Source organism: Butyricicoccus pullicaecorum DSM 23266 (assembly GCF_900167005.1).
Classification (GTDB): Bacteria; Bacillota; Clostridia; order Oscillospirales; family Butyricicoccaceae; genus Butyricicoccus; species Butyricicoccus pullicaecorum.
The window spans coordinates 115343-200039 of record NZ_FUXW01000004.1; the positions used below are offsets into that span (position 1 = coordinate 115343).

Sequence of the window (84697 nt, forward strand, 5' to 3'; positions counted from 1 at the left end):
CTTTCTTTCAACCTGCAGCCCCGGAGCTAGCATGCACGCTGGCACCAAAACAGCGTATCTTTTTCTCCGGCTTTTATCATTAGAGTTCATCTTCTGTGATCATTGTTTCTTCATGCTTCATCGCCGCAATTCGTGCATCAATCAATTTTTCAAGTTTTGGCTCCATCTCAGCATCATAATAAGCCGCTAAGCTGCGCCGCTCCTCTTCATTCAAATTTTCACCCAGAGGGCACCCCAACCAACACTGCGGCTCAAAGGTTTTGGGAACGAATCCGCGATCTGCCAATTCTAATTTGCGCTCCCAATCATCTTTCAATTTGTATACCGGTAGCTCAATAGTAATATCATAATCTTTTGCCAGCTTTTCATAACGCTCTACCATTTCAGGCAATTCAACAAAGAAGCCTTGTATCTCTCTTGCACCTTCAGCAATAGCCGGAATATTGTGTGCCTTACAATAGGCAATGGATTCGATATACATACCTGTATGGCAAGCCAAACAGGGCATCTGTGCCGGTCTAAGATTCGGATATTTTTGACTACTTTCTTGAAGCGTCTGATATAAGTAATTCTTTTGTAAACGATATAAATGTGCCGCTACACTCTGAATTCCCACAAATACAGCTTTTTCAGGACCATATCTCTGAATAATGCGTTCTGCTACCTCTTGCGCGCCTTTGGCATTAGACATACATTTATTATCATATGTGATCATATATACTCGTTTGCCTTGCTCAATCAACCGACATGCAGACAGAAAAGAATCTCGACCTCCCGACAACATCAACAATATACTATTTTCCACATGCGAATTCCTTTCTAATTCTGCCATGTGATCCGCCTCCCTTTCATTTCACCTTATGGACTTATATGAGAAAAATACCTTTGTTAAAAAAAACTTTACAGATTACATTATTATACCACATTTTATCATAGTGGTAGAACTTTTTTCCAATTTTTTATAGAACTTTTGTTCGTTTTATTGTAACATGCATTTCCTCATTTGTCAAATTGTAACCTTTTCGTTTTATAATCAAGTCTTTATTGACAAATGAAAAGGATGATCTGCTAAGATCATCCTTTTCACTATACTTATTATTCCATTGCCTGCGCCAGCTTGGTGACCAGCGCCTCGCCGTACTGGTAGTCGAGCAGATATCGGATCGTCTGCTCCTCCAGTCCTGCCTTGGTCTGGATGGTGTAGGTCGCGGCCTGTACATCGGGATCGGTCACCTGTTCCGGCTGCACCGCAACGCCCAGCGTCTTGAGGATACCGCGTGCATAAGCCTTTCCGAACACAGCCTGCTTGTCTGCGGTATCCACCTTCGCACGGTCGGCAGCGGTATCGATAAACGCGCACTCACAGATGACCGCCGGGCATTTCGTCTGTCGGATGAAGCCGTAATAGTCTGCACCCGAGCTATTGGCTCGCGTCTTGCAGCCGCGCGAAGTCTGACCAATCGCCTTGACCTCAGCCTCGATATTCTGCGCGAGGATCTTGCCCGTGCCACCACCCAGCGTGTGATACACCTCGAAGCCGGTGCCGCCGCCCGCGTTGGTGTGGATGTCCACAGCCAGATCCGGATCGTAGGCATTGCACTCCTGAATCTCCTCGGTCAGCGGATCGTCCTCATCTTTGGTACGGCTCATGCGCACCTGTACGCCGTGGCGCACCAGTTCCGCCTGACAAGCAACCGCGATGCCCAGATTGATGTCGGCCTCATCCAGGCCGCCGCCCTGTGCGCCCGGATCGCTGCCGCCGTGACCAACTCCCAGAAAAACCTTTGCCATATGTATATGCTCCTTTCACCGTGCGTGTCCAATTTGGACACGTTTTATTTTTGCTCATTCTTGCCTTGCAGCTGCTCAATGGCCTGCATGATGACGTCCGGCACCGGCAGGCCCATCAGTCCGGCATTCTCGATGATCGAGATCGTCTCATTGACGATGTACGCAATCACGACCGCATCACGGACAAACGCCGTGCCCAGCACGATATCCAGCCGCGATGCTACGAGCACGATCACCAAGGTCATGCCCTTTTTCAATAAGCCCTGCCAGCACGCGACGCTGCTCAGGCTGCCGGATGCACTCTTGTCCGACGCCTGAAACACACCCGCGACGATCAGGCCGGACACATAGTCGATAGCCATAAAAAGCAGCAACGTAATGAGCGCGGCATCCATGCCACCAAACACCTGACCAATCGTGCCGCCGATCAGCGCCGCGCCGGTCATCACGGCGGCTTTGGTCTCTGTCAAATGAATCATATGTACCTCCCTAAAGCGTATAGTGTGGGCGCTCTTCATGAAAGAACTTCCACCGGATGACATCATCCAGTACGATGGCGAGGGCGCTGAGCGCCACCCACAGCAATGCAAACTGCGGGCAGATCTGGCCCAGCAAATTACCCGGCATGTCTGAGTAGTCCCAGACACGCCACCCGAGCCAGATGTTGACGATGCATCCGGTGACCAGTTCGGCGGCCGTGGCGATCAGTGCACCGGCAACCGCCTGCGGAAACAGTCGCCAGCTTGTCCAGATCTCATTGAGCAAACCAATGAGGACAAACAGGATCGCTGCCAAGACAAACATTGTCCAGTGGCTACGGCCTCGCCAGAACACCTCAAACGTCACATAGCAGCTGCCGCCAAACCACGCGAGGTATGTATACTTAGCTGCCAACGCTCGCATAGTCGATCTTGACATTGGCGACCTCCTCTGCTGTCTGTGCCTGATAGATAGCCTCTTTGACGCTCTCCTGATAGCGCAGATACGGGTATACATAGTCCGCGATGGCGAGCGATAGGGAAACGTATTCCTGCTGCTCAAACGTCCGGCAGGACTCCTTCTGGGCGTGCCACTCAAGTACCGCAGGCTGTCCGGCTTGTACCGCTACCTGATACTGCATCAGGTTGAGTGCCATTTCCTGCTGGTCCTCCTCGGTCACGCCGTACAGTTTACCGTCCGTCCATAGCAGCGGGTGCGCGGCAAGCCATTCGGCAAGAGCAGCTTTGTTTTCGGTCTGCCGGGCCTGCTGGACGACCGCGAGGTCTACTGGTTCCGGTTCAGGCGCAGGTGCGTGGCTCCAGTTCTCGCCGTCGTACAGGTCACCGATGCCGTAGCCGTCAGGGAGCAGGACAGGATAGCCAAAATCAATGGCGGTTGCCTCGTCATCAAATACGGCGGCATTTATGCACACGCTGTCAACAATCTTTGCATAAATCATGTTATCACCTCACACATAAATGATAATAATACCTTGAGAACCTTTTCCGCCAGTCAGCAACCAAGTGCTTGAGATTGATGCGCCGCCGCCATTACCGTATCCAGTAGCGTCACCGCCGTACATATCAACAAACGCAGCTCCCCCAGTACCAAGGTCAGTCTCTTTTGCAGTCGTTTGAGCTGTGCCCGGGCGTGCACAAGCTCCACATGCACACACAGTCATACTAGGATCAAATACGTTGCTTCTCTCCGCGATAGACGATACAATTGGGATACACAACCCCATTAGATCGGTTTCTAATATTGGCAATATTCCATCCGCTCCCGACCTAGCTCTAGTATATGTGTATGCATAGTTGAGGTCTGCGTCGGAATTATCATCCAATGCCACTGATGGCTGTGCCCCGCACAGCTGATAAAATGGGCGTGAATCATATGAAAGGCTTGCGATCACAGTAGGATCTGAGCCGCCTCCCTTGGCTGTAACGCCAGCAAATACAGTATCACCTCCGGGAGATATACCCGCCGATGTTGGAATTCCACCTGCCCCAATTATAGCCTCAATCTGTTGATGCGGTTGTACATCAATGATTACATTTTTGATATATCCAGATGGCCCTCCGGGAACAGTTCCACCGTGGCTGCCAACTTGTAATGCAGCGCCCGACGCACCTCCACCTAGCAAAAATGCACCTATACGATATACGCCATCAGGCACTTCGAATGTCTGACTTGATGTGATACGGGCAATTTCGCGCCACTTATTTTTTACGAGCGCACTAAATGCGTCCTTAGGCTCTGCTGATGTTGTAATGCCGAGCAAATTACACACATCATCTGGAAGCACGTTGGATTTGTTATATGCGCTGCCCTGCACACTCGCTTCGTCCGCGTACTCAAATACGCCCTCGATTTTCTGCCCGTCATCCAAACGGATACGGACGCGATTTTCCTTGCCCGGCGTGGGCACTCTATCCTGCATTGTAAATCCCTCCTGCAATCATAAACGGTGTGCCAGCTTGTTTTAGCTCAAACGCCGCGACCATTGCTTTCAAATAGTCGTGCATCTGTTGCAAGTCCCATTCCTGCGCGTTGACCTGTTCGGCGTTGATGGTTTCGTACCCGTCCGGGCGATATACCGCCATCAGTTCGCGCCATTCTGGGACAGCAAACCATGCGTCTTGTAGCGCGTTGATATTTGACCGGATTCGTTCAAGCTGTATTGTGGTTGGGTATTCTCCGGAAGACCATTTTCTGAAATCAATCGGGGCAATATAACCATACTCACGCAATTTATCATTCAAAATTTTACAGTTTCTTTCGATTCTGGTTAAATCATCGTGGTTTAGATAATCGCTCACTGACCAATTCAGTTTTGAAGAAAATTCCGATGGTTCAACCGGTTCATCTCCGGGGGATGGTTCTGGTATTAGTCCGGTTTCTGGCTCTTCTGATTCTATATATGGTTTATACGATTCTGTTGGTGGGGTGAAATCCTCTGTCCAACGTGCAACATCAGAAATTCGGAATTCATCAATGTAACCGATAAAGCATGTATCAGGTTCTCCCTCTCTGTATTTTCCAATAGCACTTCTATGCGAGCTATCGTTATATATAGTGCCAGACATTGACGTTTTTAAGAAAAGAGAACCGTTTTTATACGAGTACAAGGTATTTCCGTTTCTAATAATCGCTCTGTGAACCCAAGTACCGACATCAACGTCAAGCACTTTTATTCCGGAAAAAATATCCCATTGTTGCGTTAAAACAGAAGAACAGTAACCAAGTTCGCCGCTATATCCCAGCATCATACCGCCGTACTCTTGTCCTATTCCGTATAGGCTTGAATATCTGGGTCCGTTTGTTTGCTGCGTCGCATACTCCCACCAGTCTATCGTAAAATCTGCACTTGCGATTTTAGACCAAACAGAATCGTGGAAAATGCAAGATGCACCATCAAAATAGAAACTTGTTCCACCGAACCTACTTTGCACGGTTGATACCTGTGACCCGTTGTTGGTGATTTGCACGTTATAGTAACTGCTGTCTGAAAAGGAGTCGCCATGCAGGAGCAACAGGGTATTTTTATCCCATTCTATTGCCATAAGTCACCTCCGGATCATTATACTGGATGATAATGACGCCATCCGCGCCATCGCTTCCATCAGAACCGTCCGATGGTTTAACGATCCAGATGCGATTGATAAAACTGCCGTCAGAAATTAGGCTTCTAAATTGACCATTATTTCCGGAATCTCCACCATTGCCACCGTTTCCAGTGTTTGGTTCCGGAGACTTTACGGTCTTTGCATCGGAAACTGCCGTGCGTCCATCGGTTCCGGTTGCTCCATAATAAGCACCGGTCTCTACGTCGCTGATACCAACCGAGTATCTTTTACCGTTTGCGCTTGAATATGCACCAAATATTGTTTCTGTGCCAGACGTTCCGGGGGTTGCCGCCGTCATGTCGTCATCTCCAAAAATATCAACAGCAACACCACCTTTTCCACCTTTGCCTCCCTTGCCGCAGGAATATGCAAATAACTGACCCGAATTGATTGAAATTGTGATAACAAACACTTTTCCACCAAGACCGGCAGAACCAGCGACGGGATTGTCAGGAGTGACGTTTGAATACCGTCCTCCGCCCTCGCCGCCATCTGCACCATCACCACCGCCGACCAGCTTTGCATAGATCTCGGTCACACCGTCCGGGGCTGTCCATGTACCCGCGCCGGTCAGGATGACCGTATGGTCGTAGCTCTTATCTGTATCGGTCTGAATGAGGTAGCTGGGCAGGTTGCGCATCACGCCATCTACCAGCTTGAGCTGGTGCTTGTACCTACGCGCCGAAATGGTGGTGCCGAACGCGGTCGCCACGGTATCGATGTCGCCGGTCTCGCTGGCCGGATTGCCACGGCTGCGCACGGTAAACTTGCGTCCGCCGTATTGACTCATGACGTTGGCCACTACACGCCGCGCGTCGTCCGTCGTATGCACAAAGGGGTTGTCAACGGTCAAGGACTTATCCGAGGCCGTATTGGTGCCCGGGAAGGTGACCTCTTGATTGTCATCCAGCTTAAAGGTGATGTCCGCGATCTCCTCATTGGCTTGCATCTTGGGCCATGACGGCATATTGCTGCCGGTGATGTTTGCGCCGGTGTCGTAGCGGCGCTTGGAGACGCGCAGGAAGCCGGTCGCAAAGTCCTGATGCGGCCATGCTGCTGTCGCCATGCACGCAAAGCGCAGCACCTCGCCGCAGGTCAGATCGGTCACATCCTCGACAGCCGCGGTCAGTGCCAAGTCTTTGACCTCGTCATCTACGATGTAACGCCCGGCCAGATTGACGCCCAGACACGCGACGATGGACGCGATCCAGCCGCCGAGCGTGGTCGGCAGGGTGTCCGGCGGGCTGTAATTACGATCAACCAGCATACCAATGATGTCAACCAACGACCAGCGCACGGTCAGGTCTTTGATCTCCCAGCCGCCCGACTGCTGATAGTACCAACCGCCCGGCACCCACTCGATCGAGCCGTCGGGCAGGTAGATGCCCCAATCGATCGGGATGGCTTGCCTCTCCTCAATGGACAAAAACAGCGAGTTGGGCGCGTAGGGGTCGAACCGGTGCCCCTTGTTGTATGCCTCCAAGTCGCATGTCGAGTACGGCAAGCTGAGACCGGTAAAGGTGGACTCGGTCAGCACATCCACAGAATAGATGTCCCGTCCGCTCCACTGCTCGAACAGACCGAAAAACAGGTCGGTCAGGCGCGGGTAGGTGTATGACCGCGACCATTTGAGCATGGTAATGCGGATGCGTGTCGGGTCGTACACGGTAAACTGCTCAATCAGCACATGATAGTCGGCGTTGCCCTCAACAATACGCGAAAACGCCAGCGTCGCGGCAGAATACACATCCACTCGGAAGGACTCGGGCACACCGTCATAGCTGTTTTGGCTGAACCAGAGCGTGAACGCCTGCAAAATGGACATGCCGGTGAAGGTCAGCTCGATATAAGGCTGCGGGCTGGCAAAAGTACCATCCGCACCGGACAACACACCGCCCCACCAGCCCAGCTGCTCAGCTGCAACCTCGTCCGGATCGTCGGGCGGCAGTGCCCAAGAGCCGTCAAGCTGGATGCGGTCCTGCTCCAAGGTACCCAGCTTAAAGTCGGTCTGATCGGTGATCTCGTCGTAGACCTGACCTATCTGGCTGTATGGACTCTGCGCCGAGCTGGCCGCGCCAGATACCACCGCATCCGGGTCGCGCAAATCAAAGGTCGCACGGACGGTGATGCGGCGGCGCCGCGCAGTAATCGCCTGATCGTATGCGCTCGATCTGTCAATCATGGGCGTACACCTCGCGCAGCGTGAACGCCAGATTGTGCCAGACCGGCGCGCCAGCCTTGGCAAAGGCCACGCTCGGGCGCGTGGGCAGGCTGTCGCAGAACATGACCGCCGACCACATGGTGGTCTCACCCTCGGGTACAAACGCGACAGACAGCTCCTGTTTTCGCCGCAGAAGCGGCAACAGGGCGCGCAGCGTATCGTCAGGCAGCTTATCGCAGCTGTAGTTCACGCGCCAGACCATGCCCTGAATCTCGAACACGCTCGATCCGTCGGCCATGGTTTCCACGATACCCAGCTCGTCCTCGTAGCCTCTGTATCGGTCATTGCTCACAAACGGCAGCTGGATGCCGTTGATGATGAGCTGCGGGGATTTCTCCACAGGCTCCCTCCTCTCTTAGTTGATGCGTAAATCGCTCTTGATCTCGGGCGACTGGTCAGCCGCTGCACGGAAATGCGGCAGGATACCGCGTGCAAACTCGGTGCCATCGACCGACAGCGACAAATACAGGTCACCGCTCGCACTCTGCTCGGTGCCCAGCAGGATAGTGGACAAGGCTGAGCCGACCATGGACGCGACCTGCGCGCTGTCCAGCGTGGGCTGGGCGACCTCGATGGATGCCGGGGTATTGGCTGCGATGTAGGCGCGCGCCTCTGCAGCGGTCAGCACCCGCTCGCCCTTGTGAAGCTCGGCGACGTATCCGTCATACGGCACATAAGCCAGACCGCCCGCGTGCGAGCCATCCACATCGGCTGCGCTGACGCGCCACCCCATTGCACCGCTCATAATCTCTTGTAACCTGCGCGCCTCGGCTTCCAGCGCGTCGCGCTCAGACTGCAAGCCCTGCACCATCTGCCGAACGATCTCAGCGCTGTTGTCAAATGCCATGCTTTGCATCTGGGCGTAGGCCTCCTGCATCTTGGCTTGGTATTCCTCCTCGAACTGGCGCACCTGCTCGCCGTAAAACTGCTGGGCAAGCTCACTGGCAAGACCCTGCTTTTCTTCCCATGCGGTGACGTAGGCCTCGAAATCCTCGTCACTCAAGGCCAGCAGCTGTTCGCCGTAACCGACCGCGTCCTCTAGGTTCATGCCCGCGATCTCACTGAACAGACTCTGCGGGACGCGCTGCTGGAGTTCGGACAGCACCTCACCATAGTGCTGCATCTGCTCCATCTGCCGGTTGAGGTCTTCCAGCTGGTATCGATCTTCGTCCTTGATGTAGAGGTCGCCAAAGTCGGACAGCTTCTTCTCAAACTCGTCCCGGGCCTTGATGGCTTCCTCCCACTGTTCCTGCAAGGCGTCCAGTTGCTCCTGCATGTCGGCTTGCGCCTCTTTGACCTTTTCGACTGCCTGCTGGCACATCTCGTCGTACCGGCTAACAAACTCCTTGGCCATGTCCTCCGAGTAACCGTGATCGACCAGGGCTTTCTGGATGTCCTCGCCTGCCCACTCCATGACCTTCTTGGCGTGCTCAGTCTGCTCCTCGATCTCATCGACATAGGCCTGCATCTGGGCTTCGGCCTGCGCGGCGGTCTCGTCCGGGTCAAGCTCAAACCGTGTATTCTCCTCAAATACAGCAGTCATCAGGTGGGCAATTGCATTCATTGTGGAGACAACCAGATTTTGTCCATCCGCAAGACCCAGTGCCAAGCCTTCCATGGTGTAGCGTCCATATCGACGCATTTTCTTGGACGGGGATGCAATTTCATTTGCTTTTTTGTAGGCATCCGAAACGGTATTGCTGATTTGTGCAGAAACGGTGTCCAATTCGTTCAGCTTCGATTTCAGGCCTTGCAGCAAGCCGCTCATCGTGTGCTGGCCGTTTGAATACATCGTATCAAACCGATCTGCCTCAGCTACAACCGCATCCATTGCGGTCTTTACTTCCGGCTGCAACTGTGCAACCGTATCCGTAAAGGTCTTTTTGCCGTTCTCGATGCTTTCGAGATTTGCAATCACGGCCTTAATATCATCTTCGGATGCATCTACCAAGCCACGCAGTATCTCGGCACTTTCCGCAGACCCATCCGAAAGAGCCTGCACCAAGGTGTCTACACCTTCGATATTACGTCCGGACAGAGTCTGCAAATTGTCCGAATACTCTTTCAGGTAAGTAATTTGACTTCGCAGGTTGGCTTTGAGGGTTTCAACCGAAACTTCGGTTTCAGTGTCCATCTTGTCCCACATACCAATCTGCTCATCAATGCTTTCTCTGGCCTTGCCACTGGCTTCCTCGTAGGCATCACCCAGATTATCAAGCGCGTCTAAAATATTTCCAACACTGGCGGCGGCATTTTCGCTGGAATTTGCCAGCTCATCCTGCACTTCCTGGACATGCTCCACCTCTTCGGCATAATTGTCCAGAACACCCTGCGCCTCTTCTACGGCTTCACGCTGCCGTGCGACCTCGTCACTTGCCTGATCATAGGTGTCGTTCAGCATGACCATGCGGTCTTGCAGGCCTTGAATGGTATCCATCTTTTGCTCGAGTGTCAGTTCGGAATCTTCCTCAGCCTCTTGCATCTGACGGGAAACTTCCTGCATCTCAGCATACAGGTCATTCAGTTCGGTTTCGGCATCTCGCAACGCCAGCTTTTTCTCAGTCAGGTTGACCGTGGCCTCGGCCTGACCGTCCAGCACCTCTTGATACCGATCCTTGATTTCCTGCGCAATGGCATTTTCCTGCCATGCCTCGGTATTCATCCGCAGAGCTTCTGCGCCGCCGATCAGCAGACCGGTCTGCTCATCAATCTGTGCATTCAAGTCAGGAATCAAGGTGTTTAATTCGTCAACTGTCTGCTTGTAAGCGAGCTGGTCTTCGGCTGTTAAGCTGCTCTGTGCCTCGAGTGCGGCCAGCTTGTCAATGTAGCCCTGAGCAGCCTCGGCCGTCGCATTGATCGTGCTGACGTTCTGCGTGTGGGTGCTCTTGATCTCCTCGAGATTCTTGTTGAGCTCCCGAGTCTTGTCCGAGGCCGAGCCAGCGGTCAGGACGTAGGTGCCGATCGCAGCCACCAGAGACAGAACAACCGTGGCGACCAACGCATAGGGGTTCTTCTCCATCATTTTGGACAAGGCAGCCGTTGCAACTTCGGCTGCCCCCACTGCGGCGGTGTAAGCGGTCACGCCAGCGGTCAGGATCGCAAAACCCGCGACTAAAGCAGTAATCATCTGCATGATCTGCGGATTCTGCGCCAGCCAGTCGGTCGCAACGGCCAGCGCATCGGCACCGGCATTTTTGACGTCGGCCAGCGCCGGGACAACCGCGTCGCCTGCCGTTGCGGCGAGCAGCTGCATGTTGCGGTCTAGGTGTTCAGACGCTTCGCTCAGATCGTCCAGACGATTCTCACGCAGGTTTTCCATGGCGTTTGCAGCACCATAAGTGCCCTCGGTAATGCTGGCCATCTGGGTGACAACCGTCGCGCCCAGATCCTCCCACATGGTGCCGAACAGGTTGACACCCGCGATATTCTGCTGCACCGGGTCTTCCATCGCTGCGAGTGCCTGCGTGGTCTGCTGCAAGGCAGCCTTTGCGCTCTCGCCGCTGCGCGCAAACTTCTGCGCCATCTGCTCGGCGTTCAGACCAATGGCTGCAAAGCCCTGGGCAGTCGTGTCTGAACCATCCACGACGCGGATAGACAGCTCTTTGTATGCGTCGCCGATCTTGTCCAGGTTCCAAGCGCCGTTATCCGCGCCCGACTGCATGACCTTGAACATATCATTGGCGGACAAGCCCAATTTCTTAAACTGCACGCTGTACTCGCTGACGGTGTCCAGCAGCTCGCCCGAATAGTCCAAGCCGTTGCGTGCGCCCTCAGCGATCAGCCGGAACGCCTCGTCGCCATCGACTCCAAAATTATCAACCAGGGCTTTCGCGGCGCGGATGCTGTCCGTGACCTCATAGCCGAACGTATCACGCAGCGTGATCGCGTCCTCGGTCACGGTTTTCAGCTGGTCGGTCGGCCAGTCGGCGTCCAGCTGCTGGCGCACGGCTGCGAGCGTCTGGGCGACATCATCCATGGACTCGCCATAGTTATCGCCGTACAGCTGGCGCAGCAGCAGCCGGTAGCGCTCCAGCTCATTGCCCGAGAGGTTTGTATTGTTGGTCAATACGCTCTCGGCCTGGGACAGCTCACTCGAAGCCTCGGCGCAGGCAAGCAGCGTGTCCTTGATCTGATCGAGCGCCGCCACAACGCCCGCGCCGGTCAGCGCCTGCGCCATGGTGTCAATGGCGTCGCCGCCGTCCTCACCCATATCCTCGACAGCGTCGGCGGCCTCTGCCGCGCTCTCTGCGACCTCGTCCATGGATGCACTGGCTGCGTCTGCGGCTTGCTGCGCACTTTCCAGAGCGGCGTTATTGTTGTTGATCTCTGTTCCCAGACGGTTCAGCTCGATCTGCGCATAGTTCATGGACTGCTGCCACTTCTGAATGCTCTGCTCAGATGCACGCTGACGCTTTTCGGCGTCCTCGAGTGCCTTCTGGCAGTCCTCTACATTCTGCTGCAGCTTCTTTTGCTCCTCGGCGCTTACCGAGGTGCTTTCACTCAACGCAGCAAGCTCCTGTTGCGCATTTGCCAGATTTTGCTGACTTTTGGCAACCTCTTCGCTGTACTTCTGCTGCATCGTAGACGCATTTTGAAGTGCCGCCCGAGCTGCTTCGACCTTCTCCTGCTGGGTGGCGTACATAGCAGCCAAAGTCTGACCCTTGACCGTAAGCGCCTCCATGCTGTTTTCCTGTCCGGCGTACTGACTCTGTACCAGTGCCAGCTCACTTTTCAGTGTTTTCAGGCGACCATTGATGTCAGCAATACTCTTTTTATATTGGTCTTCGCCCTCGACGGCAAATCGCGTCGAGATTTTACGCTCAGCCATTTACTCCTCCCTTTTCGTGACGCCTGCATTGTGCAGGGATACGAGGTCAAACACGACCCCAACCGGGAGGCTGAGCACCTCCCGGCTGGACAAGCCGCACACAATGCCCGTGCGCAGATACTGCGCCACGGTCATTCCGTTTTTTTTTGAAGTTCAGCAAGGCCGAGGTCGATTTCCTCCTCGGGCTGGTCGCGGTGGTAGCCGCGCATGACCGCATTCACCACCGCCTGCTGTAATTCGATCAGCTCATCGGGCATGATGCGTGCCGCGACGTCATCCGCATCCGGGATGGAGCCGCGCGCGTGGCCATCCATGCGGCGCACCAGCTCGCCCTGTTCGGCAAGGATGCAGAACGCCTGTACCGTTGCCTGCATACCAGATGCACCCGGCTGGGTGAGCGCTGCGATGATGCCCTGATCGCCAAGCGCATCGCGCGCGGCAAACATCGCCCGACCGTTATACAGCAAATGATAAATCTTGCCCTGCCACTCTGTCGTTACACTGCGCATAGGCTCACGCGTCACTCGCGACACCCATCTGGGTATCCAGCCATGCCTTTGCGGCTTCCTCGGTGTTGTGCTCCTCGGTCAGACGCCAGTTGCCCGTCTTGTCGGCCATAATCGTCCAGTTGGTCGCAACGGTCGAGAACGTGATCGAGTCGGCTTTGGTCGCCGCCGTATCGTTGCCGATTGCCGCCTTGGCACGAGGATAGAATACCGTCTTAAAAATCTTCTTGCCGCCTCGTACCAGGGTCTTATAATAGCCCAGTCCACCCTCAGGCGGTGTATCGCCAGTATTATAGGTACACAGCTTTTCCAGCACCGTGGCACCGTAAATCTTGCCTGCACCCTCGTCCTCCATATCGGATGTCTCCATTGCAAGCGTACCGGATACAAACTCATCAATGGATTCCTGCAGCTCATTATCACCGTACACCTTGCCCGACGCCATGGTCACGGTCAAGTCTGCCTTGTTCAGTGCGCCGATGGTGACCGGCGCGTCATAGGTCACGACTCCCTCGGGCGTGACCGTCTTGTTGGGTGCAAATCTCGGGTATTTTGCGCCAAATGCTGCCATTTGTTTTCCTCCTTTGTCTATCAGAGCAGGTTTTTGCTCCGTAAATAGTTGTCATATACGTCCTCGGCTGCCGTGCACGCTGCATCCTCAGCCCGTTCGTTTGCCTTGCGCATCCACTGTTTGGCCGGAATGCCGCGCCCGGGTGCGCCGTATTCATGGATGAAGCCGACCTCGGCATTGCGGGTGCCGTCGGTGCGCTTGCCTTGGGGATAAATCTCGACCGACCGTGCGCTGCTCGTGCGCCGCACCTTGGCCGAGACCTTGATCGAGTCGCGCAGCTGGCCGCTATCGACCAGACCATCCGACTGAATCGCGCTCTTGTGTGCCTGGGCGATGACCTCACCGCCCGCATGGAGCATGCCGGACATGGTATCGTCCGGCAGATCTGCAAGCGCCTCCAGATCGAGCAGCAGACCGTCCAGTCCGTCAACCGTCATCGGCATATAAATCCACCTCCACGCTCTCACACTCGAACACATAGTGCTGCCCGAGCTTATCCGAGGCATCGGTCATGCTCGGCCAGCCGAACCCGGCGGCAAACAATGCTCGCTTGACCGCCTTACGGGTCTCGACTGTGTTGGCCGTCATGGGCGCGACCAGATGCACCTGGATGAGCGCTCGCTCGACGGCGGGCTGGTTGTCGCCGTATTCCATGCCGGTCGTATCATAGTTAAATGCCAGATAGGTGTCATGGCTCCCGGTGTAAGTGCCCGGCATGGTGGGCAGGACGGGCGTGAGCGCGTCCATCAGCCGCTCGTTAAGACTTTGCATCTGTCACACCTCCCTTTGCCGTGGGGAGTTCGGAGCAGTTCAGCTCCATCCACTCCCCATCCTTGCTGTACGCCCGCTCGACCTTGTACCGCTTGTTGTCCAGCTCCACGATGGTCTGACCGGCGTAGTCCGGCACGCGCACACGGAACACGCAGGAAAGCCGGGTGCCCGCGCGCAGTGCCTCATAAAATTCCAGCCGCTTGACCTCACCCATCTCGGCGTAAACCTCGGTCGAGGTCTCGTCCGGGATGGGATAGCCGTCGGCGTCTAGCTTACCCTCGGTGTTGGGTTTGGACACAAGGGTCAAATCTACAAAGCGCACGGTCAGACGTCCTCCTCTCGGTAGTCGCCCGACAGCTCCATGCTGTCCCGCAGACCGTCGTAACACGCCTGCCAGCGCTCGCCCTGGTCGTCATAGCCAAAGTACGCCTTGCAGTACAGCACGATGGCGCGGGCGATCAGCGGGTCGGTCTCGTCCACCCGGCGCACGCCGTGCATCCTGAGATCGGCCTTGCACGCCTCGATCAGGGGCGTGATCTCATTGTCGTCGAGTGCGCGGCTTTTGAGCCGCAGCGCTGCGTGTACCTGTTCGAGCACTGTTGCCATCACTCACCGTGTCCTTTCAGGCCGCCTGCTTCTTGGTCAGGGTGACCAGCGAGGACTTGTCCAGCACCTTGCCGTCGGCCAGCTGAATGACCTTGGTCACGACATCGTCGGTGTCGTTGTCCTCGTAGGTCTTGAGGGTCATCTGAGAGGCAAGATTGAGGTCGTAGTCCTTCATGCGGAAGATGGCGGCAAAGATAATGTCCGACTCCACCGTAGGCTTGTAGTCGGGCATATAGCTGTTGATCGCAACCGGACGGCCGAGCAGATAGCGCTCGGGCTTGCCGCCCAGACCGTAATTGGTGCGCGCGATCGGCTGGCCGTTGTTATCGACCATGCCCTCGAACTGCATAAAGGTCTTTTTGCTCATCAGCCAGACCGAATCAGACTCGTACGCTTCGGGCAGTGCGCCCTCGGCATCGCACAGCAGCGCATAGTCCAGCTTGCCGTCTGCGGCAACCTCGATTGCCTGGCCCTCGTCCGGGGTTTCCTTCAGGATGCCCTTGGGCTGACCCGAGCCGGAACCGTTGATGATCGCCTGTTCGAGCGCCTCGACCATCGCCTCGGATACCACCCGGATAAAGTGCGCCTCGAAGATGTCGAGCGACAGATTGGCTACCTCGAAGGTCATAGCCACCGCGCAGCGCAGCTTGTAGTAGGCAAAGACCACATCCCCAATGGACAGCTTCTGCTTGTCGCTGCCCGCACCCTCAGCAACCCAGGTCGCGGTCGGACGCGCCTGCGAGACCGGAATCTTGACGCCGCCCGGGAAATTGGTCTTGGTAACCAGCGACAGGATGGTGCCCAGACTCTTGGCCTTCTCGATGATCTTCTCGACCACGATAGTCGGGATGAGTGCGCCCGCGTCGGGGGACTTGGTGACCTGATTCTGATTGGTCAGATTCTGGGGAATCGCCGCGCCCTTGGCGACGTAGTTCATAAACGCGCGGCGGTATTCCACGCTGTTCAGCGGGTCATCCGGGGTCTGTTCGCCCGTGCCCGGCTGCATCTGACCGGTCGTGACGACCGCGCCGCCGAGGTTCATCAGGTTCTGCACCGCCTGCGGGTTCTGCTGGCGGTTTTCGAGCGCATTGAGCGCGGCCTGTGCCTGCGCCTCCTCGTCAAACTGGCGGTCGAGGGCTTCGATCTCGTCCTTCTTGGCCTTGTAGCCGGTCAGGTCGCTCTGTTCGATCAGGGCGCGTGCCTCGTTCAGCAGGGTTTCGCGCTTTGTCAGATAGGTGTCTCTGTTCATCTCGTCTTTCCTCCTAAAGTCAAAAGTTCCAGTTCTGCGCGGGCCTTGTCCTGCGCAGTCATGGGCGGATGTTTGGCGCGCTCGGCGCGCAGCTTGTCAATAACCGCCTGCGGCAGCATACCGGAAAACGATGCCGTCAGCGGCAGCGGTCGTGCGGACTCGGTCAGGCTGTCGGCAAAGCCCGCCTCGATGGCCTCCTGTGCGGTCATCCAGGTCTCTTTGTCCATGAGCGCCAGCAGCTCTTCTTCGCTCTTTCCGGTCTTGTGCCGGTAGGCAGCGGCGACCGCCTGATTGGCTTTTTTCAGCGTCTCACTGGTCGCGTCCATCTCGTGATAGTCACCCTGCGCACCGCCGGATACGTTGTGAATCATCACAAGCGCGGTCGGCGAAATGTCGCACGGCCCGGCGCACATAATCATGGACGCTGCCGACGCGGCATGACCGGTCACATGGATCTGCACACCGCCCGGGTGCGCGCGCAGCGCATCGTAGATCTCACCGCCGGCAAAGACACTGCCGCCGGGCGAATTGATGTACACGTCGGCACGCTCATTCGGCGCTCTGTCCAGCGCGGTCAGCACTTCACGCGGCGCGACCGCGTCCATGTCAAACCAGTCATAGACCCACTTGTCATCATTGGCCACGATCACGCCCTTGATGTCGATTTTCATGCCGTTTCACTTCCTCCTTCCTGTGTTGTCTGGGTTGTGGGTGCGGTATCCAAGCGACGGATGGGCACATCGCCGCCGTCGATGGGTGCAAGGTTGAGGACGGCGCGCCACTCGTTCGGCAGCATAGCGCCGCGGTCTACCATCGCCTGCAAGCCCAGCTTCGTGCTCATGCTGGCGGTTGCAAGGTTGGTCGCCTCGAACACGATCCGGTTGCCTGCCGCCCGCTCGCGGCGGGAAAACAGCTTGCGCGTGTACTCCTCGCCCAGCTCGCGCACGATGGGTTCCAGCTCGGCTTCATAGTAGGCGTTCCACTCGTCCTCGTTGTACTGCGACAGAACGATCTTGGGGTTGGTGTTGAAGATGGCATAGATGCGCTGGGTCGTGCGGTCCATCTGCGCCGCGTTGGGGACGTAGTCCTTGGGACTAATCTGGGTGGCCTCGGATTTGGAATCCACGACAACCACACCGCTGCCGTTCTCCACGTCCAGAAACCGCTGGGCAAATTCTTTCGCTTTCTCGGTCAATGCGTCATCGCGCATGGCCGTATTATATTTAATCAGCCAGCGCACGACCGACGAGTTGCGGATTGCCTTGACGATGCCCTGATCGGTCGTGCCGACGATCTCCATGAGCGGCATGAGCGTCTGCGCCAAGGGCGAACCAAACAGATCATTCTCGCAGAAGTCGGAACGCAGGTGGATGATGTCGGTGTAGGCGAACACCATGCGCCGCCCGTTGACCAGAATGAAATCCAGACACAGCGTGCCATCCTTGCGGTAGATCGCCTGCACCGAGCTTGCCGTGATGGGGTAAATCTCCACCGGCAGACCGTTTTCCTCCCGGATAATCAGCGCAAAGGCGTTGTTGTTGAGGACGAGCTGGGCGGCCAGCTTCTCCTGTAATTTCTGTCCGGTCATGTAGGGATTAGGCTCCTCGAGCAGGTAGCGCAGGCGCGCGTCCGCGTTGTACGCAATGCGGCGCTTGCCCTCGCGGTCGATGGTCTCGCGCAGGTGCTTGCCAACCAGCTTGCCCACGCCCTTGACCTTGGGACGCATACACGCCCGTACGATGTCCGACTGGTACAGCTTGCCGTTCCATGCGAAAAACCCGTTGCCCCGCTCGGTCACCATCTGATAGCGCACGGTACCCGGAGATGCGCGGGCGAACAGGTCACGAAAAAATCCCATGTGTGTATCACCTCAAATCATGCTTTGGTATTCTTCCAGATGTCGTCCGAGGACGGTGTAGGCATCGAGCAGCGCGGCGGCGCCGTCGATGCGTCGGGTCGGCTTGGTGGATTTGCACGGCTGCCAGTTGCCGTTCTTGTCCTCGTCATAGCTGGTGTTCGCCAGGCACCATTTGAGCACCGGATTGTTGTTGTAGATCACCAGCTTGGCGGCAAGGTCTGCACCCAGCGCGTGCATGGGTGCGGACAGGGTCTTTTTGCCCTGAATGACCGGTTCGGGACAAGACGGGCCAAAGGTGTCGGTCAGCTCGTCCACAAAGTAGGTCGCAGACCAGCTGTCGTAGCCAATCCACGGCAGGTAGATGTCCTCCTGCTCCTGCACCTCGACAAACCACTGGACGACGTCATGGTAGTTAATCTTGTTGCCCTGACACAGTCGGACATAGCCCTCGTCGACCCACAGGTCATACCGGATTTTGTCCTCATTGACGCGCTGCTCGAGCAGGGCTTCGGGCAGCCAGAACATCATACGCACATAATAGTGCGGGTCGTTCGGCACTTGGAAGATCACGGCAGCGGCGGTCAGGTCGGTTGTCGCCGACAGATCGACGCCGCCCACGCCGTAGCGCGGCCGCAGCTCGGCCAGATCGTAGCAGGCCGTATTGTTGAGTTCCTCAAACGTGAGCCAGGCTTCGGTCGTGGTCTCGCGGATGTTGAATTCCTTGCAGACCAGATTCTTGACTTCCTTGGGGTTTGCCTGGGCACGCGCGACCTTGTCGGCCAGCTGCTGGCGGTTTTTGATCGTGCCCAGACCGGGATTGGCCTTTGCCCAGCAGGCAGGGTCGGTCCATTCGCGCCGCGCGTCCAGCTCGTAGACAAAGGCGATAAAGTGCGGGTCGTGTGCGCCCTCGGGGTCGCCATAGCCATTGATGATACGCGCCGCATACTCGTACCGGTCGTCGTAAATGTCCTCGCGCACGGTGCCCGCGGTGGATGTGATAAACACCAGCGGCTGCTCGCGCGCGGTCGTGCCGTCGGCCATGATGTTATAGAGCGCACGCCCGTCCTTCCACTGGTGAATCTCATCCATCAGGACGCCGTGGACGTTCAGGCCGTCCAGCGTATCTGAATCGGACGCCAGCGGCTTGAACACACCGTCGTTGAACGCCTCGCTGGTCAGCTCGTGGGTCAGGGTCTTGATGCGCTTTAAGAGCGCGGGCGACTTGCGCACCATGCGCTTGGCTTCCTGCCAGATGATTTTCGCCTGATCGCGCTTGGTCGCCACCGCGTACACCTCGGGGCCGGGTTCGCCGTCGCCGATCATCAGGTACAGACCGACCGCCGACGCCAGCAGGGATTTGCCGTTCTTCTTGCCGACGATCAGCAGCGCCTCGCGGTACTGCCGGTTGCCGTCCATGTCTACAAAGCCAAAGATGGCGGCCAGCATGGCCTTTTCCCACAGCTCCAGACGCACCGGCTGACCGCCTACCTTGCCCTTGGAGTGATGGCAATAGCGCTCGATGAAGTCTATGACGTGCCAAGCGCGCGCCGGGCTGTAATGATAACCGTCAGCATCGGTGTCCAATTTGGACACAAGATGCGCATAGGTGCGGCGGATCTTGTCACCGACCACCACGTCCCCGCGCTCGATTGCTGCCCAATACGCGCGGATGGGGTCGGCAAATGGGGTTTCGTTAGGTCTCGCGGCTCGTGACAAAGCTGTCAAAGCCGTCATCGGACGGCGCTTCGACCGACTTGGGCAGCAGGTCGGTCAGCTGACGGATGATTTTCTGATAATTACCATTGGTCTGGTTGTAGACCTCGGCCTCGGGACGCTTGCGCTTGTACGGCTCTTGGTCGCCCTGGGAAAACCACTCGGTCCAGCCGTAGGTGTTGAGGTCGTCCTCAAGCTCGTCGAGCTGCACACGCATAAAGGCTGCACGCTCGATAAGACCCAAGACAAGTTTCTGTTTGGTCTTCTCAATCCCCTTAAACAGATTCAAAAGCCGCCTTTGTTCTTTCTTGATTGCGCTTTCCAGCGCCTTTTTATCCTCACATCCGGTTATTTTCCGGCACCTCCTTCCTGCGCACGCGCATGGCGCGCGCTGTGTGATTCGCGCCCCCGTGCCACGTTTTCGCCCGGCTGTCAACGGGTGGGGGTCCTGTGCGTGAGCCGTGTATTCCTCCGAGGAGGGGCGTTCGGTCGTTTTGCATCACACCCGGGTCAGCGGACTGGGAGGCGGTCGGACTTCGACCGGCTGGCCGTCCGGCCCGATGATGCACCGGTCACCGCTGCCGTCCTCGCTCTCGCGGTTATGGCACGTCTGGCAGTCATAGCGCAGCAGCGCATGGTTTAACGCAATGTCCGGGTCGTTCACGTTGTCCTCGGTCAGCCAGACCGTGTGGTGCACGATTAGGCCGGGAACCAAGCCGCAGGTCTCGCACAGACCACCGTCAATGGCCACGCGCTCGGCGATGTACGCTGCCCGGCAAGACTTCCACGCCTTGCTGTTGTAAAATTTCTTGGCAAACACTCGCGCCATTACGCCTTGTCCTCCCGCAGCATCTGCCCACAAAGTGGACACCGGAAAGTCTGTCCCTCCACTCTCACCGACTCGCCACAAATCGGACAGCGCACCGCAGGATGTGTTGAGAGTCTATACACCATCCGTGCCGGAAAGCTATCCTGTACACGGTCATGGCCATATATCGTCACCCAGTCGTCGCGCAGCTCAGGCGCAACGCGTGCAGGCAGTTCAAGTCTGATGTGTTCCGTCCGGACAGTCACAATCAGGCCATACCGCGCGGCGGCCAGTACCTCGTCCGTGGCTCGCTTGTTCTCGCTGATATCGTTCACGGTTCTCACGCTCCTTCACAATGTTCTGCATCTCGATGATGCGACGGGTCAGGCTGGCAAGTTCCAGCCGCATGATCTCGCACGCGCGGTCAAGTCGCATACGCTGGACGATGTTGCGGCTCTCGGCCGCCTGCGCACGGTTGCGCCCGATCGCCTCCTCCAAGCGGCGCTGGGCCTCGGTGTATTCACAGATCAGGACATCCAGGCTTTTCCATTCGGCCATTTGGCCCACCTCCTCGTTTTTGGGCAAACAAAAAGCCGACCACCAAGGCCACACACGTTGTGTGTCTCGATGATCGGCTCAAATCTTTTTCAGATCCCCGGCGCTGTTTGGGGTATTCAGTTCGATCTCTTTGCGGCATCCCCGGCATATCATGTACGCGCCAACGATCCGCGCGTCCGGGATGATCTGCAAGAGCTTCTTTCCACAATTCGGGCAGCACATCCATAATCTGTGTTGTGTTCTGCCTTGATTATATTTTACCACTCGGTTCCCTCCTCGTAAAGCGCCCGCGCGCGCGTTCTCCATTGTGATTCATAAGTTATACTGGGTTTCAAGCCCGAAAAATATAAGACCTTATGCTGTTTTTCTCGGTTTCGACCGTCTTGGCCTCGTCTTGCGTTCTGGTCGCCTATCCGGCAGCAGGTACTTGAGGTACTTGACCTCGCCCCACTGATTGACCATGCTGTCGCTGTCCAGCACGATCGCGCCCGGCGGTGCGCACAGCGTCACGTCATCCGGCACCCAGCCGCTTTCCCGTTCGGGCTTTTTCAGTCCCCGGCTTGGCGTCCAGCTGCGCAGGCCGTTCGGACTGCCGTGCTCCCTCGGCTCCTTGGTCAGGTACCCCGCCAGCGCCTCGTATCCGTAGGCGTCCACATACTCGATGTGCACCTCACCGTGCGGCCATAGGCTTTGCAGGGTTTCCAAGTCCCCGCCCGTGCCGTCGATCACGACATGGTGATGCAATCGCTTGTCGCCGTGCACGCCCTCGGTCACATAGACATAGCGCAGGGACTGACCGGCCAACCGGCGCGCCTTGCGCAGCTGCACCCAGAACCGCTTGATCTTATCCACCGCGCCGTCCCGATCATCCGGCAGATGATCGTCGTCATAGGTCAGGGTCACGACCAGATCGCGCGGCGTGAAGTTCGACGCCAGCAGTAGCTCGAGCTTTTGCCAGGCATATTTCATGTTCATCCGCTGACGCGCAGCCGAGCTGCACTTGGTCTTGGCTGCTCTGGCTTCTGGGCTATCCGATGGATGCACGGTCGAATACACCGCTGCGTACACCAGCCGCCCCGCCCGGATGACTTTTCTTCGTTTTGCCATCCCCTCTCCTTTCCGTGTCCAATTTGGACACTTTTCTGCAAAAGGGTATAAAAATGCGGGGCTCAGCCCCGCACAGTGCCTTATGCTATTGTTGTCCAGCCCCAAGTCTGGGCTGGGATGATTCCTTCTTTCTGTTATTTAATATAGCCGTTTTTCCGAATCTTGTCAAGCAAAGGGCGAACATTCGTTTTGGGTGCACAAAATGATACGGACAAATTTGGTAATTTTTCTACTTGCGGCGCTCGATCTTGAGCACCCACCGGTGCCACACATCCACGGACTGAACAATCTCCTTTCTAGGCTGGTTGCCTCTAGCGTCGAAGAAGTCACCGATCTAGTTTTGCGGGCAATGGCACAATGCATAAAATCTAATGGAATAATATTTATCGACAAAATTTTACAAATACCACCATTATAAAAGTATTTTCTTATGGTATAATGAAATTACCACTTTAGAAAGGAGCAATTAGAATGGCACAGCAGTTGGAAAACGAAAACATTTTGGAATCAGCTTATGTATCCCTGCATCCCGAATCACCGGAAGCCCTGAAAAATGCCCCCCAAAAAGATGCAGATGCACCGCCAGCAAATGCACTTACCGCTGAAACGCCCACTAAACCGTTATGGGATGTACCGACTGTCCCTTCTAGCTTTCTGCTATGGGTAGATGTAAACATGTCCATCAAGTTAAAAACCACGGATCATCCTGAAGGCGAATGGGTTACTCTGCTTTGTGATGACGAACCCAGCCCCCATCCATCCAGCGGTCGCTATTATTTCTGGGCATGGTGGAAAAGCTCCTGGAAGCATGACAAGAAAGTGTTAAAAGACAAAGGTATTGACATCCTCGATGAAGAATATTCTTGGCACGCGCCTTGTGCGATTGCCATTCCCTATGACAGCGTCGTACAAGACCCTTATCATCCGAGATAATAGCTATATTCCTATAAAATGACAAACAACCGCTTATAAAGCGGTTGTTTTCATATGCTCGGATGGTCATAGTGCTCCCCCCTTCTCAAAACGGCACATCGCTGTCGTCCAGCGGTGCGAAATCATCCGCGCCCAGCGCATCCTGGTCAACCGGCGGCAGCTCCGGCACCAGATCGCTGCCGTGCGCATGATCGCGGGCCTTCTTGGTCTCGCCGAATGTGACCTCATCGGTGTTGACCTCGATCGACACCCGCTTGTTGCCGTTTCTGTCCTCCCAGTTCCGAGACTGGAGACGGCCAGCCACGATGGCCATCATGCCCTTGGTGAACCACTGCTTGACGAAATCGCCCTGTTTTCCCCACGATACGCAGTCGATGAAATCGGTCTGCCGCTCGCCGTTCGGGCCTTTGCGATCACGATCAACCGCAAGAGTAAACGATGTAACAGCAATATTGGTCTGTGTGTAGCGTCGTTCGGGGTCGCGCACGAGGCGGCCTATCAAAATCGTTTTATTGAGCATGTATCATTTCCTCCTCTTTTTTGTGGGTTTGGTGATGGTCTTTCGACCGATGATGTCCAAAATCTTACCGTTCACGACCGGGAAGCACTCGCGGATGGGTTTCGACCAGCTGCCGTTCTTGAGCCTCGTGCGGTACTGTGCAACCACATAGCCGCGCCCGGGACGCTTCTTGACGTACCAGACAACGTGTCCGGTGACCGTTCCCCTGCCCGACGCCGGTTTGAAGGTCAGCTGGATGATTTTACGTTCTTTGAGCATGCTTGCCTCCTTGCTGGAATTCAGGGAACGGAATCTGACTCATATCAACATCGTGCCATTCGTTTGGATCTTGTTCCTGCGCGGCCAGCTTGCGATCCATCTTGATCGCGGTCGGCTGCCCGTCCACCTCGATAGTCTGCCAGTCGGTGTTAAGCTGCGTAAAATGCTGGTGTGCACCGTCAAACAGGAAGTCGATCTCCCCGCACACACCGCGCCGGTTCTTTGCGATGAACAGCGTGCGGAATCGGTCGGGATCGTCGTCGTCAATGTCGGTCGGACGGTACAAGAAGGCAACCACATCGGCATCCTGCTCGATCTGACCGGATGATCGCAGATCGGTGAGCTGAGGCACATCCCGATTGCCGCCCAGACGGCTGAGCTGCGACAGCACAATGCCGATCACGCCCTGCTGCCGGAACAGCACGGTCAGCTTGCGCGAGACATCGGTCACCCGATCGTACTCGCTCAGTCTCCGGTCATGGTGCTCAATCAGGCCGATGTAGTCGATGACCACTACCTCAGGCCGGTAGCGGACAATGTAGGCGCGGATGTCCTCGACGGTCATGCCCACCGCGTCCACATAGTCCAGCTTGCTTTGCCCGAATCTCTGCGCCGCGCGCACGAGCTTGGTCATCTGCTCCTGATCGATGTTCCAGTGCTGGATATCCGCATAATCGACGCAGGATTGCTCGGTCATCATGCGGTCAATGGTCTGATCCTCGTCAGTTTCAAACGAGAACAGCGTAACCCGCCGCGTGCGGGCGATGTACGAGGCAAGCTGCCATGCAAAAGCGGTCTTGCCCACCGAAGGACGGGCAGCTAACACGATGTACTCGCGTCCCTCGGCGAAAATGTGCTGGTTGAGCTTGTCAAAACCCCAGTCCAAGAACGTGCGCACGCCGGTCGGACGGCTCAAAAAGCGCTGCGCCATTTGGGATGCCGTGCGGCGGCGGTTTGCGCCGTCATTTTCGCTGAGCACGCCCACCAGCGCCTCGGCTTGGGCAAGCAAGGCTTTGCGGTCGTCACCGTGGTGCAGCGCAAGCTGCATTTTGTCCAGACTGTCTTTTGCCTTGGCCAGCGCCGCGCCCTCGCGCAGGATGGCAGCGTATTCCGGCCAGACCGCCGAGGTCGGCGTGACGAGTGCGATCTGCTTGCACAGTTTGAGCGCTTCATCCCCGCCCATGCGCCCAGCCACCGTGACCGGTGCAATGCTCAGGCCGTCGGAGAACAGCGCCAGCGCGGCCTCGAAGATGGCGCGGTGGTCACTGTGCAGAAAATCATCCGCGCGGACGGTCTGGAAGATCTCTGCCGCGCATTCCGGGTCATTGAGCAGCGAGCCAAGCAGCGTGCGCTCGGCCTCTAAGTACAAGGCGTCGTTCATAGCTTTCTCACTCTCCTGCTCTCAGCTGGTGCGTCCTGACAGTCTTTTTTGAGCCAGCTGAGCAGGGTTGCGTAGTGATCGCGGTAGCGCTTGCCCTTGGATTGCATGTAGGCCGACAGCGCCTCGATCTCGGCCGCGACCTGATTCGGCGTCCAGCGCGCGGTCAGGCGTGCAAGTTCATCGTCGGTCAGTCGGACATTGCCAAACTCGCCATATCCCTTGCGCCCGTCCTCTGCCGGTTTGACCGGTTCCTCCTGCGCGCGTGCGCCCTCTCTCTCGTCTTCTAACTGGTCTTCTAACTGCTCATTATATAGAGTGCACGATTTCGTGCACTGAGCTGCACCGTTTGGTACATTGCATTGCACCGTTTCGTGCATTGCATTGCACGATTCGGGTACGCCTATTTTCCAAGGCTCATAAGCCACGATCACAGCCTCGGTGACCGTGTACCATGTCGTGCGATCCCTGCGATCTTCGTTGTACTCCGCGGTCAAAATCAGGCCTTTTTCCTTGCACCGAGCAATGATGCCTTGCAGCTGTCGGCGCGTCCACCACGGGAAAATCTTCATCAGGGCGTTCATGGTATCATACGTCCAGTAATGACCGTCCCGGTAGTTTCTGCCGTTGGCTGCGTTATCTCGCACCCACCAGTACAGGCGATGCACGAAAATGGCCTCGGGCACGCCATACTGCTGGGCTAAATCCATATCAAATGCGTATTGCACACGTTCACCTCACATGTTCCAGCCAACCGGTGAGCGCGAGGCACAGGGCGAGCGGCACGCTCCACAGGACAATCCCCGCGAGGCACGCCAGCACGCCAATGTCCCCGGTATCACACCGGCCGACTTGTCCAAAAATGGCCACCATACACACGATGGCGGCAACTTTGCATACTGTTTTCATTTTGTACTCCTTTCGGGCAGGCGTCCCTGCGAGCCACCGCGCTTCCTGTCCCCTTTCTGTCTCCACCTTATCAGGTTTTGACCGGCACTTCCACCCGGCGCATGTCATATTGACATGTCCACCCGCATTTGGGCACGCCGCGACCAGCCGGTCATGCTTTCGCACTTTCCCGGCTGATTTTACGGCTTTTTGTTGACTTTTTCCCGCGTTTGGAGTACACTTAATTTGCTAAGATCGAGTGTATTCCAAAACTCTCACACGCCTTACCGGTTCAACTGGTGAGGCGTTTTTTCTTGCCCTGCGCCGGTCAGGGACAGGCTCAGGGACGCGGCAACAATCTCGCGCAGCTCGTCCATGATGCCGTTGTAGATCGGGCGCTCGTGCTCGTCGATGATGCCGTCCTCGGCGATCTCCAGCAGCGTCTCCACGCGGCCCTCTCGGGCAAAATTGCGCAGCAGCCGGAACAGCCGCATGGTGCATTGCTCGAGCGACCGCTCGCTCACTTCGGGCAGGATCTGACCGGCAGCGCTGGTCTTGAGATGCCGGTACGCCAGCGCCGGGTCGCGGTACAACTCGGCCATCATGGTCACCATCTCATCCGATGGACGGCGGCGGCCGGTCTCGTACATGCGCAGACTCTCGGTCGATATGTACAGCCGATCGGATGCCGCTTCCTGCGTCATTCCGGCACGCTCGCGCGCGGTTTGGTAGATGTTACGGCTCGGTTTCATCCTGTTTGTGCCTCCTTTCACGCGCTATAATCGAGGTATACGGTGTCACCGAGGCGCGGATGCAAGCCGGTGCCCGCATAATACCAATTCTCGTCAAAATCCTGTTCCAGCCGGGTCTCGATGGCATCCCCATCACGCACCAGCGTCAGCCTCTGCCCTGCATTCAGGCCGTCCGAGTAGGTGCCGTCGGCAAAGCGCACGACCGGCCGTCTGATCGACGGATCGTACAGCATGGTACCTCGTCTTTGTCTGGTCATGTTATCATCTCCTTTGCATCAGCAGCTGGCGCTCGTAACGGAACTCTTCGATCACATCCTGCGCATAGCGGATGAACTCATCCATCTTGCGCTCCAAGCCGTCCAGATCGGCCTGCGGCACCGTTCCGTGCTCATAGGCGATCAGGCGCTCGGCGTGGATGCGATATCGCCAGCGGCGCGTCTGCGGGTTGTAGATCGCTTCCCCGATCGGCAGCTTGCCCTCGCGCATAGCCACCGCAACACTCATCGCGTTCGGGTAGTTGCTGAGATATTCCGAGGCGATCAGCGGCGTCACGCGCGGCAGCGCCCGGATCTCTTCATCAGTCCAGTGTTTCTTGGGCATTGTCCTTCCCCTTTCTTGAAATTTATCTGTAAGTTGCTTCCTTTTATCTTTTTCGGTATGATAAAGACGAAAGGATGTGATTTTATGACACTTCAATCTGAATTACTGCTGCACAAACTTCGTAAAGCAGAAAGTTATGATGGACAGCTACTATTTATCGATTACGATAATCACCATATTAGCGGGCTCCACGAAGCTTCTGAATCATTTAAAACCGTTTCATTCGTTGAAAGACCCGAAGAAATGAAATCTGCACTTGAATACCTTCAAGACTGTCATAGGCTTATCATACATCCTCATTCCTATGTCGAGTTGCTACATACCGGTAGCCATATATGGCAAGCCAGACTTTCTTGGTTCGCAAACAGCATTTTACTCCCAATCTTTGTCTCTATTGCTACAACTTTAATCACCTTAGCTATTTCATCTTAAATCACACCCATAAACTTCATCGTCAACAATGACGCAATAACGCTAACTGCCGCACGGATTAACGTATCTCTCACGCGTTTCCCTCCTTTCTAGGCCCCAATATGTCTATTAGTTGCATAACTTCTCCTTTTCGTGTATGATAAACGCGAAAGGATGTGATCTGACATGGATTTGACGGTTGCACTCTCTTTAATTACGGCTATTACAGCCATTGCAGCGCCATCAATCACCGAAGTCATTCGATCAAAAAATACACTTAGAATAAAGCAGTTAGAAATTCATGAAACTGCAAAACGAGAGGCTTTCTCCCGTTTTTCAAACTCTCTTTCGCAATGGCAGCTTTTCCAGACAGACCGTGACCAAAAATGCATACAAGAAATTCTTTCTGGGATCTATGAAGCAGCTATATACTGTGACACTCCCACTCAAGAAGAATTGTATAAATTGATTGCTCTTATCAGAGAGGCTGAGGATAGTAAAAATTACGTTTCCGTAGAACAGCAATTTCAAGTCTGTATCACAAAAATTGGCTCTCTGAACCAATCCTTCGGTGACTCGGTTCATAAATAGCTACCTCTTACACTACATCAAAAATCTTTGGCATGATGCACAGAGAAATCAAAAACAACACCGCAAGCACATATGGGATATACCAAGTGAGAATGCGGGATTGAATTTTTACTAAACTGCACAGTGAGATACCTGTGGCAAAGTACGCAATCAAGATTCCTACCAGCAATTCATATCTCATGTTTCTCCCTCCATTCCTTGTCAGAAACTTTATTTGCTAACTGTGAATTTCATCGGTAAAAAAATATCCTCCACTTTCACAGACAGCAGATCTGCAATCTCGATCGCCGTTGATACAGGAATCATTCTTGCCCCTTTTTCATACTGACAATAGGTCGAACTTGCAATTCCTAACCTTTCAGCAAAGGCAGACTGTCCGATTCCTTTCTCTTTTCGCAGCTGTTCTAACTTGCTCATCATCTCACCTCATTTCACATATAGCAAATATTATGCTCCTATTATAGATTCACACTTAGCAAAAGTCAATAGTGTATTTCACGTTTTGCAAAGTTATGTTTTCATTCTGCAAAGATTGTGCTATGATTTTCACAAGGTGAGAATATAGCAGAAATGAGGTGATGCTGAAATGGGAATTGGTGATCGAATCCGAGCGCTAAGAACCAACACCGGTATGACACAGGTCGAACTGGCAAATAAACTCAATATCAGCAACAGCACCTTGTCGCAGTATGAAAGCGGCGCAAGGACACCCAGCGATGACATGAAGTTAAAAATTGCAGCCCTCTTCCAAGTCTCTACGGATTATTTGTTGAGTGGCGCAGTAAATACTGTGAACACAAAAGTAAAAGGCGTACAAATCCCCGTTCTGGGTGATGTCCGCGCCGGTTATCCGATGGAGGCCGTCGAAAACATCATCGATTACGAGGAGATCGACGAAGAAACCGCGCGTCGTGGTGAGTTCTTTGCCTTGCGTATTAAAGGTGACAGCATGGAACCTCGCTTTGTCGAGGGTGATGTCGTCATCGTCCGCAAGCAGGAAACCGCCGACAGCGGTGACATCGTAGTTGCTCTGGTCAATGGGGACAGCGCGACCATCAAGAAATTAAAGCGACATCAAAACGGTATTACCTTAATGCCGACTAATCCGACCTATGAGCCCATGTACTACTCTAACGAGGAAATCATGGAGCTACCGGTCACGATCTTAGGCAAGGTCGTAGAACTGAGAGCAAAATTTTAACTCTTGAGAGGATGTGTAATTCATGCCTAAATGCAAAAAGTGTGGTAAACGCGGCTTTTTCCTTCGTTTGAATGCAAGTGGCATTTGTGAAGAGTGTGAATTACACGATAAAATCCAGAGGCAAATTCAAGTCGAACAAGCCCAACGTCAAAGAGAAGAACTGCGCCAAAAGGCTTTGGAGCAGCAAAAAGAGCGAGAGCTACGCCTAAAAAAAGAAGAAGAGGAACGCGCTGCGCGTGTGCAGCAGATCATCGAAGAAAACCGTGAACGTGTCAAACGTGATCTTGCCATCAAGGAAAAAGCACGCGAAGCATTTGACCGTCAATTAGCATCTATTCCGATCTATTCCATCCCATATTCTTCTGAAAAAACAAAGCGGCGTGCGGTCTCATCAATGGGAGAAATCACTTATTCAAGAATCACTAAAAAGACAAGCTTTTCAAAGTTAGGGGACTTTGTCGTGGTTGATACCGAAACTACTGGCATAACCCTCTTATCGTCGAAGATTGTTGAACTATCTGCCATTCGTTTTGAAAACTTCCGACCAACCATGCTTTTTACAACTTTGATAAATCCTGAATGTACTATCCCACCAGAGGCAACAAATGTGAATCACATCACAGACGAAATGGTGAAAGATGCGCCTAAAATCTGGCAAGTAATGCCTGCTCTTCAAGATTTCATCGGTACTATGCCATTGGTCGGACACAACCTGCCTTTTGACCTAAAGTTCCTGTACAAATATGGACTTGATGTTCCTCAACCAAAGCAAAAATTTTATGATACATTGCAAATCGTACCGACTGTTCTAAGCAAAGCAAAATCCAAGTGGGATGCTGATCTGCAAGAACGGGTAATCAATTATGAATACAGCTTTGATGTAGAAGATTATAAACTGGGTACCGTTTGCGCGTATTATGGAATACATATATCAAATGCACATCGTTCTTCGGCAGACTGCCTTGCAACAGGACTTTTGTTTGCAAGATTAGCCCGAGCCAAAACTTTATAACTGTTTCTACTGAGACACTAGCTAAGGGGGATTTTGAATGGACTTCGTCGATCAATTACAGCAATTTGTAAAGAAGATCTCTGGCTTTAAGGACTCCATCACGACCGAAGAGGCGACCAAGACCTCGGTCATCCTTCCGTTTTTCCACCTGCTCGGCTACGATATTTTTGACCCCACCGAGTTCGTCCCGGAATTTGTAGCCGATGTGGGTATCAAGCGCGGTGAGAAGGTCGATTACGCCATCCTGCAGGACGGCAAGCCGATCATCATTATCGAGGCCAAGGCAATGGGCCGCAATCTGGAAAAGCATGATTCCCAGCTTTTCCGCTACTTCTCCACCACCTCGGCCAAGTTTGCCATTCTGACCAACGGCATCCGCTACCGCTTCTATACCGATCTGGAAGAAGCCAACCTCATGGACTCCCTCCCCTTCCTGGACATCGACCTGCTGCACCTGCGTGACGCACAGATCGAGGAGCTGAAAAAGTTCAAAAAGGAAAATTTCAGTGTCGCCCGTATCTTTGACGCGGCATCTGTACTCAAATATGCCGGAAAGTTCAAGGAAACGCTGTCCGAGCAGTTTGAAAATCCCTCAGATGAATTTGTGCGCTTCTTTTTGCAGGACGTATACGACGGTCGTATGACCCACTCGGTTGTCGAGAAGTTCCGTCCGATCCTCAAGGCATCCATGCAGGAATTCATCAGCGAGACCATGAACGACAAGATCAAGTCCGCGCTGTCTACGGCGAATGCAGCGCCCGTAGCACCCGCTGCACCTGCCAGCAAGGCACCCGCACCTGTTCCTGCGTCCGCTCCCGTCGAGGAAGAACCCGCGCCTGTCGTGGAAAGTGCGCCTGAGCCCACTGAGGAAGAAATGAACGCATACTATGAGCTGCAAAACCTGCTCAAGGATGACGTCAGTCTGGACTCGATTACATACAAAAAGACCGACTCCTACTTTGCCATTCTCTACCAGAACAACACCCGCAAATGGCTGTGCCGTCTGGTACTGTCCGACAATCAAAAGCTGGTCTATCTGCCCGACGCGGACAAGAATCCCATCCGCCGTCAGGTTGCCAATATTTACGAGCTGGCAAGCTATCGCCGGTACATCACCAGCGTGATTGCCCGCTACGGCGGTACGCTGCTGCGCCCGCTGGAACGCGAAGATCCCCCGATTTATCAGATTATTCTCAAGCGTCGCTTTCCCAAAAAGCAGCGCGTCTAATTGTCAGGAGGTGCCCCATGCCCTTACCCCTTGAAGAACACTACACATACAAAGATTACCTGTCCTGGGTGACCGAGGAGCGTTATGAGCTCTGGGAGGGTCAAGCCGTCATGCAGGCACGTCCATCCATCCAGCATCAGACAGTATCCGGCAACATCTTCTTTGCCCTGCGCGGCTTCCTCGACGGCAAGCCCTGCCGTGCGTTCCAGGAGATCGAAGTGCTGCTGCCGTCCTCGTCCAGCCAGAAGGCCGACGATGTGGATACGGTTTATGTTCCCGATCTCACCGTCGTGTGCGACCCGAGCAAGCTGCACCACCAGTATTGCATGGGCGCACCCGATGTGGTGTTTGAGATCCTGTCCCCTTCCACCGCTCGCGCCGACCGTATCGTAAAACTCAATGCCTACCAGCGCGCTGGCGTGCGTGAGTATTGGCTGGTCAGTCCGCTTGAAGAGACCGTGCAGCTGTTCACGCTGGATGGCGGCACCTTCCGGGCATCGGATATCTTCACGCCCGGCATGTCGGTCACCTCGACCGTGCTGTCCGGATTCTCGGTGGACGTATCCAAAATCTTCCGATAACGCAAAAAATCCCGCCCTGTGACCGGGGCGGGAAAAATATCATGCTTATAATCGAACAAATATTTGTTTTTATGTAAAAAGAGGTGAACCCATGCGAAACCCGAACGGCTACGGCTGTGTTTATAAGCTATCCGGCAAGCGGCGCAAGCCATTTGCCGCGCGCGTGACGATCGACTGGACGCTCAAGGACGGACAGCAGACCGCGACCCAAAAATACAAATCGCTCGGCACCTTTGCCACCCGGGCGGAAGCGCTGTCCGCGCTCGCGGCCTATCACGACGATCCGCACGCGATTCCCGGCTCGATCACCTTTGCACAGCTCTACGATCGCTGGTCGGACCGGAAATTCACCAAGATCAGCGACAGCACGGTCAAGAGCTACAAAGCTGCATACAACTGGTGCGCGGCGCTCTACGATCTTCCTTTTGCATCGCTCAAGACCGATCATCTGCAATCGGTCATTGATGGGTGCACGGCCGACTGGCACACCAAGAAGGCGATCAAGACCCTATTCAATCAGCTGTTCAGCTACGCACTGGAAAACGATCTGGTCGGTAAGAACTATACACAATTTGTCGATCTGGGCGGCTCTGCTCCGGCCACTACCCGACGGCCGTTTACGCGCAAGGAACAAAAGCTGCTGTGGCAGCATCTGGGCGATCTGGACTGGATCGACACCGTGCTCATTATGATCTATACCGGCTGGCGCATCGGCGAGCTGCTGGCCATGCGCACGGATGACGTCGATCTGACCGAATGGACCATGCGCGGCGGCTCCAAGACCGAAGCAGGCAAAAACCGACTGGTTCCCATCCATTCCCGCATCCGTCCGCTGATCGCGCGGCTGTATGATCCCGGCCGGGAATACCTTATCCCCTCCCCTGACGGCAACCGTCCGTTGTCCTATTACACCTATCGGGATGTGTACTTCCGTCGGGTCATGGAGCAGCTCGGCATGCCCGACCACCGACCGCACGACTGTCGTCACACCTTCGCCAGCGAAGCCGACTCGGCAGAGATGAACAAGCTGTGCATCAAGCGCATCATGGGACACGCCTCACAGGACATTACCGATCGGGTTTACACGCACAAGACCATCGAAGAGCTGCGACGGGAAATTGAGAAGATCCCTTAAATCTTGTATATTGTTTGTGTATTTTATGTATATTGTCATGGACTCCCGCGTAAAATCCACATACTTTCAGGCATGAAAAAAGCACCCAAAACAAGCGTTTTGGGTGCTTTTGTTGTACAAACCAGAGTTCTGATAAGCGATAATTTAGCGCTTGGAGAACTGCGGAGCGCGACGTGCAGCCTTGAGGCCGTACTGCGCTCGTTTTTGAGCCGTTTTTCCTTGGTATTTCGGGCTTTTCCGGACTTTTCGCTGTTCAGTTATCCTATGTGGTAACCACGGAAAATGGCTGTTTTTCAATCAGCAGCGTTCTGATGAAAAGCACCGTTTACTACACTGAACAACTCCTCTGGCTTATTATACTTGACCTTAGCATAGATGTCCATAGTTGTTTTGCTGTTTTCATGTCCTGCAAGATACTGAACCGTCTTGGGATCAACTCCGGCATAAAGCAGGTTCGTGATGTATGTGTGCCGGAGCTGGTGTGGGGTCACATCAAAATCCAGCGTATATTTGATTTTGGGTTGATTCCTCTGTGTCATGCCCAGCGTTGGTGTAACCGTGTACTTGATGCTCTGCCCATTCACATACTTATAGTAGTTGCGCGGCTTGGTAGACCGAACAACTACATACTGCCATACCCTTTGAAATTGCGATGCAGCTAACGGCTGTCCTTCGCTATCCGAAATCACATAGTCCGACTTTGATGCTGTTTTGGCTTCACGCAGGCAGTCCACCAAGCACTTGGGAATCGGAATATCCCTTTTAGCCGCCTTGGTCTTTAGAACAGTGGAAATCACGGGTCTGTTATGTTCCGTGCGCCATGCTCGCCTTACCGAGATATAGGGAGTAGACTCGTCCAGGAATACACAGTCCCATTGCAGCGCAAGGATTTCTTCCCGGCGCAGACCGGAATATAACCCAAGCATAATGAACAAGTAGGGAGGAAGCTCCCTGACCGTATCCAGAAGCACTTCTACCTGCTGATCTGTCAATGCCTCCCTCTTTTTCGCTGGCTTTCCGCCCTTTCCCGATATTCCTACACAGGGGTTATGCTCAAGTATCTGGCTGCGCTCTGCCGAGTAGAAAATACACTTGAGAAGCATATTTACTGTGCTGTATAACCCCTCCGATTTTTTTGACAGCGGTACAAGCGCCAGCCGAATATCATCTGCGGTCACTTCTTCCATATACATCTCACCCAAAGGCTTAATGATATAGTTCTTCATGTCAGCAGTATATCCTCTCAATGTAGAAGCAGATACCTTTGCCGACTGCATCAGCAGCCACTTCTGACAATACTCGGCCACTGTCGGATGCTGCCGACGAAAGATGATCTCCTCCACCTGTCGCCGCGCTTCTAATTGCTTCTCATATAATTCTTCGCAAGTAGCAGCATACAAACTCACCTGCTTGCCATCTGCGTCCATGATCCGGGTTCTGTAATACTGGATTCCTTTTTGCATAATGGTTCCGTACTGCGGAACCTCTGTTTTCATTTTCGCCATCTTTGACCTTCCTTTCCTGATAACGTGCAGTTTCCGTATCTACACTCTCTTTTTATCAGAAAGTACAGACTTAATCAAAGATACGGCCTATGTAAAGCAAAGAGCGAGACATCCTTGCCTCGCTCCTGCTTCGTTTTCGCGTTTGTTATTTTATGCTCACACTGAATCCCATTGCGAAAATGCGTTACCCATCGTTCTGACCAGCTCATCCGGCCTGTTGTATTTGACCTTTGCGTAAATGTCCATGGTAATTTTGCTGCTTTCATGGCCTGCCAGGTATTGCACCGTTTTGGGGTCTACCGACGAATGAATCAGATTCGTGATGTAGGTGTGTCGCAACTGATGCGGTGTTACTTCAAAGTCCAGGCTGTAAACAACATTACCGTTATGCGCCGCCTTTTCTCCAAGAACAGGTGTGACCGTATGCTTTACCCGCTTTCCATCCTCATATCGGTAGTAGGACCGTTCCTTGACTGTTCTGGTGACAACATACTGCCACAGCCGCTTAAACTGCGTATAGGACAGCGGATCGCCGTCCCGGTTCGGCACCACATACTCCGAAGTCGAATTTTCCTTTGTCTCTTTCAGGCACTCAGCCAAACAGGTCGGCAGTGGAATATTTCGCTCGGCAGCCTTCGTTTTTAATTCTTCCAGAATCACCGGCCTGTTGTTTTCTGTATGCCATGCTCTCCGCACTGTTAAATAAGGAAAGTTTCCATCAAGATAGACCGAATCCCATTTCAGGGCGAGGATTTCTTCCCGCCGCAAGCCTGCGTACAATCCAAGCATCACAAACACATAGGTTGGCAGTCCTTCCACCGCATCCAATAAGCGCTCGACCTGCTCGTCTGTCAGCGCCGCTTTATCTTTCTGCGGAACGCCGCCACCCTTTGTCGTTAGATAGATCGTCGGGTTATTATCTATAATCCGGCTTTCCTTTGCTGCACGGAAAATAGATTTATACAGGATCACGACCGACTTATATACCGATGCAGATTTTTTTGAAACAGAGACAAGTGCAAGCTGAATATCATCCAGGCTGACCTCTCCCATCCGCTTATCACCTAATTCCGCAATGATATGACGCCGTACCTTTGAGGTATAGTCCGTCAAAGTCGTGGTACGAACATGAACAGACTGCATCAACAGCCATTTCTCACAATACTCTGCAACCGTGGGTGTTTTTCGATGAAATGTGGCGTTCTCAATCTGCTCCAACGCAATCGTTTCCTTATTATAAAGTTCTTCGGGCGTTCTTGCATAAAGGGCAACGAGTTTTCCATCTGCATCTTTGATTCTTGTTCTGTAATACAGGACACCTTTTTTTATAACCGTTCCATATTCAGGAATTATCATTTTCCTTTTTGCCAATTCCGTCACCTCCTAAAATAATCTCCAGCGCTGTATCTTTGTTTTATCAGAGATCTTCAGTTCCAGCAAGGATACGGATTGGCTCATGCTCCGGCGTTCCGGGTCTTGCGGTAAGTCGCATTCTTTTCCATCGGTTTTGCCCGGTGGGTGCATTTTGCGATATACTCCTGAAGGCCCATATCAGTAAAATATACACAACCGTTCTGCACATACTGAACATAAGAAATCAAGCCGTTGTTACGGGCCGCATCCAAGGTCGCAATGCTGATTCCCAGGATTCTGGCAGCTTCTTTTCGTGTAATCAGTTTTTCCATAAATCATATTCCCTCCATTCCGTCAAGGTTGTCATCGTGCTTTCAAAATCACATGAATGCACTGGCAGCCGAAACTGCCAGTGCATGGTATCTAACTTTGAAAAGAAAACTGCATCTGGATGATGACCTGTTGTTGCTTACGGTAACCGGACGCAGCTCTCTTGAATTTGAAGTTCGCTTTCGCCACATTTGCCACGCATCCCTGACGATGGGGACATTCCCGGTCTCCGCTGGCGCGGATGTCATAACTCCGCAGCGTCGTTTTACTCGTGCGCCGCAGGGTTCCGCCTCAAGTCCGTGGGCGGGTGTGAACAAGTATCTTTAAGCCCCCATGGAGTCCTCGCGCTCGAAGTGCCACCTCCGGGTCTCAGGCTGGCGTTGATCGCTGGGAACAGCCTTGTTTATCACCTCCTTGGCTGTCCATCTTGGCGGCGCGCCTGATTCGCTCGTACATGGGTTATGTACCAGAAATGCCGTCTATTCAATTGTCAAAGTACCATCGAAGGGGAAAACTTGTCCTTCTATTAACACTGACAAAAGGGGCAAAAAACAGGCGCTTCAAATGAAACTTTATCAAAAAATTTTTGCCAACTGTTTCAGCCCACGCCGGATGCTGTCACGGACACGGCTCGGATCTACACCTTCGGCTCCGGCAATCTCATTTACGCTCATCCCCAGATAGTACCGAGCATAAATTCTTTTTGCCTGTTTCTCCGGCAAAGCCATCACGGCGGAGTAAATCTGCTCGCGCAGCTGCTTTTCCTCCAGAAGCATCTCCGGCGTCTCCAGCTTTCGCAGGACCGCATTTTCAATTCCATTCTCACAGTCCAGGGAGTACTGCGCCTTATAGCGATACATTTTTCGCTCATAGGCTGCTTCAGCTCGCTCGTCAGACTGAAACACCGCTTGTACTTCATCGGTTACTTCCAAAAAGGCATCGGTTTTATAAACATCGGGATACAGATCCCGAAGATTGACTTTCTTCATTATGTACCTCCATTTCGATTCACGGGTGATTAGCGGGTGAATCGAATGGAGGCGGGGAACGGCATCGAGGCCGTTTGGGGACATTCGGCAAAAAACGACAAGCAAAAGCGCCAGTCTCCCATTCCAGGAAACTGGCGCAACAAAAAAGATCATTATTATTCCGGTTTGCGCAGAACGATAATACCGACAGGTTGCCGAACTGCCCCGGAGGGGAAGCTACACTTTTTTTAGCAAGTGAAGATTATGAGAACTGTAAAAGGTTAAAACAAACAAAGCGGCATCCTCCTATATGCCGCTGTAAATAACCTTTCTGTCTACGCAGTATAAAGCGGCAGCTATTCAGCAAGCCGCGTTTTCATTGAACCATTACTCAATTAACAGCTGCTCGCCATTATTGAGAGCTATGGTATAGAACAGAAAGCAAGATTTACTTTAGATTTATACAAGATTTGCACAAGAAATACCTATACTTCGAATTTGTAGCCTATTCCTCGAATGCTTTTAATATGTTCTGATGCAGTTTCCGAACTTTTTAACTTTTTCCGTAAATTACTTATATGGCTTGAAATCGCATTGCGTGAATAAAACGAAAAATCATCATGCCAAACAGAATCCATTATCATTTCATAAGTATAGACTTGCCGTTGATTCATAATTAGCAGCGCAAGAATATCAAACTCTTTTTCGGTCAAATCAATGCATACCCCAGCTATCTCTACAGACCTGTACTCTAAGCAGAAAGACAAGTCTTTCACAGTGATGATTGTTAGCGGTCTTCTTTTATCTTTTGGTATTTTCAAACAATTTCTCATACTATTTTTCTCTGAAAACATTTCTACCATAGGATGATTATAGGTATGTAAATATTGAGCAGCACCAAAATGGACACATGCATACCGCTGTTCCTCCGAATATGAAGGTGGCACAACAATAATTGGTACCGCACGTTTTTGTCTCAAGATATCCAAATCGTCTTGTGGAATCACATCAGAGCAAATAGCTACGCATATATATTCTTTAAAAGACAGCATTGCGGCCGCTTGTTTAATATTATCAGCATAGTCAAATTCAATTTCAAATTCTTTCCATCGGCCAGCAGTAACCTCATATTCATTATAGGCGTATCCTACGCCCAATACATGCGGAACCATATGTTCACCTCCTACTACTTCTAGCAGACAGTTCAAAGCTGCCGAGCATAAGTTACCCGGCAGCTCTAAACAAAACTATATTTTTCTATGATGGAGAATGCTTTTTTGCGTATCTACAAATCCTCCGTCATCGATTATTTCCCCAGTAAATCAATGCCAGTGCGCCGGGACCGGTGTGTGCTCCGATGATAGGGCCAATATAAGCAATACAAATCTCAGAATCCGGGAATTGTTCCAACAACCTTTCTTTCAGCATATCTGCTGCTTCAGGGTCATCGGCATGACCTATCAGAATCGATTTACCAAGTTCAGGTTTCCAGCCCTGTTCCATTCGGGCAATCTGAGTGGTAACAGCCTTTTTTCTTCCACGAGGTTTTTCCACTGCTTGCAGCTTTCCTTCGCTGTCCACATGAAGCAACGGTTTGATCTGCAAAGCCGTTCCCATTGCGGCTGCGGCACCTGAAACCCGCCCGCCATGTTTCAAATGGGTAAAGGTATCAACCGTAAACCAATGACATACCTCTAATCGGTGTTCCATGACCCAAGAAGCCAATTCATCAATAGACAGTCCTTCCCTCTGCTTTTTCGCAGCTTCTCTGACTAAAAACCCTTCACCCACTGCGGCAGCAAGCGTATCAATGCAGATGATTCTTCTTTCCGGATATTCCTGCTGTAGTTCTTCAACCGCTAAAAACGCAGACTGATATGTACCTGACAGACCAGAGGAAAAACAGAGATACAGAATATCGGTTCCCTGTCGCAGACAGGGTTCAAAATGCTTAAAATAAATCGTTGGGTTGATTTGTGAGGTCGTTGCAAAATTCCCAGCTCTTTGCAAGCGGTAGAACTCCTTGGCTGTGATTCCTTCCGGGGAACCATATGAGTATTCTGTTCCGCCGATCTCAACATTCATAGGAATCATTTCAACAGATGGCAGACCTGCGGTTAACTCCGGTGCGAGATCTGAGGTGGCATCTGTGAAAATTTGATAGCCGTCCATCACTTCTTACACCCACTACAGCCCTGACAAGCAGCCCACAGCTCATCGGCCTTCGGCTTCCAGGTTTCTGCATAAAGTGTAGTCTTATCACACAGATGGTCAACACTTTCCGGGGACTGATACTCGGTAGAATGGGCACCGGATTTCTTTACCATGCTACGCAGACATTCAGGATTTTCCAGCATAGGACACGGCTGGAACATATTATCATTAAAGGGCTGACCGTCGTGATAGGCCATAAACAGCGGAGACTGATATGCTTCCAGCAGGGTCTTTTCACGGATGTTGGAGTCAGAGTAATGGATAAAAGCGCAAGGCTCAATGTCACCATTGGCATTGATATGCAGATAGTTGCGGCCACCAGCAATACAGCCGTTTACAAATTTCGCATCATTCTGAAAGTCAATTGTGAAAATAGGCTTTGTGCTACGGTATTCGCAGATGCGGTTATACATCTTTTCACGCTGGTCAGGAGACGGGAGCAGCTCCACAGCGGAATCGTTGCCCACAGGCATATAGTGGAAGAACCATGCGAACTTCGCACCGCACTCCACCAGATGATCGAAGAACTCATCCGAGCTGATGGAGTCGATGTTCTTGCTGGTATAGCACCCAGATACGCCGAAAGGCAGCTTCTTTTCTTTCAGAATCTTCATCGCCCGCATAGTAGCCTGATAAGTACCCTTGCCACGGCGGAAATCAGTAGCTTCCTCGAAGCCTTCAATGCTGATGGCCGGGTAGAAGTTCTTCACCCGCAGCATCTCATCGGCAAACTTCTCATCGATAAGGGTACCGTTGGTAAAGGCAGAGAATACGCAGTCAGGATGCGCTTCACACAGGCGGAGCAGATCGTTCTTGCGTACCATAGGTTCACCGCCGGTGTAGAGGAACATATAGGTTCCCAGTTCATTGGCCTGATTGATGATGTCATCCAGTTCCTCATAGCTCAGATTCAGCTTATTACCGTATTCTGCCGCCCAACAGCCGGTGCAATGAAGGTTGCAGGCGGAAGTGGGGTCCATCAGGATTGCCCAGGGGATATTGCAGCCGTACTTTTCACGATTAGCCACCTGCTTGCGGCTGCCTAAGAGAGATGCATTGACAATAAAATTGCGGAAGAACACTTTGCGGACTTCAGAATCAATGTCCGTCCAAAGGCTGTTGATCAGGCGCATCCAGTTGCTGTCAGGCTGCTCCATCACCTTACGGATTTGCTGGCGCTGTGTGAGATAGAGGTTATCCTTATCGAACTTATCCGCCCAATCTAACAACTTGGGGAATGCTTCCTGCGGATTGCTGTCAACATATTTCAGCACTTGATTGACGGCGAAAGCCTGTGCGCTGTCTTTAATAGAATTACTCATGGTTTTGTCTCCTTTTCTATCTTAAAAGCAAAAAGAGCCGATAATCCGCAGCACAAGGCTAACGGGTTATCGGCTCTGCGTCTATGCGTCTGGCTCTGTGATAACTGTGGTATTGAATTGTTTTACGCTGATTATTATTTCCCGTTTGCACTTCGGACAGTATAGCGGAAAATTTTCAAGTACTGTATTATCACAGATTTTAATTCTCGTTTTTTTGTTGCAGTTGGGGCATAATAGCCATTCGTTTTTTTTCATTCTTTGTTTTTCATCAGATAATAGAATATCTATGGACAATTACATTTACAACTCACGCAGTTTCCACCGCCTTGTAGAAACCATTACACATGCGCCCACAATGAGTACTGTTAAGACGATGTAGGAAAGATAGACGCCATTTAGTGCTACTTCATACACATCATAGTACCGCAGAGGGGTCAGATAATCCAAGAAACGATTCCCTGTGTACTCGGCAGTAAAGGCCAACACATAGGCGGCCAATACGAAAACCGTACCGGCGCGTACCGCGGCCTTATAAGATTTGAAAAGGCTGGCAAACAGCAGACCCAAGGCAAAAAAGAGAAGCTGGGTAAAGAACATTCCCATCGTTGTGGAAAGCACCGCTCCCGGCTGATCCAGACCGCCCAAAGGAAGAACGATCGTGAAATAATTGCACACGCCGCTGAACAGGGCGAACACCAGCAGGTTCACTGCTGAAACGATCACCTTCGCCAGAACAATGGTTTTCCGCTCCACAGGCTTTGTGAACAGGTATTCGGATGTTCCAAATTTCTTTTCCCTCGCCACACAGGACAGGCCCAGAGAGATTGCATAGGCAAAGGCCAACAGCCCCTCCCAAAAATAGATACACGCGTACCAACCAAGGGCAGTCGTGAGATCCCCTTTCACACCGAACATGATCATGATCAAGCGAGGAAATTGGCCGACTGTCCGGGCCATCTCATCCAGACTGTCCTTCAAGGATAAAAGTTCAAAATAGCAGAATCCGCACAGCAGTAACATGATCCCCAGCCAGATCAGCAGGGTCTTTCTGGTTTGGCGGAATTCGTTTTTCACCAATGTTTTCATCTTTGCACCCCCTCATGAGCGGAACTGGATGTCTTTTTTCAAAAAGACACGATAAGACAGCACCAAAAACAGGGCAAACAGCAGTACACACCATCCCAAGTAATCCAACTCATAAAAGCCAGATTTGGAAATCTCAGCCGCACTAAAGAACGAGTACGGGGACAGAAAACTAATGGCACGGTTGCTGACAATGTTGGAGAAGCTGGTGACGCAGTACTCGACAAAGACAATTAACCCGGCAGTCAAAAGTGGGCTTCGATTGCGTGAAAATAGAATTCCAACCAAAAGCCCCATAGCTGCAAGGAACAGCGTGACCAGCATGAGGGAAAGAGCAATCAGAAAGAACTCTCCCCAGTCAATGCCGGAGCGGAACAGGGCCAGCGCCAAAAAAGAGGCGAGAAGATATACCATGCTCACGACCACTACGCCGAAAAAAACCGTGAACGCCTTTGCCCAGTAAATCGTTTTTCGGGTATGGGGTTTTGTAAACAGATATTCAGAGGTTCGCTCCGAGCACTCCTTGGTGTGAATGGCGATACCGAAGTGCATCCCGAAAATACCGGACGCAATCATAAAAAAGCTGGTAAGAAACGCATAAATGCCCAACGGTGAGGTCAGATATTCCATGGACACACCAACGCCTTTGTAAAAATCACTCGTACCCAGCGTTTCATAGAGGTCTCCGGTGGAAACATCCATAAAGCTGTAATAGGTAGGCGTCATCACAAAAACACACAGAGCCAAGGCGATGGCCCAACCCAAAATATATTTGCGGTGCCTTTTCAGTTCATATTTCAAAATGACCATGCCCGACACCTCCTTACGCATAGTAGTGCATGAAGATTTCCTCCAAAGAGGGCTCTTCCAAAAGCACATCGTCCAAATGCAGCAGGTGAAGCTTGTCAATAATCGCCGTGATATTTCCGTTATACATAAAGGAAACAGAGGTCTTATCCGCAGTCTCCGCATAGTTCGCAATGCCGGACAAATCAAAGAAATCGCGAGGGATAGCCTCCTTTGCGCTCAGAGAGACTTTCTTATAGCCGCTCTCACGCAGTTCTTTGATGGACTGTATGCCAATAAGCTGTCCCTCTTTCAGAATGGCCACCCGGTCACACAGTTTCTGCACCTCACTCAGCACATGGGAGGAAAAAAACACGGTAGCGCCCCGGCTGTTTTCCTCCTTCAGAATATCATAGAAAGCCTGCTGGATCAGTGGGTCTAATCCGCTGGTGGGCTCGTCCATAATAATCAGTTTGGGCGAAGTCATAATGGCAGACACGATACCCACCTTTTTCTTGTTGCCCAGAGAAAGGTCTGCAATCTTGCGGGACAAATCCAGATTGAGCCTGTCGGCAAGCTCCTTCATCTTTGTCTTGCAGTCCATGCCGTACAGATCGGCGGTGTACTGCAAAAGTTCACGGACTTTCATGTTTTCGTAATAGCTGTTCTCGCTGGGCAGATAGCCCACATCCCTGGCGATGACGCTGGCCTTGGAGTGACAGTCCAAATCGAAGATAGATGCGCTGCCTCCGGTGGGACGGATCAGCCCCATTAGGGTGCGGATCGTGGTGGACTTACCCGCACCGTTGGGGCCGATAAAGCCGAAAAACTCTCCCTGGTTGACAGAGAAACTGAGGTTATTGATTCCTCGATGCTTCCCATAGTGCTTGGTCAATTCATTCAAGACAATCGCTTGTTCACTCATTTCAAATACTCCTCCTTATAAAAATTTTTCCGCAGAATTGCGATGTTCTTCTCAAAATCCTCCATGACAGCCTGAAAATCGAAAGCCGCCGCCCCCCGGTACCCGGCCGCATAGCCCTCGGCCATCAGAAGCAGCATCTGAAAGACCGGCTGGGCATCCTCTGGGTCTTTGAATTTCAAAGCATCCTCTTCCCGCAGAACAAGATCGTTTCGGAATCTGCCGGTCTCCTCCGTCAGGATCGCCAGCGTATCCGTCACCTCGGGAGAATTTTCCTCCCAGGCACTGGTAATAAACTGCAAGATAAAAGGCTGATTTTGGAGCCCCTCCATTTTCATGCGGCTGGATGCCAGAATCCTGTCGAACAAATCTGTTTCGGAATCGAGGGCTTCCTTATCAAATAGTCCCTCTATGATTTTCTTGCAGTATTCCAGCAGGTAAATGTAGAGCTGCTTTTTACTGCCGAAATACTGAAACACAGACGCTTTGGAAATGTGTGCGGCTACCGCAATATCATTGATTGAGGCTTTTTCATAACCAAACTTGCCGAAGCACTGGAACGCCGCATTGAGAATGGTCAATCTCTTTTCTTCGGTCAGGGCCAAAAATTTGTTCAATTCATTTCCTCCTTTTTACACAATAACCGTTTCGGTTATTTAGAGTATAGCACCAATAACCGAAACGGTCAAGTATTTTGGAGTATGATTCAAAAGTTTTCTTTTTATACTGTTAGACCAACGAAGATTAGTCTCGAAAGTACCGGTGTGTTCAAGTCAGCAGTTGCACGAAAATGTAATTCGTTCAAATACTACTACCTGAAATATAAAATTACATTGGGTGATGTCTATGAAATTTGAACGCGATGAGCGCAAATTTGATTTCCACGATATAGGGTGCGAGATAAAGCGCAAAAGAGAAACCAGCGGGATGACACAGGATCAACTGGCCCTTATCATTGACCGTGATCCCCGCACCATCATATATAACGAAAACGACGGTCAGCATCCGAGCTTGAACACTTTTTATCAGATGGTGACAATGTTCGATATATCGGTGGATCAGTTCTTTTATCCAGACATGAGCGCAGATGACGCTTGCAAAAAGCGCATCAATACACTTGCTGCATTAACACTTGACCGATTCGGTTATTGGTGCTATACTCTGAATAACCGAAACGGTTATTGTGTAAGAAGAAGGAAATGAATTGAACAAATTTTTGGCCCTGACCGAAGAAAAGAGATTGACCATTCTCAATGCGGCGTTCCAGTGCTTCGGCAAGTTTGGTTATGAAAAAGCCTCAATGTCGATTCTGTTATATTACGCATATCGCAGAAAATTAAGTAAGAAAACTGCCAATGACAAAGAGTAAGTTATACCCACGTTATGAAAGGACGTGCTATGAAGGATTCATTGAAAAAAGGATTGATAATAGGTGCTGCCGGTAGTGCGATTTGTGTGCTTTGGCATCATCTTCTAACCAAAAAGATGATGCAGCTCGCCATGGATCGGGTTGCGCCGCAGGACAGAAGCAACGGAAAAATGCGTGTGTCCGGTTCACCTGAAATGATAGAAACCACTGAAATTGTAAAAAAGGCAGCTGGTCAGCTCGAAAAAAGCGGCTGTGACGTGGTGGAAATCACTGCTCACGACGGAATTTCATTGATTGGGCATTGGTGTCCCTGCGAAGAACCGAAAAGAACTATAGTTGCCATGCACGGGTGGCGTTCCTCCTGGTCACATGATTTTGGTCTAATCGCAGATTTCTGGCGCAATAATCATTGTTCTGTACTCTACGCAGAGCAGCGGGGACAAAATAATAGCGGCGGCGACCATATGAGTTTAGGTTTGCTGGAACGCTACGATTGCCTGGCATGGACAAATTGGATAAACGAGAAAACAGGAAAAAGCATTCCCATCTATCTTGCCGGGGTATCCATGGGTGCAACCTCTGTGCTAATGGCGTCCGAACTGGAACTGCCGGATAATGTATTTGGAATCGCAGCGGACAGTGCATTTACTTCGCTCCATGCAATTTGGAAACATGTCTCCGAAAGCAATCTGCATATTCCTTATGCTCTGCATAAAACAGGTGCCGATAGGATGTGCAAAAAGCGCATCCAAATGGATGCTGATGCTGCCTCAACTACAGAAGCGTTGAAGCACTGCCAAATTCCTGTTCTTTTTGTCCACGGAACAGATGACCACTTTGTTCCAGTTGAAATGACATACGAAAACTATAAAGCCTGTACATCAGAAAAGCGTCTGCTGATTGTTCCGGGCGCTGACCACTGTATGAGCTATCTCGTAGGAAAAAGCACCTACGAGCGCATTGCAAAAGAGTTTTGGGAATTTTGCGAACAGCGGAAAAAGAATCCGTAGATTTGAGTTTGAAGGGGGGGAATCATTATGCGCCAGCGTTGGCTCCGTGTCTTATTCCGTAGAAGGATGTTGACGATACTCCTGCTACTTTTACAGGTATATTTTCTTATATGCCTTGTACTTGGGGGAAGTCAGCTTTCCCGAAATTTCAGTCGCCTACTGACAATCGTCAGTATCATTGCGGTGCTTTATATCGTTTCCCAGAAAGACAAAGGCGCCTACAAAACTGCATGGGCGATCCTGATCCTAACCTTCCCGTTGTTTGGTGGACTGATGTATCTTTTGTCTAATGCACAATCCTCGAAATGGCGCTTTGCAAAAAGTGTCCTCCATACACAACAAAAGGCAAAACCACTCTATGCACTCCCCGGCATTTGCTATGAAAGCGCAACAAAACAACTGCCTGAATATTACCCTCAAATTCATTACTTGCAGGAATACACGGGGTTTCCAATATATGCAGATACAGAAACACATTACCTTACACCGGGTGAACGAAAGCTGGAAACACTTTTGGCGGAACTTGAAAAAGCCGAGAAGTACATATTTCTGGAATATTTCATCGTGCAGGAAGGCGTTATGTGGAACAGCATCTTGGAAGTTTTGAAGCGAAAAACCACGCAAGGCGTAACTGTGCGACTGATTTATGACGATATGGGTTGCTTTCTCACTCTTCCGAAAGACTACGCAAAGCAGCTAAAAAAACACGGTATCCAGTGCGCCGTATTCAATCCCTTCCGACCTGTTCTGACCGTAAAGCAAAATAACAGAGATCACCGAAAAATAGCGGTCATTGATGGAAAGGTGGCTTTTACCGGAGGTATCAATCTGGCAGATGAATACATCAACGCCATTGAGAAACACGGACACTGGAAAGATGCAGCGATCATGCTGAAAGGCAAAGCCGCATGGAGTTTCACACTAATTTTTTTACAGACGTGGGAAATTTGTACCCATACAGACGAGGACTACGAAATCTTCTACCCATGGAAAGAACAAGAGTGCCCTGTTACTGCAAAGGGGTTTGTTCAGCCATACGCTGACAGTCCAATGGATGAAGAAAATGTGGGCGAACACGTTTACCTGCATATCTTAAACAATGCAAAGAAGTACGTGTATATCAACACCCCATATCTGATTGTCGATGATAGTATGCTTTCCGCTTTGCGTCTTGCGGCAAAAAGTGGTGTAGATATACGCATCATCACACCCCACCGCTGGGATAAATGGTGGGTACACATGACCACACGCTCGTATTACCGAGAGCTGATAAAATCAGGCGTTAAAATCTACGAATATACCAATGGTTTCATCCACTCCAAAACCTTTGTGTCCGATGACCGTACTGCAACAGTCGGGACAACAAATTTGGATTTTCGCAGCTTATATCTGCACTATGAATGTGGTGCTCTGCTCTATGAGGCCAAAGCTGTTATGGAAGTCAAGGAGGATTTTCTGCAAACGCTGGAGATATGCCAACAGGTGACAGAAAAGGATTGCAAAACAAATATCGTAGTGCATCTGCTCCAGGATATACTGCGGCTATTTGCACCACTAATGTAAGGAGGGTCTTGAATGTTTGAAGATATTGAAACACACAAAAAATTATCAAAGTGGATTATCGGAACGTTTACAGCCTGCATTTTGATTTATCTTGGCATCCGACATATTAGTCATGTAGCTGATGCCGTGATGTGGTTGAAAGACCTGCTGAACCCACTTTTAATTGGATTGATTTTGGCGTTGTTTCTGAATGTTCCGTTGGGGGTTATTGAAAGACATCTGTTCCCCAAACATCCGACATCTAGGAAAACGAAAATGCGCCGCCCGCTTGCGATCCTGCTTTCATTTATTTTGGTGATAGGGGTCTTTGTCGGTGTTGCTTTTCTTGTTATTCCCGAATTGATCGATGCAGTATCTATTGTCATATCATCCTTGACGAATGGTCTGGATCAACTGGTGGCATTTGAAAGCACGGCTGACTATTCTAAAATCCCATTCGGAGAACAGCTGTCCCAAATTGATATTGATTTTCTTGAACTGAAAGACAATTTGAATGAATGGTTGAATCAATTGGGAACCACCATTATGGACACTGCTGCTTCCGCATTTGGAAGCGTGGTTGCGACGGCAGTCGATTTTGCGATTGGTCTTGTGTTCTCAATTTATATTTTGGCCAATAAGGAGAAATTAAAAAGTCAGATCACCCGAATTGTCCGTGTATGGATTCCAGCATGTTTTGCCGAGCGGGGCATTCATGTGGCAGCTGTCTGTGAAAAAAACTTCAAGCTTTTTGTAGCAGGGCAAACGACTGAGGCAATAATTTTAGGCAGCCTGTGTGCAATCGGTATGTTAATTCTGAGAATACCATATGCGCCGATGATCGGTGCGCTTGTTGGGGTAACAGCACTGATTCCCTATGTCGGTGCCTGGATTGCTACACTTGTGGGTGCATTTTTGATTCTGACAGTCAATCCTTTTAAGGCACTGGTATTCATTATTTTCCTGCTTACTTTGCAACAGATCGAAGGAAATGCAATCTATCCGAAAGTTGTGGGCGCAAAAATCAACCTTCCTGCCATGTGGGTTTTAGCGGCAATCACAATAGGTGGCAATCTGGCTGGACCAATCGGTATGTTGCTTGGCGTACCTGCCGCAGCAGCCACTTACGCTCTTTTGAAAGAAGCAACCGATAAGCGGGAAACGCATCTGAAAACACAAGAAAAAGAGCAGATGGGTAATTCACATAAACAGAATATATCCTAAAAAAATTATCTCAAGATAAAAACTCATAGTAGGGTGTAAGGACTCATGATATAAAAATATCAAGGGTCTTTGCGCCCTATTCGTTTTTTATATTACAAAATCGGCATTATCATACCTTTTAGCGGGCATAATAAGGTTATTCCTCAAAACAAATCGGCACGATACAATGTTATTGAGGTGAATGATTATGCCGATTGACGATTTAACCGCTTTGGGTCAAATAATGCGGGAGGCCCGAAAGAAAAAAGACCTGACACAGCAGGAGCTTTCAGATCTGAGCCATGTTTCTGTAAAACAAATTGCCAACATTGAAAAAGGGCAGATGAACCCTTCCTATTTGATTTTAAGAGCATTGGCCAAGGTTTTGAACATCTCTCTGGACTCTCTAATAAATCCGGATGTTTCTCCAGAAGATGAGGGAGCCAACCAGATGAAAATGCTTTATTCCAGTTGCCCGTCAGAAATGCGTGAAACCCTGCTGCACCATACACAGGAGACCATGCAGGAATTAACAGAACTATCTAAGAAAATTGAAGCGAATTGAGCCAGTGAGTGAAATTTGACGGTTTCCTCTCTGGCTCTTTTCATTTCTGCAAAGAAAGCGGCAAGCAATGCCCCTGGATAGCCATTCGGCTTCCGGCGCTGCTTGTTGAGGGTATTCCCCCAAGCCCCCATGAACGCAGAATTTCATTCTGCGGCTGCGCGTCCATTTGACGCTTTCGATCATGGCCAGCGTTGAGCTGGCCATGATCTTTTTCTATATATGCGGATTTGAAATCACACAAAATAGAAGCAGAATGCGACCTGAAAAACGAGGCCACATCTTGTAATTTATTGGCCGCAAAACTTTTAGTGTTCCGTGTTAGCGTTGACGCTTACCTTAACACCATTAGCATCAAAAATCTCTACTTCAACTCCATCTTCCGGTTGCAAAGGAGTGACTTCTCCGTTTGCCACAGCCTGCCTGAATTCATCAGGAATTTCAAGCGGGACCTTTGACATACTGGTAATCATATCGGAAAAAGAGACCTCCTCCTTGGCCTTGAGATCATATCCGTCGTTCGGATTGATGCTTTGAGCAAAGGGAATATCTGTTTGTGTTTCACCGGTGAGGAGTTCATCGCTGGAAGTGGCAGGTGCATCCTTACCAGCTACAATTCCATCAATCGTCTGGGGAGTATCGCTGTGCGCCTCGGCAGCAAATGCGGACAGTGCAAGACTGCTTGCACCTAACACGCAAACAAGCGCAGCAACAATCAGTTTTTTGGACTTATTTCCATTCAGCATAATGCAAATTCTCCTTTTCAGTTTTTCGCGCGAGGATATAAAAGAAATCCCCGGCGTAGAGTTCAATTTGTGTTGAAATTGAGAATACGAAATCAAAAGGTATCCATAGCTTTTGCGCCCATCATGGTCAAGATTCTGAACCACCTGAGCATCACAGGAGGTCTCGGCACAAAATTCAAAGTCCTTACAAAGCAGCCACACAATAGGGTTGGCCCAGTGAATCGTCTGTATTACGACGCCCAAAAGTTTCCACCACAAATCACGGCGCTTAAAATGCACCAGTTCATGCTTCAGGATCATTTGTACATCTGCTGGCGGAAGTCCATCAGCAGGTACTGCGATAATTGGCTTGAAAAAACCAATCAACACCGGACTTTGCACATGTGGCGATGCTCTAAGGATTGGCGTCTGTCGAATTCCATATTCGCTTGCACAGTGATTTGCAATTCGCTGTAGCTCACCACAAACGGGCTGTGTTTGCTTTTGGGATAGTCTCCTACGGAATCTTAACAATACAGCAATATACCATAATGCAAGAGCTGACACACCAACAGACCAAACAAGTAAAATCTTTTCCTGTGCCTGAACATCCAAGCAAAAACCGCTCGTTCTCGTGCTCTTGCTTTCAGTGATGGAAGTATTCTTTTGAACTACTTCGTCTTTTGGGATAACGCTACTAACGCCTTCCAAGTATCCGCTTGTTTGAAATGGCATATCTTTTATTGTAGAGGAGATCGGCAAAGCCTGATAAAATGGGATTAAGAACAACACCATGACAGCGATGCACCCAATATAGCGAAAACGTTCATTCACACCATTTTTTGCCCAAACGAGCAAGGCTTTGAAAAGCAGGTACACGCTGCTGGCAATTAAATTCAGAAAAAACAGAGTACTAAGCAAGTAATATACCATACAAATTCCTCCGTTATTACTGATTGTCCAACCATTCTTTCAAAGTTTCACGATCTTCCTCTGACATCTGAGAGCCACCGTATAGAGCCGCAAAGAAATTCTTGATCGAACCATCATAGAGCGCATCTAAAATTCCTTGTGCGCCATCTCGTGCATAATCTTTCTTTGATTTGATAGGCCGGTAATAATGAACTCTGCCTTCTCGATGAGAAGTGATAAGCCCCTTTTGCGTCAGCCGAGACAGAAATGTTGCAAGAGTTGATGGCTTCCACTCTTTGTTGTGGTGTTCTGCAAAATACGATGCAAGCTGCGCCGAAGACATAGGAACTTGTGATTTCCACAACACCTCCATGATTTCGTATTCGGTTTCTGATAGTTTTTGGGATCGATCCATAAACATTTCCTCCTTACCCAAAGTACGTCTACTTTGGATGAGTTAATTCTACTACAAGTTTGTAGAATAGTCAATACTTCTACGGACTTGTAGAAATAAATTTACAATTTTTTTGCCATGCCCAGGACAGTCTAGGGCATGGCTTTTTATTCTAAATGGAACTGCACAACAACATTGATTACATAGATGGCAATTACATTATATTCATTTCAAATTATAGCTCTTAAAACCAGTTTGTTTTTTCATTCCTAAATTCAGGCGCATTACCATTCTGATATGGATTGTAGTTATTAAGATTACATCCAAATTCCTTTAAGGTCTTAATTTTATTATCTTGTGTCCACTCAATTAAAGAAATCCCATCAAATTCTTCAATCTTCCCGTTGTCCATTTGGTTTTTGAAGTACCATACCACAACGGTCTGATTACCCTGATGAAAAAACTGTTTAATATCCCATGCAAGCACTTTCCCACGGGTATTCCATTCCTCAAACCAGTGCTTTACTGTTTCTCGATCAGAATATTGGGGACACCAACTTTCAGTATAAACTACATCCTCCGCAAAAATACTATCAATTCCTAAATCTTGTTGTGTAAGCCACATATTGAACCATAAGCGCACAATTTTTTCTCTTTCCGACATAAAACAAACGCCTCCCTGCCCTTTTACTTTTCCACCTGTTTTTACTATAAATTTTACCATAAGAATTTGAACAAATCTATGCCACAATTTGCACGGACATACTTTTAACCATGAACATAAACAGCGCCGGATGCAGAGGCATATAGCCCCGCGCCCGGCGCTTTGCTATGCTTAGATCACTCGTCCGTAAAATGGGACTGTCGTACAACACACTTTCCAACACTTATGGAGTTTTATCGGTTCATCTCTTTGCCTTTATCTTCCTGTCTATCTTCCGCCATCCCCATGAGCCGATCCACATTGGCCTTTGCCGCCAGCAGCTCCCGCATTTCCTCGCGGGAGCGCCGGTACTCGGCATAGGTCTTTTTCTTTTCCTCCAGCAGCCGAGCATATTCAGCTTGCAGTTCCTTAACTTTGGGAAGCTTCTTGACCCCCATATCATCAAAGGCATTTTTTGCCGCCTGATGGAGCAGAATTTCTTCCTCATGTTCCTCGCGGAATTTCTTTGAATAGCCAGCTTTTCGGTAGGCCACATAGGTGTCACGAGTCTTGGCATAGTTGATGATATGGGTCCGCAGGACGGCGATCTCCGCCATGCGGTTCTCCGCTGCCTTAATTTTTGCTGATAGCTCATTATGGTGAGCCGTGGCCGCCGCCGCCTTTTCCTCCAGCACAGCATACTCCAGTAGATTATGCTCTGTGAGATAATTCACGGTCTGTGCCATCTGTTTCAGATTAAAGACCTTGGCCCACTGCACATACCCGGCACCTTTTCCGGCCTGTAGCTTTGCCTGGATGTCAACCAACAGATTGACCTTCGGCGGATCTGCCTGCCTGACCGGTTTCTGACGGGGTGTATGTTCCTTTTGACCGGCGAGGACAGCCAGCAGATGCTCCAGGGTGTAGCCATCGCCCAGACTGTCCAGGCGGGACACTTTGCCCCAGCCGGGGAGCTTCAAACGGTAGGATTTGCCGCGCTTGGATACTTCACAGCCGGATTCCCGGAGCAGCTTCAGCAGCTCGTCCAGGTCAGCAGGCTTTTGTGCCAGGGCGTTGTCAATGGCAGCACGGAGCAATTCCCGATGGGAGGGCTTTGCCTGATCGCCCAGCCATTGGTCGTAACTTTTGCCGTGGGGCTTTGGGTTCTCAACAATGGACAGTCCGTTCTCAATGCAGATGGTGTCGCTCAATCGACGGACGGCTTTTGTGCTGCCCCAGAAATTGCGGAACTTCCGGTCACAGTCCAGGTTGACCGAACTCCAAATGATATGATTATGGACATGGGCCTTATCAATGTGGGTGCAAACGATAAAGGCGTGTTTGCCCTTGGTGAACCGCTTGGCAAACTCCACGCCCAGCCGGTTCGCTTCCTCCGGCGTGATCTCCCCAGGGCAGAAAGACTGGCGGACATGGTAGGCGATCACATCATCTGCGCCCCGAACCCGTCCGGTGGCGGCGATATACTGGCGCTTTGCCAGCATAAACTCGGCGTCAGCTACACGGCTATCACACTCATAGCCGGTGATAAGCCTGCCGTGGTCAGTCTTTTGCGGATTGGCCACATAGTCGATAATCTCGCTAATGGCACGGCTCTCGGTCCGGCCCTTGCCGATATGCAGCGGCATAATGCGTGTGGTTGCCATAAAGTTTCCCTCCCTTCAAAAAAAGGGCAGCCTTAGCTGCCCTTTTCTTCACGATATGAAATAATCTGCTTCTTTTTCTGCTTGGCGCACCGCAGCGTCGTGGCAGCTCCACCCCAATCATGGAGAACATACGCTACTACCACATCGCTGACTTCTACCATCCAGCGGTTTCTATGAGAAATTGCAAAGCGGCGTGGCACAGTTTCCAGCGGCGGATACACAGTGCCGTCATAGCCGGAAGTGTTCCTTCCAGTGTTAAGATAAGCTAAGACAAGAACCAACTCAATCTGTGGATACTTTTTCTTTTGTTCTCGCAAAATGGATGCTGCTAAACTATCAAACTCTCCATATCCTCCGAGAAAAAAAGTTGTTGCTCCTTGCTCAATTAGACTTTGTGTTACTGTGCGAAGCCAACTCGCAATCTTATCTTCTTTTGTGATTTGCGAATGGCCACAAAATGTTACATTCATACGATGGCACCCCTATTACCATCATACCGCAAATATCTTCATTAGTACAGTTACAGGGACTAATTTTAGCAGAACTGCCCATATACTAAATATAGTACAGTTACAGGGGCGGTGTATTGAATGAAACTAAATGAGGCGGTGAGCAAACGTCTTTCTGAATTACTGGATGAAAGAAATATGACGCAGTATCAGCTGTATATGAAAAGCGGCGTTCCCAAGTCCACCATTGGCAATATCATCAACTGTTCTTACGATTCTGTAAAGCTGCGAATCATCCATGAGATGTGCCAGGGACTGGGAATTGGAATAGACACCTTTTTTGCTTCGCCACTTTTCAAGGAAGATAATCTGGAACCATAAGACCTCCGACGAGCTTCGCCGGAGGTCTTATTATCTGAATTTCGGCGGTCAATTCCTCGCGGGTTTTCTCTCTCGGTTTCGTCATAGCTGGTCGCTCCTTTCTGTTTATAGGCAAAAGAAAAGGGCAGCCATTTCGATGATTGAAAATAGCTGCCCTCCAATGGGTGATGTTACAATTTTAGATTATTTATTATAAGCATCTGTTAATTTTTCCTGCATTTCTGGTAAGGTATAAATTCCTCCGACTTCAATTTCTAACAGGTCAGGACGGGTAGGATAAGTGACAAACAAATCTTCTTCCAAGCGTTGCACCCAAACGATCACCGTCCTTAATCGAGTTGAATAAGTGACAATGTAATCAATATAGTCTATTTCAGAAATATCGTCCTCGATCATTGGATAAGTCAAACCGAAAAATCCACAAGGAACTGTTGCGTTGGCTGGCGGTGTAGCATCGTGATCTTTAGAGATGGCACCATCTTCCTCTGTATAGGCTGTATATGCCCCGCTCTCTCCATTGCTGGTGTCTTGAACAATATAAAGCACATCATTTGTTAGAGCTTGGCTATAATCAGTCATATCAGTTGCTAAAAACCAATCATTAGTCCTTAACAAATATGCTTTTATTGTGTTATCGCCTAACTGCGCCAAAATATCGGAAGGGATTTCTGACGAAAAATCCTCCCGATGTTCCGTAAACAATGTTGCGTCACCATTTCCGAAGCCACCACCGCCGAGATTAAACTTGTATGCAAAGTAAGTTCCAATACAAATTACAAAGCAAAAGCAAGCAGCTATAGTTCCCCACTTAATCCAAACGGGTCTTTTAGATTTCTTTTTATAATTGAGAGCTTCATCAACATACTTCGTATCAAGCTCGCTCATAGCGTCAGAGAATTTCTTTGCATTCATACGAACACCTCTCTTTCTATCAAGTATTGTTTCATCTTCTCGCGGATACGGGTCAGCCGGACGGAAATATTTTTCTCCGAAAGACCTACAAACTCGGCTATGTCTTTGTAGCTGTCGGCAAACCAATAGCGGCGCATGAAAATGACGCGGTTTTCGAGGGTCAACGTGTCCAAAAATTCTCCAATGATACGGGCTAACTCTCTGGCTTCGATTTCATCTTCCACGGTTTTCTGATCAGCGATATAGCCCTCGATTTCCTCTAAGGCAATTTTATAGTGTCCGCTTCGTTTGGCGGCTGCTTTTCTCCAATAGATTTTGAGGGAAATGTTCCGAACGATTTTCACAATGTAGCTGAGCAGTGGGTTAGGGTGTACCGGGGGAATGGCGTTCCACGCGCTTAAGTATGCGTCATTGATACATTCCTCTGCGTCCTGTCGGCTGTTCACAATGTTGTACGAAAGATTGTGACAGATTTTTCCGTATTTAATGTCCAGCTCCCGTATGCCCTGTTGGTCACGCTCGAAAAACAGGTCTATTATTTTTTCATCATCTATCATTTCACCGCCCCCTTTCCGGCTTCACCTATATACTACGGTTTTAGCGGCAAATACTACATCAAATCCAAAACTTTTTCCCAAAAATTATACCATACTTTGCGTGAGATTGCTCACAACAGCTTTTGCTGCTTGGCTGGTGGCTCTCCGATGCTCCTCGCTGTATGGGGCGGTCAGACGGAAATATGAAGATACCCTCTCCATCAAGGGGAGAGGGTGTCTTTTTAGCCGTAAACCAAATCCTGTATTGCAAACTTCAAATCCTGCACCTTGCCCAGCAGCCAAAAGGCCAGCTTCGGCAGCCCAAAGGGGCTTATGAGAAACGCGATCACGAGCAGGATAAGGCCGTTCTGCGGGGAGTATGTCACCAGGACGGCCACGCCCAGCAGGGCGATTACCGTACTGAGCAGCCCCAGCACCAAGCCGGACACATAGACCAGCCCCACGCAAATCCAGATGGCCAGGGTGAGCAGCAGGATCACCGGCGCAATCACAATCTTCAAAATCAGCTTCAATGCGGTCATTTCATGGCCTCCTCTCGACGATCCAAATACTTCTGGCACAGACAGCGGACCTGTTCCTCGTCGGCCTCGTTTTCTTCCCGGCGTCCCTTTGTCAGCTGAATGGAGGCAAAGGATTCGTACTCGACCAGCAGATGGTCAAACAGTTCCTCCGGGGTCCGGCACACATCGCCTTCGCAATAGGGCGGGTCCGGGGGTGAGCCGTTGAAAGACACACAGACATATCCGTACCGGCTCTTGTAGACTTCCAGCTCCATATCCTGCGCCAGATAGTCCTCGAAAATCTCTAAAACCTTTTCAAAGGTCAACATCGGTATCTCAACTCCTTTGTGAGATGTGAGAACACTTTGCTATCTGCCTTTATTATCCGGCAAGCACTAGAAAAAGGCAAGGATGCGGACAAAAAGAAAAAGAGGAGGAAGGCGCGGCGAAAAGAACGCCGTTCCTCCCTCCGCAGTTGGGTCATATATCCCTGTTACGAAAGCCTGGAAAGCTGGGTCAGGATTGCTTTCACGCCCCCCCATAGCTGCTCCTGTCGCTGGGCTATATCCTCCAGGTCAGCGTCATAAACACGCCCGGTCTCATGCACCCGGCGGGTGAGCTGGTTCAGGTTGTTGCTGCTCCGGCGCAGCAGAGACACTAGCTCCTTCAGCTCCGGCAAGTCCAGCTGCACCACATAACCGTCCAGGGCCATCTTTCGCAGATAGGCTTCCCGGTTCTTCGTCCCAACTTGGGACATTTTCTGCTCAATCAGCGCCAGCTCCTCCGAGGTGACCCGGAAATTCACCTGGACATCCCGCTTACGGTTCGGGGCGCTCACCGTTCCGGCTCCTGTTTCTTCGGCAAAGCAGGCTTGTGGGCGGGCGGCTCCTGTTTGAGCTTTTGCAGGACAGAGCTTTTCTCCGGTTCCTGAAGTGTTTTTCGTACCTGCCGTGTAAACAGATCGGTCAGTCCAGGATTGACCCCATCCACAACCAGATAAGCACAGTGGCGCGAAATGCCGCTGTCCTCCGGCATGGGAATGGTCTTTGACCAGGCTTTGTTGTCACGGGAAACACGGCCATCGCTGTCCTTGTGCTGGATGGTGTTGGCAAGTATGAACTGTACTCGTTCCGACCCGAACTTTTCCAGCACCGCCTTAACCGCAGACTCCGTATCCAGCCGGTTATCCGCATAGTGGGCGCTGATGGTGTGTTCAATGGCCTCTTTACAGTCGAGGTTTACCTGATAAGAGCGGTTATATTGTGCCATCTCCCCATGCTGGGACGCATAGGTGGCAGAATGGAGATAGAGAGGGACGGACCGCTGTTCGTCCAAAACCTTGCACACATCATCCGCCCGGTTCTCAATGCTGTCCCGGATCACATCCATGTAGCCGGTCTCCAGCTTCTCAAAGTGACGGTACACATCTGCCAGCGGCGTGGGCGAATCCAGCAACGCCTGGGCCTGGGCGTCGGTCAGCTCCAGTTCCTCCATCGCCATCATGATGTCCTCCCGGACGGTGTACTCATAGGCATGGTTCAGGACTTCTGCCGGGGGCTGACTTTTCAGCCAGTCCCGGTATTTGTCCTGCTCAGCAGCCATCTTCTCATAGAGGGCCGTATTCAGATCGTTGGTATTCATGTTATCGCACCTCCTTTTCGTTATATGAGAGAGAAGCAGGGGCGGTTTGGTTCGCCCGGTCTATCTGTTCTTGGGTGTAGTACATGGTTGATACCTCGCTTTCTGTGGTTGAATTATTCATAATTCTTGAGTATAATGAAATTGACAAAATCAGTATTGGAGAGGGGAAGAAAAGTGAAAAAACTTATTTTAGGTATAGCAGTTATGGCAATCGGTGCTATCAGCACAATTTCTATTATTGTTGCGACAGTATTATCTCCGTTAAATCCGTACTCTTACAATGGTATTGGCGGATGGTATGGTTGCCTTTTAGGAATGGATTTGGTTATGCCATTTACCATTTCTATCATTGTTGCGATTATCGGATTGGCGATTGCAGTATGGGGAGTATTTGATAAGAATAATTAGAGCTATTACCTCCCCTCTGATTGAAAAGTACAAAGGACGGGCAAGTCAAACGGCTTGCTCGTCCTTTTTGTTTATCGCACCTCCTCATGCTGTTTTGGTTTCTTTTCTGCCCATTCTTGTGGGTAGTACATTGTGGACGCCTCGCTTACGGTGATTGAATTGTTTATAGATTTCAAGTACAATTATACTGACAAGAGAAAATATAAAAGAAATCAAACAGTTTGATTTGAAAGGAGAATAATTATGAAACAATATAAAGTTGTTGAAGTTAAAGTAAGTGAGGCAGAAGCAAAAATGAATGATATGGCAAAGGAAGGTTGGGAAGTTGTTAGCACCAGCATCTTTCTTGGTGCTACAGCCTTTACCAAAGCAGGCACTACTATGTTTATCACTTTTTCTAAAGAAGTGTAACCTGTGTAATCTTAATGAAATTGACTACTATCAACACACATGGCTAACAGGGCTAAAGTAAAAGGTGGTGAAAACTCTTTGAGCGTATGCACATTCATTGCTTCTGATTTTCCTTTAATGGAAGCCGCACCAAATCATGATTATCCCAATGAAATAGACATTGATAATAGCACAATATATGATGGCGGCGCAGATGATAACTATTTTCTGCATTTCTTTATGGATGTTCAGAACTATACCCAGAAAGTAAATGGTGTCTATCTGGAGTGGAACTATACAGAGGGCAGGGCAGAACAGATTATTGAGTATATAAAAAACGCCTTAAAAAATACGCCATCCATTGAACTTTGGCATGTGTGGTTAATGGACTATTATGAATTTGAGGACAGACCTGTGATTCATAGGCAAACAATTTCCATTGATGAAATTACCCCAAGACATATTAAGGTAATTGATGATGCAGAGATTTGGAATACTCCCGACAAAATGTATCCGAATAGGCCGTCATTCTATTGTTTAGAAATAAAACGATAATGACAGCTTTTCTTTTATCGAGCAACACAAAGGACGGACAAGCCAGACAGCTTGCCCGCCCTTTGTGTTTATCGCACCTCCTCATGTTGTTTCGGTTTCTTTTCAGGGCTGCGGGGCGGCGCCGGGCGCTTCAAGCTGTCCAGCACCGAAGGCCGTGCGCTCTTGGCAACCACGGTTTCCGGCTGGGTGCGGCCCTTGCCGTCAATGTTCAGAAGCGTGTCCAGTTCCACCAGACGGGCGGACTTGACTCGCAGATCGTCCTCAAAGGGAAACGGCTTTCCGATTTCCTCTTTGGCTGCGGCCTGCTGTTGGTAAAGGTTGTCCAGCTGGTTTTTCACGGCTTCCAAACGCTGAGGCATCTGAGCCAGTGCATTGTCGATACGGGTGAGGTTTCCGCGCGGGTCTGTACCGAGGCTTGCCCGGTGGGTCATCTGGCCTTTCAACAGGAGCGTATATTCCTGTTTCCAAGCGGAAAACTCCACGGACATAGTAAAGCCCCGATAGCTACCAATCTGCACCGGTTCGGAGCCTTTGACCTCCTTACAGGCATCCAGCAGGGCTGCACCGGCGTTTTCTTTGTCAGTCAGCACATCGCCCCGGATCTCCATTCCAGCAAAGCCATCCTCCGGGTGAGGATGGGCGGCCAGGGTCTCCAGGTCCGCTTCAAAGCCTTTGATAAATCCCTTATTGGTTTCGATTTCCTGGGGGAAGTATTTGAGCAACTGATCCTCCAGGCGGTACTGCTTGCTCTGGTGGTCGGCTTTCATCAGCTTCAGGCGAGCAACCTCCACATCCAAATCCATGCGCTCCTTGATACGGGGGTCTCCGGCGCACAGGGCCTTGATCTCGGCAAAAGACAGCGCCGTTTCGTCCACATCATCGCAGGAGCGGACCGGCGATTTAGAGGTCATAATCTGAGAGATAAACTTCTGTTTGTTCTCCACAGTCTGCCACAAATAGCTGTCGAAGGTTCCCTCGGTAACATAGCGGTACACATGGACCAGCGGATTCTGGTTGCCCTGGCGCTCGATACGGCCCTTGCGCTGGGCAAGGTCTCCCGGACGCCACGGACAATCCAGGTCATGGAGGGCCACAAGGCGGTCTTGCACATTGGTGCCAGCGCCCATTTTGGAGGTGCTGCCCAACAGGACACGCACCTGCCCGGTGCGGACCTTGGAAAACAGTTCTTTCTTCTGCACCTCGGTCTTGGCCTCATGGATAAAAGCAATCTGCTCGGCGGGCATTCCCTGGGCGATGAGCTTCTGGCGGATGTCCTCATAGATGGTAAAGGCAGGCTCAGGCTCATCCAACGGCACAGCCTGTTCCAGCGCATGAAGTGTGGGATTGTCCAGCGCCTTGGCTGCCTTTTTGGAGGAAGCGGACTGGACCTGGGGCGTGGAAATGTCGCAGAATACCAGCTGGGTCAGCTTGTCAGCCTCGCCGTCCCGCCAGATCTGCATGATATTGCCCACACACTGATTGACCTTGGTGCCGGGTTCATCCGGCAGCAGCTGGTTGATGATACGCTGGTCCAGGCCCAGCTTGCGGCCATCGCCGGTAATCTTGAGCATATTGTCCTCTGAGGGGTCAACGCTGCCGCTGTGTACTCTGGAGGCGCGCTCGGAGAGAACCTGCACCATCTCTTTTTGATGTTCAGTAGGCTGGGCCACGATGTTGTGGTATTCCACCTCCGGGGTCGGCAAGTTCAGCTGATCGGCGGTCTTGATGTCCGCCACCTCTTTGAACAGGTTCATCAGTTCCGGGAGGTTGAAAAACTTGCTGAATCTCGTTCTTGCCCGGTAGCCGGTGCCTTCCGGTGCCAGCTCCAGCGCCGTGACGGTTTCTCCGAAGCGGCTGGCCCAGCAGTCGAAGTGGGTCATGTTCAGTTCTTGCAGGCGGTCATACTGGAGATACCGCTGCATGGTGTAAAGTTCGGTCATGCTGTTCGATACGGGGGTGCCAGTGGCGAAAATCACACCACGGTTTCCGGTCAGTTCATCCATATAGCGACACTTCGCAAACATATCGCTGGACTTTTGGGCATCGCTGGTGGAGAGACCTGCCACATTCCGCATTTTGGTGTATAAAAACAGGTTTTTATAGTTATGCGCCTCATCGACGAACAGGCGGTCCACACCCAACTGCTCGAATGTTACCACATCGTCCTTGCGGCTCTCGGCCTGCAATTTCTCCAGCCGGGCTTCCAGGGACTTCTTGGTGCGTTCCAACTGCTTGACCGTGAAACGCTCACCGCCGCTGTACTTCACCTCGGCAATGCCCTCGGTGATCTCGTCGATCTGCTCCTGAAGGAGCCGTTCCTGACGCTCTCGGCTGATGGGGATTTTCTCAAACTGGCAATGGCCCATGATGATAGCGTCATAGTCACCGGTGGCAATCCGGGCACAGAACTTCTTGCGGTTGTGGGTCTCAAAGTCTTTTTTGGTGGTGACAAGAATGTTGGCGGATGGATAGAGCCGCAGAAACTCCGAAGCCCACTGCTCAGTCAAGTGATTCGGAACAACAAACAAGGATTTCTGGCACAACCCCAGACGCTTACTCTCCATAGCGGCAGCCACCATTTCAAAAGTCTTGCCCGCGCCTACCTCGTGCGCCAGCAGCGTATTGCCGCCGTACAGCACATGGGCGATAGCATTCAGCTGATGTTCCCGCAAGGTAATGGACGGGTTCATACCACCAAAAACAATATGCCCGCCGTCATACTCACGGGGGCGGGTGGAGTTCATTTCCTCATTGTACTGGCGGACCAGAGCTTGGCGGCGGTCCGGGTCTTTCCAAATCCAGTCCTTAAAAGCGTCCCGGATGGCCTGCTGCTTTTGGGCAGCCAGGGTGGTCTCCTTGGCATTCAGCACCCGGCGCTCTTTGCCGTCTGCATCCTCTATGGTGTCGTAGATACGGACATCCCGCAGGTTCAAGCAATCCTCCAAAATCTTGTAGGCATTGGCACGGCTGGTTCCGTAGGTGGTATAGGCTGCCACATTGTTCTGGCTTACAGAGCTTTTGCCGGTAATCTGCCACTCGGCGGTAAAAGAAGAATAGTTGACCTCAATATTCCGCTGCAGATAAAACGGCGTATCAAAGGTCTCATACATAAACTGCTGGATGTACTCTTTGTCAATCCAGGTAGCGCCCAGGCGCACCTCGATCTCCGACGCATCCAGGTCTTTGGGCTGGGCAGCGGTAAGGGCCTCCACATTGACGGCAAAGGAAGGGTCCTGCTGTGCGGCCCGCTGTGCCTGACGCAGCTTACGCCGCACATTGCCGGACAGGTATTCGTCAGCAGTCACATAATGGGGAGTGCCGTCTTTCTCCAACTGTCCCGGCACACGGAAGATCACGCCTTGCAGCTCGGCGGCCAGTTCGTCTCCGGTCTTGCCAGTCAGCTCCGACATATACGCCATATCCACACAGGCTTTCTCCGAAATGGAGACGGCAAGAGCTTCACTGGCGGTATCCACAGCGTCCACCGCCTTGTGGGGCTTGATGGTACACTTGGTGAACATATCCGCCTTGCGCTCCAGCTTGCCGTCCTCGTCAATGACTTCCAGCGCGCAGAGCAGATAGTAGCTGGAATCATCAGCAAAGGCCAGCCGGTTCGCCCGGTCATTGATAAGACCATATTTTGCAGAAAAGCTGTCATAGAGCCGGTTCAGTTCAGCCTGTTTATCCCGGATGGCGCTGTCCGGTGTGGCAGCGTCCATTTGCAGATCAATGAGCTGCTGGACACATTCCCGCAGACCCACCAGCCCTTTCACACGGGCTTCGGCGGTGGCATTCAGGTCAGGCCGTACCATACGGCTGTTTTCACGGAAATACACAGCGCCGTCCACAACGGTGTAGGAGTAATTTTTCACATTGGGGTCAGCAGGAATAGAAGTGTCGATGGCTTCGCCCTCGCCCAGCTCCGGCAGCTCGGCCTCCTGGTAAGTGCCGCGAATGTACTTCACGGCATCATGCAGCTGATCGGCAAGCTCCAGCCCCTCGATGGGATTCACGGTGTAGTCCATGCCATGGGCGGTGCTTTCCGGTTCCTGTCGGCCCAGCACCATTTCCGGGTGGTCCAGGAAATAGCGGTTAATGGCAAAGCCATCCTCCGTCTGCCCGGTCTGCGTCCACTCCGGCACGATGTCCAACGGACGATCACGCTTTTGCAGGAAAATAATGTCCGAAACGACCTCGGCACCGGCGTTCTTTTTGAAAGCGTCATTGGGCAGACGGATGGCCCCCAGCAGCTCGGCGCGCTGAGCAAGATACCGGCGCACAGTGGAATCCTTGGCATCCATCGTATAGCGGCTGGTGACAAAGGCCACCACGCCACCCGGACGCACCTGGTCCAACGCCTTGGCAAAAAAGTAGTTATGAATGCTAAAATTCAGCTTATCATAGGCTTTATCCCGAACCTGATACTGACCAAACGGAACATTACCCACCGCCAGATCATAGAAATCCCGCCTGTCGGTGGTCTCAAACCCGGCCACGGTGATGTCGGCCTTGGGATAGAGCTGCTGGGCAATACGCCCGCTGATGGAATCCAGCTCCACGCCGTAAAGACGGCTGTTTCGCATTTCCTCCGGCAGCATACCGAAGAAATTGCCCACACCACAAGACGGCTCCAGAATGTTGCCGGTCTCAAATCCCATACGGCCCACAGCCTCATAAATCGCTTTGATGACCGTAGGGCTGGTGTAATGCGCATTGAGAGTGGAACCTCTGGCAGCAGCGTATTCCGACCGGGTCAGCAGCTCCTTCAGCTGAGCATATTCCGCACCCCAGCCGGCCTTCTCCGGGTCAAAGGCATCGGCAAGGCCGCCCCAGCCCACATACCGGGAAAGGATTTTCTGCTGTTCCGGCGTTGCCTGCTCGGTGGTTTCCTCCAGGTATTTCAGCAGCTTGATTGCCGCGACATTGGCCTGAAACTTGGCCTTCGGACCGCCTTCGCCCAGGTGATCGTCAGTGATACGGAAATTCTCGGCGGTGCGACGCAGATTGGCCTTGTATTCCTCATAAGAGGCTTCCTCGGCAGCTTTGACATTGGGGAAGGTCTGCCACTCGCCGTTTACCTGAATGGAAACGGGGTGTTCGTCCAGTGCCTCATCCAGAGTCTTTTCCGGCTCGACAGCAGGCGTGGGCGGCTCCGGCTCATTGGTTCGCAGGGTCTGAACAACCACATCATAGGGCAGATTGTTCTTATCGCCCGGATAGACAGCCACAGTCTCGGCTTGGAAGGCCGGGGTTTCGGCAGCCGGTTCGGGGCGTTCCTGCTCAAAACCGTCCAACTGACGGGCATACATCCCGCGCAGCAAAGGCGCAACCTCGCTCCACTGGAAGAACAGCATGGCCAGACGCTTTTCATCTGCATCCAGCACTTCCAGCTCGATACCTTCCGGCATCGTGCGGTAATCGGCGGTCTCTCCGGTCTCCAGCTCCATCGTTTCCACGATGTTGGGATAAGCCCGGCTCAGCCACAAGGCTACCTCCTGGTTGCTCTTGCCGTTGCGAAGAAGCTCGGAAAGCTCCGCCTTGTCCGCCTCACCAATCAGGCCATGGGCCAGCACATCCCGAAGGTCCTGGTCCACCGTATCCAGATTTGCAGGCAGGAATTCGGTATAGAAGTCGTTGCGGTTATCCTCCCGCAAAAGCTGCTCAAACCGTTCCCGGCTCTCAGCCCGGTAGATGGGATAGCTCATGCCGGTGGGCAGCAGCTGCACCGTGTCATCCCGCAGCTCTGTGATCTGATGGGGCCGGTCATCCAGATAGACAATATCACCCACATTGTAGGGAGGAACCGCTGGATCGTAGGAGGTTCGCTCCCGGAGTGTGCCACGAGCCGCAGCGTATTCCTCATCTGAAACCAGAACACGCAAATTATGGGGAGAAGGCTGTTCCGGCTCATCTGCCGGGACGCTCTCTCTGGATATGGCCTCCACATCCGCCATAACACGCTGGATGAATGGGTCATTATCCAGTTTTTCCTCATCCACCAGTTCACCATTCACAATGCCGCGCTCGGCCAAAGCCTCCCGAATGGCGATGGGGTCGATGTTGTCGAACCGGTCCTGTTCCGCTTCGGTGTAGAACCGGTCCTCCTTGATAAGCTGAGCGATCCGGCGCTGTACCTTGGGCCAGGGCAGCACCGTTCCTTCGGGGCTTTCCGGGCGAACCGAAAACGGGGTTTTGCCATCGCCGCCGTCAAACTCATGGGCCAGCCATGCAGCGGTATCTTTTTCCCGCCCATGTTTCTCCATGTAACGGACAACGGCGTGTTTACTTTCGATTTTGCCGTTCCAGTCCTGGATAGCCTTGTCGATGTCATTGTCCGTGAGAGGGTGCAGCAGCTCATGGAGCTTGGGATAGGTCTCGTCGATGATTTCTCGATGAAGGCGCTGGCGGAACTCCGGTGTGTCGGAATAGAGGCGGAGCAGCTCCATGTTGCCAGATCCCAGGACAGCACGGCGAATGGCGGCATTGCCCTCGATCACGGCGTTCTCATAGTCACTGTGACCGCAGGCATTGCGATATGGCACATCTTCCATAACAGCGGCAAGTACAATGGGCTTGTATTGCTCATGCAGCTCCCGAATCGTAGGGGCTGCGGCTGCTTCGGTATCCCGGAATACTCTGGTCCCGTCTGCACCAAACTCCGCTTCTTGGGCATTGATGTGCTGTTCCGCCTCATGGTCGATGGAGGGCATGGAATATTCCTGCCGCTCCCTGCCGCCCTCCGGGACAGCGGAAATGGTCACATCATGCTTATCTCGCAGCTGTTCCACAACCTGCCCCAGCCGGTTTGCCGGAAAGCCGCACATTTCCACATAGCCACCTCCGGGAATGGCACGGAGCGTGAGATTGAGGTCCAGTTCGGTAGCCGCAGTCTTGGCGTCCTCGCCGTATAGTTCAAAGAAATCGCCCATCTGATACAGGACCATATCATCCGGGTGGCGCTCTTTGACGCCGTTATATTCCCACACAGTCGGGTTCGGTTGTTGGGCTTCCATGGTGTCCGTGTCTGCCAGAACCTTTTCCTCCTGGCTCTTATCGAACTCGGCCTGTTCCTGATCCAGTTCCTCCATCGGTGCAGGAGCATCTTCCACCCTGAAACCCTTTGGAGGTGGGTCCAATTCTGCCAGGAAATCCTGGGGAATGGTGTTCCCATGGGTGTCCCGATACAAAACCACAGTGATAGGAACCCCGTAATCTGTATCTTCCTGGATGGTTCTGATGAACTTCTCTGCATCCGTGTATTCTACACTCTCACCCGGCAAGCCATTGGTTCCCAGGTATTCAATCCGGCCCACGGCTTCCAGTTCCGGTTCCGACTCTGCCAGGGCCTTTTCTGCCTGGATTTTGTCGTACTCCGCCTGCTCCTGTTCGGTTAGATAGCGTCCCTTCTGGATCAGGTCGGTAATCCGTTTGGCGACTTTCTCCCAGGTGAAATGCACATCCGGGCAGCCGTCCTTTTTGTAGTGCAGACCTTTTCCGTCGTGGCTTTCATCGCTTTTCATTGCACCGGACAGGGCATGGGAATGACCGCCAATGCCGTACTCGTGCTTGAGAAAATCCACCTTTTCCTTATCCGTATGGGGTTCCTGGAAAAAGGTGAAAACTCGGCCCTTACCGCCCTCAAATCCGCTGCCTCTGGTCATGGCGGCGTCGATCTCGTCCTCAGAGATAAACTGCTTGACCGAAGGTACTTCCGTCAACTGAGAGGTAAAGGTGGTGCGAGGCAAGGACAGATCTTGCAGGTTCTCCCAAATTTCTTTGGGTTTATGGTAGTGGAAGCGCAGCAAATCCCGATCCTGCTGGTAGGCCGTCCAGAACGCAGCGTATTCTTCCGCAAGGTTCTGGCGAAACTCCGGGCTTTTCAGTTGCTCGGTGAGCCATGCAGATTCCTCCGGGAAACCGCGCCCCGGATTGTTGGCAAGGCTGGGCAGATACCCGGCTTCTCTGGCTTCCTCGCTGAAATCGTGATACAATTCCCAGAATCTTTCGGCAAGGAGGGAGCGTTCATAGCCCGCCGCCTCAGCCAGCTCCATATTGGTGGCAAACTGGCCGTCCTGCAAAAGCTGGCTGATACGCTCAGCGGCACTCTCCCAGGAAATGACCTGGGCGGACTTATCGTAACGGGCGGTTTTGCCGTGGGAAAGATGGATTCCATCCTCGGTATACCATGCAGTGATGCTGCCAATCCCGTTGCCGCCATGGTACAGATTTTTCAGGGTGTCTGCGATCTCGGCGGTGGACTTCTGTTCTTCAAAGGCCGCGACAATGCGTTCTCTCTGGCGATAGGTGTTGCCGCCCAGCCGCAGCACATGGTCGATGTCAGCCTGGGCAAAAGAAAAAGCAGAGGATGTTTTCACATTCTCTGCTTCATCTATGATTCTGATTTGTTCTGCTTCGGAGAGGAAGAAACTCAGCTGTGAATAAGCTCCGCCATCAGAATCTCCTCGGCCTGTGCTTTGCAGGTGTTCATCAGGCCCACCCAGCGCATCGGGTCGCTGGCTTTCAGCTGCTCCGTTGCGCCCGCTGCTGCCGCCAGCTGGGGCATCATCTGCTCCAGACGGCTCTGCGCTGTCTCGTCGATCTCGATGAGGTGCGGATACAGCTTCTCGGTCAGCAACAGCTGATTGTAAATCAGGGGACGGTGTTCCTTCAGGTACGCTTTCCGCATCCTGCCGTACTTGCCCAGGGGCTTCTCCGGCTGTTCGGTCAGCTTCAGGTCGGGAATCTGATAATCTCCGTTCATCGTGTAAGTCAGGCTGTTCTCCATGTGTAACGCTCCTTTCCGCGAGTTGCTCGCGCTCATAGTTCTGGATAGTGACGCCGATCTGCCGCAAAACCTGCTGATTGATCTGGCTGACCGCCGCGCCCAACGCCCCAACCGTGGCAGGGGTATTGAAATCGAAAATCGGCATGAAGTCCTCATGCTGGAAATATTGTTCCGTATCCAGCCCACAGCGAGACATCAGGGCATAGGCGATACTGACGGTGGCAGCGGACTTAAATTGGACTTCGATGTTGTAATCATCGTACTCCGCCAGGAACGAACCGTCAACGATATAGCGGAAATCTCTCTGATGATCGTCCCAATACTCACTCGCCAGCTTTCCGGCTACATCAGTGAGCTGCTGGGCGAGATCGTCACCGGCAACGCCATAACTGCGCTCCAACATGGCCGACACAGGACCGATATGCTGTTCTTCCAGCTGCCACAGCCAGGGGGTACGGGAATGTTCACGGGTGCCGGTATCGGAAATATCGAACACATAGCGCAGGCGAGGCTTGTCGCCGGAATCATCCACCAGGGCAATACCCTTGGAGCCACGGCGCACATACCGGCCCATTTTGTCATTCCACAGGTCATACTCGGCGCAGGCGGTAGCGTCTGGGCGCTGGGCGTAAATCATCATCTGCTCGTGGAATGGGTATTTATAAAGGCGGGCGGCGGTGGTGAGAAAAGCCGTCCACTCCTTCCAGCTACCCACAAGCTGGGTCGATACCTGTTCGGCCATCTGCCGGTAAAATTCAGCTTTGGATGGCATGGTTTTCTGTCCTCCCTTCATGTTGAATAGAAAGGGGACGGCATATCAGGCCGTCCCATCAGGTCTTTATGTGTGTTTTTTACTCGTCAAAATCCGGGTACAGCTCCAGCTCAGCAAACTCGGCATCGCTCATGGCCTGGAGTTTCTCCAGGGCGCTGTCCGTCAACTTCCGCAACTCGGCTTCCTCCGGCGAAAGCTCGGCGCGCATCTCCGTCAGAGCGTCGATCAGCCCGGTGCGGCTGCCGGTGTTGTAGATGCAAAGAAGGTTCGTTTCCTCAAAGGTGAAGTTGTTCATATCAAAGCTCCCTTTCCGCGCTCTTTTTTTGCGCTGTCTTTTTGTGTTCCGCCTTGGGCTGACTTTTCAGCTGCTCCATGACGGACTTTTTCTTTTCCCGTTCCTCTCGATGGGCGGCTGCTGCCAAGTCCATAAGAGAAATGGGCTGGCCACTGCGGGCCTGTTGTTCCAGCTGGGCCACTGTCGGCTCCTTTGGGCCGTTATTGATGATACCGTCGATCATGCCGTAATCATCTTCCACCGTCATTTCCGCATTTCTCAGCGAATTTTCCGGCAAGAAACCTGGCACCTGGGTGAAACCAACACTGTCGCAGTAATGACAGGATACCTGACCATTCTGCTTGATGGCAACGATGTCGCTGACACTCATAGACGGGCTGTGAAAATCCACTGGCTTTTGCAGATTGAACTGCTCATACAGCCTTTCCAGCTGCTCCATAGTGCTGCCGGAACCGTCCAGAGGGGCGGTATAGATAAGGTCATAGTTGCTCCGCTCTACGGACAGATTGTGCGATTGCAGCCAATCCAGATTCATAAAACGCACATTCTGCGGATCATCTTTGCTCACCTGATAAATTGCAAAACAATTTCCCTCATGGGAAAGAAACGCCTGTTCCCGTTCCAACTGCCGATCCTGTCGTTCCAAAACTTTTTCGTGAAAGTCCGGGCTTTGCTCCCATTCCTCGCGGGACACAGCAAAGATACCGTCATGGGCGTCCAGGTCGGCGGTGTCAAAGGCCATTTCAGGATTTTCACCCTCCTGGACGATATAAACGGTCAGGTCTCGCTCCATCAGCTCATAGGCTCGTTCTTTGGAGAGGGGCAGAAGGTCGCTGTCCAGGTATCCGCACTTTTCCAGATCGTCCTGGGTCAGCACCGGGTCTGGCATGGGATACTCGTCCAACGACTGCTCCTGGGCATCCGGCAGCTGAGTGGCGGCAGCTTCTGCGGTCTGCTGGTAAGCTGCCTGCTGCAAAGTCTCGATCATGGACAGCGGCGCATACTTGATGGACTTGCCGCCCATCCCCAGGTCCTCGCAGATGTGGCCGATAGCTTCAGAACGCCCCATATTCGGTCCATCCAACTGGCCGCCGTCCAATTCTTTCATGCTTTCCTTGTCATAAAGAGTGTAGTCCCAGCCGGTCTCGCATGGCTGGATATGCAGATAGGTGGCGTCATTCAGGAGTAACAGAGCCTCGGAGGGTTCTGTCTGTTCCGGCATGGTATGTTCCGTATTAGCGGAAATCTCCTGATACTCTGTGCGATAGAGGGACGCAAGCTGCGTGGAAAGATGTTCCGGGTCTGCGAAATTGCTGTTCTCGGCATCCGGGGCAGCTCCATTGTCCAAATCCATCTCCATTTCTTCATCCTGTTCCCATTTTGCCTGCTTCTGTTCTTCCAAAAAGCGGACCATATCCGCGATGTCATGGCGCAGAATTTTATCTGTGTATTGAGCAATCTGCAACTGAACCTCCGTTTCCGAAAGGGGTTCTTGTCGCATTGCCCTTGCATACAGTACATACTCATGCGCAAAAGTTTCCGCCTGTTCTTTGGTTGGCGGCAGAATGACCTGTTCAAATTCTTTTTTCTGTTCGGTCAGGTCAATGCCGCGCTCCTTGCAGATTTCCTTGTAATTGCGCTCGATGTCGTTAATCAGCTCGCAGGAAGTCTTGTTGATGGTCTCCAGACTGGCCCGCAGCTCCTTTAGCTCCTTGTCCTTCGACCAGGAAGCGATGTAGCCAAAACTGTTCTCGCCGGTCTGGATGCCGAAATACTGGCAAACCGCATAAGAAATGCTCTCGGCCTCCACTTCCTCGGTGTTGCGGTTTTTGGCAGCCTGTTTCACCGCCGTCAGATCTTCCTCCACTTCCAACCGCCACTCAAACCGATTCTCGTCCACAAAGCGCCAGCCTTCCTCGGCGGCGGCCTGTTCCGCCTCCGCTTCGGTGGCAAAGTCCAGGCGATAATCGTGCTTGACACCGCCCTCGCTCACCATTACGATCTTCCAAGTCGGCTCCGCTTCGTACTTTTTGGGGTCGTGGAGCTTACTGTGCGCGGTCTCATGGACAGCGGCGGAAACAGTCTGCACCTCGCTCATGCCTTCCCGAATGGCGATCCGCTGCTGGTCAGAGGAAAAATAGCCGTCCATGTTCTCGGCCATCGGCTCAAATTCGATGGGGACCGGGGCGGAGCGGCGCAGAGCCTCCATGAACACCTCATAATGCGGCACCGTCCCGGACAGGCTGGAGGCCAGCTCCGGCAGGGGTTTTCCGTCCGTCTGGCTCACATCGAACACCTTGACCGGGCGGAACATGGGGATTTCGATTTCCTTTTCCTCCATGACGGCCTTGCCATCCGCGTCCAGGATGGGTGCATGGGTATCCGGGTCACGCTTCATTTCCTCGATTTTCTTTTTGTAGGGCGTGGGGGCGATGATGGTGATACCATGCTCGCCCTTTTTCACATGGCGCTCAAATTGGTTTTTCCACTTGTTGAACCCGGCCACCAGGGTGGCGTCCGGGCGCTGCATATAGATGAGCATGGTGTTGTTGACGGAGTAGCGATGGAACTTGGACATGACGGACAGGTAGCGCATATATTTTTCACTCTCGAACAGCTCCTTGATACCCTGTTCAATGCCCGCCGTGATTTCCTGCAACCGCTCCCGGTTGGTGGGCTTATCAGCCATGATTTTCACTCTCCTTTCCAAATTGGCGATTTCTGATTGATGTTCGGCAATCCACAGTCTTTGTTCATCAGGGGTATCCTCCAGGAAAAAATCCAGCAGATAGCCCACATAGTCTTTTTTCTGGATTGCCTCCATGAATCGGGGATGTGGATTTTCCTCCGGTGTTTTGGGTGTGTAGTCCGTTTCCCACTTGCGGAGCAAATGAAAGTAGTCGGCCAGGACACGAAAGGCATGGTCCCGGTCCTCCTTGAATTTCTGGGCCTCGGATTTCCGCCGGACATAGCGCCTCCGGGGAGGGGCCTGACTGTCATAAGCCAGGCCAAAATCTTGGGCCAGCTTCTCGGCGGCCTCTTTGGGGGACAGATTGTAGAGCCTCGCTGTGAAGTCGATTACATCACCGGTGGCTCCGCAGCCGAAGCAGTAGAAGTATTCCTCGTTCAGCTTCATGCTGGGATTTTTGTCATCGTGGAACGGGCAACAGGCCATGCCGCTCCGGTTGACCTCAATCCCATACATCTGCGCCGCTTCTTGGACGGAGACAGACTGTTTGACGGCCTCAAAGACGCTCTCGGCCATGCTCATTCATTGCCTTTCTTGGGGGTGGGTGGCCTGTACCCGGCAGCCTTGGCCCGTTCACTGGCTGCCTTACGGCGCTCGGCGCTGTACGGTTCCCGGACGGACACGCAGCGTTTGGGAACGAGAAAGGTTTGGCGGTCCTTTTTCACAATCTGATCCGGGTATTTCTCCGCCAGCCGCCGCAGCTTTTCCAGTAGCCGGGGGTCATGGGTATAGACCTCGGCGGTGGCTTCAGCCTGGTTGTAGAGGATGATGGTTTCCTGTTCATAAAGGCTCAGTTTCATTTGCCGCTTCCTTTCTGCCGGTCAAACTCCAGCTTGAAGTTGGCGTACTGCCCATCGTCCTCCAACACCACGGTGGCGTCGTAGGTCTTGCCAGTTTTCTCGGAGTACAGGCCGCTTACATGGGCGCGGCCATTTTTGAGCAGCGCCGTCACGATGGCCTTGGTGGGCTGCTTTCGCTTCAGCTCCCACCACTTGTTGTTTTTCCAAATGGCAAATTTACAGCCCTCGTTCTGGCAGAAGAAACCCTTTTGCAGCTCCGCCACATCACCGCCGCAGCGGGGGCATTTGCCCACCATTTCGCGGGGCGGAGTGAACAGATACTCGGTGCCTTTAATCATCTGATAGGTTCCTACCAACTCCTTGAGCATGGTGGAAATTCCATCCATGAAATCCTCCGGGGCCAGCTCGCCACGCTCGATCTCGCCCAGCCGGTACTCCCATTCAGCGGTCAGTAGGGGCGATTGCAGCTGCTCCGGCAGCACAGTGATAAGGGACACCGCATCATGGGAGGGCAGGAGCTGTACTTGCTTTTTGCTCTTTTTCCGTTCCAGAAAGCCGGTGGACACCAGCTTTTCCAAGATACCGGCGCGGGTGGCCGGGGTCCCCAGGCCCTTGCGCTCAGCGTCCTCCGGCATATCGTCCTTCCCGGCAGTCTCCATCGCGGAAAGCAGCGTATCTTCGGTGAAGTGCTTGGGCGGGGTGGTCTTGCCCTCCTTGACGGCAGCACCAGAAAGGGGCAGCGTCTGACCTTCAGACAGCTCCGGCAGAGCCTTGTCCTCGATTTCCGGTTCTGCATTTTTCAGCCCTGCGCGGTATGCAGCGTCCAGCGCCCGCCAGCCGGGTTGTTTCACCGTGCGGCCCTTGGCGGTAAACTCCGCACCGGCGCACTCTACAACAACGGCGGTTTCCGCAAAGGTATAGGGCTGGGCCACGGCGCACAGCAGCCGCAGAGCCACCAGCTCCAGCACCGCCTTTTCGCCAACTGGCAAGCTGGACAGGTCCGCGCCCTGGAGGTTGCGGGTGGGGATCACCGCATGGTGGTCGGTCACTTTCTTGTCATTGATGACCTGTGCCGCATTGCAGGCAAGCTCCATACCAGCGGCAAAGGGCAGCGCCCCAGCGGTAAGCCGGACCAGCTCCGGCAGACTTGCTGCCATATCCGAAGTCAGGTAACGGCTGTCCGTCCGAGGATAGGTGCAGAGCTTCTTTTCATAGAGGTTCTGCAAATAGTCCAGGGTTTGCTGGGCTGTGAACCCCAGCAGCCGGTTGGCGTCCCGCTGGAGGGTGGTCAGGTCATAGAGGGCGGGCGGCTTCTCGGATTTGTCCTTGTGCTCCACCTTTTTCACCGTAGCAGCCGCATCCTGGCAGGCCATTTTCAGCTGCTGGGCGGCGCCCTTGTCCGCCATGCGTTCCCCTGAAACAGAGAAACCGGGCAGCTCCAGCGTCACCGTGTAAAACGGCACCGGCTTAAAGGTGTCGATCTCGGCCTCCCGCTGGACAATGAGGGCCAGTGTTGGGGACATGACGCGCCCGATGTTGAGGGTCCGGTGGTACAGCACGGAAAACAGCCGGGTGGCGTTGATCCCCACCAGCCAGTCCGCCTTGGCACGGCAGAGGGCCGCATCCCGTAAGCCGTCATAGTCCGCGCCGGGGCGCAGGTTCGCAAAACCCTCCCGGATGGCGGAATCCTCCATCGAGGAAATCCAGAGCCGCTTCATGGGTTTGGTGCAACCCGCCAGCTCGTAGACGGCGCGGAAGATCAGCTCACCTTCGCGTCCGGCGTCGCAGGCGTTCACCACCTCGGTCACATCCGGGGCGTTCATCAGCTGCTTCAGCACATCAAACTGTTTCTTCTTGTCCTTGCTCACCACCATCTGCCAATGCTCCGGCAGAATGGGCAGATCGTCATAGCGCCACTTGGCGTACTCCGGGTTATAAGCGTCGGCGTCGGCCAGACCAGCCAGATGGCCCACACACCAGCTCACTCGCCAGCCGCCGCCCTCCAGATAGCCGTCCTTGCGGGTGGTGGCCCCGATCACGGCGGCCAGACTTTGGGCAACCGACGGCTTCTCAGCGATTACCAGCTTCATGGTTTTTCATCCTCCTTTCCCGCAGCCATGCGGTCAGCTGCCGGTGGCAGAATCCCACACAGGGCTGACCGGCACGGTAATTCCCACAGCCATAACAGGGGTGGCTGGGAGATAAAGAAGGAGGACGGGAAGTTTCCTTCCCGCCCTCCGGCCTGCGTGTCATCATGCGTTCATAGGGGCTGTCGGTGAAGCGGGTCAAACCGTCTTGTCCTCGCTTTCCTCGTCGCCGCCCCCGCCAGCGTCCAGCTCGTCAGATTCCTCGGTCTCCCAGGAGTCCTCGTCCTCCTGGTCGGTATCATCCTCGCCGTAGTCATAATCGTCCAAATTGTCGTTACCCTTGGTCTTGGGCTTGTTTTTGATGAATTTGAAGTAAGCAAAGGCACCGCCGCCGCCCATCAGAACCAGCACCGCCAAAAGAATGGCCGGATTCAGTCCGGCAGGTTTCTGCGCTGGTTCTTCCGGTTCCGGGGTTTCTTCCGGGGCCTCCGGTTCCGGCTCCTTACCCGTGCAGCTGCTCATATTGGTGGCGCACACCGGGCAGGCGGTATTGACCGTACCGGCTACACATTTCTCCGTACAGTTACAGACAGCAGGCTGCTCCTGGGTAGTCTGACCGTCCTCCATCAGCGCCATCAGGTCGGCTTCATCCACCTGGTTTAAGAAGTGGACAGCCGTTTCTTTGTTCTCATTGGCCCGGTCAATGAGGATGTAAAAGTAGTTGCCCGCCTTGGTGGTGACTGTAATGAGCTGCTTGTTGCCGCCGAAATCATCCACCAGGGCGGCGTTGCCATCCGGGGTCAGGGCCGGACTGTCCTCGGTTTCCTCCACCACCACATTGCTGTCGTTGGTGGCGTCCTCTGCCGGGGGCTGGTCCGTTCCCTGAGCAAAGGCCGTAACGGAGAAGCTGGCCATCAGCACCAGAGCCGCACACAGGGCCGAAAAGGTCTTGAAAATTCTCTTATTCTTCATGGCTGATCTCCTCCTGTTCGGTGTAGTCAGCAGAGGCAGCGGCCATGCCGGGAACCGCGCTGCCGGACAGCATGGCGTTCAGCTGAGCCGGGGTCATACGCAGGGCGCGCACCATCTGGACGATCTCCAGGTTTTCCGCCTCGGTTTTCTGCGCTTCCAGGGTTTTCAGCTTGTCCTGATATTCCGCGATCTTCTCGCGGACCTTGGCAATCTCCTGGTCAATGCGCTGGATTTTATTCTTAGCCATAATCAATCACTCCTTCTTAAAAATCTCTATTACCAGTTCATCAGGCCATAGCCCTTGATACACTCGTAATTCAGGTCATAGCTTCTGATTTTGCAGGCGTCGCCGCTGTTCCCCTCGACTGTGTAGACTCGACTACCGTCTGTGCCGACTACAAGGCCCACATGGTCCGCAGACCCATCAAGATCCCAATCGAAGAAAATAGCGTCTCCAGGGGCAAGGTTTTCATAGCCCCGTGCGCCCCATTGTCCGTGAGACTGGAACCAGGGAACGCCCTGGGACTGACAACCTGCAAAGCGCGGTTCGGACAGCCCCATTTGGCCATAACACCAGGATACGAAGCAGGCGCACCATTCTACGCGGGAATTAAAGCCATACCAGCTCCAGAACGGCTGACCGCCCACATTGCCCACCTGACTTTTAGCAATATCCACCACGGCCTGATTGCCGGGGCGAGTGCCATTGACAAACTGAACACCGGTCAAACTCTCGGAATCACTGGTGTTTGTGGAACCGCCGCCGAAAACTAACGGTTTGTTACCCATCGTTTGCCGGTACACCTGGTACATTTCCAGCTGCTCCGGGGTCAAAAGTTCCGAGGCAACAGACGAAATGGGCTTACTGGTGAGAGTTACATTCAAAATGTAGTAGTTGTATGGAACCTGAACGGTGTAGCTATTGCCCTGGCTGTCAGTTCGGGTTTCCGTCCGATAACGCACTTCCACTTCCTCGGTGAGCGTCAGTTGATACTGTGCGTCGAACACACGCTCCAGCTCCGTCTGGGCGCTCTGCCGGGTATATCCCTGCAATACAGCGGACAGATAAGCCGCCAGCTCATGGGGGTCATGCCCGATCATATCCAGGTCATACCGATACTCGTCATACCCCGGATGGCTGCTTTCGATGTTGTCGATCTCGGCTTGCAGCGCCGCTTCTTTGGCGGCGTAATCCGCCTCCACAGCTACCAGCTCCGGGTCATCTGAAGGATAGGTAGTGCCGGAAATAACCGAACCAATTCCTTGGCTCAGTACAGAGCAGGAGGACATGGTATTGAGCAACATACAGACCATCAAGAAGATGGCACCCACCACAAGGAACCCTTTTTTATGGCGCATGACAAACGCGCCTGCCTGTTGCGCCTTTTCCTTTACCGTCTTGGCGGCCTTGCCGGTCTTTTTTGCGGTGCTGGCTGTATTTCCAGCAGCTTGACCGGCGCGCTTGGCGGCGGCATATTCCTTTTTAATGGTTTGCTTCTGCTGCCAGCGGGAGATGGGATTGCTGGTAAGCTGGGGATTTTCCCGCAGGGACTTCTGATACAGGGCGTTCACATTGGCCTTCTCCAGCTTCTGCTCGGCCTGGGCTGCCTTGCGGTAGGGCTTCAACTTGTGGCTGCGATAACCCTCCCGAACCAACCGTGTGCCGGTCTCGGCAGCCTCCTCGGACTTGTGGGCGCTCTCCACGCCCACATTGTCCTGTTCGGTCTCCCGGATTTCCTTGTGAACTTTCCCCAGAGCGGCATTGGCGGGGGTATCCCGCACCGCATGGGACAGCTTGGAGGGCGGCTTCTTCTTGTCCTCCAGCACCAGCTTGGTGGTCACTTTGCCGGTCTCCGGGTCCACCGTCTTTTGCCGGACCTGTTTTTTGGGGATTTTAGCCTGCGCCTTATCCGCTTTGACAGCGGCCTTGTCCGCCTTACGAATGGGCTTCTCCAGCGCCGGGTCAGAGCGTTCCTCGTCTGTAAAGCGCAGGCGCGGTTCCTTATTCAAACCATTCACCCAGCATGAGGGCGTCCGTCATGTAGCGCAGCTCCACACAGACGGCCAGCCCCACAGGGTCATGGAAGGGGTGCTGAAGCAGATGGGCGTAGATCTGTGCCACTACATTGGCCAGCAACTCAGACTGGCTGCCCTCGAAGATGACGATGGCGGGAACACCGTTCATGGCGCACCAGATTTCCGTCAGGCGCAGCAGGCCCGCTTCGCCATCCTCGTTCATCTCCGCCGCCTGATCCGCCGCCGTGCGGGTCTCGCTGACGGCATCGGCCAGCTCGGTGAGCAGCTGGGTGCGCTCACTCTCCAGGGCATCGTCAAAAAACATCATGGTGTTCAGTTCAGTATTGGGTTTCATGGTCATTCATCCTCCTTTTTTAGCTCTTGCGGTTTCGTGGTCATAATACGGTACAGTTCCGTATCTTTGGGGAAGTGGTCAACGAAGGGCAGGATTGTGGAGCCATAGAACAGCAGGCCCTCGCCCTCGCTGGAGTGGGTCACATAGCTGAGCTGATGCGGGGAAATGCCCAGCTGCTTGGCAAGAATCTGCCGGTCGCCGCCCGCCTGGTTGAGCATATACACGAAGTCGGAGTTTTCAAAGATGTTCTCCACCTCGCGGCTGCTCAAAAGGTCCTTTACATTCTGCGTGATACCAGTGGGAATGCCACCCCACTTGCGGAATCGCTTCCAAATCTCGACGGTATAGGCGGCAGTCTGTTCCTCTTTCAGCAGCAGGTGCATCTCGTCGATGTAATAGCGGGTGGACTTGTGGGCGGCACGGTTGATGGTGACACGGTTCCACACCTGATCCTGGACCACCAGCATACCAATCTTTTTGAGTTGCTTTCCCAATTCTTTGATGTCGTAGCAGACAATGCGGTTGTTGATGTCCACATTGCTTTGGTGATTGAACACATTGAGAGAGCCGGTCACATAGATTTCCAGCGCCGTTGCGATGTATTGCGCTTCTTTCTCGTCCTGCGCTCGCAGCAGGTTGTAAAGGTCCTCCAGGATGGGCATATTCTCCGGTCGGGGGTCATTGAGATAGTCCTGATAGACCAGCCGCACACAGCGGTCGATGATGGTTTTCTGCACCGGCTGCAAGCCCTCCTTGCCGCCCACGATCAGCTCGCACAGGGACAGAATGAAGTCGGACTTGAGGGACAGCGGGCTTTCATCGTCCGAGTAGTCCAGGTTCAGGTCCATGGGGTTGATGTAGTTGGTGGAAGTGGGCGAAATCTTAATGACCTGCCCATGCAGTCGTTCCACCAGCGGGGCATATTCTGCCTCCGGGTCGCAGATGATGACATCATCCGAGGTGAGTAGGAAACAGTTGGCAATCTCTCGCTTGGCGCTGAAAGACTTACCAGAACCCGGCGTACCGAGAATCAGGCCGTTGGGGTTTTTCAGCAGCTTGCGGTCCACCATGATAAGGTTACTGGACAAGGCATTGATGCCATAGTACAGAGCCTCTTTGCCGTTCTGGAAAAGTTCCTGGGTGGTAAACGGCACGAAGATGGCCGTGGAACTGGTGGTTAGACCGCGTTGAATCTCAATCTGATTGAGACCCAGGGGCAGGCAGCTCATCAGCCCTTCTTCCTGCTGGAAGTCGAGCCTTGTCAGCTGGCAGTTGTACTTCTGGGCAATGGAACTGGCCTGGAATACATTGTTGTCCAGCTGACGGGGATTGTCTGCGGTGTTCAATACCAGGAAGGTCACAAGGAACATTCGCTCATTACGGCTCTGCAAATCCTGCAAGAGCTTTTTGGCCTCTGCACCGTAGGTGGCAAGGTCGGAGGGAATGATGTCCATGTCATATCCGGCACGGACGGCCTTTTTCTGTTCCTCGATTTTGGATTTGTCCAAATCGGTGATTTTTCGCTTGACCGTCTTGATGGCCTTGATCTGATCTACCGACTGAATGTGCAGGCTGACAATCAGATTGGATTCCATGTCCAAAAACTCCGCCAGCATTCGGTCGTTCAGTTCCGGCGCGAGGATCTGTACGAAGCTGACCGCCCCGTACTTTTTGCCCATACGGAACTGCTTGCCGGTGCGAAACTCAAAAGAGCTGGGCGCGATAAAATCCTTGGTGGACAGGCCACTGTACGGGAGCCAGTCCCACTCAAAGCGGAACGGCAGCTGCTCATCCATGTGGAAGATTCCATGGAGCTGGGCAAGTCTTGCCTTACCATCCAGAGTCTCAGCAACCACGCCCAGACGCTTGAAGTTATTGAGAATATCGGTCTCAATACGCTCCAGACGGGGCTTGGCCGACTTGATGCTGTCCGCATCAATGCCGAAGGTGAGATACTTGGTCTTGATAAGGCCGTTGTTGCCCTTTGCCAGCTGGTTTTGCAGCATGGTCATGTACTCAACCCGAATACTGTCAAAGTCATCCCCCTGGAGAGGAATGGAAATAGCACGGGCAAAAGTCTCTTTAGATGCTGCAAGATTCAAAAAAGACAGCTCAAATTTGATCGAGCTGTCGAAGTAGTTGAGGAAATCACACCAGCCCTCGAAGATCGCTGTTTTGTCCTCGTTCTGCGAGAGCTGATAGTTGATGTCCTGGAACTGGATGGTCTTTGTGTAGTGGCCGTCTGCCACGCGGCAGATACCATCCGGCCACATTCGTTCATAGGGGATGCTGTCCTGAGCCGATTTTTCCTTTTTGTCTGTGCGATTGGCACGGGCAATGGCAGCCTCAATCTGCTTTCTGTCGGCGCGGGACAGTTTTTTCTTGGTCCTGACCGGCTGCACAGCTTTTTCCTCGGTTTTTCCGAACAGCCGGTGCAGCCAGCTTTTGATTGCCGTGAACAATGTCGTACACCTCCTCGTCAAGATTTGCCTGCCGCTCCAGAGCGTCATAGAAATTGTTGGTCTTATACGGGCGCTGCTTGGGACGAATCACCGTGACACGGATGATATTCCCCACGATCTTTTCCAAGGGCTGGCCGTGTTTCTCGTACATGGCGAGCATGAAGAAGGGCAGCATGACCAGCATCATACACATGGCTGCTGCGCTGCTTCCCACAGGACCTCGGAGCAAAAAGAAAAGCGGTACGCCGATCAGCGCCCCGCCGGTGAAGCAGATTAGCTGCCTCTTGGTCAGGTTGAAAGCAACCTTGGTTTTGACTTTCGTCAGATCTTTGGGTACGGGTACATAAGCCAATGGGATTTCCTCCTTCCTGATTAGTGTGCATTAAACACAGCTTTTGCAAGGCTTCCGGTCTTAAAGAGCGTAAAGCACAACAGGACCGTATAGCCCACACAGCTCCAGATGGCCATGATGATGTCATCTTCCGTTGCGATGTTCTGTACCAGCACGGCATAGATGCCCACACAGATCATAATGAGGAAGGCCTGGAAGCCCAGGGCCAGCAGGGAGCGAAGATAGTTCTGTCCCGTGGAGCCCCATTCCCGGTTGACCATCGTGGCAAAGGGAATCGGTCCTATGGAGGTCACCAGTAGGGTAAGAACCCGGCGCCTTGCCATATTGCTATGGTAGGTTTCCGAGAACTCCCCTCCGAACCGGACTTACACCTCTCAGCGTATCCGGCTCTCCAGATGTCAGTCTAATTTCCCAGCGTGTAACTTATCGTGACAGTAGACGCAGAGTGCCATTGTCTTGCGCTTACGCCCAATCATGGCGATTTCCCATTGTTTTCTGCCACTTAAATCTTTGAGTTTTCGTACATGGTGTATTTCAAGCGGCACATTTTCTGCGCCGCACCACTCGCATTGGTTCGCTTGCAGTCTTTTAATCAGGCTGTTGCGTCCATAATTCTCAACGGCTCGTGCTACTATATCGGGATTTCCGCTTTCTACTTTGGTATTCCGGCGGAAACCGTCATTGTAGAACAGCACTTTTCCCACCTTGCCGTTTTTCTTCGGATACTCCACAACAAAATCTTTCCCTTGACGGTACTTGCGGATAATTCTGCTGATTCGTGTCCGATATTTTCCAGCAAAGGTTTTGAGCATACTGTATCTCATTACATAGTAGAAGTTATTGAGTACAGACACGTTGTTTGCAAGTCGGTAGTAGTTATACAATCCACGGATTTCTGCGTTGTATTGGTTTAGGATTTCCAAATCGTCCAAGTGCAACAGGCGAGTGCGCCGGACAGGTTCCCAAACCTCTTTGTTTCCATTTTGTTTGTCGTATTTAATCTTGAGGGCATTGTAGGAGAACAGTCGTTTTACCCACTTATCATGGGGAACATAAAGTAAGACTTTTCCATTGTTTACCCGTCTGGTAGCCCCGGTTTTGGTCTTTTTGTTGTGTTCGCCTTTGGCGATTGTGACCTCATATCCCAAGAACTTCGCAGCGTCGTGTCCATGAGTAATCAATGTCTTTTCCTCGGACATTTCCAGATGGAGTTTGTCCCGGATAAAGCAGCCTACATCTTGTTTAATCTGTTCTGCGTCCTCTTTGCTGCCGATAACTCCAATTAAGAAATCATCGGCATATCGGATATAGCAAATCCGTTTATAGCTATCGTCCATCTGGTCGCTATACGGCATAGATTTCAGACTACGCCGCAGTTCCCGGATTTCTGCAATTAAGCCCTCTTTTTCTTCCTCGCTCATTTTAGAGAGATTTCTTTTAAGCCTTTGTTCTTTCCCCCGGCAGACATCCAGCTTCTTCTTGAACGCAGGATTGATTTTACGGCGGTTTCCGCAGTTGAATTTCTCTGCATACTCTGCCATATAGCTATCCAGTTCGTTCATGTAGATGTTTGCAAGGATAGGGCTGATGATGGAGCCTTGCGGAGTGCCGGAATAAGTATTGTGATAATTCCAATCCTCCATATATCCAGCTTTCAAGAACTTCCAGAGCAGACCGATGAAATGTTCATCTGCAATCCGCTTTCGCAAAATAGCAATCAACACATGATGGTCTACGTTGTCAAAACAGCCCTTTATATCTCCCTCAACGAACCACTTTGTCCCCGTAAAATATTTCTGCACATATTTGAGTGCCGTATGACAGCTTCTGTTTATACGGAAACCGTGGGAATAGTCGCTAAAGGTTGGCTCATAAATACTCTCTAAGATGAGCCGCACCACCTCCTGTATCAGTTTATCGTCGAATGACGGTATCCCCAGAGGACGCATTTTCCCATTGGATTTCGGGATATACGTTCTCCTTGCCGGGTTAGGCTGATAACTAAAATCCCGCATCTTTTCAATGAGGGCGTTTATCCTTACCATTCCCATTCCGTCAATGGTTTTGCCGTCTGTTCCGGCTGTCATGTTGCCTGGTTTCGCCTGTATCCGCTGATATGCCAGCAGATAGAATTGTGGATTGTACAGGTTGCGGTATAACCGCTCGTACTTGTAACTCTTGTTACACGCCTTGGATTTTAGGCTTTCCAACACATTTTCAGGACTTCTCATAATGCCTCACGCACCTTTCCTTTTTATGAATTGGTTGACATCCTGCCTCCCTTCGCCATGTAGACGGCTTTCCCGCCCTCGGACTACTACGGAGGCTCCGTTGCCATGCCGGATATTCAGCGTCATCTTTCTTGGGTTTTTACCCCTTGAAATTTATCGCCTTGCGGCATTACGCATAGCCGGATAGTTCCGGCGTTCCGGTTTAGGCAATCTCCAGTTAGACACTTTGGGAAAAGCGTATTGTGATGTCGGTAGTGGGTTTTCGTCCTTTTCCGCTTACTGCGGCTGGCTGTCATAAGTATCGTGCGGTCTGTGTTTACCTGTCACATTCCGCTATGACATACGGCGAATACAACCATCCTGCGCCGTCGGGTCGAGTATCCCGCCTCGGACTGCCCTTAAAGCAGTTTAGCCTTGCTCCTCATTCACAATGTTGCGTCTTGCCGCTCAGTCGTGGGTAGATGGTTTTCCCAACTTGCGATTTTTCCGATACGCTATTGTCCCCCTTGTGGTTTCCCTCCGAGGTAAATCGGATGACGCTAAAGTGACGCTTTTCACGTCTTTGATACTTTTCTTTACCGGCTTGCTAAAGCCGGGTTCCCAAAATGCCCGCACACCGCCTTTGGATGAAAAGCGGCGCTTCTGGACGCGCGATAAATCAGTATCATACGCCTACAAATCATAGAAAGAAAAGGGATTGCCAAGGGATCAAACCTATGATATTGTATAGGGTAGAATCGTATCAAAAAAGATCCTGACATCAAAAAGTCCTTTGCGATGGAAGGTTCGGCAGAGAACAGGCGCACCCCATGGGGTGCGCTGGCGTTGCCGTACCCTCCGG

General features: G+C 52.2%; 93 protein-coding genes and 1 pseudogene (1 of these 94 only partly in view). 20 read left to right on the plus strand and 74 right to left on the minus strand.

What is annotated here, in order from left to right; translation table 11 throughout:
* The 26 genes from B5D52_RS15930 to B5D52_RS09730 all read right to left on the minus strand — a co-directional run.
* Positions 1-90, minus strand: the start of a protein-coding gene (locus B5D52_RS15930; RefSeq protein WP_016147159.1) for a hypothetical protein. Its footprint begins 450 nt before the window's first position; the window shows 90 of its 540 coding nt (coding positions 1-90); the start codon lies at positions 88-90; the stop codon falls past the left edge of the window.
* Positions 80-832, minus strand: coding sequence for a hypothetical protein (locus B5D52_RS09610; RefSeq protein ID WP_016147160.1), 753 nt, complete (start codon positions 830-832; stop codon positions 80-82). The genes B5D52_RS15930 and B5D52_RS09610 overlap by 11 nt, the downstream gene beginning before the upstream one ends.
* A gap of 263 nt (positions 833-1095) precedes the next feature.
* Complete coding sequence (locus B5D52_RS09615) at positions 1096-1791, minus strand: N-acetylmuramoyl-L-alanine amidase (protein WP_016147161.1); 696 nt, start codon at positions 1789-1791, stop codon at positions 1096-1098.
* Positions 1792-1835: 44 nt separating this feature from the next.
* Complete coding sequence (locus B5D52_RS09620; protein WP_016147162.1) at positions 1836-2270, minus strand: phage holin family protein; 435 nt, start codon at positions 2268-2270, stop codon at positions 1836-1838.
* Positions 2271-2280: 10 nt separating this feature from the next.
* Positions 2281-2709 carry a putative ABC transporter permease gene (locus tag B5D52_RS09625; protein ID WP_016147163.1) on the minus strand — a complete coding sequence of 143 codons (429 nt, stop codon included), beginning with the start codon at positions 2707-2709 and terminating at the stop codon, positions 2281-2283.
* Positions 2675-3229: a hypothetical protein gene (locus B5D52_RS09630; protein WP_016147164.1), complete on the minus strand. Its 555-nt coding sequence runs from the start codon at positions 3227-3229 to the stop codon at positions 2675-2677. Before B5D52_RS09630 ends, B5D52_RS09625 begins: the two co-directional genes overlap by 35 nt.
* A gap of 9 nt (positions 3230-3238) precedes the next feature.
* Entirely contained in the window at positions 3239-4210 is a 972-nt protein-coding gene (locus B5D52_RS09635; protein ID WP_016147165.1) for a glycine-rich domain-containing protein, read from the minus strand.
* The gene (locus B5D52_RS09640) at positions 4200-5333 is read right to left on the minus strand and encodes a LamG-like jellyroll fold domain-containing protein (RefSeq protein ID WP_016147166.1); all 1134 of its coding nucleotides are present in this window, start codon (positions 5331-5333) and stop codon (positions 4200-4202) included. Before B5D52_RS09640 ends, B5D52_RS09635 begins: the two co-directional genes overlap by 11 nt.
* Complete coding sequence (locus tag B5D52_RS09645; protein WP_016147167.1) at positions 5314-7578, minus strand: glycine-rich domain-containing protein; 2265 nt, start codon at positions 7576-7578, stop codon at positions 5314-5316. Before B5D52_RS09645 ends, B5D52_RS09640 begins: the two co-directional genes overlap by 20 nt.
* Positions 7571-7957, minus strand: coding sequence for a hypothetical protein (locus B5D52_RS09650; protein ID WP_016147168.1), 387 nt, complete (start codon positions 7955-7957; stop codon positions 7571-7573). Before B5D52_RS09650 ends, B5D52_RS09645 begins: the two co-directional genes overlap by 8 nt.
* Before the next feature lie 15 nt (positions 7958-7972).
* Positions 7973-12445, minus strand: a complete 4473-nt coding sequence (locus B5D52_RS09655) for a phage tail tape measure protein (RefSeq protein WP_016147169.1) — start codon at positions 12443-12445, stop codon at positions 7973-7975.
* Complete coding sequence (locus B5D52_RS16710) at positions 12446-12574, minus strand: hypothetical protein (protein WP_278246316.1); 129 nt, start codon at positions 12572-12574, stop codon at positions 12446-12448.
* 2 nt (positions 12575-12576) lie between these two features.
* Positions 12577-12978 (minus strand): hypothetical protein, encoded by a 402-nt coding sequence (locus B5D52_RS09660; RefSeq protein ID WP_147535091.1) that lies wholly within the window; start codon positions 12976-12978, stop codon positions 12577-12579.
* On the minus strand, positions 12959-13522 hold the full coding sequence (locus B5D52_RS09665) for a major tail protein (RefSeq protein ID WP_016147172.1): 564 nt from the start codon (positions 13520-13522) through the stop codon (positions 12959-12961). The genes B5D52_RS09660 and B5D52_RS09665 overlap by 20 nt, the downstream gene beginning before the upstream one ends.
* 20 nt (positions 13523-13542) lie before the next feature.
* Positions 13543-13965: an HK97 gp10 family phage protein gene (locus B5D52_RS09670; protein WP_016147173.1), complete on the minus strand. Its 423-nt coding sequence runs from the start codon at positions 13963-13965 to the stop codon at positions 13543-13545.
* Positions 13949-14293, minus strand: a complete 345-nt coding sequence (locus tag B5D52_RS09675; protein WP_016147174.1) for a hypothetical protein — start codon at positions 14291-14293, stop codon at positions 13949-13951. Before B5D52_RS09675 ends, B5D52_RS09670 begins: the two co-directional genes overlap by 17 nt.
* Positions 14280-14615, minus strand: a complete 336-nt coding sequence (locus B5D52_RS09680) for a hypothetical protein (RefSeq protein ID WP_016147175.1) — start codon at positions 14613-14615, stop codon at positions 14280-14282. Before B5D52_RS09680 ends, B5D52_RS09675 begins: the two co-directional genes overlap by 14 nt.
* 2 nt (positions 14616-14617) lie before the next feature.
* Positions 14618-14899: a phage head-tail connector protein gene (locus tag B5D52_RS09685; RefSeq protein WP_016147176.1), complete on the minus strand. Its 282-nt coding sequence runs from the start codon at positions 14897-14899 to the stop codon at positions 14618-14620.
* Between the two features lie 16 nt (positions 14900-14915).
* Positions 14916-16148 carry a phage major capsid protein gene (locus B5D52_RS09690; protein WP_016147177.1) on the minus strand — a complete coding sequence of 411 codons (1233 nt, stop codon included), beginning with the start codon at positions 16146-16148 and terminating at the stop codon, positions 14916-14918.
* Positions 16145-16819, minus strand: coding sequence for a head maturation protease, ClpP-related (locus B5D52_RS09695; RefSeq protein ID WP_016147178.1), 675 nt, complete (start codon positions 16817-16819; stop codon positions 16145-16147). Before B5D52_RS09695 ends, B5D52_RS09690 begins: the two co-directional genes overlap by 4 nt.
* Positions 16816-18006, minus strand: a complete 1191-nt coding sequence (locus tag B5D52_RS09700; protein WP_016147179.1) for a phage portal protein — start codon at positions 18004-18006, stop codon at positions 16816-16818. The genes B5D52_RS09695 and B5D52_RS09700 overlap by 4 nt, the downstream gene beginning before the upstream one ends.
* 12 nt (positions 18007-18018) lie before the next feature.
* Positions 18019-19740 carry a terminase large subunit gene (locus B5D52_RS09705; RefSeq protein WP_016147180.1) on the minus strand — a complete coding sequence of 574 codons (1722 nt, stop codon included), beginning with the start codon at positions 19738-19740 and terminating at the stop codon, positions 18019-18021.
* Positions 19700-20008 (minus strand): hypothetical protein, encoded by a 309-nt coding sequence (locus tag B5D52_RS09710; RefSeq protein WP_016147181.1) that lies wholly within the window; start codon positions 20006-20008, stop codon positions 19700-19702. The genes B5D52_RS09705 and B5D52_RS09710 overlap by 41 nt, the downstream gene beginning before the upstream one ends.
* A 210-nt stretch (positions 20009-20218) precedes the next feature.
* The gene (locus B5D52_RS09715) at positions 20219-20548 is read right to left on the minus strand and encodes a hypothetical protein (protein ID WP_016147182.1); all 330 of its coding nucleotides are present in this window, start codon (positions 20546-20548) and stop codon (positions 20219-20221) included.
* Between the two features lie 213 nt (positions 20549-20761).
* The gene (locus B5D52_RS09720) at positions 20762-21085 is read right to left on the minus strand and encodes a hypothetical protein (RefSeq protein WP_016147183.1); all 324 of its coding nucleotides are present in this window, start codon (positions 21083-21085) and stop codon (positions 20762-20764) included.
* Positions 21086-21439: 354 nt separating this feature from the next.
* Positions 21440-22192, minus strand: coding sequence for a rolling circle replication-associated protein (locus tag B5D52_RS09730; RefSeq protein WP_016147184.1), 753 nt, complete (start codon positions 22190-22192; stop codon positions 21440-21442).
* A 471-nt stretch (positions 22193-22663) separates the two neighbouring features.
* Between B5D52_RS09730 and B5D52_RS09735 the strand changes: the two genes are divergently transcribed.
* Entirely contained in the window at positions 22664-23125 is a 462-nt protein-coding gene (locus tag B5D52_RS09735; RefSeq protein ID WP_016147185.1) for a hypothetical protein, read from the plus strand.
* Between the two features lie 85 nt (positions 23126-23210).
* Here the strand turns inward: B5D52_RS09735 and B5D52_RS09740 are convergent, their stop codons facing one another.
* The 7 genes from B5D52_RS09740 to B5D52_RS09775 all read right to left on the minus strand — a co-directional run bounded on the left by B5D52_RS09740 (position 23211) and on the right by B5D52_RS09775 (position 27521).
* A complete protein-coding gene (locus tag B5D52_RS09740) occupies positions 23211-23645 on the minus strand; it encodes a single-stranded DNA-binding protein (protein ID WP_016147186.1) in 435 nt (144 codons plus the stop codon).
* Between the two features lie 3 nt (positions 23646-23648).
* Positions 23649-23903 carry a hypothetical protein gene (locus B5D52_RS09745; RefSeq protein WP_016147187.1) on the minus strand — a complete coding sequence of 85 codons (255 nt, stop codon included), beginning with the start codon at positions 23901-23903 and terminating at the stop codon, positions 23649-23651.
* Positions 23887-25284, minus strand: a complete 1398-nt coding sequence (locus tag B5D52_RS09750; protein ID WP_016147188.1) for a replicative DNA helicase — start codon at positions 25282-25284, stop codon at positions 23887-23889. The genes B5D52_RS09745 and B5D52_RS09750 overlap by 17 nt, the downstream gene beginning before the upstream one ends.
* Positions 25281-25991 (minus strand): hypothetical protein, encoded by a 711-nt coding sequence (locus B5D52_RS09755; RefSeq protein WP_147535093.1) that lies wholly within the window; start codon positions 25989-25991, stop codon positions 25281-25283. Before B5D52_RS09755 ends, B5D52_RS09750 begins: the two co-directional genes overlap by 4 nt.
* Before the next feature lie 462 nt (positions 25992-26453).
* Positions 26454-26921, minus strand: coding sequence for a helix-turn-helix domain-containing protein (locus tag B5D52_RS09765; protein ID WP_016147191.1), 468 nt, complete (start codon positions 26919-26921; stop codon positions 26454-26456).
* Between the two features lie 17 nt (positions 26922-26938).
* Positions 26939-27178, minus strand: coding sequence for a DUF5348 domain-containing protein (locus tag B5D52_RS09770; protein WP_016147192.1), 240 nt, complete (start codon positions 27176-27178; stop codon positions 26939-26941).
* A gap of 4 nt (positions 27179-27182) precedes the next feature.
* On the minus strand, positions 27183-27521 hold the full coding sequence (locus B5D52_RS09775) for a hypothetical protein (protein ID WP_016147193.1): 339 nt from the start codon (positions 27519-27521) through the stop codon (positions 27183-27185).
* 84 nt (positions 27522-27605) lie between these two features.
* Here B5D52_RS09775 and B5D52_RS15935 point away from each other — a divergent pair, with 84 nt between their 5' ends.
* Complete coding sequence (locus B5D52_RS15935; protein ID WP_073993863.1) at positions 27606-27953, plus strand: hypothetical protein; 348 nt, start codon at positions 27606-27608, stop codon at positions 27951-27953.
* Between the two features lie 165 nt (positions 27954-28118).
* Positions 28119-28523 (plus strand): hypothetical protein, encoded by a 405-nt coding sequence (locus B5D52_RS09780; RefSeq protein ID WP_040332504.1) that lies wholly within the window; start codon positions 28119-28121, stop codon positions 28521-28523.
* Positions 28524-28530: 7 nt separating this feature from the next.
* Here the strand turns inward: B5D52_RS09780 and B5D52_RS16120 are convergent, their stop codons facing one another.
* Together B5D52_RS16120 and B5D52_RS09785 are read right to left on the minus strand one after the other, a co-directional pair.
* Positions 28531-28704, minus strand: a complete 174-nt coding sequence (locus B5D52_RS16120; RefSeq protein ID WP_016147195.1) for a hypothetical protein — start codon at positions 28702-28704, stop codon at positions 28531-28533.
* A gap of 29 nt (positions 28705-28733) precedes the next feature.
* A complete protein-coding gene (locus B5D52_RS09785) occupies positions 28734-28943 on the minus strand; it encodes a helix-turn-helix transcriptional regulator (RefSeq protein WP_242825620.1) in 210 nt (69 codons plus the stop codon).
* Positions 28944-29109: 166 nt separating this feature from the next.
* Here B5D52_RS09785 and B5D52_RS09790 point away from each other — a divergent pair, with 166 nt between their 5' ends.
* The 5 genes from B5D52_RS09790 to B5D52_RS09810 all read left to right on the plus strand — a co-directional run bounded on the left by B5D52_RS09790 (position 29110) and on the right by B5D52_RS09810 (position 33680).
* A complete protein-coding gene (locus B5D52_RS09790; RefSeq protein WP_016147197.1) occupies positions 29110-29724 on the plus strand; it encodes a LexA family protein in 615 nt (204 codons plus the stop codon).
* Between the two features lie 22 nt (positions 29725-29746).
* On the plus strand, positions 29747-30736 hold the full coding sequence (locus tag B5D52_RS09795; protein WP_016147198.1) for a 3'-5' exonuclease: 990 nt from the start codon (positions 29747-29749) through the stop codon (positions 30734-30736).
* A gap of 37 nt (positions 30737-30773) precedes the next feature.
* Complete coding sequence (locus B5D52_RS09800; RefSeq protein WP_016147199.1) at positions 30774-31964, plus strand: type I restriction endonuclease; 1191 nt, start codon at positions 30774-30776, stop codon at positions 31962-31964.
* Positions 31965-31981: 17 nt separating this feature from the next.
* A complete protein-coding gene (locus tag B5D52_RS09805; protein ID WP_016147200.1) occupies positions 31982-32545 on the plus strand; it encodes a Uma2 family endonuclease in 564 nt (187 codons plus the stop codon).
* 91 nt (positions 32546-32636) lie between these two features.
* The gene (locus B5D52_RS09810) at positions 32637-33680 is read left to right on the plus strand and encodes a tyrosine-type recombinase/integrase (protein ID WP_016147201.1); all 1044 of its coding nucleotides are present in this window, start codon (positions 32637-32639) and stop codon (positions 33678-33680) included.
* A 293-nt stretch (positions 33681-33973) separates the two neighbouring features.
* Here B5D52_RS09810 and B5D52_RS09815 read toward each other — a convergent pair whose 3' ends face one another.
* From B5D52_RS09815 to B5D52_RS09825, 3 genes are all read right to left on the minus strand, one after another.
* Entirely contained in the window at positions 33974-35185 is a 1212-nt protein-coding gene (locus B5D52_RS09815; protein ID WP_016147202.1) for a tyrosine-type recombinase/integrase, read from the minus strand.
* 156 nt (positions 35186-35341) lie between these two features.
* Positions 35342-36556 carry a tyrosine-type recombinase/integrase gene (locus B5D52_RS09820; protein WP_016147203.1) on the minus strand — a complete coding sequence of 405 codons (1215 nt, stop codon included), beginning with the start codon at positions 36554-36556 and terminating at the stop codon, positions 35342-35344.
* An 83-nt stretch (positions 36557-36639) separates the two neighbouring features.
* Complete coding sequence (locus B5D52_RS09825) at positions 36640-36870, minus strand: hypothetical protein (protein WP_016147204.1); 231 nt, start codon at positions 36868-36870, stop codon at positions 36640-36642.
* A 97-nt stretch (positions 36871-36967) separates the two neighbouring features.
* Here B5D52_RS09825 and B5D52_RS16365 point away from each other — a divergent pair, with 97 nt between their 5' ends.
* Entirely contained in the window at positions 36968-37195 is a 228-nt protein-coding gene (locus B5D52_RS16365) for a hypothetical protein (RefSeq protein ID WP_162610247.1), read from the plus strand.
* A gap of 248 nt (positions 37196-37443) precedes the next feature.
* Here the strand turns inward: B5D52_RS16365 and B5D52_RS09835 are convergent, their stop codons facing one another.
* From B5D52_RS09835 to B5D52_RS09880, 9 genes are all read right to left on the minus strand, one after another.
* Positions 37444-37857 (minus strand): sigma factor-like helix-turn-helix DNA-binding protein, encoded by a 414-nt coding sequence (locus B5D52_RS09835; RefSeq protein ID WP_016147205.1) that lies wholly within the window; start codon positions 37855-37857, stop codon positions 37444-37446.
* A 464-nt stretch (positions 37858-38321) separates the two neighbouring features.
* A complete protein-coding gene (locus tag B5D52_RS09845) occupies positions 38322-39008 on the minus strand; it encodes a winged helix-turn-helix domain-containing protein (protein ID WP_016147206.1) in 687 nt (228 codons plus the stop codon).
* A gap of 127 nt (positions 39009-39135) precedes the next feature.
* Positions 39136-40008: a DegV family protein gene (locus B5D52_RS09850; RefSeq protein ID WP_002587448.1), complete on the minus strand. Its 873-nt coding sequence runs from the start codon at positions 40006-40008 to the stop codon at positions 39136-39138.
* Positions 40008-41372 carry a radical SAM/SPASM domain-containing protein gene (locus B5D52_RS09855; RefSeq protein WP_002587447.1) on the minus strand — a complete coding sequence of 455 codons (1365 nt, stop codon included), beginning with the start codon at positions 41370-41372 and terminating at the stop codon, positions 40008-40010. The genes B5D52_RS09850 and B5D52_RS09855 overlap by 1 nt, the downstream gene beginning before the upstream one ends.
* Positions 41373-41453: 81 nt before the next feature.
* The gene (locus B5D52_RS09860; RefSeq protein WP_073993866.1) at positions 41454-41627 is read right to left on the minus strand and encodes a cysteine-rich KTR domain-containing protein; all 174 of its coding nucleotides are present in this window, start codon (positions 41625-41627) and stop codon (positions 41454-41456) included.
* A gap of 45 nt (positions 41628-41672) precedes the next feature.
* Positions 41673-42458: an ABC transporter permease subunit gene (locus B5D52_RS09865; protein ID WP_002587446.1), complete on the minus strand. Its 786-nt coding sequence runs from the start codon at positions 42456-42458 to the stop codon at positions 41673-41675.
* 12 nt (positions 42459-42470) lie between these two features.
* A complete protein-coding gene (locus B5D52_RS09870) occupies positions 42471-43265 on the minus strand; it encodes an ABC transporter permease subunit (protein ID WP_002587445.1) in 795 nt (264 codons plus the stop codon).
* A gap of 13 nt (positions 43266-43278) precedes the next feature.
* Positions 43279-44166: an ABC transporter ATP-binding protein gene (locus tag B5D52_RS09875; RefSeq protein WP_002587444.1), complete on the minus strand. Its 888-nt coding sequence runs from the start codon at positions 44164-44166 to the stop codon at positions 43279-43281.
* Positions 44163-44780 (minus strand): TetR/AcrR family transcriptional regulator, encoded by a 618-nt coding sequence (locus tag B5D52_RS09880; RefSeq protein WP_016147207.1) that lies wholly within the window; start codon positions 44778-44780, stop codon positions 44163-44165. The genes B5D52_RS09875 and B5D52_RS09880 overlap by 4 nt, the downstream gene beginning before the upstream one ends.
* A gap of 229 nt (positions 44781-45009) precedes the next feature.
* Here B5D52_RS09880 and B5D52_RS09890 point away from each other — a divergent pair, with 229 nt between their 5' ends.
* The 6 genes from B5D52_RS09890 to B5D52_RS09910 all read left to right on the plus strand — a co-directional run bounded on the left by B5D52_RS09890 (position 45010) and on the right by B5D52_RS09910 (position 49852).
* Positions 45010-45366 (plus strand): helix-turn-helix transcriptional regulator, encoded by a 357-nt coding sequence (locus B5D52_RS09890; protein WP_002587442.1) that lies wholly within the window; start codon positions 45010-45012, stop codon positions 45364-45366.
* Between the two features lie 13 nt (positions 45367-45379).
* A complete protein-coding gene (locus tag B5D52_RS16370; RefSeq protein ID WP_178139613.1) occupies positions 45380-45532 on the plus strand; it encodes a hypothetical protein in 153 nt (50 codons plus the stop codon).
* 14 nt (positions 45533-45546) lie between these two features.
* Entirely contained in the window at positions 45547-46542 is a 996-nt protein-coding gene (locus tag B5D52_RS09895) for an alpha/beta hydrolase (RefSeq protein ID WP_227604045.1), read from the plus strand.
* Positions 46543-46569: 27 nt separating this feature from the next.
* A complete protein-coding gene (gene cls / locus B5D52_RS09900) occupies positions 46570-48105 on the plus strand; it encodes a cardiolipin synthase (RefSeq protein ID WP_002587439.1) in 1536 nt (511 codons plus the stop codon).
* A 12-nt stretch (positions 48106-48117) separates the two neighbouring features.
* Positions 48118-49308 (plus strand): AI-2E family transporter, encoded by a 1191-nt coding sequence (locus tag B5D52_RS09905; RefSeq protein ID WP_002587438.1) that lies wholly within the window; start codon positions 48118-48120, stop codon positions 49306-49308.
* 187 nt (positions 49309-49495) lie between these two features.
* Positions 49496-49852, plus strand: coding sequence for a helix-turn-helix domain-containing protein (locus B5D52_RS09910; protein WP_016147209.1), 357 nt, complete (start codon positions 49496-49498; stop codon positions 49850-49852).
* Positions 49853-50157: 305 nt separating this feature from the next.
* On the opposite strand, the gene B5D52_RS09920 is transcribed toward B5D52_RS09910, so the two are convergent.
* The 5 genes from B5D52_RS09920 to B5D52_RS09940 form a co-directional block, all read right to left on the minus strand.
* Positions 50158-51507, minus strand: coding sequence for a M56 family metallopeptidase (locus B5D52_RS09920; RefSeq protein ID WP_016147210.1), 1350 nt, complete (start codon positions 51505-51507; stop codon positions 50158-50160).
* Between the two features lie 16 nt (positions 51508-51523).
* Entirely contained in the window at positions 51524-51901 is a 378-nt protein-coding gene (locus B5D52_RS09925; protein WP_016147211.1) for a BlaI/MecI/CopY family transcriptional regulator, read from the minus strand.
* Positions 51902-52124: 223 nt separating this feature from the next.
* On the minus strand, positions 52125-52544 hold the full coding sequence (locus B5D52_RS09930) for a nuclear transport factor 2 family protein (protein WP_016147212.1): 420 nt from the start codon (positions 52542-52544) through the stop codon (positions 52125-52127).
* Between the two features lie 233 nt (positions 52545-52777).
* Positions 52778-54187, minus strand: coding sequence for a relaxase/mobilization nuclease domain-containing protein (locus B5D52_RS09935; protein WP_016147213.1), 1410 nt, complete (start codon positions 54185-54187; stop codon positions 52778-52780).
* A 32-nt stretch (positions 54188-54219) separates the two neighbouring features.
* Positions 54220-54657: a hypothetical protein gene (locus tag B5D52_RS09940; RefSeq protein ID WP_040332505.1), complete on the minus strand. Its 438-nt coding sequence runs from the start codon at positions 54655-54657 to the stop codon at positions 54220-54222.
* Positions 54658-54777: 120 nt separating this feature from the next.
* On the opposite strand from B5D52_RS09940, the gene B5D52_RS09945 reads away from it, so the two are divergent.
* Positions 54778-55017 carry a helix-turn-helix domain-containing protein gene (locus B5D52_RS09945; protein WP_016147214.1) on the plus strand — a complete coding sequence of 80 codons (240 nt, stop codon included), beginning with the start codon at positions 54778-54780 and terminating at the stop codon, positions 55015-55017.
* Positions 55018-55200: 183 nt separating this feature from the next.
* Here B5D52_RS09945 and B5D52_RS15940 read toward each other — a convergent pair whose 3' ends face one another.
* The 6 genes from B5D52_RS15940 to B5D52_RS09975 form a co-directional block, all read right to left on the minus strand.
* Positions 55201-55929 carry a hypothetical protein gene (locus tag B5D52_RS15940; RefSeq protein WP_016147215.1) on the minus strand — a complete coding sequence of 243 codons (729 nt, stop codon included), beginning with the start codon at positions 55927-55929 and terminating at the stop codon, positions 55201-55203.
* Positions 55926-56486 carry an RNA polymerase sigma factor gene (locus B5D52_RS09955; RefSeq protein WP_016147216.1) on the minus strand — a complete coding sequence of 187 codons (561 nt, stop codon included), beginning with the start codon at positions 56484-56486 and terminating at the stop codon, positions 55926-55928. Before B5D52_RS09955 ends, B5D52_RS15940 begins: the two co-directional genes overlap by 4 nt.
* A 221-nt stretch (positions 56487-56707) precedes the next feature.
* Positions 56708-57007, minus strand: a complete 300-nt coding sequence (locus B5D52_RS09960; RefSeq protein ID WP_016147217.1) for a CD1845 family protein — start codon at positions 57005-57007, stop codon at positions 56708-56710.
* Positions 57004-57315, minus strand: coding sequence for a hypothetical protein (locus tag B5D52_RS09965; protein WP_016147218.1), 312 nt, complete (start codon positions 57313-57315; stop codon positions 57004-57006). Before B5D52_RS09965 ends, B5D52_RS09960 begins: the two co-directional genes overlap by 4 nt.
* 164 nt (positions 57316-57479) lie before the next feature.
* Positions 57480-57824 carry a plasmid mobilization protein gene (locus tag B5D52_RS09970; RefSeq protein ID WP_016147219.1) on the minus strand — a complete coding sequence of 115 codons (345 nt, stop codon included), beginning with the start codon at positions 57822-57824 and terminating at the stop codon, positions 57480-57482.
* Positions 57821-58627 (minus strand): DUF3848 domain-containing protein, encoded by an 807-nt coding sequence (locus tag B5D52_RS09975; RefSeq protein WP_016147220.1) that lies wholly within the window; start codon positions 58625-58627, stop codon positions 57821-57823. The genes B5D52_RS09970 and B5D52_RS09975 overlap by 4 nt, the downstream gene beginning before the upstream one ends.
* A 174-nt stretch (positions 58628-58801) precedes the next feature.
* Here B5D52_RS09975 and B5D52_RS09980 point away from each other — a divergent pair, with 174 nt between their 5' ends.
* The 3 genes from B5D52_RS09980 (at position 58802) to B5D52_RS09985 (ending at position 59980) form a co-directional block, all read left to right on the plus strand.
* On the plus strand, positions 58802-59035 hold the full coding sequence (locus B5D52_RS09980) for a hypothetical protein (RefSeq protein ID WP_016147221.1): 234 nt from the start codon (positions 58802-58804) through the stop codon (positions 59033-59035).
* Positions 59036-59278: 243 nt separating this feature from the next.
* The gene (locus tag B5D52_RS16125; protein WP_016147222.1) at positions 59279-59446 is read left to right on the plus strand and encodes a DUF4177 domain-containing protein; all 168 of its coding nucleotides are present in this window, start codon (positions 59279-59281) and stop codon (positions 59444-59446) included.
* A gap of 39 nt (positions 59447-59485) precedes the next feature.
* Entirely contained in the window at positions 59486-59980 is a 495-nt protein-coding gene (locus tag B5D52_RS09985) for a hypothetical protein (RefSeq protein ID WP_143149515.1), read from the plus strand.
* A gap of 68 nt (positions 59981-60048) precedes the next feature.
* On the opposite strand, the gene B5D52_RS09990 is transcribed toward B5D52_RS09985, so the two are convergent.
* Together B5D52_RS09990 and B5D52_RS16535 are read right to left on the minus strand one after the other, a co-directional pair.
* Positions 60049-68355: a MutS N-terminal domain-containing protein gene (locus B5D52_RS09990; RefSeq protein WP_078689194.1), complete on the minus strand. Its 8307-nt coding sequence runs from the start codon at positions 68353-68355 to the stop codon at positions 60049-60051.
* Positions 68356-68408: 53 nt separating this feature from the next.
* Positions 68409-68765, minus strand: a complete 357-nt coding sequence (locus B5D52_RS16535) for a TnpV protein (protein ID WP_040332506.1) — start codon at positions 68763-68765, stop codon at positions 68409-68411.
* Here B5D52_RS16535 and B5D52_RS16540 point away from each other — a divergent pair.
* On the plus strand, positions 68764-69567 hold the full coding sequence (locus B5D52_RS16540) for a hypothetical protein (protein WP_040332507.1): 804 nt from the start codon (positions 68764-68766) through the stop codon (positions 69565-69567). The genes B5D52_RS16535 and B5D52_RS16540 overlap by 2 nt on opposite strands.
* A 49-nt stretch (positions 69568-69616) precedes the next feature.
* Here B5D52_RS16540 and B5D52_RS10005 read toward each other — a convergent pair whose 3' ends face one another.
* The 14 genes and pseudogenes from B5D52_RS10005 to B5D52_RS16375 form a co-directional block, all read right to left on the minus strand.
* Positions 69617-69832, minus strand: coding sequence for a transposon-transfer assisting family protein (locus tag B5D52_RS10005; RefSeq protein WP_016147225.1), 216 nt, complete (start codon positions 69830-69832; stop codon positions 69617-69619).
* Position 69833: 1 nt separating this feature from the next.
* Positions 69834-73097, minus strand: coding sequence for a YodL domain-containing protein (locus tag B5D52_RS10010; RefSeq protein ID WP_040332735.1), 3264 nt, complete (start codon positions 73095-73097; stop codon positions 69834-69836).
* Positions 73098-73099: 2 nt separating this feature from the next.
* Entirely contained in the window at positions 73100-73381 is a 282-nt protein-coding gene (locus B5D52_RS10015; RefSeq protein WP_016147227.1) for a hypothetical protein, read from the minus strand.
* Positions 73378-75471 carry a type IA DNA topoisomerase gene (locus tag B5D52_RS10020; RefSeq protein WP_016147228.1) on the minus strand — a complete coding sequence of 698 codons (2094 nt, stop codon included), beginning with the start codon at positions 75469-75471 and terminating at the stop codon, positions 73378-73380. Before B5D52_RS10020 ends, B5D52_RS10015 begins: the two co-directional genes overlap by 4 nt.
* Positions 75452-75670 carry a hypothetical protein gene (locus tag B5D52_RS10025; protein ID WP_073993867.1) on the minus strand — a complete coding sequence of 73 codons (219 nt, stop codon included), beginning with the start codon at positions 75668-75670 and terminating at the stop codon, positions 75452-75454. Before B5D52_RS10025 ends, B5D52_RS10020 begins: the two co-directional genes overlap by 20 nt.
* A complete protein-coding gene (locus B5D52_RS10030; protein ID WP_016147229.1) occupies positions 75667-76440 on the minus strand; it encodes a DUF4366 domain-containing protein in 774 nt (257 codons plus the stop codon). Before B5D52_RS10030 ends, B5D52_RS10025 begins: the two co-directional genes overlap by 4 nt.
* Positions 76430-76687 carry a DUF4315 family protein gene (locus B5D52_RS10035; protein ID WP_016147230.1) on the minus strand — a complete coding sequence of 86 codons (258 nt, stop codon included), beginning with the start codon at positions 76685-76687 and terminating at the stop codon, positions 76430-76432. The genes B5D52_RS10030 and B5D52_RS10035 overlap by 11 nt, the downstream gene beginning before the upstream one ends.
* Before the next feature lie 29 nt (positions 76688-76716).
* Positions 76717-78450: a C40 family peptidase gene (locus tag B5D52_RS10040; RefSeq protein WP_040332508.1), complete on the minus strand. Its 1734-nt coding sequence runs from the start codon at positions 78448-78450 to the stop codon at positions 76717-76719.
* Complete coding sequence (locus B5D52_RS10045) at positions 78443-78811, minus strand: DUF3851 family protein (protein WP_016147232.1); 369 nt, start codon at positions 78809-78811, stop codon at positions 78443-78445. The genes B5D52_RS10040 and B5D52_RS10045 overlap by 8 nt, the downstream gene beginning before the upstream one ends.
* Positions 78812-78813: 2 nt before the next feature.
* Positions 78814-81213, minus strand: coding sequence for a VirB4-like conjugal transfer ATPase, CD1110 family (locus B5D52_RS10050; protein ID WP_016147233.1), 2400 nt, complete (start codon positions 81211-81213; stop codon positions 78814-78816).
* A complete protein-coding gene (locus B5D52_RS10055; RefSeq protein WP_016147234.1) occupies positions 81158-81625 on the minus strand; it encodes a PrgI family protein in 468 nt (155 codons plus the stop codon). The genes B5D52_RS10050 and B5D52_RS10055 overlap by 56 nt, the downstream gene beginning before the upstream one ends.
* 20 nt (positions 81626-81645) lie before the next feature.
* Positions 81646-81924, minus strand: a pseudogene (locus B5D52_RS10060) (hypothetical protein); the annotation flags it as partial.
* Between the two features lie 99 nt (positions 81925-82023).
* Entirely contained in the window at positions 82024-83856 is a 1833-nt protein-coding gene (locus B5D52_RS10065; RefSeq protein WP_016146957.1) for a reverse transcriptase/maturase family protein, read from the minus strand.
* A gap of 575 nt (positions 83857-84431) precedes the next feature.
* On the minus strand, positions 84432-84697 hold a 266-nt coding region (locus B5D52_RS16375), incomplete at its 5' end, for a hypothetical protein (protein WP_242951101.1).

What these genes read in the sequence shown, in the direction of transcription:
- B5D52_RS09610 (WP_016147160.1), bottom strand. Translation starts at nt 832, where the DNA reads ATGGCAGAATTAGAAAGGAATTCGCATGTGGAAAATAGTATATTGTTG.
- B5D52_RS09615 (WP_016147161.1), bottom strand. Translation starts at nt 1,791, where the DNA reads ATGGCAAAGGTTTTTCTGGGAGTTGGTCACGGCGGCAGCGATCCGGGC.
- B5D52_RS09620 (WP_016147162.1), bottom strand. Translation starts at nt 2,270, where the DNA reads ATGATTCATTTGACAGAGACCAAAGCCGCCGTGATGACCGGCGCGGCG.
- B5D52_RS09625 (WP_016147163.1), bottom strand. Translation starts at nt 2,709, where the DNA reads ATGTCAAGATCGACTATGCGAGCGTTGGCAGCTAAGTATACATACCTC.
- B5D52_RS09630 (WP_016147164.1), bottom strand. Translation starts at nt 3,229, where the DNA reads ATGATTTATGCAAAGATTGTTGACAGCGTGTGCATAAATGCCGCCGTA.
- B5D52_RS09635 (WP_016147165.1), bottom strand. Translation starts at nt 4,210, where the DNA reads ATGCAGGATAGAGTGCCCACGCCGGGCAAGGAAAATCGCGTCCGTATC.
- B5D52_RS09640 (WP_016147166.1), bottom strand. Translation starts at nt 5,333, where the DNA reads ATGGCAATAGAATGGGATAAAAATACCCTGTTGCTCCTGCATGGCGAC.
- B5D52_RS09645 (WP_016147167.1), bottom strand. Translation starts at nt 7,578, where the DNA reads ATGATTGACAGATCGAGCGCATACGATCAGGCGATTACTGCGCGGCGC.
- B5D52_RS09655 (WP_016147169.1), bottom strand. Translation starts at nt 12,445, where the DNA reads ATGGCTGAGCGTAAAATCTCGACGCGATTTGCCGTCGAGGGCGAAGAC.
- B5D52_RS09665 (WP_016147172.1), bottom strand. Translation starts at nt 13,522, where the DNA reads ATGGCAGCATTTGGCGCAAAATACCCGAGATTTGCACCCAACAAGACG.
- B5D52_RS09670 (WP_016147173.1), bottom strand. Translation starts at nt 13,965, where the DNA reads ATGCCGATGACGGTTGACGGACTGGACGGTCTGCTGCTCGATCTGGAG.
- B5D52_RS09675 (WP_016147174.1), bottom strand. Translation starts at nt 14,293, where the DNA reads ATGCAAAGTCTTAACGAGCGGCTGATGGACGCGCTCACGCCCGTCCTG.
- B5D52_RS09685 (WP_016147176.1), bottom strand. Translation starts at nt 14,899, where the DNA reads ATGGCAACAGTGCTCGAACAGGTACACGCAGCGCTGCGGCTCAAAAGC.
- B5D52_RS09690 (WP_016147177.1), bottom strand. Translation starts at nt 16,148, where the DNA reads ATGAACAGAGACACCTATCTGACAAAGCGCGAAACCCTGCTGAACGAG.
- B5D52_RS09695 (WP_016147178.1), bottom strand. Translation starts at nt 16,819, where the DNA reads ATGAAAATCGACATCAAGGGCGTGATCGTGGCCAATGATGACAAGTGG.
- B5D52_RS09700 (WP_016147179.1), bottom strand. Translation starts at nt 18,006, where the DNA reads ATGGGATTTTTTCGTGACCTGTTCGCCCGCGCATCTCCGGGTACCGTG.
- B5D52_RS09705 (WP_016147180.1), bottom strand. Translation starts at nt 19,740, where the DNA reads ATGACGGCTTTGACAGCTTTGTCACGAGCCGCGAGACCTAACGAAACC.
- B5D52_RS09715 (WP_016147182.1), bottom strand. Translation starts at nt 20,548, where the DNA reads ATGGCGCGAGTGTTTGCCAAGAAATTTTACAACAGCAAGGCGTGGAAG.
- B5D52_RS09720 (WP_016147183.1), bottom strand. Translation starts at nt 21,085, where the DNA reads ATGGCCGAATGGAAAAGCCTGGATGTCCTGATCTGTGAATACACCGAG.
- B5D52_RS09730 (WP_016147184.1), bottom strand. Translation starts at nt 22,192, where the DNA reads ATGGCAAAACGAAGAAAAGTCATCCGGGCGGGGCGGCTGGTGTACGCA.
- B5D52_RS09735 (WP_016147185.1), top strand. Translation starts at nt 22,664, where the DNA reads ATGGCACAGCAGTTGGAAAACGAAAACATTTTGGAATCAGCTTATGTA.
- B5D52_RS09740 (WP_016147186.1), bottom strand. Translation starts at nt 23,645, where the DNA reads ATGCTCAATAAAACGATTTTGATAGGCCGCCTCGTGCGCGACCCCGAA.
- B5D52_RS09745 (WP_016147187.1), bottom strand. Translation starts at nt 23,903, where the DNA reads ATGCTCAAAGAACGTAAAATCATCCAGCTGACCTTCAAACCGGCGTCG.
- B5D52_RS09750 (WP_016147188.1), bottom strand. Translation starts at nt 25,284, where the DNA reads ATGAACGACGCCTTGTACTTAGAGGCCGAGCGCACGCTGCTTGGCTCG.
- B5D52_RS09755 (WP_147535093.1), bottom strand. Translation starts at nt 25,991, where the DNA reads ATGGATTTAGCCCAGCAGTATGGCGTGCCCGAGGCCATTTTCGTGCAT.
- B5D52_RS09765 (WP_016147191.1), bottom strand. Translation starts at nt 26,921, where the DNA reads ATGAAACCGAGCCGTAACATCTACCAAACCGCGCGCGAGCGTGCCGGA.
- B5D52_RS09770 (WP_016147192.1), bottom strand. Translation starts at nt 27,178, where the DNA reads ATGACCAGACAAAGACGAGGTACCATGCTGTACGATCCGTCGATCAGA.
- B5D52_RS09775 (WP_016147193.1), bottom strand. Translation starts at nt 27,521, where the DNA reads ATGCCCAAGAAACACTGGACTGATGAAGAGATCCGGGCGCTGCCGCGC.
- B5D52_RS15935 (WP_073993863.1), top strand. Translation starts at nt 27,606, where the DNA reads ATGACACTTCAATCTGAATTACTGCTGCACAAACTTCGTAAAGCAGAA.
- B5D52_RS09780 (WP_040332504.1), top strand. Translation starts at nt 28,119, where the DNA reads ATGGATTTGACGGTTGCACTCTCTTTAATTACGGCTATTACAGCCATT.
- B5D52_RS16120 (WP_016147195.1), bottom strand. Translation starts at nt 28,704, where the DNA reads ATGAGATATGAATTGCTGGTAGGAATCTTGATTGCGTACTTTGCCACA.
- B5D52_RS09785 (WP_242825620.1), bottom strand. Translation starts at nt 28,943, where the DNA reads ATGATGAGCAAGTTAGAACAGCTGCGAAAAGAGAAAGGAATCGGACAG.
- B5D52_RS09790 (WP_016147197.1), top strand. Translation starts at nt 29,110, where the DNA reads ATGGGAATTGGTGATCGAATCCGAGCGCTAAGAACCAACACCGGTATG.
- B5D52_RS09795 (WP_016147198.1), top strand. Translation starts at nt 29,747, where the DNA reads ATGCCTAAATGCAAAAAGTGTGGTAAACGCGGCTTTTTCCTTCGTTTG.
- B5D52_RS09800 (WP_016147199.1), top strand. Translation starts at nt 30,774, where the DNA reads ATGGACTTCGTCGATCAATTACAGCAATTTGTAAAGAAGATCTCTGGC.
- B5D52_RS09805 (WP_016147200.1), top strand. Translation starts at nt 31,982, where the DNA reads ATGCCCTTACCCCTTGAAGAACACTACACATACAAAGATTACCTGTCC.
- B5D52_RS09810 (WP_016147201.1), top strand. Translation starts at nt 32,637, where the DNA reads ATGCGAAACCCGAACGGCTACGGCTGTGTTTATAAGCTATCCGGCAAG.
- B5D52_RS09815 (WP_016147202.1), bottom strand. Translation starts at nt 35,185, where the DNA reads ATGGCGAAAATGAAAACAGAGGTTCCGCAGTACGGAACCATTATGCAA.
- B5D52_RS09825 (WP_016147204.1), bottom strand. Translation starts at nt 36,870, where the DNA reads ATGGAAAAACTGATTACACGAAAAGAAGCTGCCAGAATCCTGGGAATC.
- B5D52_RS09835 (WP_016147205.1), bottom strand. Translation starts at nt 37,857, where the DNA reads ATGAAGAAAGTCAATCTTCGGGATCTGTATCCCGATGTTTATAAAACC.
- B5D52_RS09845 (WP_016147206.1), bottom strand. Translation starts at nt 39,008, where the DNA reads ATGGTTCCGCATGTATTGGGCGTAGGATACGCCTATAATGAATATGAG.
- B5D52_RS09850 (WP_002587448.1), bottom strand. Translation starts at nt 40,008, where the DNA reads ATGGACGGCTATCAAATTTTCACAGATGCCACCTCAGATCTCGCACCG.
- B5D52_RS09855 (WP_002587447.1), bottom strand. Translation starts at nt 41,372, where the DNA reads ATGAGTAATTCTATTAAAGACAGCGCACAGGCTTTCGCCGTCAATCAA.
- B5D52_RS09860 (WP_073993866.1), bottom strand. Translation starts at nt 41,627, where the DNA reads ATGAAAAAAAACGAATGGCTATTATGCCCCAACTGCAACAAAAAAACG.
- B5D52_RS09865 (WP_002587446.1), bottom strand. Translation starts at nt 42,458, where the DNA reads ATGAAAACATTGGTGAAAAACGAATTCCGCCAAACCAGAAAGACCCTG.
- B5D52_RS09870 (WP_002587445.1), bottom strand. Translation starts at nt 43,265, where the DNA reads ATGGTCATTTTGAAATATGAACTGAAAAGGCACCGCAAATATATTTTG.
- B5D52_RS09875 (WP_002587444.1), bottom strand. Translation starts at nt 44,166, where the DNA reads ATGAGTGAACAAGCGATTGTCTTGAATGAATTGACCAAGCACTATGGG.
- B5D52_RS09890 (WP_002587442.1), top strand. Translation starts at nt 45,010, where the DNA reads ATGAAATTTGAACGCGATGAGCGCAAATTTGATTTCCACGATATAGGG.
- B5D52_RS09895 (WP_227604045.1), top strand. Translation starts at nt 45,547, where the DNA reads ATGAAAGGACGTGCTATGAAGGATTCATTGAAAAAAGGATTGATAATA.
- cls (WP_002587439.1), top strand. Translation starts at nt 46,570, where the DNA reads ATGCGCCAGCGTTGGCTCCGTGTCTTATTCCGTAGAAGGATGTTGACG.
- B5D52_RS09905 (WP_002587438.1), top strand. Translation starts at nt 48,118, where the DNA reads ATGTTTGAAGATATTGAAACACACAAAAAATTATCAAAGTGGATTATC.
- B5D52_RS09910 (WP_016147209.1), top strand. Translation starts at nt 49,496, where the DNA reads ATGCCGATTGACGATTTAACCGCTTTGGGTCAAATAATGCGGGAGGCC.
- B5D52_RS09920 (WP_016147210.1), bottom strand. Translation starts at nt 51,507, where the DNA reads ATGGTATATTACTTGCTTAGTACTCTGTTTTTTCTGAATTTAATTGCC.
- B5D52_RS09925 (WP_016147211.1), bottom strand. Translation starts at nt 51,901, where the DNA reads ATGGATCGATCCCAAAAACTATCAGAAACCGAATACGAAATCATGGAG.
- B5D52_RS09930 (WP_016147212.1), bottom strand. Translation starts at nt 52,544, where the DNA reads ATGTCGGAAAGAGAAAAAATTGTGCGCTTATGGTTCAATATGTGGCTT.
- B5D52_RS09935 (WP_016147213.1), bottom strand. Translation starts at nt 54,187, where the DNA reads ATGGCAACCACACGCATTATGCCGCTGCATATCGGCAAGGGCCGGACC.
- B5D52_RS09940 (WP_040332505.1), bottom strand. Translation starts at nt 54,657, where the DNA reads ATGAATGTAACATTTTGTGGCCATTCGCAAATCACAAAAGAAGATAAG.
- B5D52_RS09945 (WP_016147214.1), top strand. Translation starts at nt 54,778, where the DNA reads ATGAAACTAAATGAGGCGGTGAGCAAACGTCTTTCTGAATTACTGGAT.
- B5D52_RS15940 (WP_016147215.1), bottom strand. Translation starts at nt 55,929, where the DNA reads ATGAATGCAAAGAAATTCTCTGACGCTATGAGCGAGCTTGATACGAAG.
- B5D52_RS09955 (WP_016147216.1), bottom strand. Translation starts at nt 56,486, where the DNA reads ATGATAGATGATGAAAAAATAATAGACCTGTTTTTCGAGCGTGACCAA.
- B5D52_RS09960 (WP_016147217.1), bottom strand. Translation starts at nt 57,007, where the DNA reads ATGACCGCATTGAAGCTGATTTTGAAGATTGTGATTGCGCCGGTGATC.
- B5D52_RS09965 (WP_016147218.1), bottom strand. Translation starts at nt 57,315, where the DNA reads ATGTTGACCTTTGAAAAGGTTTTAGAGATTTTCGAGGACTATCTGGCG.
- B5D52_RS09975 (WP_016147220.1), bottom strand. Translation starts at nt 58,627, where the DNA reads ATGAATACCAACGATCTGAATACGGCCCTCTATGAGAAGATGGCTGCT.
- B5D52_RS16125 (WP_016147222.1), top strand. Translation starts at nt 59,279, where the DNA reads ATGAAACAATATAAAGTTGTTGAAGTTAAAGTAAGTGAGGCAGAAGCA.
- B5D52_RS09985 (WP_143149515.1), top strand. Translation starts at nt 59,486, where the DNA reads ATGGCTAACAGGGCTAAAGTAAAAGGTGGTGAAAACTCTTTGAGCGTA.
- B5D52_RS16540 (WP_040332507.1), top strand. Translation starts at nt 68,764, where the DNA reads ATGTGTAACGCTCCTTTCCGCGAGTTGCTCGCGCTCATAGTTCTGGAT.
- B5D52_RS16535 (WP_040332506.1), bottom strand. Translation starts at nt 68,765, where the DNA reads ATGGAGAACAGCCTGACTTACACGATGAACGGAGATTATCAGATTCCC.
- B5D52_RS10005 (WP_016147225.1), bottom strand. Translation starts at nt 69,832, where the DNA reads ATGAACAACTTCACCTTTGAGGAAACGAACCTTCTTTGCATCTACAAC.
- B5D52_RS10010 (WP_040332735.1), bottom strand. Translation starts at nt 73,097, where the DNA reads ATGGCCGAGAGCGTCTTTGAGGCCGTCAAACAGTCTGTCTCCGTCCAA.
- B5D52_RS10015 (WP_016147227.1), bottom strand. Translation starts at nt 73,381, where the DNA reads ATGAAACTGAGCCTTTATGAACAGGAAACCATCATCCTCTACAACCAG.
- B5D52_RS10020 (WP_016147228.1), bottom strand. Translation starts at nt 75,471, where the DNA reads ATGAAGCTGGTAATCGCTGAGAAGCCGTCGGTTGCCCAAAGTCTGGCC.
- B5D52_RS10030 (WP_016147229.1), bottom strand. Translation starts at nt 76,440, where the DNA reads ATGAAGAATAAGAGAATTTTCAAGACCTTTTCGGCCCTGTGTGCGGCT.
- B5D52_RS10035 (WP_016147230.1), bottom strand. Translation starts at nt 76,687, where the DNA reads ATGGCTAAGAATAAAATCCAGCGCATTGACCAGGAGATTGCCAAGGTC.
- B5D52_RS10045 (WP_016147232.1), bottom strand. Translation starts at nt 78,811, where the DNA reads ATGAAACCCAATACTGAACTGAACACCATGATGTTTTTTGACGATGCC.
- B5D52_RS10065 (WP_016146957.1), bottom strand. Translation starts at nt 83,856, where the DNA reads ATGAGAAGTCCTGAAAATGTGTTGGAAAGCCTAAAATCCAAGGCGTGT.